The following is a 115,343-nucleotide window of genomic DNA, read 5'->3' on the forward strand; positions in this document are numbered from 1 at the left end:
TAGTCCGGATGGAAGTAAGGCTTTTTTTGCGAGGATTCTGGTTGTGGGCTGTGATTGCAGCGTTACTGGCGTATCTTTCATTCGGATACCATGTTTTTTTTGAAAAGGATATGCTGGGGGCGGGACAGCTTCTCCAGGCATCCTCGTTTATCGTGATGGGATGTGCGCTGGTGGGAATGATTTCGGGGATCATCATGGCCCAGCGCGAACAGGCAGCCCGGTTTGAAGAGGTGCTGGAGGCATTGCCGGGCAATACGGTGCGCGCCTTTGGCAAAATGACAGCGTGGGCAATCATTGTGAGTATGGTCATGTGCATGGCGATTGCCTATGTGCTTGCTTTATACATCATGTCAGGCAGCCAGCTGATTTTGTATTGGAAGATGACGGTCAGCTACATGCTGCTTTATTGGGGGGTTACGTTACTGTCAGGAGGAATCCTGGGCTATGCCTTGGAAAGATTGATCGGCTCGTATTGGACATATCCGGTCGTATTTGTCATTTGGATCCTGACCAGCCCCTATAACACCTTATTGCTGCCCAGGCGCATTGCTCCTGTGTTTAATCAGGGAGAGCTTGATCCGAACGCGACGTATAATGACTTCCAGGGTCTTGCTGTCACCAGTGAAGCGTTTTTTCGGCATCTCCTATTGCTGCTGCTGGCCGGTGCGCTGTTTTTCCTGGCGGCCCTGTATCGTCGCTTACGGGAACTGCCGCATCTGGAAAAGCGGATCTATCAGGGAATGGCGGTGGTGCTGCTCATTTCCGGCTTGAGTGTGATCCTGCTTGCCAATCAACAGTCCATGCTAGATGTAGACAAGCTGTTTGAATTAAACGAAAAGGATTGGGATTTCTATAAAAATCAAAAGCGGCATCTGGATAGTCCGGCAGCGTTTCAGGTACAGAAATACAAGATCGCGCTTACTCATGATCAGGACAGGATTACATATGTTGCTGACGTGCTGCTTGACCTCTCTGATTATCGTCAGGAATGGATGGACTTTACCCTGTATCACGGCTTGCAGGTGAAGCGGGTGACGGCAGGCGGGCAGGATGTGGAGTGGCGGCAGGCAGGAGACCAGGTCTTGGTACGTCAAAATCCCGCAGTACAATCGCTTGCGCTTACGTTTGAGATTAGCGGAAATACGGGATACAAAAATCCGATTGACCACCATACGTTTTATCTCAGTTCATCTTTCCCCTGGTATCCGATTCCCGGGAACTATACCATTGGGGAAATCAATCCTGAGCGGAACCTCCAGATGAAAAACCTGGAGCTTCCGTATGAAGTTCATTTTGAAGTGACCGTAACCGAAACCCAGCAAGTGTACAGCAACCTGCCGCAGAAGAAGCACAACCAGTTTGCAGGGACGGCACGGGGCGCAACCTTGGTGCTGGGAAGGATGCTGGAGACATATGCAGATGGGTATCGCATCGTGGGTCCTCCTGATTTGCTCATGCAGGCGCCGCGGGTGATTCCTGCCCTCAGAAAAGAGGTAGCGAAGATGAGTCACGCTCTGGGACAACAAGAGCCCGTCCTGCCCAAGCAGATTTTTCTGGTTCCCATTTCTTGGGAGGTAAATGTTCATGCTATGGAGGTCACATCGGATCAGCTGTTGTTGGATGCAAAAGCCTTTCGAGTATTTATTGACTCGCCAGAAGCGCACTTTGCCTCTGCACGAGAGGTCTTTCTAGCCTTTTTTTGGCACAATCAGTATCGGGAAGTGGATGGGATCGCCCCCATTTTTCTTGCTGCATTATATGACCACCTCCATTCAGTGGATAAAAAAAGGTCGCATCTGACCTGGATAGCCGAGCTCGATTACCCACCTGAATACAGCGAGATGGTGAAGGCGAAAGAACTGGCCAAACAATATATCCAGCTGGCTGAGAAGCAGCGGGATGAACTGATGGACAAGCTGCCTGACTGGTACGATGCGGTCACCAAAGGCAATGTCGGATTGGATCTGTTTCATGATTACCTAAAACATGCCAAAAAGTGAGGATGCTTTTTATGGGAACATTGGTGATTGACCAGGTAACGAAGTCTTTTCACAGACAAAAGGCGTTGCACAACGTTGAGCTGCAAATACCGCCCGGCTTGTTCGGCTTGTTGGGTCCCAACGGTGCAGGCAAGACAACGCTCATGCGGATTATCGCCACGATCTTGCAGCCGGATTCGGGAACGATCCAGTATAACGGGATCGACTGGCGGCATAATTCGCGGGAGGTTCGCCGCATTCTCGGATATCTGCCGCAGCACTTTGGGGCTTTTCGCAATATCAGTGCAATAGAGTTCCTGGACTACATCGGAATCCTGAAGGGGCTTGATGAGAAAACGGAGCGGAAACGGCAGATTGAAGCTGTGCTGGCTGATGTAAACCTGACCGAGCATGCCAAAAAGAAAGTAGGCACGTTTTCCGGCGGGATGCTTAGAAGGTTGGGGATTGCCCAAGCACTCCTCGGGAACCCACAAATTGTCATGGTCGATGAGCCGACAGCAGGATTGGACCCGGAGGAGCGGATTCGGTTTCGCATGTTATTACGCAGGTGTGCGCAAAACAGAACCGTTATCTTATCGACGCACATATTGGAAGATATTCAGACTACCTGTGATGGTCTGGCAGTTCTGAAACAGGGGAATGCTCATCAATTTTCCGATATGCAGGACTTGGCTGCAAAGGCAAGAGGACGCGTATGGAAGCTGACTGTGAAAGCGGAAGACTACGATAAGTTTGCCAGTACGTATAAAATCATCTCCACGCTGGGGACGGCATCGGGGATGGACATTCGCCTGCTGTCCGATCAGCGCCCAAGCCAGGATGCCGAGCCGGTAGAGCCTACGGTAGAAGAGGGGTATCTGACTTGGATAAACACCTGAGAATGCCGACGTTGCGGTCAGATATACAGGGAATGGGATGGATGTTTGCCTTGCCGATTGTGGTCTTGTTCGTGGCTGCGCTCTACATCTACATCACAGATGCGGGATATGAGAAACCGCTGATCCTTACAGAAGTGAAACAGGCATTGGGGATTTTACCTCTTCCCCTCGTTTCGCTTTGGGTTATCGGCCTGTTTCGTGACCTCGTGAAGCCAGATAGCAAGGAATTGCTTTTATCCTTGCCGGTGAATGAACTCACCTTTGGTTTGCTGCGCGTGTTCAGGGTGCTCGCTCTCTACCTGCTGGTATTTTGGGTGCCCACCTCGTATCTGATGGCGCACACGCGGGAAACAATCACGGCGGCAGACATTTACTTGCCAATGGTGGCAATCTTGTTTCTGGTTTCGTTATCCTTTGCGCTGATCTTGTTGGTCAAAAGCGTGGAGGTATGCCTGACGATCATCGGCGTCTATTGTACCATGTCATATATGATGAGAGGGGGAGGAATGGGCACTCTCTATGTGTTCCACTGGTCGCTTCCCAAACCATATGCCGCTTCTGCATCAGTGGCATGGACACTGGCGGTCGGCAGCATTTGTTTGCTGATCGTGGGACAATGGCTCCTGTACAGACGGGAATACTTGATAAAATGAGCATCTGATAATGTTCGGATTTTGGTTGTCTGACGACTGTGTTGGTACATGTTATTCGCCTGTTTTTCGTGAAACACGAATAAAATTAACCGAAGTGGTTGACATGATTAACATCGTGCGTTATTATGCAAAGTGTTGTCAAACCGCATACGCATACATTTCGCACGATTCGTATATCCTCAATAATAGGGTTTGGGGGTCTCTACAAGGAACCGTAAATTCCTGGCTACGAATGGGTGTCATTGACATACCCGTTCGTCGGTCAGGATTTTTTTGTGCAGCGGTTCTGCGAACGGGATTCTTCAAGGGATTGTCCGATACGGAGGAGGTTGCGATCATGAACAAATACGATGTCATCATCGTAGGGGCGGGCCCTGCGGGAATTTTCGCCAGCTATGAGTTCACACTGAAGGCGCCGGGCGCCAAAGTGCTGTTGATTGATAAAGGGCACGACATCTACTCCAGGCGTTGCCCGATCCTGGAGGAAAAGATCAAGCTGTGTCCGCCGCCGGCCGGTAAAAAGGAGTACGCCGGCTGTCTGCCCGCCTGCTCCATTACCAGCGGATTTGGCGGAGCGGGTGCATACAGCGACGGGAAATTCAACATTACCACCGAGTTTGGCGGCTGGATGACCGATTACCTCAGTCCGTCCCAGGTGCTGGAACTGATCAAGTACGTGGACCAGATCAACCTGAAGCACGGGGCGACGACGACGATCACCGACCCGACCACGGAGACGATCAAGAGCATCGAGCAGCGCGCGTACGCTGCCGGGTTGAAACTGCTGCGTGCGCAGGTGCGCCATCTGGGCACGGAACAAAACCTGCAGATTCTGCAGTCCATCTACGAGTACCTGAACGAGCGAATCGACATGATGTTCAAGACGGAAGTAGAGGATATCCTGACGGTGAAGGAAGAGGACGGGTATCGCGTCACCGGCGTGGTATTGAAGAACGGGGACGAGTATCACAGCGACCACGTGATCATCGGACCGGGGCGGGACGGTTCCGCCTGGCTGACCAGCATCCTGAAAAAACGCCGCCTGAAAATGTACAACAACCAGGTGGACGTCGGCGTGCGCGTGGAGACGTCCGATGTGGTGATGCGGGAGATCAACGAGCATCTGTACGAGGGAAAATTCATCTTCAACACGTCGGTGGGGACGCGGGTCCGCACGTTCTGCAGCAACCCGTCCGGCCACGTGGTGGTGGAAAACCACAGCGGGGTGATGGCGGCCAACGGCCACTCCTACAAGGATCCGGCGCTCGGCTCCAACAACACCAACTTTGCGCTGCTGGTGTCCCACAAGTTTACCGAGCCGTTTGACAAACCAAACGAGTACGCCCGCGAAATCTGCAAACGGGCCAACGATCTGTCCAACGGCGGCGTCATCGTGCAAAAGTACGGGGACATCCTGCGCGGCCGACGCTCCACGGAAACGCGCATCAAGGAAGGTTTTCTGGAGCCGACCTTGAAAGAGGCGGTGCCGGGCGACCTCGGTCTGGTCCTGCCGTACAACACGATGAAAAGCCTGATCGAAATGGTGGAAGCACTGGACAAGGTAACGCCGGGGATCGCGTCGGAACACACGCTGTTCTACGGGGTGGAGGCGAAGTTTTACTCGGCCCGTCCCAAGCTGACGGTCGAATTTGAGACGGAAATCAAGGGGCTGTTCTGCGGCGGCGACGGTGCGGGCATCACCCGCGGATTGGCCCAGGCCGGTGCGGCCGGCGTGTGGATGGCCCGCAATATCATAAAGCGGCTGTCGTAATCCGTCTGCTGCCTGAGCATCGCAGCGCATTGAGCCTGCCTCGACAAAAACGAGGCAGGCTCTGTTCATTGGGGCCCCGATCAACAGCGGCCGGGGTTTCTCAGAAAAAGGAGTACCTACCTTGCCGTTACCTGCTTTATAATGGCTGGTAGTACACACGTATCGGGAGAAGGGAGGGCTCTTTTACGGAACAGAATCCCTCAACCATGGGCGAACTGCTGGAAGCTGTTTTCGAGTATGCGTATGAAGCCATAGTTGTGACGGATCCAGACGGGAAGATCCTTCTCATGAACCGAAGTTATCGTGAGTTTTTGGGCGTGGACAACGTGGTCGGCCGCCACGTCACCGAGGTGATCGAGAACACGCGGATGCACATCGTGGCGCAGCAGGGCAAGCCTGAAATTGCGGAAATTCATCGAATAAAAGGACAAAACATGATTGCCACCCGCATTCCGATCATGAAGGACGGGAAGGTCATCGCCGCGCTGGGCACCGTGATGTTTCAGGACGTGCAGGAATTGTCGGGATTGGCTGCGGTGGTGGATCAGCTGCGGGACGAGCTGAGCTACTACAAACGGGAGCTGCAGCGGCGGCTGGGGGCGATTTACCACTTTGACGAGATCGTGGAGCGCAGCCCCCGGATGAAAGAGCTGAAAGCTTTTTGCCAGAAGGTGGCGAAGAGCGATTCCACCGTGTTGATCACCGGGGAGAGCGGAACGGGGAAAGAGCTGTTTGCCCACGCCATTCACGCGGGGAGCCGGCGGAAAATGGGGCCGTTTATCCGGGTCAACTGCGCCGCAATTCCCGATACGCTGCTGGAGTCCGAACTGTTTGGATACGAAGAGGGCGCGTTCACCGGGGCGGCGCGCAAAGGGAAAAAAGGAAAGTTTGAATTGGCCAACCACGGCACGATTTTGCTGGACGAGATTGGCGACATGCCGCTGCCGCTGCAGGCAAAATTGCTGCGTGTGCTCCAGGAAAAAGAAGTGGAGCGGGTAGGCGGGGTCCGGCCGATTCCCATCGATGTGCGGGTAATCGCCTGCACCAATCAGGATTTGCCCAGCCGCATTCGCGAGGGGGCATTCCGGGTGGACCTGTACTATCGACTAAACGTGGTGTCCCTGAACATTCCGCCGCTGCGGGAACGGCTGGAGGATCTGCCGGAGCTCGTTTCCACCCTGCTCAAGCAGATCGTCGAGACAACCGGCGTCCACGTGCGGGAGATTGACGATGCGGTGTGGGACGTGCTGCGCAGCCACTCCTGGCCGGGAAACGTGCGGGAACTGCGCAATGTCCTGGAGCGGGCGGTCCATCTGATGGATGGGGACGTGCTGAAAAAGGAGCACATCTGGCTGCCCGGATCGGGAAAGCCTCTCCCTGTTTCACCGGTTCGTCCCTTGAAGGAGACGTTAATCGCGGCGGAAAGGGAGGCGATCATGCGGGCGATGGAGGCGGCTTCCGGAAACAAGCTGGAAGCAGCGAGACTCCTCGGGATCAGCAAGTCCAGCTTCTATCAAAAATGGGAGAAATACAACCGGGACAAATTGGTGTAAGCGGTCCGGACAACGGATACGCACATCTGACGCCCGGCGGAACGATAAGGCAAATTAAAAAGCAGAGGTCGGGAACGCCTGTTTTCCGACACCTCTGCTTTTTTCTTATTTCTTGATGGCTTGTCCCTTTTTGATGTACTCCTCCCCCCATGCGCACAACTGATCCAGGACAGGCTTCAATGTCCACCCGAATTCATTCAGTTCATAGACCACTTTCGGCGGAACCTGGTTGTACACAATGCGGTTGATGACGCCATCTTCCTCCAGTTCGCGGAGCTGCTGAGTCAGCATTTTTTGCGTGATGGCAGGCATGGCTTTTTTCAGTTCGCTCGTGCGCATCGGCCCATGGGTCAAATGGCAGAGAATCACCGTTTTCCACTTGCCGCCGATGACTTCCAATGTCGCTTCTACCGGAATGTTGTACGTTTTTTCCGCCTTTTTCATGCGCTATCACCTCTCCTTGTATCAGCTCAGTTACAATTTGTTGCTTATATTACTGAAAGGTGCCTATAGCACTAAACAGTAACAATGGCACAAAAAAGTACGTACTTTCTATGCTGTCCTATATGTTACATAATACGATATGTCGTTGTCGATAAGAAATCCTGACAACAGACAGGAGGGATGACTCCGGGTTCACTGTTTGTCAGCGTAATACCTATTTTTCCTATCGACATACAATTATTTCAGTTCAAGGAGGTTGCCATTTATGGCTGTACTCAATCATTCTCACGCCAATGGCAACGGGACAAAGCACCATGGTTTCTTTGCCCTGCTTGCGCTGGCAATCAGCGCCTTTGCCATTGGGACAACAGAATTTATCAGCGTGGGCTTGCTTCCATCCATCTCGGAGGATATGCACGTTTCCGTCACCACCGCTGGGCTCACCGTTTCTCTCTATGCCCTGGGAGTGGCGTTTGGCGCCCCGATATTGACGTCCCTGACCTCAGCGATGTCCAGAAAGACGCTGCTGATGTGGATCATGATTGTATTTGTAATCGGGAACAGTATCGCCGCCACTGCCACGAGCTTTGAGATTCTGCTCCTCGCCCGAGTCATTTGCTCCTTTTCCCACGGGGTGTTTATGTCCATCGGTTCAACGATTGCGGCTGATCTGGTGCCGGAGGATCGGCGGGCGAGCGCCATCGCGTTCATGTTCACCGGCCTGACGGTGGCCATGGTGACAGGTGTGCCGTTTGGAACCTTTATCGGGCAAACGTTTGGCTGGCGCTATTCCTTTGCGGGGATTGCCGCGATTGGCCTGCTTGCACTGGTGGCCAACACCATTTTGGTTCCGGCGCGTCTTCGTCAGGGTGCACCCACCACATTCGCGGATCAATGGAAACTGATTACAAACGGCCGCTTGCTTCTTGTCTTCATTATCACGGCGTTGGGTTATGGCGGGACGTTTGTCGTCTTTACGTATCTCTCTGTGATTCTGCAGGAGATTACGGGATTTCAAGCCGGCACGGTAAGCATCATCCTGCTTGTCTACGGGGGCGCGATCGCAATCGGCAACATCATAGGCGGCAAAGCATCCAATCGCAATCCCATCCGATCGCTGTTCTACATGTTTATTATCCAGGCGATTGTGCTGCTGCTGCTGCTGTTTACCGCACCGTACATGGGGGTGGGACTTGTCACGATCATTTTGATGGGACTGTTTGCCTTCATGAACGTTCCGGGACTGCAGTTGTACGTGGTCCAGTTGGCTGAGAAGTACGTGCCGTCTGCAGTTGATGTGGCTTCTGCCATTAATATTGCCGCATTCAATGCTGGCATTGCGATCGGGTCTTACCTGGGTGGCATCGTCACCGATTCACTGGGGCTCCTCCATACTTCTTGGGTAGGTGCCTTGATGGTGGCGGGAGCCGTGGTTCTCTCCCGGTGGAGCATGGTTCTGGAGCGAAGCAGCCGCGTTGATTCCATCGCATGAGAAACGTATGAGAAAGGAGGTGGTGCACTTGGGTATGACGGCATTGAAGAAAATGATTCCGTCGCGGCGCATGACATTTGGCGTTGAGCTTCCCCTGGATACCGACTGGTCACCGGCGGGACTCAAACAAGCGGAACAAGAGGGACGTCCCTTCGGTGTTCCGAACATGGAGCGTCATGCGGAGTATGCCCGATTGGTGGATCGGCTTGGCTTTACATCGATGTGGCTGCGGGATGTGCCCATTTTTGATCCCCATCGTTTTGGCGATGCCGCTCAATTGTTTGACCCCTTTGCGTATTTGGGATATCTCGCTGCCATTACGAATGAGGTCATCCTGGCCACGGGGGCGATTGTGCTCCCGCTGCGCCATCCGTATCATGTCGCCAAAGCCGCTGCCACTGTTGACCAGCTGTCCGGAGGGCGTTTCGTGATGGGGATTGCTACCGGAGACCGCCCGGTGGAGTTTCCGCTGTTCGGGGTGGAAGCTGAGCGGAAAGGGGAAATCTTCCGCCAAAGCGTCCGCATGATCAGGCATGCGTGGAACCGGGATCAGATGTTGGTAGACAACGAGCTCGATCTGCTCCCCAAGCCGGTTCAAGCAACGATCCCGCTCGTCATGGCGGGGCGGGGGACGCAAACACTGGACTGGATCGTTCAGCATCTGGATGCGTGGTTCAACTATCCCCGAGGAATCGCAGCGACTGAACAGCAGATGGCCGAGTGGATCAAAGCGCATGAGGACCATGGCATAACAGAGCGGAAACCGTATATTTCCGCGTATCATCTGGATCTCCACGAGGATCCGGACCACCCGGCAGAGCCGTTTAAGTTCGGGGCCACGATTGGCAGAAACGAACTCATTCGCCATTTGCAAAAGCTTGAGGAGATTGGGGTTGCGCACATCGCGTTTCATTTTCGCCACTCGCAGCGCCCGATTCCGGAAGTCCTGCACGAGTTGGCCGAATACGTACTGCCAGCGTTTCAGCAGCAAACAGCAAAATGAGGAGGAAGAATCATGGAAAAAAGACGATTGGGAGACAGTGAACTGTTTACGTCGGTGATTGGATTTGGCGCCTGGGCCGCTGGAAAAACAGGGTGGGGCGATGTTGAGGAACGGTCGATCGTGGAAGCGATCCAGACCGCGTACGATCTGGGCGTGAACTTCTTTGACACGGCACCTTTCTATGGATACGGTGAATCGGAACGCATCCTGGGAAAAACGCTCAAACCGGTGCGCGACAAGGTCATCATCGCCACGAAGTTTGGTCTTGTCTGGGATGACAAGGGCGGTTTGGTGAAGGATGTCAGCCGCAAAAACATCCTGCGCGAGATTGATGAAAGCCTGAAAAACCTGGACACCGACTACATTGACCTGTATCAGGTGCACTGGCCGGATGACAGGACACCGATCCAGGAAACGATGGAAACGCTGAACGAACTGGTCCAAAGCGGCAAAGTACGTTACATCGGCGTATCCAACTTCTCCATGGAACAAATGGAGGAAGCCCGCAAATACGCTCATGTCGTTTCGCTACAGTCCCAATACAACCTGCTCCAGCGCAGCGTGGAGAAAGCCGAGTATCCGTACGTGGAGCGTGTCGGCATGGGATTCATTCCGTACAGCCCCCTGGCGCAAGGGCTGCTGACAGGGAAGTTCACCAAAGAAACGAAGATTTCCGAACAAGATGTACGGCGTCAGTTTAATCCGCTGTTCAAAGACGGTGAATTTGAAGCAAACGTGGAGAAAGTGGAGAAAATGCGCGCCGTCGCAGATCGTTATGGCAAGCCGCTGGCGCAAGTCGCCGTCAACTGGCTGCTGGCTAAGCCGGCTGTAGCCACGGTCATTACCGGTGCCAAAAACAAGGAGCAGGTGATTGAGAACGTGAAAGCGGCAGAATGGAAGCTGCTTCCTGAAGATGTCGAGGCATTGGCTGGCATGACCAAGTAACGATTCGCAAAAAAATAACGAGAACTGCTTGTGCGAAATGGCTTCTGTGTCCTGCAGAAGCCATTTCGTGTAGTCGCAGAAAACGCAGATGTTGATGCCATCACACTTCCGCCGGGATTGCGTTGTATTTTTTCGAAAGGGCGTTTTCCAAAAACATGGACGACACTTTCCGAAATTTCGGAATGATCCCGCCAATACGAGTGTGTCGGTCACGACCGCGGAACGCGTAGAATCCTGCTTGCGACAAGTTTTTGCAAAAAGTTCGACAGTTTGGCACAATCCCTGCATTAATGATGAAAGCGATTTCATCCATTTGTCTTGGGAGGAGTGCGAAACGTGAGCGTATGTGAATCGATTGAACAGGCCCTGGCTGGCATCACAGACGGGGCGACCATCATGGTGGGCGGTTTTGGCCTGGTCGGCATCCCGGAACATTTGATCATGGGCCTGTACGAAAAAGGGGTGAAGAATCTCACCGTCATCTCGAACAACTGCGGCGTGGATGACTGGGGTCTGGGGATTCTCCTGCGGAACAGGCAGATCAAAAAAATGATTTCGTCCTATGTGGGAGAAAACAAGGAGTTTGAGAGGCAGTTTTTGTCCGGAGAGCTGGAAGTGGAACTGGTTCCCCAAGGGACGCTGGCGGAGCGAATTCGCGCAGGGGGCGCCGGCATTCCGGCCTTTTACACCCCGGCTGGCGTCGGCACCCCCATCCAGGAGGGCAAGGAAGTCCGCACGTTCAACGGCAAGGAATACGTACTGGAAACGGGGCTTCGGGCCGATTTTGCCCTGGTGAAAGCCTGGAAGGGAGATACGCTGGGCAATCTCATCTACAACAAGACAGCCCGCAACTTCAATCCGATCATGGCCGCTGCCGGGGCGATCACCATCGCCGAGGTGGAAGAGTTGGTGGACGTGGGCCAACTGGACCCGGACGCCGTTCATACCCCCAGCATTTACGTGCAGCGGATCATTCGCTGTGAGAACTATCAGAAACGCATCGAAAAACGTACGGTGAGAAGCTAGGAGGGAGCTGTCCTGATGTTAACGCGAGAACAGATTGCCAAAAGGGCCGCGCAGGAAATTGAAAACGGTTTCTACGTCAACCTGGGAATCGGGATTCCCACACTGGTCGCCAACTACATTCCGGCGGACAAACAGGTCGTGCTGCAGTCAGAAAACGGGCTGCTCGGAATCGGACCGTATCCGACGGAAGATGAGGTGGACCCGGACTGCATCAACGCCGGCAAGGAGACGATCACGATGATTCCCGGCGCTTGTCTGTTTGACAGCGCGGAATCGTTCGCGATGATTCGCGGCGGCCACATCGACGTCGCCATCCTGGGCGCGATGGAAGTCTCCGAGCGGGGGGACCTGGCCAACTGGATGATCCCGGGCAAGATGGTCAAGGGAATGGGCGGCGCCATGGACCTGGTGCATGGAGCCAAGAAGATCGTCGTGATCATGGAGCATGTAAACAAGTACGGCGAGCCGAAAATCCTGAAAAACTGCCGCCTGCCGCTGACCGGCAAAGAGGTGGTTCACCGCATCATTACGGATCGTGCCGTCCTTGACGTCACGCCGCAGGGGTTGGAACTGGTAGAGGTAGTTGAAGGCTATTCCCCGGCTGATATTCAAGCGTGTACCGAGCCTGAGCTGATTGTCTCCCCCAATCTGCGCGTCCTGTCATCCGCTGCGTTGTAACGTAGCGGACGGGACTCGGCTTTTGGGTGAGGGGCAGGAAAGGAGAATGGTATGGTTATCGAAGTGTTGGCGATTCTCGTCTCGTTGGGACTCTTGATGTTTTTTGCCTACCGCGGCTATCCCGTCATCGTGTTTGCGCCGATATTTACCCTGTTGGCCGCTGTTCTGTCGGGACTTGCGCTGATGCCCAGCTACACGGAGACGTTCATGACCAACGCCGCCAACTATGTAAAGTCGTTCTTTCCCGTCTTCCTGTTGGGCGCGATCTTTGGCAAGGTGATGGAAATGAACGGAGCGGCCGCATCCATCGCCCAGTCGATCGTCAAGGCGCTCGGTTCCAATCGGGCGATTCTGGCTGTCGTGCTGGCCTGCAGCATTTTGACCTATGGCGGCGTCTCGCTGTTCGTCGTGGCGTTTGCGGTGTACCCGTTTGCCGCCGCCATTTTTCGCGAGGCCAACATCCCCAAACGGCTGATTCCGGGCGCGATTGCCCTCGGCGCGTTTACCTACACGATGGATGCGCTTCCCGGTACGCCGCAGATTCAGAACATCATCCCCACCAACTATTTTGGGACCGATGCGTACGCCGCTCCGCTGGTCGGGATCATCGGTGCCGTCATGGTCTTTAGCGGCGGCCTCTTCTGGCTGGAGCGCAGGCGCAAACAGGCAGCCGCAGCCGGCGAGGGATACGGAGAAGGCCACATCAACGAACCGGAGCTCAACCGGGAGCAAACCTACATGAACATTTGGCTGGCCGTGCTCCCGTTGGTGCTGGTCCTGGTGTCCAACTACCTGTTCAGCAGAGGGTTTCTGAGCGTGGAGACGTGGTACGACCCGCAGCTTTTGAAGGACAACTACAACATTGACAAGGTGAAGAACGTCGCCTCCTCCTGGGCGCTGATCATCGCCTTGAGCATCGGCATCCTGGCTGCGGTGCTGATCAATCTGAACCAGGTGAAAACCAAGCTCGCCTCCGGTTTGACCACCGCCGCGATGGGGGCTCTGCTGGCCATTTTCAACACGGCGTCCGAGGTGGGATTCGGCAACGTGGTTAAAACGCTGCCCGGTTTCAAGCTGATTCAAGAATGGATTCTCGGGGTCAGCAGCCATCCACTGGTTTCCGAAGCCGTGGCCGTCAACGTGCTCGCGGGGATTACCGGTTCGGCGTCTGGCGGCATGTCCATTGCGCTGGAAGTGATGGGAAAACAGTACCTGGAGCTGGCGCAGGCGGCCGGCATCAGTCCGGAGCTTCTGCACCGGATCGCCTCGATGGCTTCCGGCGGGATGGATACCTTGCCGCATAACGGAGCCGTCATTACCCTGCTGGCAATCACGGGGCTGACGCACCGCCAGTCCTACAAGGACATTTTTGCGATCACTGTGTTGAAGACGCTGACTGTCTTTATTCTGGCAATCGCCGCTTCGCTTTTCGTCTAGGTCCATCCTGCAACCGGGGCGAAGTCGTTTTGGGTACCAATTGGTAAGAAGGAGTGTGTCATCGTGAACAAGCTGCTGGAAGGAAAAGTCGCACTGGTCACCGGTGCAGCAAGCGGGATCGGATATGAAATCGCCCGGACGTTTGCCCGGGAAGGAGCCAAGGTGCTGCTGCTGGACCTCAACCGGGAGGCCGTGGAAAAAGCGGCCGAGCAGCTCAGGGGCGAAGGGGGGGAAGCCCTGGGAGCAGGCTGTGACGTGACGGATGAAGGCCAGCTCAAGGCGAGCATTGAGAAGAGCGTGGAGACGTTTGGCCGGCTGGACATCCTGGTCAACAATGCGGGGATGCAGTTTGTGTCGCCGATCGAGGATTTCCCGACCGACACATTTGAGAAGCTGCTCTCCATCATGCTCACGGCGCCGTTTATCGCCATCAAGCACGCCTTTCCCGTCATGAAGCGTCAGGGACATGGGCGGATCATCAACATGGCCTCGATCAACGGACTGATCGGGTTTGCCGGGAAAGCGGCCTACAACAGCGCCAAGCACGGGGTGATCGGCCTGACCAAAGTGGCCGCTCTTGAGGGAGCCGCCCACGGCATCACTGTGAACGCGCTGTGTCCGGGGTACGTGGACACGCCGCTTGTGCAAAATCAGTTGGCCGATCTGGCAAAGACCCGCAGCGTCCCGCTGGAACGCGTGATGGAAGAAGTCATATATCCGCTCGTCCCGCAGCGGCGGCTGCTGTCTGTGCAGGAAATTGCCGAATATGCCGTCTTTCTGGCAAGTGACAAGGCCAGGGGGGTGACGGGGCAGGCCGTGGTAATTGACGGCGGGTATACGGCACAGTAAGACCGCTCGCCTTCCCGTCTGCTGCCGTCTCCACACCCGGGCCCCGGGTCCCGGGTGCCAGGCAATCATTCAGGCTGTCGACATCGTCGGCAGCCTGGTTGTTTTCCCGGAGAAAAAGCCACGCACGCTACGAGTTGGTCGCCATGATGCTGAGCGGCCCCGTTTCGCTGATAATCGGCTCCAGGTCGAACACCGAGATGGGAAACATGGGGAAGCCCACGTAATACGGCGTGATCTCGTACAGTTGAAAATAGATGACGAGCGCCTTGTCGGCCACGTAGAAATCCTGGTCGGGTCTGATCGCCTTGAACGGCTCCAGGGTGGGAATATGCCGATTGGCGATCTGTGTTTTGATGTTGTCTGACAGCACCTTGACATAGTCGCTGCCCGGTTTGAACAGGTCCCGCAGGGAAAAGACTTGCCCGGTCTGCACATCTGCTGTGAGCGACATCATATAGGTCATGCCGTGGGCCATCGGAGGCGTGTAGGCGTAGTTGTTCAGGGTGACGCTGAAGATGCCTCGCTGATTGTTTTTGATTTCGTAGCTTCCCTGCATTTCCGTCGTTCCCGGCACCTGGCTTTCATGCTGCTGGTTGATCAAATCCTGCACGTACCGCGACAAGGTTTGGTTGATGTTCTGTTCGGCCTGTCGATTGGCCAAACCGGCCACCTGCGGGTAATAAATGGTTACGTTCGGGCGGCTGATCGTGCGGGTCAGCACGGTGGTCGGCAGTTGATTCATTTCCATGGCGTTCCCGTTCCCTTCTTGAGAAATGTGATCCTGCTTTAGCCTATTCGTCAGAGGGGCCAAATGGTCATGGCAAACCGCGTTTCTGATTCGGCGGAACTACGGGCGCGTTAGAACTTTTTTCACATGTTCTCCATGATCCCAATAGAACTTGGAAGATTTTTCAGGATATAATGACAAAAGAATGTTGTATTCACCATAGCAGTAAAGGAGGAAATTATGCTTCAGACCATGTTTCAGTTGGTCCGCAACACCTTGACCAACAAAGAGGGCTTCATGATTTTTATTCTCTGGAATCATCTGTGGCTGGCCGGAATCATCGCGTATCAGGAAGACGTGAACTTCTGGAAGCTGACATCACTGGGCCTGCTGATGACACTGATTGTTTCACCGTACTACTTCATCCGCAAAGGCAGTTACGTGATTCGCTACCTGGTCGCGATCGGCTTTATGTATTACTCCATCGCATTCGACCACTTTACGTCTTATCCGGAGACGGCGTTTATTTCCTTTATCGTGCTCGGCTTCCTCGCGGCCTATCTGGACTGGAAGCTGGTCGTCTTCGCCGGGATTGTCCAGATCGCGGCAACATTTGTCGGGTTTTACACCGGTTTCTACGACATGTTCGATGAAGGTCGGACAGAAGTGAATCTGATCCTGCACCTCGTGTCTGTCGCATTGATGATCGTCGGCTTGACCTACCTGTGTCTGGCCGGACAAGCCTCGCTGAACAAAGCGGAGACGGCGAGGCGGGAAGCAGAGGAAAAAGAACAGCGGCTGGCGGAGCTTTTGGGCCACATCCGCATGGTGACGGAACAGTTGGACCGCACGTCGGAGCACGTGCATGAGCACGCGGAGACGACCAAGCGGAATACGGACGAGATGATGGTTGCGTTCCGCGAAGTGGCCACGGGGATGGAGGCGCAGGCCAACTCCACGGTGAAGATCGAGGAGGAAGTCCAGTCGATCGACCACGAGATCGTGGCGGTCAACGAACAGGCCAACGCGATGAAGGCGGAGGCCGATCAGAACAACCGCCGCCTCACCGAGAGCATCGGCATGATGAACGAGCTGTCGCATCAGATGGAGCAGATCGTGCAGGCGGTCAATGTGGCCTCGTCCACCATCCGCGAGCTGAATCGGCAGGCCAACCGGGTGGAGGAGATCGTGCAGACGATCAACCAGATTGCGACCCAGACCAACCTGCTGGCGCTCAACGCGGCGATCGAATCGGCCCGGGCCGGGGAACACGGACGCGGCTTTGCCGTGGTGGCCGACGAGGTGCGAAAACTGGCCGAACAAAGCGCTACCGCTACCCAGGAGATTGCCGAAATCCTGCAGTCGCTGCACAAGGAGAGCGAAAACGCCGTGCGCCACATGAGCAACGGGGAATCGTCGGTGGCCAAGGGACAGGAGCTGGCCGTCCAGACTGTCACCTCGATCGAGACGGTTCGGGCCGGAATGGAATCGTTCCTGCAGGCCGTCGAGCACGTGCGCTCCAGCATGGACAGGGTAAAGCTGCGCTCCGGTGAAGTGGCCGCCGAGATGTCGACGATTACGGCTGTGACGGAACAATCGGTGGCCAATCTGGAAGAGCTGTTTGCCACGGCGGAAAATCAGCATCAAAAGGTGCGGGAAATCACGGAAGAACTGGGCGAACTGAACGCGCTGTCGCGCAGATTGCAGCAGTCGTTTCGAGACCAACAAACATAATGTTTTGAAATGACAAAAAAATCATTTGCAATGTGAGAACCTTTTGCTAGAATTAGAGACATTACAACTGGATAGCGGATTCACCTTACCTTATCAAGAGAGGCGGAGGGACTGGCCCGATGAAGCCCGGCAACCACTGTACCCCGGTACAGAAAGGTGCCAATTCCTGCAAAACCCTCGGGTTTTGACAGATGAGGAAGAGGTTGGCGCAACTTGGCAAACTCTTCCTCTAGGAAGAGTTTTTTTCATACCATCATCAGGTGCGCCTTCCTGGGAAAAGGGGGAATATATCGAACGTTTATGGTGTATGTTTAATAAAATATTCGTGTTTTGCCTTGAAACTTTCGAAAAAAACCCGTAAATTACCGGTATGGGAGTTAAAAAACTTTTTTACTAGATAGGAGAGAACAGCATGAAAAAGTACCTGTTGGCATTGACGACGTTTGCCGTACTGTTGGCCGGATGTGCGGCGGGAGGCGGTGCACCGGAGGGACAAGCCGGCGGCCATGAAGGCGGCGAGAAGAAGCGGGTCGCGCTGATCTTGCCGGAGAAGATCGGGGTCAACCCGTTTTTCCAGCAGATGGACGAGGGTGCCAAGAAAGCGGCGCAGGAATTTGGTGTCGACGTCAAAACCATCGAGTCGACCGACCATTTCGCCATCGAGGAGAACATCCGCGCGGCCGTGGCCGAGCAATACGATTTGATCATTACGTCGTCGTTTGAATCGGAGGATGCGCTGAAAAAAGTGGCGGCGGAAAACCCGGACCGCGTGTTTGCCATCATCGATACTGTCGTGGACTTGCCCAATGTCAGCAGCGTGGTATTTCGCGAACATGAAGCCTCCTATCTGATGGGAGCAGCTGCCGGCCTGGCGACCAAGACCAACAAGGTGGGGATCGTCGCGGCGATGGACATTCCGCTTTTGAAAAAGTGGACGGTCGGCTTCCAGGAGGGACTGAAGGCGACCAATCCGAACGCAGAGGTCTTCGTCAACTACGTCGGCAGCTTTAATGACCCGGCGAAAGCCAAGGAGCTGGCCCTGCTGCAGGCAAACAAGGGAGCAGACTTTGTCTACGGAGCTGCTGCTGTCGGCGACCTTGGCGTGTTTGAAGCAGCCAAGGAAAAGGGCTTCTACACCTCCGGCCAGGACGTCGACCGCACCGGCATCGATCCGGAACACATCGTCCTGTCCCAGTTGAAAGGGACCGACACGGCCGCCTATGAAACGGTAAAGGCGTTTGTAAACGGCAGCTTGAAACCGGGCGTGCAGACGTACGGCCTGAAGGAAGACGGCGTCGGCGTCACCTACGTCACGCGCGAAAGCGAGACGCCGCTGCATCCGTTCATCGGTGAGGAGGTCATCAACAAGGTGAAAGCGATCAGGGATGAGATCGTGGCGGGTACGCGCAAGGTGCCTGATCCGCTGCAGCAGTAAACGAGACGGCGACCGACTACTGCGGTAGTCGGTTTCCTGTTGAATGGGACCAACAGGAAAAAGGAGGGAAGAGCGGGATGACGTACCGTCTGGAAATGCGCAACATGACGAAAAGATACGGCGATTTTACGGCCAACGACAACGTATCGTTCACGCTGGGGGCTGGCGAGGTCCACGCCATCGTCGGGGAGAACGGCGCCGGCAAAACCACGTTGATGCGGATGCTGTACGGCATGGAACAGCCGACGTCCGGGGAGATCGTGCTAAACGGCCGTCCGGTGGTCTTTCGCGGCCCCGACGACGCGATCCGACACGGCATCGGGATGGTGCACCAGCACTTCATGCTGTTTCCCGATTTCAGCGTAATGGAGAACATCGTCATCGGCTATGAACCGCAGCGTGCCGGCCTGTTCCGGCGCAAGGATGCGGTGGAGGCGGTGCGGGCCCTCAGTGAGCGCTACCGCATCCCGATTGACGTGACCGCCCGTGTATCGCAATGCTCGGTCGGGGAGCAGCAGCGCGTGGAAATTCTCAAGGTGCTGTACCAGGGAGCGGACATCATCGTACTGGACGAGCCGACCGCTGTCCTGACACCGCTGGAGGTAAAGGAACTGCTGCAGACGATTCGCCACCTGGCGGAGAGCGGCAAGAGCGTCATCCTGATCACGCACAAGCTCAAGGAAGTGATGGAGGTGGCCGACCGAATCACCGTGCTGCGCGGCGGCCGGGTGACCGGGACCGTTTCCCGGCAGGAGACCAGCGTGGACGAACTGGCCCGGCTGATGGTGGGCCGTGACCTGCAGCCGTTGAGTGAGCGGGTGAGCCTGGACGGCAGGCCCCTCCTGCAGGTGGAAAACCTGACCGTTTCCGACCGGCAGACGATCGTGGACAGCGTTACATTTACCGTGCACCACGGGGAAATCGTCGGAATCGCCGGGGTCTCGGGCAACGGCCAGTCGGAACTGCTGCAAGCCATCACCGGACTGCGGCCGGTCACGGCGGGCAGGGTGCTGCTGGGCGGAAAGGACGTCACCAACCGTCCTGTGGCAGCCATACGTGAAGCGGGAGTGGCCCATGTCCCGGAAGACCGCTACCTGTGGGGAACGGCCAAGCAGGAGAGCGTGGAGGAAAACGCCTTGATGGGCTACCAGCGCAAACCGGCGTTCAGCCGTCGCGGCGTCATTTTGCGGGACGCGTTTCGCCGCGTGGTGGAGCAGTGGGTGGAGCGTTTTGCCATTAAGACCGGTTCCCGGCACCTGCAGGAGCAGGCGGGCAACCTGTCCGGCGGCAATCTGCAAAAACTGATCGTCGCCCGCGAGCTGGGGCAACAGACGACGCTGTTGGTCGCTGCCGAGCCGACGCGCGGCGTGGACATCGGGGCGATGGAACACATCCACCAGGCGCTGATCGAAAAGCGAAACAGCGGCGATGGAATCCTGCTCGTCTCGTCGGAGCTGTCGGAGATTCTGGCGCTGTCTGACAGAATTCTGGTCATGTACAAGGGACGAATCGTCGGCGAACTGAAGCGGTCGGAGGCGACGGAAGAGAAAATCAGCGTGTTGATGGCAGGAGGAAGCATCCATGGAAGCGGTCAAAAAGCTGTGTAAACCGCTGGTCCAGCCGCTGTTGGCGGTGGTGATCGGCTTGTTGACGGGAGCAGTCGTCATCAGCGCGGTAGGCGAATCGATCCTGGATACCTACCAGCAGATGTGGAAAGGAGCGTTTGGGAGCTACTACTCCTTTGCCTCCACATTGGCCCGGTCCACCCCGATCATGCTGATCGGGCTGGGGCTGTCGCTGGCGTTTCGCGCCGGGGTGTTTAATCTGGGCGCCGAGGGGCAGATGGTGCTGGGGGCGATCTGCGCGACGCTGGTCGGACTGTACCTGCCCGGTCCCGGACTGGTGAAAATGCTGGCCGCGCTGGCGGCCGGTGTGGCCGCAGGCGGTCTCTGGTCGCTTTTGGCCGGGTACATGGAGGCGAAGTTTCGCGTCCAACTGCTCATCACCACTCTGCTGCTCAACTACATCGCCGTCCTGTTTGCCGGGTATTTGGTGAGTGAACCGTTTCAGGACAAGACAGGCTCGGCAGCGCTGGCTCAGACGTCCATGCTGGAAAAGAGCGTCTGGCTGCCCAAGCTGTTTGCCGGCATGAGCGTACACGCCGGCTTTCTGATGGCGTTGGCTGCTGCTCTGGCGTTGTTCTGGATCGTTCGGTTCACCCCGTTTGGCTACGAGGTGAAGATGCTCGGACACAATCCGTTGTTTGCCCAATACGGCGGGATTGACAAGGATCGGGTGATGCTTGTGGCGATGTTTGCCAGCGGAGGATTGGCCGGGCTGGCCGGCACCGTGGAAGTGCTGGGGGCGCATTACCGGTACGTCGACGGCGCGTTGACCGTCCCCGGGTATGCCTGGACGGGCCTGATGGCCACGCTGCTGGCCAATTCCCACCCGATCGGCGTCGTGTTTACCTCGATACTGCTGGCCGCCCTGCAGACGGGTGCGATGGGCGTGGAGCGCAACACCGAGGTGCCGCTGGAGTTGGCCAGCGTCATCCAGGCCGTGCTGATTCTGTTTATCTCCGCCAAAATCAGTCATGACTGGTGGAAAAACCGCAAGAGCAAGAGGAGGGAGTCGCATGGAGTTGTTTGATGGAGCACTTGTCAGTTCCACCATCCGGATGGTGACTCCGATCCTCCTGGCGGCACTGGGCGGCGCGCTGTGCGCCCGGGTGGGCATCTTCAACGTCGGGCTGGAGGGGCTGGTGCTGGTCGGAGCGTTTTCCGCCATCGTCGGCAATCACTTTACCGGCAGCCTGCCGCTGGCTGTGCTGTTTGCCGCCGCCGTCACCGTGCTGTTTTCGCTGTTGTTTGCCTACATGACGATCGGACTGAAGGCAAATGAAATCATCGTCGGCGTGGCGATCAATTTCCTCGCGCTGGGGTTGACCACGTTTGCGCTGCGCGCCGTCTTCGGCGTGAAAGGGGCGTTTTACGACAAGGACATGGCCGGGCTGCCGCAGTGGCGGATTCCCTGGGTGGCAGACATCCCCGTGCTGGGGGACATCCTGTCGGGGCATTCGCCGCTGGTCTACGCGGCCTTTTTGGCGGCGGTGCTGCTGCACCTGTTCTTTGCCCACACCGTGACCGGCTTCCGTGTGCTGGCGGCCGGGATGAATCCGGTAGCGGCCCGCAGCCTTGGCCTGAAGGTGACGCGCCTGCAGGTGCTGGCCGTGGTGTTGTGCGGCGTTCTCTGCGGCATGGCCGGGGCCCAGTTATCGCTTGGGCAGGTGACCATGTTTACCGAAGGCATGACGGCGGGGCGCGGCTTTATCGCGCTGGTGGCAATGATGTTGGGGCAGTCTCACCCGTTGGGCATTCTCGCCTCCAGCCTGCTGTTCGGATTGATGGACGCGCTCAGTATCCGGCTGCAGGGCTTTTCGCTGCCGACGCAGTTTACCGCGATGCTGCCCTATGTACTGACGATTGCGGCGATGTTCTTCCTCAAGGACAAGGGCACAGCCGCAAGCACCGCCAGCCAGCAGAGTGCCCGCTAGACAAAAGACGGACTGACCTGGGAGGAAACGGGAAGATGAACAAGGCAGAGCGGATCAAACGGATGAGGGTGCCCGCGGTCGATCCGGCCCTGGCTCGGCGGCTGCCGCCGGGACAGGTGCTGACGGAGCGGTTTCCGATCCTGCATGAGGGGGAGGTGCCTGTCTACGACCTGGAGACGTGGACGCTGCGGGTCTTCGGGGAAGTCGATCGGGAGGTAACGCTCTCGTATGCCGACATCATGGCGATGCCGCAGACGACGATCACCTGTGACATTCACTGCGTCACCCGCTGGTCCCGGTTTGACAACCGGTTTACCGGCGTTCGTTTCCGCGACTTCCTGGCAGCGGCCGGTGTCACACCGCGGGGCAGGTATGTGATGCTGCACGGCGATTACGGCTATACGGCAAACGCGGCGCTGGCCGACCTGGAACGAGACGACGTGCTGCTGGCCCACTCCTTTGACGGAGCGCCGCTGACGGACAAGCACGGTTGGCCGCTAAGGCTGATCGTGCCGCACCTCTACTTTTGGAAGAGCGTGAAATGGCTGCGCGGAATCGAATTCATGAACGAAAACAACCCTGGCTTCTGGGAGCAAAACGGTTTTCATCTGAACGGAGACCCGTTTCGCGAAGAGCGTTTCTCCGGCGAAGCCCTGCCGATTCCGGAAGACGAATGGGAGAAAAAGGAGTTTGATTGATGATGCTGCCCAATCTGAAAATTGACCCGGAAAACCTGCCAAAGCGCGCGATCGTCTGCGGCGATCCGAAGCGGGCAGCCCGCATTGCCGCCCTGCTGGACGAGAGCAAGGCGATCGGGGAAAACCGGGAATACCACAGTTATGCGGGAACGTGGAACGGCACGGCGGTGGCCGTCGTCAGCCACGGCGTCGGCTCGCCGGGGGCGGCCGTCTGTTTTGAAGAGCTGGCCAAAGGCGGCGTGAAGACCATCATCCGTGTCGGAACGGCCGGTTCCTACCAAAAAACGATCGAACCCGGCAGCCTGGTGATCAGCACGGCGGCTGTCCGCCGGGACGGACTGACCAGCCAATTGGTGCCGCCGGGTTTCCCGGCCGTGGCCGACCGCCGCGTCGTCGATGCGCTGGCCGCCGTAGCCGCGAAGCGCGATACGGGACTCCATGTGGCCGAGGGCGTGACACTGACGATGGACATGTTTTACAGCGGCGTGGTGGAGTTTCCGCACAAGCTGTACCAACAGGCGGGCGTGCTGGCCGTGGAGATGGAGAATGCGGCCCTGTTCGTGATTGCTGCGCTCCGAGGCATGCGTGCCGGTTCCATCCTGGCGATCGATGGGTACGCCGACGCTGATCTGTTGGAAACGTACAACCCTCATACGGAGACCACGGCCAAAGCGATTGAGGCAGAAGCGCGCATCGCGCTGGATGCGATCGTGGCGGTGGAGAATTGAGTGAAATAAACAGCCCCGATATGAAACGCCCAAATGCGAGATTCGGGCCATGCTGAAAGCGGCCGGATTGAATCCCGACGGTCCAAAGACATGGGAGGAACTGCGCCAGTACGCCAAGGCCCTGACCAAAAAAGAGGGGGGCAAGACGAAGACCTACGGCTTCTCCACGCCGATCGACATCTGGTTCTACGAAGCGCTGGTCTTTGAGAGCGGCGGAAATATCCTGAGCGAAGACGGCAAGAGCGTGGCGCTCGACAACGAAGCGGGAAAGGCGCCGTTGGAGTTCTGGATCAGCCTGCTGAAGGAAGGGGTGATGAAGGCTCCGCCGGGCGAAAAATACAACGCCTGGGACGTGGCCAAGCAGGATTTCCTCAACCAGCAGGTGGCCATGATTTTTACATCGACCGGAGACCTGCACGCGCTCAAGGAGAGCGCCGCGTTTGAAGTAGGGGCGGCGTTCCTGCCGGCCAATAAGGATTATGGGGTGCCGACTGGCGGCGCCAACCTGGTGATGCTGGCCAAGTCTTCGGATCAGGAGAAAAAGGCGGCATGGGAATTTATCAAATGGATGACGGATACGCCGCAGACAATACGTTGGTCGCTGGAAACCGGGTACATGCCGGTGACGAAGGAAGCGGTCGAGTCGGACGAGATGAAAGCAGCATACCAGAAAGAGCCAAACTTTCAGGTGGCGGTCAAACAATTGGAGTACGCCCAACCGCGTCCGATGGTTCCCGGCTATAAGGAACTGCAGGAAGTCATCATGACGGAGATTCAGCGGGCGGTGCTGAACCAGGCGACCGTGGACGAGGCGATTGCCAAGGTTGTGGAAAAAGGCGAGAAATTGCTGAAAAAGTAATGAGGTGATGTTGCATGAACGTTTGCATGGCGCATCGCGGCTGGTCGGGCAAGGCGCCCGAAAACACCATGAAGGCGATTGAGCTTGCGCTGGCGGAACCGGCCATTGGCGCGATTGAGGTGGACGTGCAGCTTTCCAGGGATGGCGTGCCGGTTCTGTTCCACGATTTTTCACTGGAGCGGACGACGAATGGCAGCGGACGGGTGCAGGATCTGACGCTGGCGGAACTGCGGGAGCTTGATGCAGGGAGCTGGTTTGATGAGCGCTTTGCCGGCGAACCGATTCCCATGCTGGAAGAGGTGCTGGCTGCCGTGAAGGGACGATGCACACTGAACATTGAGCTGAAAACGGTGGCCGACATGCATCCCGGACTGGCGGAACGCGTGCTGACGCTGCTGGATCGGCACGGGATGAAGCAGGATGTGTACCTCACCTCGTTTGACCACGAGCTCATCCGGCAGGTGCGGCAGCTGGACACTGACGACAAGACCGGGCTGATCGTCTACGGACGACCGATCATGATCCTGGAACAACTGCGGCAGGCGGGAGCGGATGTGCTCTCCATGTCCTATCCGTTTCTCACCCGGGAATTGGCCTGCGAGGCAATCAATGAGGGGGTTGGCGTCATCGCCTGGACGGTGGACGACCCGGACGCAATCCGCACGATTATGGAGTGGCATCCGCAGGTGCAAATCTGCACCAACCATCCGGACCGCTTGCTGGCCCTTCGCTGAGCGCACTATAACTACAACAGCGGCTGTGAGGACACTCCCTCGTGGCCGCTGTTTCATTCGGTACAGCCGGCAGCAAAAAAGGCACCGCAAAACGGGTGCCTTTTTGTTGTGCTTATATCTTGAAGCGTTTGACGTGAGCCTGCAGCTCTTCGGCGATTCTCGCCAGCGAGCTGGCAGAAGACGTGACTTCCTCCATGGAGGCCAACTGCTCCTCGGTGGCGGCGGAGACGCTTTGCGTTCCTTCTGCGGAGCTTTCCGCCACTTCGGCAATTTGCGTGACCAACTGAACCACCTGTTCCGTACCTGCGGTCATCTGGCGGGAGTGGTCTTTTACCTTCTGAATCTGGTCGGCCGTGTGGGTCACCGAATACTGAATCTGTTCAAACGATTTGCCGGCATCGTTGACGACCTCGAGGCCGAGCGCCACTTCTTTTGTCCCTTTTTCCATGGACTGTACGGCCAGGTCCGATTCCTGCTGGATGGCCAGAATGAGCTGTTCGATCTGTTGAGCGGATTGGGCCGATTGTTCCGCCAGTTTGCGGACTTCGTTGGCCACGACGGCAAATCCCCGTCCCTGTTCCCCGGCACGCGCTGCTTCGATGGCGGCATTAAGCGACAACAGGTTGGTCTGCTCGGCAATGTCGGTGATGACCTGGACAATTTGACCGATCTCCTGGGAACTTTCCCCCAGCCGTTTGACGATAAGGGCGATCTGGTTGACCGTCTCGTTGATGGACTGCATTTGTTTCGCGACGGTTTGGATGGTCTGGTTGCCGTCGATCGCGATTTGCGAAGCCCTGAGGGCAGAATCTGCGGCGTTTTCCGCATTGGTGGCAATTTGCTGAACACCGGAGGACACGTCCTGGATCGCGCGGACGCTTTCCTCCACGCTTTGCACTTGCCGTTCTGCGCCGTACGCGACTTCCTGGATGGTCGTTGCAATCTGCTCGGTGGCCTTGCTTGTGTGCTCGGCGTTTACGGTCAGTTGCTCTGCGGACGCTGCCAAATTTTCAGCGCTGGCGTTCATCTGCTGGATGATGGTGCGCAGATTATCCACCATGGCGTTTACGGCCTGGGACAGTTGGCCAATTTCATCCTGCGTGCGGATGCGGAGCGGCTCCACCGTCAGTTCTCCATCGGAGATGCGTTTGGTCACGCTGGCCACTTCCATGATCGGTCGTGTGATCCGCAGCGACACGGCGAATGCAAGTGCGATTACGAGAACGCTGACGATGAGAACGATGACAGCGATGTTGGTGTTGAGAGCGGACACAGCCGACGTAATGGATTGGACCGGGATATGCAGGAACAATCCGTAGTTTGTCGTTGCAATGGGCGCATAGGCAACCATGTACTCGCTGCCGGCGTCCGTGTAGGTATAGGAGGCTGTCTCGCTGCCGCCATGTTTGAGGAACTCGGCCAACCCCTGCGGCAGGCCGGCTTCTTCCACTGCTTTGCCGATCAGCTCTTCGTTGGGATGGGCTTGAATCAGCCCTTTGTTGTCAACGAGAATGGCGTATCCGCCGTTGCCAAGGTTGAGATGTTGCAGAAAGGTTTCGGTAAACTGGTCAACGTTGACGAGACCGGTCAGTACGCCAAGAATTTGGCCGTTTTGGTTTTTGACGGGAGAGGCGACGACAATGGAGCGTTTGCCAGTCGTCTTGGCAATCACGATGTCGGAGTAACTGGCTTTTCCGGCCATTCCTTCCTTGAAAAACGGCCGTTCGGACAAGTCGATGCCGACGCTTGTCGGAAACGTGTCGGCCGATACTTTTCCGTCTGGAGAGATGAAGGTGTTGCCGTCAAATATCTTCATTTCCTCGGTAAACGAGCGGATGAACAGGTTTTTCGCGGCAGCGTCCGTCGATTGAATATCCGATGAACGGGCCAGCACCTGAATCTCCGTCATCCGTCTGTCCAGGTATTGATCCATCGCGACGGCGGTGCTTTTGGCGAGGTCGATGTAGGACTGCCGTTGTTTGTCCGTGATGATTTCCGAGCTGCTGGTGGTGATATACAGGGAGGTGCCGATGAGTGGTATGATCGCTACGACAAGAAACCAAACAATCAGTTTGTTTCGAAGTTTGCCGAAGACAAACACGAGGGAATTCCTCCTTTTGTGATCAGGCCTATATGAACGCCTGAAGCGTAACAGCATTCAGACTGCCGGGAATGCTCCCGGCAGTCTGGAGTGAATCAATATCCCATTGCTGCACCTTCGCCGCGCGGATCGGCGCCGCCAAACTTCACGTTGGTGACGGGATCGATCAGAATCGCTCCGGATTGGCCCATTTGATCGGTGTAGGCGTCTTCCAGTTTTTCAACCGGGTGACCGCGTTTGATCAGTTCGTCCAGAACGTCTTGCGGAATTCGGCTTTCGACCTTGAGGTTGTTGGAAGAAGCACCCCAGTTGCGTCCGTGCAGCCATCTTGGCGCTTCGATCGCGTCCTGTACGCTGAAGCCAAAATCGACAATGCGGGTCACCAGAGCGGCCTGGGTCTGAGGCTGTCCTTCTCCGCCTTGGGTTCCGTAGAGGAGGTAAGGCTTGTCGCCCTTAAACAGCATCGCCGGATTGATGGTGTTGAAGGAGCGTTTGCCCGGCTCCAGGTGGTTGATGTGGTTCGGATCCAGGGAGAAGTAGCTGCCGCGGTTTTGCAACATGATGCCGGTGCCTTTGGCCACGATGCCGGAGCCCCAGTCGAAGTAGTGGCTTTGAATCATCGAAACGGCGTTGCCATCCTTGTCGACGACGCCGAGCCATACAGTGTCCCCTTTTGGATCGAGCGGCTCCACCGTTTGGGCTGCCTGTTTCATGTCGATCCGCTTGGCCAGTTCTTGACCGTGCTCTTTGGACAGCAGGTAGTCTACCGGAATGTCGGCAAACTCGGGGTCGGTCAGCCATTTGTCACGGTCGGCAAAGGCTTGCTTGGTGGCTTCCACAATCACATGGTAGTAATCGGGAGTGCCTTCGCCCAAGCTCTTCACATCGAAGTTGTTCAGGATGTTGAGAATGGAGAGCGAGGCCATTCCTTGCGAGTTGGGCGGTACGTTGTACGCCTTGTACCCGCGATAGTCAACGGAAATCGGTTTTGCCCACGTAGCGGTGTGTTTTTCAAAGTCTTTCAGGGTGAGCAAGCCGCCGTTTTTCTGCATGTCTTCGACGATTTTCTTGGCGATTTCGCCTTTGTAGAATCCGTCGGCCCCTTTTTTGGCGATGATTTTCAAGGATTCCGCCAGGTCTTTCTGCTTCAGGATTTCGCCAGCCTGATACGGTTCGCCGTTGGGTTTCAGGTAGATTTTGCGGAACTCTTCAAAGCGCTGCAGATTTTTCAGATCGTTGTCGGTCGGATCGGTCGCGTACTTGGTCCAGTACACCTGGTTGGGGGAGACGGGATAGCCTTTTTCCGCGTACTCGATCGCCGGCTCCAGCAGTTTGCTCCACGGAATCTTGCTGCCGCTCATTTCCTTGCGAGCGTAGTTGTACGCTTCCCACCAGCCGGAAACGACTCCGGGGACGGTGTTGGCGGCCAGATAACCGCGGGACGGGATTTTCTCGTATCCTTTGCTCTTGTAGAACTCAATGGTCGCTTTCTCCCCGGCACGGCCGCTGCCGTTCAGGGCGCGCAGTTCTTTCGTTTTTGCGTTGTAGATCAGCCAGAAGTTGTCCCCGCCGATGCTGGTGTAATGAGGATAGACGACGGTCAGTGTGGAAGCCGCAGCGATCGCGGCATCGACCGCGTTACCGCCTTCCTGCAGCGTCTTCAGTGCAGCGGCGGTAGCCAGGTAGTGCGGAGTGGTAACCATGCCATTCGGCGACATGGAAGTTGGACGGTGTGCAGCATTGCCCGCAGGTGTGAAGGCGGACAGGCTTAAAACGCCGGCAAGTCCCAGGGCGCCTAGTTTTTTCCAGAACCTTTTCACAGTCGTTCCTCCTTTGGTCTAGTTGTAAAAGCAAGTTGTGCTGGATGGTACGTAGCTCTGGCGCCTCACCTCCCCCCTATGGACTGCAACCGCCTGCTTACACAAAAAAGACCGATGACATAGGATCATCGGTTTGTCCTACATCAATACTTCGGTAACTGGCTGGCGTGTCCGCTCATGGCGGAGGTAGCCCCTGTAGCTTTGCGTCGCCGGGTTTCCCCGGGTTTGCCGTTTCGATATCAATGCGTGGTCGTAAATTTTCAAAATGCGTAAAATGAGACCATCTTCATTCGTCTCGCGGTGCAGGCAGTCCAATGGACTTGGGAAAATCACATTTCTATTTCATTAGATCGGTAAATTCGTCCCGATGTTTAAGGGGAAATTAAAAAAATCTGCGGATTTTGTGACTATGGTCCGATGTCCCTGCACTTGGCGGAGGATGTTTTTCGTGCGCGCACCTTTCTGCGCACATCCAAGCTGCTGAATTCAATAATGAACATCGGCTGCGGCCGTCAACAGCGACGGCATGTGCCCCATTGTGGTAAGGCGGGACGAGGCACGGCCCGATTTGTTGAACTCTCGATGCGGAATCAGTATTATTGATTGTAAAGGTGAAGTGAAAGGTTGATTCAATTGGAAAACAAGTCGGCAACATCCAATTTTATCCGCAGCATCGTCATTGAGGATTTGCAGGCGGGACGAGTGAAAGAAGTCGTGACCCGTTTCCCTCCGGAACCGAACGGGTATCTCCATATCGGTCATGCCAAATCCATCTGCCTGAATTTTGAGCTGGCTGACGAATTCAATGGCAGAACCAACCTGCGCTTTGACGACACCAATCCGCTGAAAGAAGACACCGAGTACGTGGAAGCGATCAAGGAAGACGTCAAATGGCTGGGTTTTGAGTGGGATGGTCTTCATTTCGCATCCGACTACTTTGAGGAAATGTACAATCGCGCGGTGTTGCTGATCAAAAAAGGCAAGGCGTACGTCGACGACCTCTCCGCGGAGGAGATCCGCAAAACGCGGGGGACGCTGACAGAGCCGGGCACGGAGAGTCCGTACCGCAACCGTTCGGTGGAGGAAAACCTGGACCTGTTCCAGCGGATGCGCAACGGCGAGTTCAAGGACGGCGAAAAAGTATTGCGCGCCAAAATCGACATGAGTTCGCCGAACATCAACCTGCGCGACCCCGTGCTCTATCGGATCGCCCATGCCACCCATCACAACACCGGAGACAAGTGGTGCATCTACCCGATGTACGACTTTGCCCACCCGCTGGAAGACGCCATCGAGGGCGTGACCCACTCGCTGTGCTCGCTCGAGTTTGAAGATCACCGTCCGCTTTACGACTGGGTCGTACGCGAATGCGAGATGGAGCACGTGCCGCGGCAGTATGAATTTGCCCGTTTGAACATGACCAATACGGTGATGAGCAAACGCAAGCTGAAATTGCTGGTGGACGAAAAAATCGTGGACGGTTGGGACGACCCGCGGATGCCCACCATCGCCGGTCTGCGCCGCCGCGGCTACACGCCGGAAGCGATTCGGGCGTTTGCGCGGGAAATCGGCGTCTCCCGCAGCAACAGCGTGGTGGATGCGAAGATGCTGGAGCATTTCATCCGCGAAGACCTGAAGCTGAAGGCGCCGCGCACGATGGCCGTGCTGCGCCCGCTGAAAGTGGTCATTACCAACTATCCGGAAGGCCAAGTGGAGATGCTGGACGCGGAAAACAACCCGGAAAATCCCGAGATGGGCATCAGGCAAATCCCGTTTTCCCGCGAGATTTACATCGAGCAGGATGACTTCATGGAAAATCCGCCGAGCAAGTACTTCCGCCTGTTCCCGGGCAACGAAGTGCGGCTGAAGCACGCCTACTTCATCAAGTGCCACGACGTGATCAAGGACGAACAGGGGAACGTGGTGGAACTGCACTGTACGTACGACCCGGAAACGAAGAGCGGCACCGGGTTCACCGGCCGGAAAGTGAAGGGGACGATCCACTGGGTGGACGCCAAACACGCCGTTCCGGCGGAGTTCCGCCTGTATGAACCGCTCATTCTGGACGGGCAGGAAGACGGCGATTCGTTCTTGGACAACATCAATCCCAATTCGCTGGAAACGCTGCACGGTTTTGTCGAGCCCAACCTGAAGGACTGCAAGCCGCACGACAAGTTCCAGTTCTTCCGCCACGGCTACTTCAACGTCGATCCAAAGTATACGACTCCGGACAAACTGGTGTTCAACCGGATTGTCTCGCTGAAAAGTTCGTTTGAACTGCCGAAGAAGGGATAAATTCGCGCATACATGGAAAAGCTGTTAACACGGTTAACAGCTTTTTTCATATTCTTGGGGACCCCCGCCGGGTGCTGCATGAGCACACCTGAGCGGGGGATTTTTTTGAGAGGGGCGGCCGGATATGCTCGATTCCGGTCACAATTTTAAAGAAAAAATGTCATTTGGACGGCAGGATTTCCCATGGAATATATTGAAAAATTACACAGATGATATATTGGTTGTACAACCAATCAAAATGAATGGTGATCTGGAATGAAACCAAAAGCAGGTAATACGCGAGCCCAATTAATTGAAGCGGCTTACAAGGTTCTTGCCGAAAAGGGATACGAAAACAGTTCCGTTAAGGACATTGCTCGTGAGGCAGGCGTGTCGCCCGGCTTGGTGCACTACCATTTTGCAAACAAGGAAGACCTTTTGGTGTCTGTTGTCAAAGAAGCAGCCAATGAGTACTGCCAACAGATGAGAAAGTTACGGAAGACAGTTGCGGAAGACAAACTTGCCGACGCTGCGCTGGCGGAGTCTTTGGAGCGAATAAAGAGCAATGCCGATTGGTACAAGCTGCGATATGAATTGTATGTGCTTGGCTTGCGAAATCCCGCGATTCAGTCCGGGGTGAAAGAGCTTATCGCAAGGGGAAGGGAGGGAATCGAAGAAACAATCCAAGCGGTGGCAGGAAAAACGCTGCCAAATGGGGCTGAGATGTCCGCCATTTTGTTCGCCTGTTTCGAAGGGCTCGCCTTGCAGTCTTTCGTTGATTCGGAGTTTGACCTGGAAGGCGCTTACCAATTCCTTGGTCAAATGGTCGAACAATTCTTGCAATCGCAATCGGAACGTGAGCGGACGTGACAGTGCGCGTACCGCGCGAGGATTGAAAGGTATGTGTGTGGTGTCAATAGAGCCGTTGTTATCTGTATTGGTTGGTCATACAACCAAAAAATTATGGGGGTGTTTTCATGTTGAATCTGGTTCTGGCCGCAATGGAACGATTGGCACTGACAGTGATCGTGGGCGGAGGCGTTGTCATGGCCGCCGGTGTCCGTCCTCTCTTACTGTCCATTTTGGCAAAGCCGGGACAACCCGATTTGGCTGAAACCGTTGAGGGGCTCTCAATCAACGCGTGGAACCGATACAACCGATTTGCCTTGTGGGCGGCCATTGTCGTGGCGGTCGTTGATCTCGTGCGTATTGTTACGGGGCTGGCTTTTTCCTGGTGGCATGTTGGCCTGATCCTTACAATCTTTGTGGCTTTGCTTGGAAAGTTATTGATCGATCAGACACTGAAAACGCGGCTTAATGAGGCTGGCGCTGAAGCTGTCGGCAGTGCCGAGCAGCGTGCCGGACACCGGCGGGTTGAGTTTCTCTCGGTCGTCATTCTTGTTTTGGCTGTGTTGTTGGTCATCCTGCCGTTCTGACGGAGGTATCCAGATGAATGTGTTGATTGTCTACGCACACCCGAACCCGAAGAGTTTGAATGCCGCCATTTTGAAGGAAGTGGAGCGCGGCCTGCAAGAGGCCGGCTACCAGTATACGGTTATCGATCTATACCAGGACAACTTTCAGCCGGTTCTGGTGTACAATGACAGCATCCGGCGCAGCGAACTCAAGAACGATCCGGAAACGGCGCGTTATCGTGAGCTGGTGCGGCAGGCCGATCATCTCATCTTCATTTATCCCGTTTGGTGGTATGGTGTCCCGGCGATTCTTAAGGGCTTCTTTGATCGCTTGTTTGTTTCGGGATTCGCCTATCACTACGAGGGGATGGTGCCAAAGGGATTGCTCAGCGGAAAATCGGCATGGGTGTTCTATACGATTGACTCTCCCGGATGGTATGTCAGACTGGTTCGCCGCAGTGTCGAATGGAAGATTATGAGAGATGCGATCCTCGCGTTTTGCGGAATACGAAAGGTCAAGAGATTCATGTTTGCCGGCGTCAAGAGGAGCAGCCAAAAGCGGCGTCAAAAATGGCTGGAATCCGTCTATCATCAGGTGCGTTTTGGACTCAGGGAATCATGATGAAGATTCGGTTATCCCGTTGGGTCGATACCCGGGCGAATGGCAAGGAAAACAGGTGGCACAAGTCTCACTTCTTCGAAACACCCAGATGTTTACCCCTCCCCTTAGCGTTTTGAAGCGGACGCTATCGACTTATTGCTGGTCGTCAAGAGAGCGAGCGGGCACCATCACACATGACACCACGGGCTTTGATTGCAATGCGTCGCCAAAATGAAAATGCAGGTGAAATTGCCATAAATTAGTGTATAATGTGTGTATAAAATTTTGACAAAAGGGGGTGGGGAACCATGAGATTTCGCGACCTTCACATCAACATCAAGGTGCGCCTGCTGACAAGGTTTTTAAGCATTTTGGTCGGTGCGACGATTTTTCCGTTTATGTCGATATACTTTACGGAAAAACTGGGGCAGGCGATCGCCGGGGTTCTCATGCTGTCAACGGTCATAACCACGGTGATTATTAGCTTCTACGGCGGATTTTTGGCCGACAGGATCGGGCGGCGAAAAGTGATGATCATGTCGCAATCGGTACTGCTAGGGGCGTACTCCGTCATGACCATCGCCAACTCCGAGTGGCTCGATTCAGCCTGGCTCACCTATGCGATGCTGCTGGTGCAAAGCGTCGGCACCGGCATGCTGTTTCCCGCCGTGGACGCCATGATCATCGACGTGACGAATCAGGAGAATCGCCGGTATGTCTACAGCTTGAACTACTGGTCGATCAACCTGGCCATGTCGATCGGTGCGCTGGGGGGCGGCTTTCTGTTTCAAACGCACCGGTTTGAATTGTTTCTGCTGTTCACCTGTGTTCATGTGTTAACGCTGATCATGTTTGTCTTGTTTATGACCGAATCGCACCAAACGAAGCGGAATGAACAGGTAAGAAACAAGGCGGTGTGGAAGGATCTGCTGCAAAGCTATCGGCTCGTGGCCAAGGATCGCACTTTTCTCTTTTTTTGTCTCGCAGTGTTGTTGGGCAACGCCCTGCTCAATCAGAAAACCTATTACATAGCTGTTCGTCTTCAGCAGGAGTTTGGCAGCCAGCTTCTGAACGTGGCGAATTGGTTTTCGCTCAAGATCGACGGGATCAGAATGGTTGGCATCATGCAGACGGAGAACACTATTTTGGTTGCCATGGGCATGTTGTTCGTGACGAAGTGGATCAAACGGTTCTCGGACAGCCTTGTGCTGCGAACAGGCGTGTTCTTGTACATGATTGGCTTCGCCGCCTTGGGAAGCAGCAACGGGCTGTGGATTCTGCTCCTGGCGGTGTTTGTCGTGACATGCGGCGAATTGTTGTTGACGCCGGTAAGCCAGTCCGTAATCGCTGATCTGGTGAACGATGAAGCGAGGGGGTCCTATATGGCGGTGTACGGACTGGTTGGTCATGGGGGAAGACTTCTGGGCGCTGGCGGCATCCTGGTCGGGGTGCTTGTGCCATCCTGGATGATGAGCGGACTCTATGTTCTGATCGGAATCTTCATGCTCTGCTTGTTTCACTACGTGTTAAAACAGCGTCAGCAAAAAAACGAGACCGACGCTGCTTCTCACAATACACCGCTCCCTGTGTAGTGCCGTAGATATGTCGGGGGAGCGCAACAGGGTGCCCTTGATTGTCCAGGGGTGCCCTGTTGCGTTTGATTGTTCCGCTGGCTGGATGTCCGGTACCCCTGCGTCGTTCGCGTGTATTCGCGCACTGGGAGAAGGGAGCGGCCAGCTCGGGGAAAGTTATCGCCGGACCCGTCTCTTTTTGATACAGTAGACAAAGGAGAAGAAAAAGCAAGGTGTGAAGGATATGGCAATATTGCACAACGATTGGGCCGAACTGCTGGCGGACGAATTTGAAAAACAGTACTACCGGCAGTTGCGGCAGTTCCTGAAGGCGGAATACCAAAGCCGCACCGTGTATCCCGACATGTACGACATTTTCAACGCGCTTCATCTGACGCCGTACCGGGAAACCAAAGTGGTGATTCTCGGTCAGGACCCGTATCACGGACCGGGACAAGCCCACGGCCTCAGCTTTTCCGTCAAACCGGGGGTTGCGCCTCCGCCATCACTGCAAAACATCTTCAAGGAACTGCAGAGCGATCTGGGCTGTGCCATCCCCAATCACGGCTATCTGGTTAGCTGGGCAAAACAGGGGGTCCTGCTGCTCAACACAGTGCTGACCGTGCGCGCGGGCAGCCCCAACTCGCACAAGGGGATGGGCTGGGAGCAGTTTACCGACCGGGTCATTGCCGTCCTAAACGAGCGGGAAACGCCGATGGTCTTTATTCTCTGGGGGCGTCACGCGCAGGAAAAAGCAGCGTTTATTGACAAGCAAAAGCATTGTGTCATTCAATCCCCGCATCCAAGCCCGTTTTCGGCCAATCGGGGCTTTTTCGGCAGCCGGCCGTTTTCCAGGGCCAACCGCTTTTTGCGGGAGCAGGGCTTGGGCGAAATCGACTGGCAGCTTCCCCTGCAGGTGGAACTGACCGCCGCAGGAGAGCAGTAAGCGAGGCGCGTTTTCGTTAATCCTTGCTGCGGATGACAAGCAGGCACCCGCTTGCGACGGAGATTGTCCCGCTGTCGGCCGTCAGCACGTTGCTGATGCCCAGCGTGTCACCGAGGCGCAGCGTCGCATGTTCCAGCGGATATTGAAATCCGGACAGGGTAATGCCGGTCACTTCCGGGGTGAGCGGCAGCAGCGAGATGTGGGGAAAGCGGCTGGGGCCGAGGGTCAGCTCGCGGTCGACGAGCATGATGTCATTGGCAGCATCGACGATCCGGCAGCGTACGCCGCTGCGCAGCCCTTTCCACAACAGGTGAACGTTGGCCAGCGTGTGATCGAAACGGGACCCCAGTGCCCCCGTCAGGACAATCTCCTGCGCGCCCTGATCCAGTGCCCAGACGAAGCCCATCTCCGTGTCGGTCATATCTTTCAAGACCGGGTCGCAGGAGCGCACTTCTTCGCTGTGCGCGCTGATCTCCGTCCACTCCTCGGGCGTGACCGAGTCAAAATCGCCGATGGACAGGCGGGGGCGAAGACCGTGGCGGATGAGAAACAGCGCTCCCCGGTCGACACCGACCAGACAGTCACCCGCCTCTACTTCCTCAAGCGCCCAGTCACCCAGATTGCCTCCTGCAAACAGGATGATTCGTGTTGGATTGCTCATGATTTTTTCCTCATTCCGTGTCGATTGCGTTTGTCATCCCCAGATCGTTTTTCCTGGGAGCAGGCCCGTCCTACCCAATCAGGGGCTCCGGGCCCGAAAACGGTTCTCTTCCACAATATCATGGACCCGCCCTGATGTGCCAATGAAGATGAGCCCATCTGCTTCACCTGCCCATAGCCGATCCTCGCGAAAGATCTTGCCGGCGGTCATCGCCTATCATGCAATACCAGTGAAAATAATTGAATGTTTTGGATTTTGTCGATTAAAATCATTTTATCAACTGCGGGAAGGTGAAGAGATGATTGTCGTCAAGCGCATGAATCAATGCACGCTGGCTGAGGTCACACTGGCGTGGAACCGGGGGTTTGAGGGCTATTTTGTTCCGGTGACGATGACGGAAGAAAGTCTGCTGCAGCGGCTGGGACGGGAGGATTACGCACCATCCCTGTCTGTGATTGCGTTTGCGGACGGGGAACCGATCGGTCTGGTCGCCAGCGGCGTTCGCACCATCAACGGGAAAAAAGCGGCCTGGAACGGAGGCACCGGCGTTGCTGCGGCGTACCGTCGGCAGGGCGTTGGACGCCGATTGATGGGGGAGACGCTGGCCCTGTACCGCAAAGCGGGCGTCGAGCTGGCGACGCTGGAAGCGTTCCGGCAAAACGAGCAGGCGATCGCCCTCTACCGGCAGTTCGGTTATGAGGTGACGGACCGGCTGCTGTTCTTGCAGCGTACCGACGCGCTGACGGATCGGCCGTTTGGCGATGTCACTTCCGCCCCCTACCGGCTGCGGCATGGCATTCCCCAGGAGGCGGCGGCGCTTTCCTTTTACGAGGCGGACGTGCCGTGGCAAAACCAGTGGCCCAGCCTTTGCGATGGAGAGGCGGTCTTCGTGGAAGACGAGAACGGCGAGACAGTCGGTTACGCCTTTTACAAACGGACGCTGGACGAGGCGGGCAAACCGACCGCTATCGTATTGCGGCAGTGTGCGTACCTGCCCGGACGGGCTGATGCGGAGGCGATCGTTCGTTTTGCGCTTGCCCATGTGTGGGGATCGCCGGAACTGGCCTGCACGCGTTCTACCTTCAACCTGCCGGCCTCCTGCAAGCTGGTGGTGAGCGTGCTGGAACAGGCCGGGTTTCAGCCCTCCGGCATCGAACAGGTATACATGATCCGTCAGATGGAGCAGGGCGGCTAGGTGATTGAGCTTCTTGTCGACATGTGAAGCGTCCTCTGTCTCGATACAGGAGACGGCAGCATGTAGACAAAGTCCGAGGCGCATGGGAGATCGGGCCCGCTCGCTCGCTTGACGCCCAGCACAGGAGCGGATGATGTCCGCTCCAAAACGCGACGCGGGCAGGGGGCAAACATCTGGGTGTTTCGCTGAAGTGAGACTTGTGCCCCCTGTTTTCCCCGCGTCTTTCGTTTTTCCGCTGAGCCGGTCGTCAAAGGAGCTCGCTTGGCCCATCACTCCATGCGGTGTACGTTGTCTTCAGCTTTGGTTTATGAATGTTCAGGCCTTCCGGACTGGATATTATGGGCATCACTTCCTTGTGGACGCTTACTACATAAACAGTTTGTCTGCAATCTGGCGTCACCTGTCTCGATACAGGACTTTTGTTTGACAAACATGACCAACGCATCTGTCAAATCGGGTAATATAGTAGAGGGGTTTCACCCTGCCATATCCGAACGACAGGAGATTGTATCATGCAGAAAGTAGAATTAATTGCCACGGCGACATTTGGCCTGGAAGCCGTGGTCGCCCAGGAAGTAAGGGCGCTGGGCTACGAAGACGTCAAGGTGGACAACGGCAAGGTGACGTTTACGGCAGACATTTCCGCGATACCGCGGGCAAATTTGTGGTTACGAACGGCGGATCGCGTGCGTCTTAAAATGGGAGAGTTTCGGGTGACGACGTTTGACGAGCTGTTTGAGAAGACCAAGGCGCTGCCCTGGTCGGACTGGCTCCCGGAAAACGCAACGTTTCCGGTGGAAGGCAAATCCGTGAAATCGACGCTGTTCAGCGTGCCCGACTGTCAGGCGATCGTGAAAAAAGCGGTGGTGGAAAGCCTGAAAAAAACGTACAAGCGGGACTGGTTCGAGGAGCAGGGGCCGATGTACAAAATCGAGGTGGCCTTGTTGAAGGACGTCGCCACTTTGACCATCGACACGTCGGGACCGGGGCTGCACAAGCGGGGATACCGCGGATTGATCGGCGCGGCGCCGTTGAAAGAGACGATGGCGGCGGCGATGATTCTCTTGTCCCGTTGGAAGCCGGACCGCGTCCTGATGGACCCGTTCTGCGGTTCTGGAACCATTCCGATTGAGGCCGCCCTGATCGGGCAGAACATCGCCCCGGGAATGAACCGCGAATTCGTCTCCGAGAGCTGGCCGAATATCCCGAAGACCTTGTGGCGGCAAGCCCGCGCGGAGACACACGATCTGGCCCGCTACGACCAGAAGCTGGAGATCATCGGCACGGACATCGATGACGAGATTCTGCGGGTCGCGCGGCGCAATGCGGCCGAAGCGGGCGTGGAGGACCAGATTCACTTCCAGCGCATGGACGTGCGCGACGTCCGTACCAAACGCAAGTACGGTTATCTGATCTGCAATCCGCCGTACGGCGAACGGCTGGGCGACTGGAAGCAGGTAGCCCGGTTGTATCGCGACATGGGTGAGGTTTTTTCCGCGCTGGACACGTGGTCGTTTTACGTGCTGACGTCGGACGAGCAGTTTGAGAAGCATTTCGGCCGGACGGCCAGCAAGAAGCGAAAATTGTACAACGGCAACATCAAGGTGGACTACTACCAGTTTTTCGGCCCGAAACCGCCTCGTCCGGCAGTGGTTGTGCCGGATGCGTAATACAGAGAAGCAATATGTTGGAGGAGGAAACATGGTGTTGAAGCGTATGGCAGCCAGGGCAATGACCGTTTGTCTGGCGCTGTCGATGCTGTTTACTCAGGCCGCAGCGGCCGCTGGTTCCGCGACGGCAGCGGAGCAGCAGGGTGGGGAACTGCCCTACGAGCAGAACGTGAGCTTTTCCGATTTGCAAAACAGCTACGCCCGGGAGGCTGTCAACCGGCTGGCTGCGGTTCAGCTGATCAGCGGCCAGGGCGGGGACCGCTTTTATCCGCAAAAGCCGATGACCCGGCAGGATGTGGCGGTGCTGCTGGCCAAGGTGATGGGCGTGCAGCCGAAACTGCCGAAACAGGCGGTGTTTGCCGACGTGCCGGCGGACAGCCCGTACGCTCCGTACGTCTACGCACTGGCGGAGCTGGGGGTGATGCAGGGACGAAGCGATGGCAAGCTGGGAGCAGCCGATCCGTTAACCCGGCAGGAGATGGCCGTTCTGCTGACACGGCTGTGGAAAGCGGGCGGCGGCCAGATGCAGAGCGCAGACGCAGCACCGTATGCAGATGAGGAGGAAATTGCCGACTACGCCCGGCAAGCAGTGACTGCTGTTACCGCCCAGCGCTGGATGCAGGGAGCTGGCGGCAAATTCCGCCCGCAGGGGACGGTGACCCGGGGCGATGCCGCGATCATCGCCGAGCGCCTGCTGAACGCTCGCTCCCAGCAGGCGGAACAGGCCGATTTTACGCTCAATGCGGCCAAGCTGTCGGTCATGACGGGCACCAGCACACGGGTGGAAGTGGCGCCAACCGTCGGGACTTTGCCGTTTTCCCCCGTCTTTGCCTTTGACCGGCCGGAATTGGGCACCGTGCTGCCGGACGGCACGTTTGTCGCCGGACCCACACCCGGAAAGGGCACGCTGACCGTGACAGTGGGGTATCGCACGAAGGAGATTCCCGTGGAAATTACCGCTGCGCCAGCGCCACAGGCGCAGGATGCAGTGGAGCCAGATAAACAGCTGGAGGAAACCGGAGGGGAAGTGAAGGCGGACACGGCGGCTGCGGGTGCGGAGAAAAAGGCTGAGGCTGGCGCGAGCGAGACTGACAAACTGGCTGCGGGCGAAGCCAACAAACCGGCCGAAACCGCCCAATCCGACGATGGCGTAGATGGCGATCAGACCGGATCGGACACAACACCGGCCGCAGCTGATCAGGACGGGGATGGATCAGAGCCTGTCTCACAACCTGCAGAGGAAGATGGCCTGATCAACTTCGCGCCGGGCAGCTTTACCTCTGTCCAGACGATGGGCAAGCCCGATGCCTATTTCGCCCAGGTGGAAAAACAGTACCCCGGCCCGGTAGGCGGATTGGTGACCCCGTCGGAGACCTGGACCGGTTACTACCGTCTGTTTGGGCGAAAAGTGACCGTCGCCCTGGATGAGGTAAAGCGGCTGGAGCGGGTAACCCTGACGTTCCAGCAGCAAAAAGGCTCGGGCATCACCATGCCGGAATGGATGGACGTGGAAGTTTCCCGAGACGGCAGGGCCTGGTATTACGCCGGTAAAGCGAAGCATGACGTATCGCCGGCGGAGGAAGCGGTGGTGGTGCGCACGCTTGCTGTGACGCTGCCGAAAGTGGAGGCACGATACGTCCGAGTCTCGTTCCCGGTAAAAGTGTTTGCCTTTGCCCGCCAGTTGGAAGTGTGGGGGACCAATCTGAGCAGGGGTGAGAGCCCGTCCGTCCTGCTGCCGCCGGAAAATCAAAAGCAGACCGTTGTCGAGGATAAAACGGTCCGCCGCGTGGAAAACATGCTGCTGGCCTATTCCGGTGCATACGGTGAGCGGGGCATCTGGCGGAAGGAAGATTTCCTGCCGATGGTCGGCTATCTGACCAAGGACGGGTACATGGTCGACCAGATGTTTGACACGGTGCTCTTTTTGCCGTATCAAATCCTGCCTTCAACCAAAGAGGGTTGGAAGGAATACATGAATGACCTGTTCCGCACCGGCCAGCAGCTGGAAGCGCTGAACGACGCGATGCGCGAGTTCAACCGCCTGCGGGGGACGTTGTACGGCACACCGACGGTGGAAAACGTCGTGCTCGCCCTGCCTTATCCCAATCCATCCCAGACGGACTTCGGCAGTCTGGACGACAAGCAGCCGTCCCTCTCCTTTAACGCCCGCCAGGTGGGCGAAGAGCAGGCGTATGAAAACCGCAAGCAGGCGCTGGAGTGGTACTACCGGGAGCTGAAAAAGCGCTGGGACAAAGCCGGTTTTGCCTATCTGAGGCTGGAGGGCATCTACTGGTTCCACGAGCTGATTGATGACAGCGCGCCCAAGGAGCGGGAGCTGATTCGTCACATGGCCGGCATCGTGCACGACGACGCGCTCCGCTTCTACTGGATTCCGTACTTTGGTGCGCCGGGGCTGGCCGAGTGGAAATCGCTCTACTTCGACTACGCGTTCCTCCAGCCCAACTACTACAGCGACAAGCCGGTGCAGCTCGACCGCCTGGAAGGCACCCTGGACGTAGTGAACAAGTACGACATGGGCGTGGAAATCGAAGGGGACGAGCGGATGTACCGCGATCCGAAGTTTTACCAGCTCTACTACAACCAACTGGTGGCAACGCACAAGCTGGGCCTGGATAAAAACCGGATTCACGCCTACTACTTTGGCTCCAAAACGCTCTTGGAAGCGGCCAACAGCGACGATCCGGTGATCCGGGGCATCTACGACGATACCTACAAGTGGATGCGCGGCCGTTTTGACCGGAATGAGTATTTTCTGCCGGAAGTGATGCCGTAGGGCATTGCCGCGCTGGAAACGGGAAACAACAAACCTCCGTGGTGATGACAGCCGCGGAGGTTTGTTGTAGTGGACGTGCATGTAGGAGGTGGTCACGATTAAAGAAAATTTTGTACCTTTCCTGCTTTTGCTGATCCTTGTCACTTCCCTGTATGACATTTTTAAAAAGAAGTGGATTTTTCGGCCGATCAATGGAGGGGCGATGTGCGTTATACTCTATCAGATTAGCCCTGATCATTGGTGGACAAGTCTGATCGTGCTGGTTTTCTTCTATGTGTTTGAATGGTGGAGACACCATCGAGCCTGACAACGCCGGAGAGGGAGTATTCTGTTGGCCAGCAACAAGCGTTTCCGTGAATTCTCTCTTAATACATTAAATGCGCAAGCTATAGAGAAATGGGTTAATTTACCATTCAGGAAAATTATGTTAGACTCAGGAAACAGAAAGGAGTGATAACATTGAAGAAATTCGGAACCCTTCTGTTAATCATTGGCATTTCAACCTATTTGACAGGATGTGCGCCAACTGATTCAAATCCTTCTGCCTCTCGCCAAACTTCTGTCAGTCAAACAACTATAGAAGAAAACGTTCCATCATTTGTTTTAGAAGCCGTTGCTCAAATGTTACGTAAACCAGTGAATGCCATTGAAAAAGAGGACTTTACAAAAGTAAAAGAGTTGCATTTGAATGTTGGAGAATTGGGAGAAGATCAAAAAAACAATGTTTATGATCTTTCAGTCATCGCCGGTATGAAAAATCTAAAAGATCTGTACATCGATCACATCAAAGTTAAAGACTATAATTTTTTAGCAGAATTGCCGCAACTTGAAACGCTCAACTTATCCGGTGTTCAAATGAACCAATTGCCGTCATTTGATCAATTTAACAACTTACGAAGTCTCTCTTTAGAAGATGGAGACATTTCTGATTTGCACTTTCTCCAAGATGTGACTTCACTCCAATACCTCAATTTGAGGAATAACAAGATTACAGACATTGCTCCCATTCAGTCACTAAGCACATTAACCTTCTTGGATGTTTCAGATAATCCGATTACCAGCATTGATTCAATAAAGAGCTTTTCTAACTTAGAACGCTTTCAAATGCGAAATACATCGGTTGATAATCTTGAATCGCTAAGTCAATCACAAAACCTAAAATATCTTGATATACGTGGGTCAAAAGTGACTTCTATAAAACCATTGTTGAATTTAGCTAAACTCGAATTTTTATTAGCGGATCTTGAAAATATCGATGACATAAATCTTTTACCGAAAAAAGTGCAACGTTCTCAAGAGTCGATATTAGAGAAAGAATAGTGTTAGATTCTTTAAGAAACATCAAGTTTTTTAATTTTTTTCCGAATGGTTGTTTTTTTACCATTATTTTTCCTTAATAGGTGAGCGGCAAGGAGCCGCGGCATTTACAAAACCTATTGAGGAGGATTGAATCTTATGGCTACTAAAACTTTTTCCCGTGATTTGGGCACCACGAGTTTCAAGCAGTTCGACAGTAAGTGGGCAAGTAAAACTACATCATGCGGTGGAACAATGCGTTCCGAAGGTTGCTACATCACGTCAGTCGCTATGATTTTCAACAGCTTTGGCGACAATGTTGATCCTGGTACTCTGCTGGACAATTTGAAAAACACCGGTAAAGATTGTCCGATTGACTGGAATGCTGCTGCCTCTCGGTATTCCCATACCTATCATGGAAAAATGTCTGGTACATTCGACAAATTGAAGGCAGACATCTTTGACTTAATTGTAAATGAAAGAATCCCAGTAATGATCCACGTACCTAATCATCTTGTTGCTGCAAAAGGATTTAAAGGGACGCTCTCAGTTGACGTAGACGGCTCTCCATACTACAGCCAAATCACTCCAGAGATGATTTTGGTTAACGACCCAGGTAGCAGTTCTAACCAAACGTTGCAGGACGTTATTAACCAACGAGGGGCAGTCGATTATTACACTTACTACACGGACTAAGTCTAAATGTAAAAGAAGAGTCTCCCTAATAAGACGGGAGACTCTTCTTTGTTGACATACGCTGGCTGGAGTACCAGTGTCCTTAGGCAATATCATTAACCCCTTGTATGCCTTCGAGAGCTTGCTCCAAGTGGAAGCTTGTAAAAACGTACACCCCTTAGTCATGGGAATCCCCTCGGGGAACCGATGATGACGTGAAGGGGTGTGTTGTGTGCAGGAAACGTGACTTGTCCGGGCCGGCGGCTGACGAAGCGTCTGCCTATGGCTGTCGGACATGCGCGTCAGTTTTCTTGGCTTGTGGAATCAGCCTGAACATGTACACGTAGAGCAGCGCACTCACCAGCGTGAGCCCGAGAATGACCGCGAAAACGCCGACGGGGGAGAGTCGCTCTGACAAGCCGATGGTCAGCGGCGCGAGGAACCGGCCGATCGAAAACTGCAGCGAGGACGCCCCCATGTACTGGCCGCGTGCGTCCTCCGGCGCGTATTTGCTGATGAAGCTTTGGGCCACGGGGGTGCGAATCAGTTCGCCCAGCGTCATGATGACGATGCAGCCGAACAACAACCAGATGTTGACCGTAAAGCCCATCAGGAACAGGCCGAGACCGCACAGAACGGACGACAGCACGAGACTGTTGCGGTCACTCCAGTTTTCAAACCGGCGCGTGACCGGCAGCGTGAACAGCACGACCAACAAGCCGTTCAAGCCGATCAGCCAGCCGAACGCGGAGGTGCCCCCAATCGAAAACGACCAGTCACCCCACCAGACGAGCGGCTGGATGGGCACGTGTTCCTTGACGTACAGCGCCATGAACAAATCGAGCTGCATGAAGGCGATCGCGATCAGGACACCCGCTCCGATGTAGATGGCAAACGGCTTGTCGCGAAAAATCACGACATAGCTTTGGAACTGCTCCTTCAATGAGAACGCTTGGCGAGCACTTCCTGCCTGGTGCGACGGCAGTGTCTCCTTGATCCAGACGTATATAGCAAGGCCGAACAACAGTTCGACGATCATGCAGATAAGCAGCAGTTCAAACCGGTGGTGCACGAAAAAGAAGGAGCCAAGAACAGGCCCGGCAACGACGCCAATGTTCATCGCGGTGTAAAAGGTGGCAAATATCAGGCGCCGATCCTCTTCCGATGTCAGGTCGGCCACCATCGCCGAACTGGCCGGCCAGTACAGGGAGCCGGCAATCCCGATGCCGATAAAGGCGATGTAATCAACCCAGGGCGAGGGAGAAAAGGCAAACAGCCCGAACATCGTCGAAGACAACGCGATGGACATCAGCATCGTCGTACGTCGGCCGATCCGGTCGGCCAGGTATCCTCCGGCCAGGTTGGCGAACATCCCCAGCAGCGGAGGTACGGTCAGCAGCAGTCCAGCCTCCTTTTTGCCGAACGCGTCGCTGAAATGAATCGCCATAAAGGGAAAGTACATCCAGAAAAACGTATGCGTAATCAGCTCGCCGAAAAGCCTGATTTTCAAATTTAGGTCCCAAGAACGCCAATGCATGACAAGAATCCCTCCGATTTCTCGATGGTTTGCTGTCTGCAGGCGCCCTTCCCACGGCGTTTTCCATCCGCGCGCAAATGCAAAAGGAGGAACGAAAAAAAGCGCAATCGGGAGAAGCGAGACCTCTACCTCTTCCGCATGCGCTTGCTCGACAAGGTCGGGATACGGGCACGGGGAAACGGACGAGTGCGAAAACGGCGCGTTTTCACCTGCCCATGCCAGGAAGCCAATGGTGACAGCTGTCCGGCCCGGCCCCTTATCGAAAAGGACGGAAGTGGTTCAGGCGTCCTGCAGCTTTCTTGCAAGACAGGGATGTGAAAGGGGCGGAGACCCCTCGCACAAGGTCCCCGTCCTATGCCAGAAAAACTGCAGCAATCGCCATGAACCAACACTCCCATCCTTTGACTGTTCATTCAAAAGATTTGTACAGATAAACACTCTTTGATGACTAGAATACTCCATAGATGTGAAAACATGCAAGAAAAATTTTTTATCCACCAGCGGTTCCGCTGTTCGCCGATTGTGTGCGGGTGGGCGTTCCGAATACCGGTAATGAGCAGTCTCATAATTGAAAAGTATCTGTCCATTCGGTAAAATAATTTTTATCTATTGCACCCTGGGGAGGAGTTAGGATGTTGGATCCACGTATCGGCAAGCTGGCGGAAACTCTGCTGAATCACTCCGTTCGTTTGCAGGCACAGGAATGTTTGTTGATTGAAGTACGCGGAGAAGGACAGGCGCTTGCCAAGGAACTGATCAGGCAGGCGTACGCCAGGGGAGCGTATCCGTTTGTGCGGTTCATCAATCCGGCCATACAGCGTGAATTGATGATGGGCGCTGACGAAAGGCGGGCGTCCTACCAGCTCAAGTGGGAACAGGCGATGTTTCAAGACATCCAGGCGTTTATCGTGATCAACGGGCCCACCAACACCAGCGAGGCAGCCGACGTGCCCATCGAGCGCAGCCGTGCCCATCAGGCGGTGATGCAGCCCCTTTCCGACTACATCATCACCCAGATGCGCTGGGCGCTGCTCAACTACCCGACGCCGGCGATGGCCCAAAGCGCCAACATGTCCACCGAGGCGTTCGCAGACTTTTACTTCGACGTCTGCTCACTGGACTATCAGAAGATGCACGAGGCGTTTTTGCCGCTGAAAGCACTGATGGAGCGGACGGACAACGTGCGCCTGGTCGGGCCGGGTACCGACCTGACCTTTTCCATCAAAGGCATGCCCAGCGTGATTTGTTCCGGCGAGGCGAACATTCCGGATGGAGAGATATATACGGCGCCGGTGCGTGACTCTGTGAACGGCACGATTACGTTCAACACGGCCACCACGTATCAGGGTACCCGGTTTGAAAACGTGCGGCTCACGTTTGAAAACGGCAAGATTGTAGAGGCGACAGCCAACAACACCCAGAAGCTGAACGAGATTCTCGACAGCGATGAAGGAGCCCGCTACATCGGCGAGTTTGCCATCGGCGTCAACCCGTACATCCTGCACCCGATGAACGACATTTTGTTTGATGAAAAAATCGCCGGCAGCTTTCACTTCACTCCCGGGCGCGCCCTAGAAAATGCGGACAACGGCAACCGCAGCCAGGTGCACTGGGACATGGTGAATATCCAACGTCCGGAGTACGGCGGCGGCGAAATCTGGTTTGACGACGTGCTGATCCGCAAAGACGGCCTGTTCGTCCTGCCGGAGCTGGAGGCGCTCAATCCGGACAAGTTGAAAGGCTGAACAACTGAAATTGGACGTCTGGCCCGTTTATCCAAGCGGGTCTTTTTTTGTCGCAGCGGTCATTACCGGGAAAGATAGTAAAATATTTACAGTAAATTGAATCTTGTGATAATCTATATAAAAAAGTTAAAAAGGATAAACAACTTTCGTAGGGGGCTTCTGCTATGGTAGAGGACGTTCGAGAGATGCTTCTGAGGTATCGACTCCAGGAGAACATCACGCTCAGTGAGTTGGCGGAGCGGACAGGTGTCAGCAAAAGCGTCCTGTCACGGATTGAATCCGGGGAAACGAAACGGCCCGGATTTGCCACCTGCAAAAAAATATCGCAGGCGCTGCAGATTCCCTACGCATCGCTAATCAGCGCGTACCTGGACATGACCGAACAGGCTGAAATGCTGAAGTTTCTGCTGGAAGAGGCTGTTTCCCTGAATAACAGGTCGCTGGTTCGGAAAGCGGCGCAAAAGTTGCTGGAGACCCCTAAATTGGACCCCTTTCTTGCTCTGGATACGTTGCTGCATGTCGCAAAAGAAAAAGAAGAGGCGGAAATCAAACTGGCCCTGTATGACGTATTGATAGACTATACCAGAAGACGCGGCATTCCTTACTACCTAGCAAAAGGGTTACTGGAACGGTATGAAATCGAACGCGACCACTTTACCCAATTCGAGGAGATTTACCGAAGAGGAAAGGAACTGCTGCATTACATCGAATACCTGCACCCGATGGAGCGAATCACAGCCTATTATCGTTTGGGCGTACATGCGTACATTCTGGATTACTATCAGGAATGCATTGATCTGTGCAGCAAGGGGATTCGTGAAGACCAAACCGACAACAAACATAAAGCCTCCGCTCTGATTGCCATAGTCAACGCGTATCTGCGCCTGGACGATCTCATTTTGGCCGAGCTTTACCTGAAAAAGTATGAAAAAAGCAAATATGCGGACTACCGCAAACACCACCTCCGGGCACTGCTGTATGCAAAGAAAAGGGAATATGACGAAGCAATTCGTCTCTATAAAGAATGTCTTAATGAAGCTAAGCAGGATGCTCGAATTTCAATTGTCAGTGATCTTCTGGAAGTATATCTGGAAACCGGAAGAAATGACTTGATCAACGAGTTGATTGATTCTGAAGATCATTTTTTACCTGTTGACTGTCATCCACACAGGATCAAAAATGCCGCTATATATTACCAACGAAAGAGCATGTGCCAGTTCTCAATGGGACAGATTGACGAGGCGAACGACAGTCTTCTGAAAAGTATTGAATACTATCGGCAGCTTGGCGATTCTGAAAAGGTGATCGAATGTTTCGGCCTGCTCGTAAAGCACCATCGACTAAGCAGCAGAAAATTGTCAAACAAGCATATGGAAATAATTGAAAAAATATGCTATATTAATGAAATAATGGCATAAGGAGGTGTGTTCCTGTGAAAACTTTGCTGTCGCTGCTTGCGTTTGCATTCCTCTTCACCGCAACCGCTGTCCCCGCAGCACTGCCACATCAAAATGGACAAGGTTCTATTGTCGTAACGGGTGCTGACCCGGACTGGGACTAAATCAATTGAGGATCTGAAATCAGCTTCCCCCACATTGAGATGCACACTCTCAATATGGGGGTAATTTTTTTTGGCAAAGATCATGTGCGTGCGCGGAACAATTCCTGATAAGCACAGTTTCACTACTTTCTAAACAAATATGTTTACAAACACCCTCGTCGCATATTATACTTATCATACAGAAAAGTATGGTAAGTGAGGTGGATGTAGCCATGATCCGTTTGGGATGGAAACGTCGGCTGCATGTGATGTTTGCCGGGAAACTGCTGGGACGGGAATTATACGCGGATGAGGGGTATGTGACACAACTGCTGGAGATGGGCCAGCAGGAAGCGATCGCAGAGTTTGACCGCGACTTGCAGGCGGTGATTGTTCGCCCCTGACACGGTTCGAGGTCGTTCCCTCTTTTCACGGCAGAGGGAGCGCTGGCACAGCAGCCTGCTTTTTCAGTACAATGGGGAGAAAAGCGTGAAACAGAGGGATTAACGTGAGTCGCAAGGGATGGTTGGAATACGTCGTGACACAGGAGGATGCGGGGCTGACCGTCGAGCAGATTGCCCGGCAAAAACTGAGCGTATCGGGGCGAATGCTGCAGCGGTTGACGCGGAGCAAAGGGATATTGCTGAACCGCAAGTCTCCATTTTTGCAGCGGCAGGTAAAGGCCGGCGACAAGATAGCGGTACGGGTGCAAGACAACAGACTGGGGCAGGATAAGGGGCCGACGATGAAGGCATCTTCCCTTCCGATGCCACCTGTTGTGCAGGTAGATGTGCTGTTTGAAGACGATCACCTCTTGGTCGTATGCAAATCGGCGGGGATGATGGTTCACCCGACCCGCCGAGAGCAGGGAAACACGCTGGTGCACATTCTGGCCGATCAGTACCGGTACAAGGGAGAGAACATCCAAATCCATGCGGTACATCGTCTGGACAAGGAAACGTCCGGTGTCATTTTGCTCGCCAAAAGCAGCTACGGTCATCAACTGGCTGACCGGCTGCTGCGGGAAGGAAGCATCAAGCGGGAGTACCTGGCTGTCGCCTCCGGTGTGGTGGAGAACGATGCAGACACGATTCATGCCCCGATCGGCCGCGACCCGCGCCACCCGACCAGACGGCGTGTCATGGACAGCGGTGATCCGGCTGTCACCCACTATGAAGTGATTGCCCGGTCAGAGGAGGCCACATTGGTGCGTGTATGGCTGGAGACGGGACGCACGCACCAGATACGCGTCCATTTTCAGCACATCGGACATCCCCTGGTGGGCGATGCCATGTACGGAGGAAACAGTGGGCTCATACGGCGGCAGGCCCTGCACGCCTGGAGGCTTTCGTTTGTGCATCCGGTGAGCGGCGAAGAGATTGTGTGCACTGCCCCCATGCCGGAAGACATGACAAGCCTGATCACCCGGCTCCGGTTGTAGGCTGGGGACCCGCACCCGTCGGGAAAGCTGGGACACGTAAGTCCGGCAGCTTTCCCGGTTGTATGACAAGGCTTCATTGTACAAGAAAGTCCTGGACCTTCACATCTTCGTTGGGCAAATGGATGACCTGTTCGATCTTAAACGTTTTGCCATCAATAATTGCCATGTTTAGCAGCAAGACCCTGGTGCTTGCCATCACTGCTCCGCTTGTTTTCTTCCTTCATGCACTGGCAAGAGGGGCGGGTACCGAACTGGAGCATTTTGTCCGTGAACTGCGTGCAGGTGAACTGTGGGCCATCTTTGTATTGTGTGCGTTTGCAGAAATCGTATGGTGGTACGGAAAAACCTTGTGGGAATTCCGAGGTAAAAGGTAACCGGAGGCAGATGTCCAATGGCGACGATTGTACGGCTCGCCGTCTTTTCAACTGTTTCGAAATGCCGCCCGATCATTTTGCTGAGGGGTATATCCAGTCTGTGAAATTTGCTCAATTGCTTCATCGTATGATACAGATGGATTAATCTTCTCATTAATGAAAGGAACTGAAGCGGAGGGTGGCATGAACAGCAAACAGTTGATGATTGCACTCATAGTTGGACTCTTGTTCACGACCGCCTGCAGCGGACAGGAGCAGGCAAATGATCCGGCCGAGGTCAAGAAAGTAGAAATCACCGCGGTCAAAAAGGAACAGGCGACCCAGGTGTCAGAATTGTCTGGCACACTGCAGCCGTTGGAAGAGGCGCTTGTTTCGTTTGAAGTGGGCGGCCGGGTGGTCGAACTGGCCAAGGAAGAAGGGGACAACGTCACGGCAGGCGAACTGCTCGCCCGGTTGGACAGCAGCGACTACTCGCTGCAGGTGGCGTCTGCCGCCGCAGCCGTCCAGCAGACTGCCGCCAATTTGGAAAAGGTGAACAACGGGGCGCGCGATCAGGAGGTTACGCAGGCGCGGCTGCAGGTGGAAAAAGCGACGATCGCCTACCGGAAGGCGCAAGACGACTTCAAACGAATCGAGCGGCTGTATCAGGAAAAAGCGATTTCCCAAAATGAGTACGAAAATGCCAAAAACTATCTGGCCGTTGCGGAAAAAGACCTGCAAAACGCGCAGCAGGCGTACTCGTTGGTCACGCAGGGGGCGCGCGCGGAGGATCGGGAGCTCACCCGGGCCAGTTACAACCAGGCGGTGGTTTCCAAGGAGCTCGCCGCCAGCACGTTGGCCAAGACGCAGCTGCGCGCGCCCATCAGCGGGACGGTGATCGCCAAGCTGTCCTCCACCGGTTCGCTGGTCAGCGTGGGCACGCCTGTCTACCGTGTGGGCAACATTGACACGCTGAAAGTGGTGCTGCCTGTCCCCGACCGGGAGATTTTTGCCTGGAAGGAGGGAGAGATCGTCGCCATGGAGCTGTATGGCCAAACGCGCAACGGCAAGGTGGTGAAAATCTATCCGGCGACCAACCAGGGAACGGGGACGATCGGGGTGGAGGTTCATATCGGCAATCCCAGACATGACTGGTTTGCCGGCCAAGTGGTGAAAGCAAGAAAAACGATCCAGGGCAAGGAAGGCATCTATGTGCCGGTCGAGGCCGTCATCAGCCGCGGCCAGGGAGATGCGCACGTCTTTCTCAATGTCGGCGGAAAGGCAGTAAAAACGGCCGTGTCCATCGGCGAGATCAACGGCAACCGACTGGAGATCGTGAGCGGTCTGAAAGAGGGCGACAAGCTGATCGTCAAAGGCGTGGACCGGTTGTTTGACGGCGATCCAATCGAAGCGGCAGGGGGTCAGCCACAGTGATCGAATACATCGTCCGCAAACGGAAAATCACGCTGATGTTTTTCGTGATGGTCGTGGTGGTTGGCTTTCTCAGTTTTCTTCAGCTCCCCAAGCAGGAGTCGCCGGACATCATCGTCAATATTGCGACCGTGACGACCATCTACCCGGGTGCTTCACCGGAAAAAGTGGAGCAGACCGTCACGAAAAAGCTGGAAGAAAAAATCAACGAACTGCAGGGACTCAGCTACATTTCGTCCCATTCCAGACTGGGTGTGTCGACGATCATCGTGGAGACGAAGAGCGACGTCGACCCCAAGCAGAAATGGGATGAACTGCGCAAGAAAGTGAAAGACGCGGAAGCAGATCTGCCCGCCGACGCCCAACAGCCCATCATCAACGACGATCTGAACCGCACGTTTGTGCAGACGATGGCGATTACCGCCGACACGCGGGAACAGCTCTACAGTCTGAGCTCGCTGTTGAAGTCGTGGAAGGATCAGCTGCGTACCATTCCCAATGTGGCCGATGTTACCATCGAAGGACTGCCCGAAGAGGAAGTACGCATTGAGGTGGATACGCAGAAGCTGAGCCAGTACGGCCTTACCTGGGGTCAGGTCATGATGGCGGTGAAAAAGGAGAACGAACGCGTCCCGCTGGGGGATTTGACCACCGACAGCCGGACGTACCAGCTCAAGTTGGCAGAGAATTACGATGTGAATGCGCTGAACAAGGTGATCATCTCGCGCACGCCGGAAGGCTACCCCGTATATCTGAAAGATATCGGTACGGTGAAGCTGACCACAGAAACGGTCAAATCGTATTCGTACTACAATGGGAAACCGTCCGTCTCCCTGAGCATCAACGCCGAGACGGGCAGCGACGTCCCCTCGTTGCAGCGGCGAGTGGACGAGATGATGGCGACGCTGGAAAAATCGCTGCCGGCGTGGGCAAAAAAACACTCCATCTACTCGCAGAACGAACGCGTGGATGAGCTGTTTGGAGACCTGTCGCGGGAGATGTGGATTGCCATCGCCGCCGTTTTGCTCGTGTGTACGCTGGGGCTGAACCTGATCACCTCGGTAGTCGTCGCCCTGGCCATTCCCATCTCGCTGGCTGTGGGCTTGCTGTTTTTGCCCTCGCTGGGCATCACGTTAAACATGATCTCCATCGTCTCGCTGATCATCGTGTTGGGCATTTTGGTGGATGACGCCGTGGTCGTCAACGACAACATCGAACGGCGCCTCTCGGTTCTGGGCGAAAGGCCGTTGCAGGCAGCCATCAACGGCGCCAACGAAGTGTCCATCTCCATCGTCACGGCCACGTTGGCGACAATTGCCTCATTTGGTCCGCTCATGTTTTTGAACGGCAATGCAGGCCAATTCATCCGTCCCGTGCCGGTGATCATATCGCTGACCATGCTGGCGTCGATGATCATGTCGCTGACGATCATTCCGATTTTCCGCCAATGGTATGAGCAGCGCCGCCGCTCGGGAGTGGAAGACTACCGCAAGCCGGCGGGCTTGTTGGGCAAACAGTTGCAGCAGTTGACCAAATGGTACGCCAAGCGGCTGATGCCGAGGATTTTGAAGCGCCCGCTGCTGGCCGGAATGGTCGGCGTGCTGATCGGCACACTCGCCTACGGATTGATTCCATTCACCCCGGTTCAACTGTTCCCCAACGATGATCGCCCGCAGTTTTTGGTGGATATCCGTCTGCCGGTTGGCAGCAGCATCGACGAGACGGATCGCGTCGTCAGAGGGGTGTCCGACTGGATCATGAAGCAGCCGGGCATCGAATCTGTCGCTTCATACGCCGGCGGCAGCGCACCGAAAATGTTCGGCGGCGACACCAGTGCCGGCGAAGGCATCACGGTCGGGCAGTTGGTCGTCCGTTTTGACAAAGCGAAAGTAAAAATCGACGATATGATGGAACCGTGGCAGGAGGAGTTCAAGAAGCTGTACCCGGAAGCAACCATCCTGCCCAAGCAGTTGGAAGCAGGTCCGCCTGTCGGCAAACCGGTGGTGATCCGGCTGTACGGGGAGGATGTGGCGACGCTGCGCACCCTGTCCGAGCAGGTCAAGAGCAAGGTGGCGAAAATTCCGGGAACGTACGATGTGCAGGACGACTTCGGCATCGACAGCTACACGCTGGAGTTTGTCGTCAACAAGGAACTGATGGAACAAAAGCTGGTCAACTACAACGATCTTTCCCAGACGCTGCGCCTCGTCAGCGAAGGGATTACGGTCAGTCAGTTTGACAACGGGACTGATCTGCTCGACATCAAACTGTTCCTGCAAAAAGGAGAGGAGGACCCGTCCCTGCTTTTCCAACGGCTGACCGTGGCCAACGCCCGGGGCGAACAGATACCGCTGACCCAGTTGGCGGAAGTAAAGCCCACTTTCAGCACGCAGGCGATTCCGCACCGCGACCTGTCCCGCTGCGTCACCGTCTCCAGTGACGTCAGAGGACGCACGGCAACGGAGGTCATGCAGGAGATAAAGCCGATGCTGCAGACATTGCCCCTGCCTGACGGCTATCGCTGGGAGATCGGCGGAGAGACGTCGGAGCAGACGGAAATATTCATCGACATGGGCAAACTGTCTGTCGTGGTGGTGTTCCTCATCCTGATCATGATCGCGATGCAGTTCTATTCGCTCAGCATTCCGGTGCTGGTGTTAAGCACGGTTTACCTCGCGTTTGCGGGCAGCCTGATCGGGCTGTTTGTCACCCAGACCCCGCTCGGCTTCATGACGATGATGGGCGTGATTTCGCTCTCTGGGATCGTCGTCCGCAACGGGATCGTCCTGATCGAATTTATCGAGGAGGCGCGGCGTGACGGCGTGGAACTGAAGCAGGCGGTGATCCAGGCGGGAGAAGCGCGCTTGAGGCCGATTTTGCTGACCTCGTTTACGGCCGTGGCCGGCTTGATGCCGCTTGCCCTCTCCGGAGACGTGCTGTTCCAGCCGCTGGCGGTCACGATTATATTCGGGCTGCTCTTTTCCACCATGCTGACGCTGATCGTCGTACCGTCCTTCTACACGGTGCTGGCGGAGGGCAAACGGAAGCGGTAGGCGAAAAAGGCAGCCAAGCGCCCCGACCTGTTTGGTCCGGAGGCGGAGATGAAGGCGTAACGCACTGACATAACGCGAACACTGCAACAATAGGCAGGTCCCCTCCGTGCCGAGCCGGAAAGCCGGGTGTTTTTAAGCGTGCGCGGAGGGGGTTTTTGCTTCATGCCGTCGTTTTCCAGCTGGTTGCCGTTATGGTATGATGGACCCAAAAGCCCGATCGGGACATGACGACGGGACGCAATCCAGGAAAGGAGTGTCCAGGATGCAACAGCCCCAGCTTCTTCATGAAGAAAAGGTGTTTAAGGACCCCGTGCACCGTTATGTACACGTCCGGGAGAAACTGATCTGGGACTTGATCAACTCGCCGGAATTTCAGCGGTTGCGACGGATCAGGCAACTGGGCACCAGCTTTTTTACCTTCCACGGCGGGGAACACAGCCGGTTTAACCACTCGCTTGGCGTATACGAGATCATGCGGCGCATTCTGGAGACGTTTGAAGGGCGGATTCAACTGTCGTACGAGGAAAAACTGCTCTGCCTGTGCGCTGCGCTGCTGCACGACGTGGGCCACGGACCGTTTTCCCATTCGTTTGAAAAGGTGTTTCGTTACCATCATGAAGATTGGACGCGCGCGATTTTGCTCGGCGACACGCAGATTAACCGGATTCTGCGCCGGATGGGCGACGATTTCCCCAAACGGGTGGCAGAGGTAATCGCCAAAACGTACGACAACAAACTGATCGTCAGCCTCATCTCCAGCCAGATCGACGCAGACCGGATGGATTATTTGCTGCGCGACGCCTACTATACCGGCGTCAATTACGGTAACTTTGAAATTGAACGGATTCTGCGGGTGATGCGCCCCCATGATGAGGGCATCGTGTTTAAATTCAGCGGGATGCACGCCGTCGAGGACTACATCATGTCCCGCTACCAGATGTACTGGCAGGTGTATTTCCACCCGGTAACGCGCAGTGCGGAAGTGGTGCTCCGCAAGATTTTCCAGCGGGCCAAGGAGCTGTTTGCCAAAGGCTACTCGTTCGCGCAGGAGCCGGTGCTGCTGCTGCCGTTCTTGACGGACAAGGTGAACCTGTCCGATTACCTGTCCCTGGACGAATCGGTAATTCTCTTTTACATGCAGATGTGGCGCAAGGAGAGCGATCCCATTTTGAAAGATTTGTGCTCCCGTTTTCTGGACAGGAATCTCTTTAAATACGTCGAATACAATCCGAGAGATTACCGCTTGCTGCAAGAGTTGAAACAGGAGTTTCAAGCGGCGGGAATCGACCCGATGTATTATTTGGAAGTAGACACCACCTCCGATCTTCCGTATGATTTTTATCGTGCCGGCGAGGAAGAGGAACGAATTCCCATCATGCTTCTGATGCCATCCGGAGAACTGGTGGAGCTGTCGCAGAAATCGGAAATTGTGGAGGCGATCAGCGGCAAGCGCCGGTTTGACTACAAGCTGTACTTTCCAATGGATAAGGTGCTGGCTTTGCCGGAGGACGTCTCCGGAAAGTTACGAGAACGTCTGGGAGTGATGGAAGATGCTTAATCGTCACGCCAAAATCATACGCTTGATCGAAATTGCCGGCGAAGTGAGCGGACGAAAAAAGTTGCAAAAGATGGTATACATAGCGAAACAACTGAACATGGACTTCGACGAGCGGTTCGAATTTCACATGTACGGCCCCTATTCCGAGGAACTGACGTTGCGAGTGGACGAGCTGTGCAACATGGGCTTGTTGGACGAGCAGATGGAGAGCAAAGGGGCCATTCAGCTGTATCGGTACACCCTGAACGAAGCGGGCCGCGATTTTCTGCGTTTCCACGAGGTGGATTTTGGCCTTGGCGAGCGGCTGATCCAACGGATGAACGAGGAAAACTCCCGCTTTCTCGAATTGGTCTCCACCATCCTGTATTTCAACAATCTTCCCTATGATGAAATGAAGGCCAAAATTTTTACCTTTAAAAGCAAACAGCGTTATACCGAAGCGGAGATTCAAAAGGGCATGACGTTTATCGAGGAGCTGCGTGCGCTGATGAATGCCGACAGCGACGCACTCGCGCACTGATTTGTAATGGTATTGTCATCATAAAAAATGATAGAGCGGGCATGCAAGTAAAGACCGGCAATGGTGCCGGTCCTTTTTTTGTCTCAAGAGGGAGCGGCATAATGAAGCCACCGTTCCTTGACAACTCCATAAAGGATACACCTGATCTGCCTACATACGCGTCGGGGAAGGACATAAGGAGGTACGGAAATGCAGGATGGCTTCAAACGCCGTTGGAAGTGGATTGTGTCGCTGATTAGCTGCGCGGTCGCGGCGATCGTATTCTGGGCCGGTGCCAGTGCCAATCAGACGAAAGTGGTGTACGTGTTTAGCGAAAGCTGCGGGTACTGCACCACGTTTACGCCTACGTTTGAGCAGGTGATTAGGGAGTTTCCGCAATGGCAGGTGGAGCGGTTGGACGTACACGACAAACGGGACCTGGCCGAAGCGGAACGGCTGGGAGCAGAAGTGACACCTACTGTCTTTGTTGTGCAAGGTGGGGAGGTAGCAGGCAAGCTGGAAGGAGCTGTGTCGGCATCGGCTTTTCGCAGATTTTTGCAGAAACATCTAACAAAACCTCTTTCTGGAAAAAGTAACGGTGAGTAAAATGGTCGTAGGAGAAAAGAAGGGGCAAAAGGGCGAAAGTGTCAATGGACGACCAGACACACGTGATTGCGCCGATGCGGCGGTATCAGTTCCATGCAAATGGCAATAGAAAAAATGATGATGTTGGAGGAGGCAGCCACTTGAAACGAATGCATGTTTTTCTCGCCAGTCTATTGGGAACCGTGCTTTCATTAAGCGGTCTTTTCACTGCACCCCATCCCTCTGTTGCGCAAGCACAAACGGTTCAGAAAGACTATGAAAACCACCCGAACCGTGCAGCGATCGAATATGTGGTGAAACATAAACTTATGTGGCTTTTCCCGGATGGGAATTTCCGTCCCGAGCAGCCGATTACGCAAGCTGATCTGGTGGCTGGATTGGTGAACGTAAAGGGGTTGACCCAAGGTGTTTCCGTTCCCGGTTTTCCGCAGAATCACTGGGCGAAGGTGTACTATGAGCGGGCGATGAAGGATGGGATTCTCAATAATGTCCCTATTACCCCCAACAAGGTATTAAACAGGGAAGAGGCTGCATATTTGTTGATTAATGCCTTTGAGAGTGTGCGTAGTACACGGAGTCAAAAGGACTCGGAGTATTTTAAGTCGATCCCGCAAGTTCAATTCGCTGTCAACTACGGATTGCTCCCCGAAAAGGCGGGGAAGTTCCCCAACGGAGTATCGACGTCGATGTACGACGGAATATCTAATGTCACTCGTGCGGAACAGGCATACTCATTGGCGTTTTGGCACAGGGATTTTGTTGGTATTCAGGAAGCTGAAGTAATCGCCAATAAGATCCACAGTTCGTTGAAACTCTCTAACGGGATTCTTAGTGGGACTGTATATACATCTCCGAAATATGATGTTCGTCTCTTTATTGGTTATAAAACAGGGGGAGGCAAGGAATACAAAACTGCTGGGAGTTTCTCAGTGGATGTTTCACAAGCAAAAGGAATGCAACTCACCGTAAAGTACAAAGGCGAAGCAGCTTCTTTGGTTCTCAATACGTATACGAAACTTCCCAGAAGTTTAGAGTACGTGAATAGTCGGCGGTGATGGTAGTGAAGAGAAGTAAAAAGACATCTCTGATTTTCATTACCATCCTGTCACTCTTTTTTAATTCTTTTGGTATCTTACCAGAAAACGCCCAGGCAAGCCCCGGAAATCCTGAAAAATACGGGAGATCGCCTGGGTATTTGAACCAAAATAAAGAGGTTCGAGAAAGTTGGGATCATTATGTGAAAGGCTTAGGAGGCCTCACGGGAAACGAAAATATGTACTTAACCGTTGCCGACGTACAAGTCACGGGGGCTGTCAGCGGCAGTGGAAAGGTTTTAAATTACTCCAAAGCCTCTGAATCAGTAAACAACGGCTATCCAATTGTGGATATAGAGGAGGCCAGAGCTTGGGCTGCTATCTTTAATGGCAACCCCGCGTTTATGACAAACGAGAACGGTCTTTATGGGGGATTATTGACCAGTGGTGAGCCTGGTGCCGAACCATACACCGGCTATCTCCTTGCAAAAGTCGCCGAAATGTCCGGGGGAAAGGGCTTGCCATTCACTTTCAGACCCGCCAAAAGTGGAGAACAAGGCTCTTGGGTGGGTGTCGTAAAATTCTTGACCACCCAGCGACCGGATGGTTCGATTCGCACCGATAAAAGCCAGTATCAAGTCGGAGACACCGTCAAGATTGATGCTTACGGGAAGGACTACAGTATTTACAATCGCGGATTAAAAGTCCTCAACTATTATATCTACAATGTCGATACCGGAAAGACGGAATATACGTTTACTTCGTTAATCAAAGAATACCCGATCAGCGGCGAGGGGGACGGAAGCGGTGCAACGATAAACTTCCCGCAACAAACGTGGGTGCCCGCGAAAGCCGGAAACTACGAAGCAAGAATCCTGTTCACCGATACACATGCCCGAAATACCAAAAATGCCCCTGCAGTGGGAGGTCAAGGTGTTGCGTATGCAGCACCTTTTGTTGTTGGCAACCCTCCTTCGCCGGAGCCTCCGGATGATGATGACGATGATGAACCGCCAGCACCCGAGAAGTGCAGCATTTCTTCCACGCAAACCAAGATGGAGATTCGCATTGAGGAAGAAAAAAGCGACCGGGAATTAAAGAACGTTCCCAGCGGCGGGGAAACCATCTATGTCGAACCAGGCAGCCGGATTATCATTACGGCAGCCAAGTCGGGAAGATTCACGGCCAACGGCATTCCCATGCAGAAAGGGGCCGGCAACAACGCCAAGGTTGGTGTGCTGGATGCCCCATTCGATGAAGGACCAATCCAGATCAAGTACGAAAGCGACGATGGGGCTGACTGTTGGGTAAAAACGATGTATGTGCGAAAGAAAGGTGACCGCCTCGATAATTGTCCCATTGTAAAACTGTCGGGAAGTACGGTTAGAAACGGCGAAACCATCGAAGTGATGCCGGGAGAGGAGCTGCACTTCCGTGTCCAGTACACGGATCGGTATGGGGATGTACAACCCTTGGACGTGTATTGGGAAGTAACGCTGCCGGATGGCAAAATTGAGAAAGTGCCGAAGATGACGGATGACAATGGAAAGCTAAAACCGACCAGATCAGACGATCTTACATTGCCCTACACATACGGCAAGAAAGAGATCGTCCCTCTGGAACCAGGAAAGACATACCAACTGAGGCTCGACCTGGAGAGTACAAACTTTGATCCTGCCAGCCGACCGGAATGCGCCTGGTCCATTACGATCAAAGTCCGGGATGTGAGCTGCACAATCTACGAGCAGCACCGGATCAAGTTTTACGCGTACGGGGAACCGCCTGTCGGTTATTCGCCTGGCGGCCAACTGCTGGACGACACACTGCTTGATGACGGGCTGTACTTCCGCCACTTAACGAATACCGGCAGTGAATACGATACCCACTTGGGATTGGCTGCAGACGTGCCGGGCACGTGGTACTTGAAATTCAACGGCCAGCAAACCCCATTGACGGGCAAATTGGCAGCAAAAGAAAAGTTTCACCTGTACTTGCCGCTCGATGTAGAAGCAGGGGATACTGTTACGCTGGTCTTTATTTCCGAGACGGGCTGCATTCGGGAGTTGGAACTGCCCATCTGGTCGGATCGTGTGTGCTACTCACTAACCGCCTCCATCGAACGCACGACGGGACAAGTGGTGTGGAGAAGGGATGTCGAACGCGGTGAAATCCTTGAGTTTAAGCCGGAAGATTGGATCGACGAGTATCACGGCTTCCGCCTCTTTACCAGCGACGAGACACATTTTTCGCTGAGATGGCTTGACCCTGCAACGAACACCTGGGAAAAGGAACGTGACGGCGAATGGCTGTCCTCATCCAAACAAGCGCAGAATCATCATAGAATTGGGTTCCCTCGTGATGACGCAACGGGGTTACCGTTACCCGGATTCTACAGGGTTCAGTTTTATAACCCAAAAAGTGGTACCCCCCAATGTGACGGCGAATTCTTTGTTCGCATTGGAGACGCTGGCATTCCCAACGATGGGGAGAACCTGCTGATCATCAAGAGCAGCTTCACGATCACGCCAAACGATCCGCAGGCTCCGGGGACGACCGCAACCATTACGTTTGACGTGAAGAACGCCGGGAAACTGGAACACGATACCAAACTGGCGGTGCGCTGGGAAAGCTCCCCGACGGCCACCATGCTGGACGTGAACAACTTCAAGCCGGGGGAAGTCCGCAAAATTACCGTGCCGACGCAGTATCCGCAGCAGTCGGAGGATTTTATTGCCAACATCAACCCGCATAAAGACAGGCCGGCTGACGAAACCATTTGGCCGGACAACCGCGCTGAGTGGCCGGTCAAGGTGATCGGCGACGGGGGAGGAACCATTCCCAATCCGCCAGGTGGCGGAGGAAACTTTGACGGCGGCGAGATCGGCCTCAAGATATTCGACAGCGACGGCCGCGAGCTGCAGAAGCTGCAGGCGAATGCGGACGGTGTATGGGAACGGGAGCCGGCCAAGATCCGCGTTGAGATCGACCAAACGAAAATCAACGATGGCTTTGCTCGCGTAAAGCAGGAGATCAACCAAAACATCACCTCGTACAAGTCACAGCTGGAGCAGGCTATCAAGGGTGACGGGATCAAAGGCGTGTCTGTGACGGCGACTCCGGGATGGATCGCGGACGCGAAAAGCATGGCCGTGTACAGCCCGGCCATGCTGGACTTGAAGGTAACCGGTCCCGGCACGCCCCAACAGTGGCAGGTGAGCAGCGCGGGAACCGGCGGCGATTATGTTTACACCGGAACGGTTGTCCCGACGCAAACAACGTGGCGGCAGGTGCTAAACGCGCAGGAATACAAGGTCGAGATCAACGGGTTTGTGATCACGATGGATTACAACATCCGGTTTGACGTGTCGTATGAAAGCTGCACAGAGGACGACGACGGCAACGAAACGTGCGTTCCGCACAGCCTGACCCGAAACATGACGGGGCGTTACACGATCACGGTAAAAGGCGGGGAGCGCGAGTTTGAAGTATTTGAACCAAACGCCAAAGGGCTGCTGCGCCACACCGCAGAATGGACGGAATACCACGGGCGCGACCGATATCCGGACAGTCGTCCCAATGATTTTTACGCTGGTGAGCGCATACTGACCAGTCTTGTCCTGGAAACGCGTCACCGCCATCCGGTCAGCGGCAAATATCCGGAGATTACGGCGGCACAGGCATGGATTTCCGAAACCGGGAGGCGAAACACGCCGCTTCAGTCCACTCTGGAGTTACAGCGGTCGTCACAGACGGCATGGCAGGGGGCGTCCTATATGGTGCCCAAACTGGGCTTGAGGGAAATGGGCGTCGATACGCCCCTGATGGGAGACAAACAGCGCGGCTTTCAAAAGGATGCCAGCTACGCCGTATACTTTCACGTGCATTTTCGGTTTGGAGCGGTGAAGGGCTTTGCCTTTCCGAACAAACAGCAGTTCACCGGGCATGATCAGGCGGATTATCGGGCGCCGTTCCGCATTATCGCCAACGCCTGGGAACGCCAGGGCATTCGCAACCATACCACTCGGTAAATTTACTTGCTCCCCCTTGCTGTCTTTTTCTACCGTATAGGAAGAAACAGGCAAGGGGGTATTTTTATGGGTGGCATGTTGCGCCGGATGGCACATTTGCTGCTGCTGGCTGTTCTGATGTTGAGCAGCGTGGTTCCGTCCGGTTGGGCCAAACAGAGCACTGCGCTTTCCCATGAGGCGGGGGACAAGCCTCGCGGGAGCGAATGGATCACGCTTGCACACCAGGAGGGCGAAGGTGGAGAAGAGACTACAGCGGAGGAAGCAAAGGAAGCGGACCACTCCGATTCAGTGACGGGAGAGGAGGAGTTGGGCGCGGGTGACGTGGGAGAAGAGGGCGAAGAGGCAGAAGAAGTCGAAGACGGGATTCATGAGTCGGACGAGCAGGCGGACCGCAACCTGCAGGAACAGGAAGAGGAGTTTACCCGGCGCTTTTCCGGCAGGAAGAAGCCGTCGGAAGTGGAACTGCGGGCGCTGCCCGCGACGTACGAACTGGAGCCCAATGACACCTTTTCCAAAGCGGATTGGATGTTTGCCGGAAAGGACGCGTATGGCCGGATTGGAAAAAGCGGTGACGTGGATGTGTGGAAAATGAAAGCTCCCACAAACGGGACGATCACGTTTACGCTTTTTGATATTCCCAGCAAGACAGATTATTTTCTGTACGTGTTCGACAGCGAAGGGCGTGAGCTGGGGCGTTCTGACCAACCGCGAAGTGACAGGCAGCGGGTGGAAGACGTCGCTGTCGAAAAAAACAATTGGTACTACGTGAAAGTGGAGGGCAGCCAGGGGGCCTTTAACAAGAAAGTGTACTATCGCCTGAGGGCGGATGCCGTGGCGCAAAATGAAGGCAAGCAGGATGAGTACGAACCAAATGACACGATCAAAAACGCTCGCGAACCGGAGGACCGCGAAAACATCGTGGCCAATTTGCATCACCTTGACGATGTCGATTTCTACCGCGTGACGGTCAACCTGTCTTCCACGATCCGGGCAACGCTCAGCAATATTCCCGAGGGGATGGACCTTGACTTGTACCTGTACAACAAGGAAAACAAGCTGGTTGCCAGATCGGAAAAGGCCAAGAATGCCGACGAGCTGATTGTGTACAACGGCGACCCCGGCACCTATTTCGTAAAAGTATCGGCCAGCCGCAGCTCTGCGCTCAAGCCGCATGCCTACAAGCTGTCGATTACGACTGCGACGATTCCGGTCATTCTGATTCCGGGTATCGGCGGTTCCCGGCTGGAGGTTGAAGAGAACGGGAAAACATCGGAAATATGGCTGGGCCTGTGGGAGATGAGCGTGGGTATCAAAGATCCGCGGCACCGCAAAATCTTGTCGCTGGAACCCGTCAAGAATGGAAGCATAAACGTACAGCCCCGCCAACCAGGGATCAAAGTGTTTCCGGAGCGGGCGGATGGCGGGTTTCGCGCCATCGAATATCTGTCGTATGCTTCACTGGATGTCATCAAGAAAAAAGCGGAGCAGTATGCAAGCATGGTCAAGCATCTGGAGAAAATGGGGTACGAGAAAAACCGGACGCTTTTTGCCATGCCTTACGATTGGCGGTACAGCAACGCCGATAACGCCACTTTTTTAAAACAGAAAATAGACGAGGCTCTAAAGCGATCTGGAGCCAGTCAGGTACAGTTGGTGGCCCACAGCATGGGCGGATTGCTGGTGCGGGAGACGCTTCTGTCCAACGTGTCCTACCAGCAGAAAACAAAGCGTATCATTTACATGGGCACCCCGTTTTTGGGATCGCCCCGTGCATACCAGGCGATCAAATACGGCTACAACTTCGACATCCCTGCACTGCACGAGGAAACGGGGAAAGTCATCTCTGCATACGCTCCGGCTGTATACGAACTGCTTCCTTCCCGAAAGTACTTCGACACGGAAGCGTTTCTCAAAAAAGATGCCGTGCATTCGTACTCCTATAAAGAGTTCTTGCAAGATCGGCAGATCCGCCTGGACTATGACCCGTTGGTCAAACAAGCGGGGGAATTGCATGAAAAGTGGGACAACAATATCATCTATGTGCTGCAGTATTCGATCATCGGAATAGGGCAAACGACGCTGTTGGGATATGTCATGAACCCGGTATCCCGTCAGTTAGAACCGTTTTTTGACAAAGGTTTTGGAGATGGGACAGTACCCTATGTGAGTGCCACCTATGCCCAAAAAGACATCAAGAAACAGTATTTCATCCTCGAGGAGCATGCCAAGCTGCCGGTTAATCCGTACGTCATCCAGCAGGTGGGCCATCTGCTGATTGGTATCGAGGATGTGCAGAAAGGAATGCGGCGGACTCCCAAGCAAACATCCTCTTACCTGTATTACATCCTGTCCCGCGAAGACGGTGAATTTCCCGAAGTGATCGTCTCCAAGTCCGGCAGGTCCATGCGGATTGATCCTGAGAAAAAAGAGGTGTGGGACGATGTGCGCGTCGAATACCACGGCAATATCGTGGTGATTCACGTGCTGGACGGCCAGCCGCTTCACTTTCAGGAAATGCCGCGTTCCAAGCACAGTTCCTCGGCCAAGTTGCTGATCCGGCGGTTTTCATCAGATGATCAGCAGGAATCGGGACGACTGTTCCGGCTTGTAGAAAACCGAATGGAACACGTGAAAGGAATAGAAATTGATGAGCGCTGACGTCATCCTCTACATCATCATGTGGATCGTTCCCGCCTGGGAATTCGGCGGACCTTTGATCGGTCTGGTAATTTCCGGATACTTGAGCCTTATTTTCGGCATCCGCATCTGGCTGATCATGGCGGTTACCTTTCTTGTGACCTTTTGTTATTTCGAATTGCGTCTCGCCGAGTATACCATGTTCAATTCCTGGGAATTTAACGCACTCATGGCGTTTCACAGTGCCTGGAACGTGGCTCTGCTGATCTGGCTGATTGGTAAAGCGGTGCGAGCAATAAGAGGAAAGCGACCGAGGAACTGATGAGTGGCTGGGCGTCAGGCACACTGTCCTCAGGATGATTCTGCTGAGCGTAGCTGCAAATGGCCAGACACGCCGAAAAATTGCGCCTCACACTGTTTCCAGGTAGAATATGCTGTAAGAAACAACGGGTCAAAAGAGGGTGGATCACGTGGACATTTTTGACAGCAAATCTGGCGGTTTTACGATCTTGAGCGGAAAAACGAACGTGCACGGCGGTTATGGGCAGGGGGTGCTTGACCTGAGCGCTGTCTCCTCCGTTATCATTGACGGGGACAAGGCTTACATCGACATGGGTGCTATGCATGCAAAAAGCGCCGTGGAAAAAGGCGTCAAGTGGACGACCAACAAGGAAGAGGTGCCCAACGGCAAGCCGTATTGGGTGGTTTGGGTAACGGTTGACCGCAACGATTCGGGGCCGTATTACGCCGGGGTAACCGCCTGCTACATGGAGATTGACCGGGAGGCTCGGCGCGGATTCAAAATTTTGGCCGACCATGTCAACCGAATGGACTACTCGATGAAACGGCGCATCATGGTGTCAGAGCTAAACGACACGGAAAAAGCGGCGCTGAAAAAGCTGTTGATGGAACACAACCCGGCGATGTGGGAGAATTCCAGCGAGGAACTGAAGCAGGCGTTGGCGTAAATTTGGCGTTATAAAGCAGGACGTGCACGTGCACGGTTGAGCCTTTCGTTCGGTCCATCCTGTTGTCTGGTTGGGCGAAGCTCAGCGTGTAGACAAAGTCCGCGGCGCATGGGAGATCGGGCCCGCTCGCTCGCTTGACGCCCAGCACAGAAGCGAATGATGTCCGCTCCAAAACGAGACGCGGGCAGGGGACAAACATCTGGGTATTTCAAGGAAGTGAGACTTGTGTCCCCTGTTGATTCCCGCGTCTTCGTTTTTCCGCTGAGTCGGTCGTCAAAGGAGCTCGCTTGGCCCAACCCTTCATGCGATGCACATTGTCTTCCGCTTCGGTTGATGAACAGGCAGGCCTTTCGGCCTGGAAATCATTTTTTGTGGACGCTAACTCAATGAACCGTTTGTCTTCAGTATGGAAGCTGTAAATCTTGAACGGAATGTGAACAAATTGTGAAATCAATTGTTAGTCGTATTGAAGTCAGGTAAACTTATTTCCATAGCTGTATACATGTACACTAGGTCAGCAAACAGGAAAAGAGCCCGTCTCTCTTTTCCTGTTTGTCTTTTTTTACGAAAACGTTTGCTTCGCTGTGTTTGCTGCTGATCCGTGATGTTGTTGGAGCATTTTTCAGCGCATGTCCTGTCCGCAGATGCGTGAAACTAGGAAAGCACGGCCACACTGTTGACGGAAGGGGCGTTGAAGATGACCGACCGTATACAGGGGGGAGAACTGCCGGGGAACGACGCTCAGGCAGGTCACGACCATTTCGTGCGGCACGGCGGCGTCCATTTTCGCACGCACGTGTCTCCCCAGGAAATCAACAACTTTGTCCGCAAGTTTCCGGCTGGAAAACGGGAGAGCCTGTTTGAAGTGCTGGATGAGCTTGACCGCGCGGGGCTGATCACCATTTGCAATGACCACGTGTTTGCCGATGGCAACGGCGTCGTGGGGGGCGGCGAAGAAGCGGCCCGCTGACGACAAAGAAGAATCAGCCCCCTGACGGAAAAGAGGGCTGTCCCCGGCAGTTTCGTTCTGCCGTGCAGGACAGCCTTTTTTTGTGCCTACTCGGTCGGTTTCCACCAACTGCCCATGCGCTGCCAGAACGACGGGGTGTCCGGAGGCGGGAGCGGCGTGGGCGTTTCATGGTTGGGGAGGTGATCGGTGCAGTACTCCTGCGGCTCGGTACCTTTGGCAAAGTAGAACAACTGCGGGTTGGGGCAGTGCTCCGTCGCCAGCTTGCCCGATGCCGGATCGATGTACACCGACACCACCCCTGCCGGCATGTCAAACAAGGCGGGAGGCTGGTCTTTCAGCGCACTTTCCATGAACTGCGCCCAGATTTTTTTGGAGAGGTAGCCTTCGGTGACATCGTCCACTTTTTGGTTTTTGTCGTATCCCACCCAGACGGTGGTGACCAACTGCGGCGTAAATCCGCTGAGCCAGGCGTCGTAATCGGTGGAGCCGGTTTTGCCTGCGACGGGCCTGTTCAATTCGCCCGCCACCCGGTGGCCTGTGCCGCCCGGTTCAAACACGCTCTGCATCAGATTGATCAGCAGTGCCGAGGCCACCGGATCGGCCACTCTGGTTTTCTCCGGTTTTTCCTCGACGAGCACGTTTCCCTGGCTGTCCTCAATCCGGGTGATGGCAATGGGCTTCACCCGTTCCCCTTTGTTGGCGATGGTGACGTAGGCGGTGTTCAATTCAAGCGGGGAGACGAGCGACGTGCCCAGGGCCAGCGAGGGTACAGCCTGCAGCTTGCTGGTGATCCCCAGCTCGCGGGCCTGATCCACCACTTTTTGCGGGGTGAGATGGTCGATTGTCTTGACCGCGTAGATGTTGTCCGAAGTCTTGATCGCCTCCCGCATGTTGATATAGGCATGGGCGTAGCGCTCCCCAAAGTTTTTCGGGATGTAGGTCTTGCCGTTGTCGTAGGTGAACACGGTCGGTTCGCTTTTCATCTGCGTCAGCGGCGTAAAGCCGTTTTGCAGGGCGGCCAGGTACAAGATCGGCTTGAACGCAGAGCCCGGCTGCCGCATGCTCAATGCCCGGTTGTACTGGCTTTTGGTGTAGTCACGTCCGCCCACCATCGCCTTGATGTGGCCGGTGGCCGGGTCCATGGCAACCAGCGCCACCTGCAGATCGGGTTTGTCTTTCGGCAGCACTTTGGCGATGATGTCTTCCGCTTTTTTCTGCATCACCGGGTCCAGGGTCGTGTGGATTTTCAGTCCTCCGTGGATAAAGGTCTCTTCGTCGATGCCGTATTTGTTCTTCACCAGGTTGGCAATGTAATCGCGAAAATAAGGGGCTTGTTCAGCCGCGGCTTCGGTGTTGCGCTCCTTTAGCTTGATCGGTTCGGCATACGCCTGCTCCGCCTGTTCCGGCGTAATGTAGCCGGAGCGGACCATGGCCTGGAGAATCACCTGCTGCCGCGATTTGGCCTTGTCAAAGTCCACGTAGGGAGAGTAGTACGACGGCCCTTTGGGGATGCCGGCCAACAAGGCGCTTTCTGCCAGCGTCAGATCCTTGGCGTCTTTGCCGAAGTACGTTTGCGCGGCGGCCTGGGCGCCGTAAGCGGAATGGCCGTAGTAGATCTGGTTCATGTACATCTCCAGGATTTCGTCCTTGCTGTAATTTAGTTCCAACTGGATGGCCAACAGCGCTTCCTTTATCTTGCGCTCCCAGGTCTTGTCCATCGAGAGATACAGGTTTCGCGCCAATTGCTGCGTGATCGTGCTGGCTCCCTGCCGCTTTTCCATGTGGATCACGTCCACGTAGGCGGCCCGAGCCAGACGCAGCCAGTCGATGCCGTAGTGCTTGTGGAAGGAACGGTCTTCGATGGCGATCGTCGCCTGCACCAGGAAGGGGGAGATGTCCTTCAGCGGGACGACAAACCGGTTCTGGCCGCGGTGCAGCGTATCCAGCACCTCACCGTTGCTGGCGTAAATGGTCGTCGTCTGATTGATCGAGACTGCCGGCAGCGGCTGTGAACGGAGGTAGAGAATCAGCAGCAGGGCGGCAAACGAACAGCACAATAGGCTGAGTATGAATAATTTTATGAATTTCTTCGCCCAACGCAGATAGCGGAGGAGCGGGGCTTCCCGGATTACTTCCATGTCCTCTCTAGTCCTTTCCCCTCATATTTTTTCGAATCGGGACATACTAACCAAACGATAGGGTTACTGTCTAGTATGGGACAAACTCCGGTTGGATAAACTTAACGGCCGCGCCGGGCAGCGCGTCTCGCAAAAATTGCTTGCATTTTGGGAGGCAGCCACTATAATTTTCTTGGCAGATACGAATGGCAGCGGTCTGGACTAATTTGGCAGGGACTGGCCGCTATCTCCTGCCAAACCGGCGTCGGCCGGGGTCTTTTAATACCAATGCGGTTAGTTAAGGAGGGTACATAATCATGAACATGGAACTGTGGTACACCGAAAAACAAACGGAAAATCACGGTATTACGACAAAGATTACCGAGACGTTGTACAGCGAGAAAACCGAATTTCAACAATTGGATATCATCAACACCAAGCAGTTCGGCCGCATGCTCGTTCTCGACGGCATGGTCATGACCACTGATGTGGACGAGTTTGTCTACCACGAAATGATCGCCCACGTTGCCCTCAACACCCACCCGAACCCGAAAAAGGTGCTCGTCGTGGGCGGTGGCGACGGCGGTGCCATTCGCGAAATCGTCAAACACCCCTCCGTGGAAAAAGCCGTATTGGCGGAAATTGACGGTGGCGTGATCGAGGCCAGCAAAAAGTTTTTCCCGGCCATCGCCAGTGAGCTGTCCGGTAATCCGAAAGTGGACGTGCAGGTGATCGACGGCATCAAGCACATTCACGACCACAAAGGCGAGTACGACGTGATCATGGTCGACTCCACCGAGCCGGTCGGACCGGCTGTAGGCCTGTTTGAGAAAGGATTTTACCAAGGCATTTACGACGCGTTGAAACCGGATGGCATCATGGTGGCGCAGACCGAGTCCCCGTGGTTCAACCGCGACTTGATCAAACGCGTGTTCAAGGATATTAAATCGATTTTCCCGATCACCCGTCTGTATACGTGCAGCATCCCGACCTATCCGTCCGGCCTGTGGAGCTTTACGATCGGCTCCAAACAGTACGATCCGCTGGAAGTGGATGCGAGCAAGATCAAGGATTTGAACACCAAGTACTACAATGCGGAGGTTCACTACGCCGCGTTCAAGCTGCCCAACTTCGTGGCCGAGCTGACCCGCGACTAAGGATTGGGAGGAAGAAACAAGATGCGTTTTGACGAAGCGTATTCCGGCAACGTCTTTATCCGCAGCCATGGCAGCTACGAGGAGAGCCAGGCGGTCATCTACGGTATGCCGATGGACTGGACGGTCAGTTTCCGTCCCGGTTCCCGTTTCGGCCCGGCCCGCATCCGCGAGGTCTCGATCGGTCTGGAAGAGTACAGCCCGTATCTGGACAGACTGCTGGAAGACGTAAAGTATTTCGATGCGGGGGATATTCCCCTGCCGTTTGGCAACGTGGAGGGCAGCCTGGATGCGATCCGTACGTTTGTCAGCAAAATTTTGGCGGACGGCAAGTTTCCGATCGGTCTGGGCGGCGAACACCTGGTGACCTGGCCGGTAATTCAGGCTGTGTACGAAAAGTACAAGAGCGACCTGGTCATCTTCCACTTTGACGCCCACACCGACCTGCGCGACCATTACGAGGGGTATGAGTACTCCCACTCCACGCCGATCAAAAAGGCGTGCGATCTGATCGGCGGCAAAAACGTCTATTCGTTTGGCATCCGCAGCGGGATGAAGGAAGAGTTTGAGTGGGCGAAAGAAAACATGCACCTGTACAAGTACGACGTACTGGAGCCGGTCAAACAGGTGCTGCCGACGATTGGCAACCGCCCGATCTACCTGACGATCGACATCGACGTGCTTGACCCTGCATACGCGCCGGGTACCGGCACGACCGAGGCGGGCGGCATCACCTCCCGCGAACTGCTGGAGACCATCCACTACATGGCGAAAAACGGCGCCAACGTGATCGGCTGTGACCTGGTGGAAGTGGCACCGGTCTACGATCACAGCGAGATGACCCAGATTGTGGCGTCCAAGATCGTGCGCGAGCTGATTCTGGGCTTTGTAAAATAACAGACGGTACCACAAGCGTCCCCGGTTTCACACTGGGGGCGTTTTTTTGTCGGGTGGGGCGGAAGCACACGTGATGACGGGCGTTTGGGGGTCTATTATAAAACTTTTTTATTTACAAAATTAAAAATATTGCGTATGATGGTGGCAAATCCTTCCACATGCAGTTCAGGGGGCGCATTCCATGAGAGAAGTGTTTGCCAACCGTCAGTTTCGCAAGCTGTTTTTTTCCAACCTGTTTTCCGGCTTTGGCCAGGGAATGACCATGATCGGCATTGCCTGGTACTTGGTGGAAACGACCGGATCAGCCGAGCTGCTCGGCTCCACGATGTTTGTCTCGGCTGTGCTGATGTTTGTGGTCGGCCCGTATATCGGCACGTTGATCGACCGTTTTTCCCGCAAACGGATGCTGCTGACGGAGCATGTGATCGGCTTTGCCGTGCTGGCCGCCCTCGCGATGTGGGGCTTTTTCGGTCCGTATACCAAGTGGATGCTGGTCGCTGTCTACCTGGTGACGACCCTGATGTTTCAGATTCATTACCCGTCGCAGTCGGCGCTTGTCCAGGAAATGTTTGAGCCGCGGCACTACAACGACATCAACAGCCTGCTGGAGATTGAGGGACAGACGTCGTCCGTGCTGGCCGGGGGGATCGCAGGGTTTCTCCTGGAGGCATACGGGCTGCATGTCGTTTTGCTGATTAACGCCTGTACGTATCTGGCAGCCTTCGGTCTCATGGCCACCATGGCCTACACCTTTACCCTGGAGCGGGAAGTCCGGAACAACAGCGGGGTCAACTGGGTGGGCCAACTGCTCCAAAGCTGGCATTACATACGGGAAAAACGGGGCTTTCTCCTGTTTGGCATCGCGGCGTTGATGCCGTTTATTGCGGTGATGGCCGGCAACTTGTTGAAGCCTGTTTACGTGAATCAGACCTTGAAAGCGGACGTGACGGTGTTTTCGCTCGGAGAAACGGCATACGCCATCGGCGCGGTGGCGGCCGGATTCCTGGTTGCTGCCGTGACAAGGAAGTACGGCCAGGTTCCGGCGATGGTTGGCAACACGCTGCTGTTTGCTGTCGTCATGGCAGTCATGGTGGCGCTGCCCTACGGATGGGCCCTGATTGGCGCCTACATGGTGTTCGGCTGGTGCAATGCTTCTGTCCGGCTTATCCGGCAGTCGCTGTACATGACGGTCGTGCCGAAGCCGTTCATGGGACGGGTCATGAGCTTTTTCAATTCACTCGGGATGATGATGCGCTTGCTCCTGATCGGCGTGTTTACGTGGATGATTGACCGGACCGGGGCCGGGATGGGGTACCTCGTGCTAGCCGGACTGCTGCTGCTCGCCGCCGTCGGGATTGTGGGAACGATGCGCCATCTGCTGGATGAGCAGTCCGGTCAGTCGGCGGTTGCAACAAAAGAGCGATGAGGCGTACAATGGACGGGTACAAGCAGAACGGGAAGTGAGGACGATCCATGCAAGACGTGCTGATCACCCTGACCGCCAGACAGCGCACGGGAGGAGATTGGGAGGAAACAATCTATCGCTATGCCGGCCGATGCGTGGAAAAGACAGGCGGCTGGTATCTGACGTACAAGGAGCAGCTGGAAGGGGCCGGCGAGGTGAGCACGACGCTGAAGCTGGCAGACGGGACGGTCACCCTGCTGAGACAGGGCGACGTGCAGACGAAACAGCAGTTTCAGCAGGGCATGAGCCACCAGACGACCTACCGCAGTCCCTACGGGCTGTTTTCGATGGAGACCCATACACGCAAGCTGCGCATCCGGCATGAGCAGGGAAGGCCGGTCCAGGTAAGAGTAGCTTACCAGCTGTGGCTGAACAGCCAGTATATCGGCGAGCACGAACTGACGCTGAATGTGGAGTGGCCCTCCGCGACACACTGAACAAATCAAGCGGTCATAACCAACCATTGGCGATAATCTTGTGCAAACTGGTGTACTTGGAGTAAAATGATGCTAGAAAACACAAGCAGCAGAAAGGTTGCAAGCAATCGCCTGCGACCAGGCTGGTACCGTTGGTGGAAAAGAATCACAAAGGTCGGCAAACCGATGCGATTCTTTTTGGGCCAAGCGTGGTATGATAGGAACAGCAGATGCATATGGTAAAAAAGGCTACAGATGCGGGAACATCTGCAGCCTTGTACAATAGCTGCTCCCTTTACGGGATCGGCTCAGAATTTGACCGAAGTGACCTCCGGTTCTCAACTCAAGGGGAGGTCACTTCTTTTTTTGCGTCAAAGCAACAATCGCCACGACGAGACTCAGCAGGCCGACAATAAAGCCGCCGAACTGAATCATCAGGCTCATGGTTTTGTGCGTTATTGCCATGCTCTCACCTCCCCCGTTTCCGACGTGGGAGATGAGCCGACCACCCTTGAGGAGCCGATGTCTATGAGTATAGCATAATTTTCCGCTGCGGAGCATGGATCAACAGAAGGGGGAAATAACGTGCACGGCATGGAGTGATGGGCCAGGCTCGTTCGCTATAGCCGGTCGGGGCGGTTTTTTCGTACAATAAGGGTAATTCACACAAGGAAAGGGGAGGGGCATCGTGGGGTTTGCACTCGCAACCGGTGGCATGGCCGGCCTCGTTCTGGCCGCGTTTCTGGCTTTGGGAGACGGACTGTTTCAAACGTCGACGCTCTCCGTCCTGATTGACGTCAGCTATGTCCCCGGCCTGGAGGGACTGCCGTCCGTGGTCGAGCTGTTGGTCCACCTGTTGGTCAGTGCAATCGTTGCGTTTTTCATGATGTACTTTTATCCCCGAACCCGCGGCGAGCGGAGAATCAAATATCTGTCGTACTGGGTGCTCGCCTTTGCTGCGGCCTATCTGCCATTTAGTCTGCTCAGCGGCGCGGCCGTGTCGTGGGCAGATTTTTTCCTCTGGCTGCTGGGCCATCTGCTTTACACGCTGATCATCGCGGTGCAGGCGGAACGGCAGCGGTGACTGCCGAAAATTCGGCACAGTGATGATTTTTTGGCAGTTTGTTCGAAAGGAGGCTGTTACACTCCATGCCGATGTCGGAAACGGTGGAAATGCTGCAGGCCATCCTGGGAACGATCGATGAGGGAATCCACGTCGTTGATGCGAACGGCATTACCATTTATTACAATCACGTGGCGGCCAGACTGGACGGGCTGACGCCTGACGAAGTGCTGGGAAAGCCGCTGCTGGAGGTGTTTCCCTCGCTGGACCGTCACTCCAGCACACTGCTGAGGGTCATTGCGAGCGGCGAACCGATCTACGACCAGCCGCAGACCTACACCAACTGGAGAGGGATGCGGGTGGAGACGATCAATACGACGCTGCCCGTGCGGGTGGGCAATCGGCTGGTCGGGGCGGTCGAGGTGGCCAAGGATATCCGCAAGCTGAAAGAGCTGTCAGAGCGGCTGCTCGACCTGCAGGCGCAGATCAGCAAGCCGAAGCGGGCCAAGCGGAGCAAGCTGGACGGGGACGGGCTTTCCTTTCAGTTTGCCGATATCCTGACACAAAACGAACAGATGATGCGGTTAAAAGACCGCGCGAGAAAGGCGGCCCGCACTTCATCTCCGGTATTGATCTACGGAGAGACGGGGACGGGGAAGGAACTGTTCGTCCAGTCGATCCACCAGGCGTCGTCCCGCTGCGGCAAGCCGTTTATTGCGCAAAACTGCGCGGCCCTGCCGGCTTCGCTGCTGGAAAGCCTGCTGTTTGGCACGACCAAGGGCAGCTTTACCGGAGCAGACGACAGACCGGGACTGTTTGAACTGGCGGATGGCGGGACGCTGTTTCTCGACGAGTTGAACAGCATGCCGCTGGACCTGCAGGCAAAACTGCTGCGCGTGCTGCAGGACGGGCAAATCCGGCGGATCGGCAGCAGCAGCGCCGTACGTGTCGACGTGCGGGTGATCGCTGCCGTCAATGAACCGCCGCTGGAGTTGGTTCGGCGCGGCGCGCTGCGATTGGACCTGTACTACCGCATCAACGTGGTCTCCTTTGAGCTGCCGCCGCTGCGGGAGCGCAGGGAGGACGTGGACCTGCTCGTCCGCCATTTCCTCGACAAATACAATCGCCGTTTTCACATGCAGGTGCAAAACATCAGTCCGGAGGTGGCCGACCTGTTCAGGCAGTACGACTGGCCCGGCAACGTTCGCGAACTGGAGCACGTGATCGAGGCGGCGATGAACATGGTGGAGGGAGCAGTGATTGAACGGGAACACCTGCCGCCGTACTTGGCGGAGCGTTCGCTGGTGAACGGTCCGGGCGAGACCGGACCAGGGGAGATCGGATCGGCCATCCCTCCTATCGAGGCGTGGGCGGCAAAACAGCGCACGCTGCCGGAGGTGCTGCGGGAGGTGGAGGAACGGTGCATTGCCGATGCGCTGAAATCCACTGGCGGCAACGTGCTCAGGGCGGCACGGCTGTTGGGCATCCCCCGGCAGACGCTGCAGTACAAACTCTCGCAGCGGGGAGCAGGCGAACGGTAAGTGCCGAATTTTCGGCAGTCCAAAAACTCCTACAGATGGAAAATCTGCTTGCCAATGCTTTATTTTCTATATTCAAAATCTTTTGATTTGATTGGCACGACTGTTGCATTCCCTTTGTTGTTGAGGAATACACGCGTATCTTCACACAACGCAAAGGGGGATGACAAGGATGACGGTTACAGCCAAACGTGACTGGCGCCAGATCGAAATGTGGAAAGACGTCACCGAAGAACAATGGAACGACTGGATGTGGCAGCTCACCCACACCATTCGGACTGTAGATGAATTGAAACAGGTGATCAACCTGACACCGGAGGAGGAAGAGGGTGTACGCATTTCCAACCAGACCATCCCGCTCAACATCACGCCCTATTACGCCATGCTGATGGACCCGGACGATCCGAAAGATCCGGTCCGCATGCAGTCCGTTCCGCTTTCCTCCGAGATGGTTCGGACCAAATACGACATGGAAGACCCGCTGCACGAGGACACTGATTCACCGGTGCCGGGCCTGACGCACCGGTATCCGGACAGGGTGCTGTTTTTGGTCACCAACCAGTGTTCGATGTACTGTCGTTACTGTACGCGCCGCCGCTTCTCCGGCCAGATCGGCATGGGCGTGCCGAAAAAGCAGCTGGACGCCTGTATCGACTACATCCGCCGTACGCCGGAAGTGCGCGACGTGCTCCTCTCCGGGGGCGACGGTCTGCTGATCAACGACCGCATCCTGGAGTACATTTTGAGCAATTTGCGGGCCATCCCGCACGTGGAGATCATCCGCATCGGCACGCGCGCTCCGGTGGTGTTCCCGCAGCGGATCACGGAAAACCTGTGCAACATCCTGAAAAAATACCATCCCATATGGCTCAACACGCACTTTAACCACCCGAAGGAGATTACCCCGGAAGCGAAGCGGGCCTGCGAAATGCTGGCCAACGCCGGCGTGCCGCTCGGCAACCAGTCGGTTATCCTGGCGGGCATCAACGATTGTCCGAATACGATGAAAAAGCTGGTGCACGAGCTGGTCAAGATTCGCGTACGGCCGTACTACATCTACCAGTGCGACCTGTCCGAGGGGATCGGCCACTTCCGCGCGCCGGTCAGCAAAGGGATCGAGATCATCGAACACCTGCGAGGCCATACCTCCGGCTATGCGGTGCCGACGTTCGTGGTGGACGCGCCGCATGGCGGCGGCAAAATTCCCGTCATGCCCAACTACATCATTTCGCAGTCGGCCGACAAAGTGGTGCTGCGCAACTTTGAGGGCGTGATTACCTCGTATCCCGAGCCGAAAAACTACCACGCCCACGACGAGGAGAATTGCGAGTACTGTCAGGCTGCCAAGGGCAAAGCCGTCGGCATCGCCGCGCTGATGAGAGACGAAGCCGACAACCTGGAGCCGGCTGACCTGCCGCGCAACAAGCGGATTCAGGCGACCAAGATCAAATCGCTGGCAGACATCCGGCAGGAACAAAAAGAAAAGAAATTGCAGAAAGAACAAGAACACAAAGAGGTGTCCGGCAAATAGGCCGGATGGACCGCATAGGCTGACAAGGCCGCCAGGGAAGCCAGGGTTGCTGGCATTCTCTGGCGGCTGTTTGCGTGGAGGAGATTTGCAGGTGACGAATGGGAGCAATCTGTGTTAATATCAGGGCAGACGATTCTGAACGAACGCTCAGTCTGGACAGGCTGCCGCGGTTTGACAAGCGTTTGTGTAGGAATCAACATAATGAGTGAATAGTCATTCATTTTTTCTTGCGATTCTGATAAGATAGAAAAAAACGGACGAACATGAAAAGGGGGAGAAGACCTTGCTGGCCTTGCTCAATCTGATCGCGTTTTTCCTGGTGCTCGCTTACGGTCTGTACCTGGTCTGCCACGTCCTGTACAGCCGGTATCTGTTTATCAAACTGGGCAAAAAGCCGGACGTCAAGGACGACTTCGGCACGCGCCTGAATTTGCTGCTGGAAAACGTCGTCTTTCACAAAAAGCTGTTGAAGGACAAAAAGAGCGGCATCATGCACGTCGTCATGTTTTACGGCTTCATTATCCTGCAGTTTGGCGCCATTGAACTGATCGTGAAAGGTCTGGTGAAGGGCTTTGAACTGCCATTTGGCAGCGCTCACAAGTACTTCAGCCTGATGCAGGAGATCACTGTCTTTCTGATTCTCGCGGCAGTCAGCTACGCGTTCTACCGCCGGTATATCGAAAAGCTGAAGCGGCTGAAGCGCGGATTCAAATCGGGACTGGTGCTGCTGTTCATTTCCACGCTGATGGCAACAGTTTTGTTCTCACTCGCGTTTGAGCAGCTCTGGTTGGGGCACGAACCGTCCGGCTACGCGCCGTTTTCCTCGCTGATCGCGATGGCGTTCGCCGGCATCCCCAATACCGCGGCGGCCGCGCTGTTCTACGTGTTCTGGTGGCTGCACCTGCTGATCCTTTTGGCCTTCGCCGTGTACGTGCCGCAGTCCAAGCACGCTCACCTGATTTTTGCGCCGATCAACGTCTGGTTCAAAAAACTGGACCCGCCCGGCAAACTGTCCAAAATCGACTTTGAAGACGAGACGCAGGAAGTGTTTGGGGTCGGCCGGATTGAGGACTTCACCCAGACGCAGCTGATCGACCTGTACGCCTGTGTGGAGTGCGGTCGCTGCACCAGCATGTGTCCCGCCTCCGGCACCGGCAAGATGCTCTCCCCGATGGAATTGATCACCAAGATGCGGGATCATTTGACGGAAAAAGGAGCGGCAATCACGTCCCGGACGCCGTGGATGCCGAGCTTCGCCTTTACCGGCTCGACCGCCAACCAACTGGCGCTGCAGGCGTCGGAAGTGGCGGCGGCGTCCGAGGGAGCGACCGCAGTCGCCTACGAGAAAAACCTGATCGGCGACGTGATTACCGAGCAGGAGCTGTGGGCCTGCACCACCTGCCGCAACTGTGAGGATCAGTGCCCGGTGATGAACGAGCACGTGGAAAAAATCATCGACATGCGCCGCTACCTGGTGATGACTGAGGGCAGCATGCCGCAAGAGGCGCAGCGGGCGCTGAACAACATCGAGCGGCAGGGCAACCCGTGGGGCATCAACCGCAAGGACCGACTGAAGTGGATCGAAGGGCTGAACGGCCAGTACGACGTGCCGACCGTGCAGCAGGTGGAGGAATTCGAGTATCTGTTCTGGGTCGGCTCGATGGGCTCGTTTGACAACCGCAGCCAGAAGATTACGCAGGCGTTTGTCAAGCTGATGCACGAAGCCGGGGTAAGCTTTGCCATTCTCGGCAACGAGGAGAAAAACTCCGGTGACACCGCTCGCCGCATCGGCAACGAGTTTCTGTTCCAGCAGCTCGCCCAGGAGAACATCGCGCTGTTCCAGGCTTACGGCGTGAAGAAGATCGTCACCTGCGACCCGCACGCCTACAACACCTTTAAAAACGAGTACCCCGAGTTCGGCCTGGAGGCGGAGGTGTATCACCACTCCGAGCTGCTCGCCCAGTGGGTCAAGGAAGGGCGTCTGAAGCCGACCAAGGAAGTAAAGGAGCGCATCACCTACCACGACTCCTGTTACCTGGGCCGCTACAACGAGATTTACGACAAGCCGCGTGAGATCCTCTCGGCGATTCCAGGCGTGGAGATTGTGGAAATGAAGCGGAGCGGCTGCGACAGCATGTGCTGCGGTGCCGGCGGCGGCCTGATGTGGATGGAGGAGCACGAAGGCACCCGCATCAACGTGGCGCGCACCGAGCAGGCGCTGGAAGTAAATCCGACGGCCATCGCCAGCGCGTGTCCGTACTGTTTGACAATGATGAACGACGGCATCAAGATGAAAGAAATGGAGGATCAGGTCAAAACCCGAGACATTGCCGAGATTCTCGCCGATGCCTTGTGATTTTGAAGAGTGTTTTTGGTGTGCTAATCCCTGCCCTGCCAAAGGGTGGGGATTTTTTTGCATAAAACGCATAATAGGGGGTATCAATCGTTTCTCTTTTTTACCTAGTAAGTGAAAACGACAATGACCGGTCTAAAGTCGTTTATCTACTAGCTAAAGGAGAGAATATGATGGCGTTGATACCAATTCCAACAGAACCTGTTAAAGTTGATGGTGTTCGAGATACTTATGTAGACTTGAATCCAAATACCGATCCCAATGATAAAGTACAAGCTTTCGTTGATGCGTTCAAACGAGTTGCCGAAGATGCTAGCGATGAATGTTATGGCTTGCCTGTTGAGGTAATCCTCGCTATGTGGGGAGGAGAATCAGGATGGGGTGCAAGTAAAACACAACGAAACAATCAAAATTGGTCAAACATGAAATATGTAAGTAGTTCCAATCCACCAGGAAACTATGGCAAAGGAGAAGGCGGATGGGCTGCTTATATCGGTCGCAGTACCCATGCTAACTCCTTTGCGCGGTTCTTTAAAGAAAATAGCCGATACTCTGCGTTAATCAATTATTTGAAAAGCACAAACAACCCCAGTTCAGAAAAATGCATACGATACATCGCGGATGCCGGGTATGGCGGCTCCGACCATGATCAATACTATGATGAAGTAATGGGGTATCTGGAAACACTCCGCAGACGAAGCAATCTGTAGTTTGGAAAGAAGCACCATGTATATGGTGCTTCTTTGTTATAGTCCCGTGTGCAGAGCTAAATGTAGATCGATTTCTTTTTTCACCCAGCCGCCATAATCTTTAACCTGATAGATCTTCCATTCATCCAGATTATGCGGGTTCTGCACACCGACAAAGGCGTCATTTGGATTCTGCGGATCAAGATAAATCACGATATCCTTTCGAGGGAATTCATTTACCCCGCTTTCCGGAATGAAGGGCTTTTGGACAATTCTTATGTACACTTTGTCATATTGACTTGTTCCTTCTTCCAGTTTTTCTTGCAGGAATGGCAGTTTTTGCTCGTCCCCCAATTCCTCGCCGTCTCTTCGATAAGCAAACCTGTACAAATCTTTGGCATTCACAAGAATCCCCATGCAGCGCGAAGGATTCTCGAAAACAAAACGATCATGCCCTCTTTGCACCACAAGCTTTTCCACTTCTTCAGCCTGTGAATCCACTGAATGTGGCGCCGATACCTGCTCATGATTATGTTCTCCCTGGGAAGAAACGGCACTGCACCCGCTTGCGATTCCGAGCAATATGAGGAAAAGAATACATTTTTTCATGTATGCCGCACACCTTTCCATCGCCCTTTGTTTAGATACTATATTGGACGAGTGAAATTCCAATAAGTTTCATATTTTGGAAAACCGTGCATCTATCAAGCGAAAACATTCGAAAAAACCGGATGTTTTACTAACAGGAAATTTACCTAGAGAACAGGGGGGATTCGATGGAAAATCAGTCAATGTTTGATTACTATCGCCAAATGTTAAAACGGATCGCATGGAGATTACAGTATCAAGCAAATAAAGTATATCGCCATGAAAGCGTGCTTGAGGATGTATGGACAAAAGAACACAAGGGATTGGTAGTATCAGATCTATTTGTTAAGGAGTTGCTCAGTAGCCTTCCTGATAGAGGACGTTTTATCCTTCAAAAGGTGGTGATTGAAGGCATACCTGAAAGAGAAGTGGCGAAGCAACTTAATATTTCACAGAAACGAGTAAATGTTTGCAAAACAAAGTATTTACAGCAGCTACGTCAAAAACTCATTTCTGATTGACAGCGGGACTATACGGAACCAACAGCCCCTTGGATTTTGCGCTCCCATACAGCGTCAGAAAGGCAAGCGGGATGCCCGTCCGGCAACGAATGGCTGCCGGACTGACAAGAAAAGTCAGGCGTCCTTTTTTTCGTATTACATTGACTATTCAGACGGGAGACGGCAAAATGAAAGTAAGCAAAAATGAGCGATCGCTCGATCATTTTGTAATGAATGCCATGCAGCGAGGAGGAGCCGAGATGAAAACAGTAATTGCGGGGGCGGCACGCACCCCGTTTGGCAAGTTCGGCGGCGCGCTGAAAGACGTTTCCGCAGTTGATCTGGGGGCCATTGCGATCAAGGAAGCACTCAAGCGGGCCGGCGTGTCCGGCGAGCAGGTGGACGAAGTGATCATGGGCATGGTCGTACAGGCGGGAGCGGGGCAGGTGCCCTCCCGTCAGGCGGCCCGCAAGGCGGGACTGCCGTGGAACGTGGCCAGCCAGACCATCAACAAGGTGTGCGCTTCCGGGATGAGGGCGGTCACCATGGCCGACCAGATCATCCGCGCCGGAGACGGGCAGATCATCGTGGCTGGCGGCATGGAGAGCATGAGCAGTGCGCCGTATGCACTGCCCAACGCGCGGTACGGCCTGCGCATGGGCGATGCGGTTGTGCGCGACCTGATGATGTACGACGGGCTGACCTGCCCGTTTGATCAAGTGCCGATGGCCGTCCACGGTAGCAACGTGGCGGAGGAGTACGGCATCACCCGCGAGGAGCAGGACCGTTGGGCGCTGCGCAGCCAGCAGCGAGCGGCCAGGGCGATGGCGGCCGGTCTGTTCGACGAGGAAATCGTGCCCGTGCCGGTACCGCAGAAAAAGGGCGATCCAATCCTCGTCACCAAAGACGAGGCGCCGCGTCCCGACACCACGCTGGAGGTGCTGGCCAAACTGCCGCCGGTGTACAAAAAGGACGGCACGATTACCGCCGGCAACGCGCCTGGCATCAACGACGGCGCGGCAGCGATGGTGCTGATGGCGGAGGACAAGGCGGCCGAATTGGGGATTCGCCCGCTGGCAGTCATTCTGGGTCACGCGCAGGTGGGCGCGGAGGCGCCGTACATCGCCACCACGCCGGGACTGGCGATCCAAAAGCTGCTGGAAAAGACCGGCACGCGGCTGGACGAGATCGATCTGTTTGAAGTGAACGAGGCATTTGCCGCCGTTATCCTGACCAGCGGCAAGATCGTCGGTTGGGACGAAGAAAAGGTAAACGTCAACGGCGGGGCGATCGCGCTCGGCCATCCGATCGGGGCGAGCGGGGCGCGAATTATCATGCACCTCGTGTACGAACTGCGGCGCCGCGGGGGCGGGTTGGGCGTTGCCGCCATTTGCAGCGGAGCGGCCCAGGGAGACGCGGTTCTGATCAAGGTGTTCTAGTCTCTGCGGGGACCGGTTGCGTTTGGACGGGTGAATAAAAGGCATTGTTGCGAGGAAGGGGACGTGTTTATGAACATTCAAACGATCATGGTCGTAGGTGCGGGACAGATGGGCAGCGGCATCGCCCAGGTGGCGGCGCAGGCCGGTTTTCGGGTGATTCTCCACGACATCCGGCAGGAATTTGTGGACCGCGGCCGGCAGACGATTGAGAAAAATCTGGCCCGCAGCGTGGAAAAAGGCAAAATGAGTGCGGAAGACAAAGAGGCGGTGCTGGCCCGCCTGACCCTCTCCGTCGATCTGACGGATGGCCGTGACGCAGACTTTGTGGTGGAAGCGGTTACGGAAAACATGGGCGTGAAAGCGGAGATTTTCCGCCAGCTGGACGAGATCTGCCCGGCGCACACGGTGCTGGCCAGCAACACCTCCTCGCTGCCGATTACGGAAATCGCTGCCGTGACCAAACGGCCGGAAAAAGTAATCGGCATGCATTTCATGAACCCGGTGCCGGTGATGAAGCTGGTCGAGATCATCCGCGGCCTGCAGACGGCGGACGAGGTGTATCAGTTGACGGAGGACCTGGCCAAACAGATGGGCAAAGTACCGGTCAGCGTCAACGACTTTCCCGGATTCGTCTCCAACCGCGTGCTGATGCCGATGATCAACGAGGCGATCTACTGCGTGTACGAAGGCGTGGCCGAGCCGGAAGCAATTGATGAGGTGATGAAGCTGGGCATGAACCATCCGATGGGGCCGTTGACGCTGGCCGACTTCATCGGGCTGGATACCTGCCTGTACATCATGGAAGTGCTGTACGAAGGTTTCGGCGACTCCAAATACAGGCCGTGCCCGCTGCTGCGCAAGTACGTCAAGGCTGGCTGGCTCGGCCGTAAATCGGGACGAGGCTTCTACGTCTACAACTAGAATCTGTACGCGGCAAAGAGGGAGGACGCGATGGATTTCCGATTTAGCGAAGAGCATGAGATGATGCGCCGGATGGTGCAAGATTTTGCCCAAAAGGAGATCGCTCCGTTCGTTCCCGTCATGGAAGAGACGGAACAGTTTCCCCGCCACATCGTGAAAAAAATGGGGGAAACCGGCTTGATGGGCATTCCGGTACCGGAAGAATGGGGCGGAGCTGGCGCTGACTTCATCTCGTACATTCTGGCCATTCACGAGATTTCCAAAGTAAGCGCCACCGTGGGCGTGATTCTCTCCGTGCACACCTCTGTCGGCACCAATCCGATCCTGTATTTCGGAAGCGACGAGCAAAAGCGAAAGTACCTGCCCAAGCTGGCCAGCGGCGAATACCTCGGTGCGTTTGCGCTGACCGAGCCGCAGGCGGGATCGGATGCGGGCAATATCCGCACGACGGCCGTCCGCAAAGGGGATGAATACATCCTCAACGGCAACAAGGTGTTCATCACCAACGGCGGCGAGGCGGACGTATACATCACATTTGCCGTGACCGACCCGTCCCAGGGGCGAAGGGGCATCTCCGCGTTTATCGTGGAAAAGGATACGCCAGGCTTTATCGTCGGCAAAAAGGAAAAGAAGATGGGGCTGTTTGGTTCCAATACGACGGAACTGATTTTCGACAACGCGCGGGTGCCGGCCGAAAACCTGCTCGGGCAGGAAGGCATTGGATTCAAGATTGCCATGGCCAACCTCGACTATGGCCGGATCGGCATCGCCGCGCAGGCGCTGGGCATCGCGGAAGCAGCCGTTCAGTACGCGACCGATTACGCCAAGGAACGGAAGCAATTCGGCCAGCCGATTATCAAGCAGCAGGCGGTCGCCTTCAATCTGGCCGACATGGCGACGCGGGCGGAAGCGGCGCGGCTGCTGGTCTACCGGGCCGCCTTCCTGCGCAGCCGCGGGCTTGCGTGCGGCATGGAAGCGTCCATGGCCAAAAAGTTTGCCTCCGACGCGGCGATGATAAACGCCACTGAGGCGGTGCAGATCTTCGGCGGATACGGGTACACCCGGGAGTACCCGGTGGAGCGGCTGTTCCGCGACGCCAAGGTGACGCAAATCTACGAGGGCACCACCCAGATTCAGCACATTGTGATCGCCAAACATCTGCTGTCCACTTGAGAAACGGGACGCACGAATAACCATGACGCAGGGGAGTGGGGAACATGAATTTTCATCTGACGGAAGAGCAGGAAATGCTCCGCAAAATGATTCGCGACTTCGCGGAGAACCAGGTGGCGCCGACAGCGGCGGAGCGCGATGAGGAAGAGCGCTTTGACCGGTCCATTTTTGAACAGATGGCGGAGCTGGGGCTGACCGGCATTCCCTGGCCGGAGAAGTACGGCGGCGCGGGAGCCGACTACCTCAGCTACGTGCTCGCCGTGGAGGAGCTGTCCCGCGTGGACGCGTCCATCGGTGTCACGCTGTCCGCCCACGTTTCGCTGGCGAGCTGGCCGATTTACAAGTTCGGCACGGAAGAACAGAAGCAGAAGTACCTGCGGCCGCTGGCGGAAGGCAAAAAGCTGGGCGCTTACTGCCTGACCGAGCCCGGCTCCGGGTCCGACGCTGCCGGGATGCGCACCACTGCCGTGCGCGACGGCGATCACTACGTGCTAAACGGCTCCAAGATTTTTATCACCAACGCGGGCGAGGCGGAGATTTACATCGTCTTTGCCTTGACCAATCCGGAGCTGAAGCACAAGGGAATCACCGCCTTTATCGTGGAAAAAGGCATGCCCGGCTTTACGATGGGCAAAAAGGAAAAGAAACTGGGGATTCGCTCGTCGCCGACGCTCGCCGTCAACTTTGAGGACGTCCGCGTTCCCGTGGAAAACGTGCTCGGTGAAGAAGGACAGGGCTTCAAGATCGCGATGATGACGCTGGATGGCGGGCGCAACGGCATCGCCGCCCAGGCGCTGGGCATCGCGCAGGGGGCGTTTGATCACGCGCTGGCGTACGCCAAGGAACGGCACCAGTTCGGCAAACCGATCGCGTCGCTGCAGGCGATTCAATTCAAGCTGGCCGACATGGCGACGAAAATCGAGGCGGCTCGACTGCTCACCTACCAGGCGGCATGGCTGGAAGACCAGGGGCTGCCCTACGGCAAGGCATCGGCGATGTCCAAGGTATTTGCCGGCGATATCGCCATGGAAGTGACGACGGAGGCGGTGCAGATCTTCGGCGGCTACGGCTACACCCGCGAGTATCCGGTGGAACGCTTCATGCGCGACGCCAAGATCACCCAGATTTACGAAGGAACCAACGAGATTCAGCGAGTTGTCATCAGCAACTACCTGCTGAAAGAGTAAGATGCAGCACAGTACAGGGCGAGAAGAGGGCTTTTCATGCACGAGATCACACGGCGCATCCTGGCGGGCGACGCGCGCGGGGCAGCCCGCGCCATCACCTGCATCGAAAACGATTATCCGGAGCGGTCGCAGATCCTGCGGGAACTGTTTCCTCACACCGGCCGGGCGAAGCTGATCGGCATTACCGGGACGCCGGGCGCGGGCAAAAGCTCGCTGGTGGACTGTCTGATCAGCTACCTGCGCACATTGGGGTTGAAAATCGGCGTGGTGGCGGTTGATCCGACCAGCCCGTTTACCGGCGGCGCGCTTCTGGGCGACCGCGTGCGGATGCAGAACCACGCGCTGGACAGCGGTGTGTTTATCCGCAGCATGGGGACGCGGGGCAGTCTCGGCGGCCTTTCCCGCAACACGCGGGACGCCGTGCGGGTGCTGGACGCGTACGGCTGTGACGTCATCCTGATCGAGACGGTCGGGGTAGGGCAGTCGGAGCTGGACGTGATGACCATCGCTGATACGACGGTGGTGGTGCTCACCCCCGGCGGAGGCGATTCGGTCCAAGCGTTCAAGGCGGGCATCATGGAGATTGCCGATCTGTTCGTGATCAACAAAGCCGATCTGCCGGGCGTGGAAAAGCTGCGGATCGAAGTGGAACAGATGCTGGATCTGGCCAAGCATGACGCGCCTTGGCGTCCGCCGATCGTCCAGACGGTCTCCACGCGCGGCCAGGGAATGGCTGAGCTGTGGGAGCAGGTGGGACTGCATCAGCGCTTTTTGCAGGAGAGCGGAGAGGGGCAGATACGCCGCTCCCGCCACCTGCAGGAGGAAGTGCTGGACATCGTTCGCGATTCTCTCTACCAGCGGCTGCTGGGCAGCATCGAAGCGGGCCGGTACCGGGACGAACTGGAGCGAGTGGCAGCGCGGGAAGCCGACCCGTACTCCACTGCCGACCGAATTGTCCGCGAGTGGTGGGGACAGACTCCCTGAGCGGAGGAATAAAGAAAGATTGGCGTTAGGCGCTCTCTCGACGTATAATATACGGGATATAATAGAAAGAGAGCGTTGCGGTCTTTCTTTTTCCAAATGTTGCCTGACCAAACGCTCAGTCGGTTGGAGAGGTGTAAGAAATCATGTCTGAAAGACGAAAAACCATACCGTCCCTGGTAAAGGACCCCAAGCTGATCGAAAAGCGGCGGGAGCAGATTATTGAAGCGGCTGTCGATCTGTTCATCAACAAAGGGTTTCACAAGACGACCACGCGGGAGATCGCCCGTGCGTCCGGATTCAGCATCGGCACCCTGTACGAATACATCGAATCCAAGGAAGACGTCCTCTATCTGGTGTGCGACGCCATCCACGCGGAAGTGGAAAGCCGCCTGCGCGAGGCGATCACGTTCAACGGCACCGGCTTGAAAATCCTGAAGCTGGCGCTGAAGAGCTTTTTCCGCGTGATGGACCAAATGAGCGACCGCGTCCTGTTGATCTATCAGGAGTCCAAGTCGCTGCCGAAAGAGACGCTGCGCTACGTGCTGCAGCGCGAGGAAGAAATTACGCAGATTTTCGAGGAGATTCTGCGCAAAGGCATTGCCGACGGGTCCATCGGTATTGACGAGAAGCACGTCAAGCTGATGGCTGACAACATCATGGTGCTGGGTGAAATGTGGGTATTCCGCCGCTGGGCGTTAAAGCGGCACTACACACTGGAGGAGTTCACCGAGAAGCAGACGGCTTTGCTTTTGCGGGAGGTCAGCGTCTCCGAGTAAACGAGTAACTTGATATTCGGGGAGAGTGGAACGATGGAAACGGAAGTGTATCGTCCGCAACACAAGGTTCGCTTTGTCACGGCTGCCAGTCTCTTCGACGGGCACGACGCGTCGATCAACATCATGCGCCGCATCCTGCAGGCATCAGGGGCGGAAGTGATTCACCTGGGGCACAACCGCTCCGTCGATGAGATCGTTACCGCTGCCATCCAGGAAGATGTGCAGGGGATTGCCGTCAGTTCCTACCAAGGCGGTCACGTCGAGTTTTTTAAATACATGGTGGACCTGCTGCGTGAGAGAGGAGCGGGACACATCCGCGTCTTTGGCGGCGGAGGCGGGGTCATCGTTCCACGGGAAATCCGCGAGCTGGAAGCGTACGGCGTCTGCAAGATCTTTTCCCCTGACGACGGCCGCCGCCTCGGGCTGCAGGGGATGATCAACTACATGCTGCGAGAGACCGACTTCCCCACAGTCACGGAATTGACGAGTGAGGTGGAGGAACTGCGTCGGCAGCAGCATCAGGCGATCGGCCGGCTGATTTCCGTAGCGGAGTACGGCGTGGAAAAGCCGGAGTGGAAGGAGCGGCTCACGGACGGACTGCCGGAGCCGGAGCGCACGGTGCCGGTGCTGGGGATCACCGGCACAGGCGGCGCGGGAAAAAGTTCACTGACTGATGAGCTGGTTCGCCGCTTTTTGCGCACCTATGCCGACAAGACCGTCGCGATCCTGTCCGTCGACCCGTCCAAGCAAAAGACGGGCGGAGCACTGCTTGGTGACCGCATCCGCATGAATGCCAACAACACGCCGCGCGTCTACATGCGCAGCTTGGCCACGCGCCGGTCCGGCTCGGAACTGTCGGCCGCCGTCAAGGATGCGATCCGGGTGGCCCGGGCCGCCAACTTTGACCTGATCATCGTGGAAACCAGCGGCATCGGACAGGGAGATGCCCAGGTGAAGGATGTTTGCGACGTTGCGCTGTACGTGATGACCAGCGAATTTGGCGCCCCATCCCAGCTGGAAAAGATCGACATGCTCGACTTTGCCGATCTGGTGGCAATCAACAAGTTCGAACGAAAAGGGTCGGAGGACGCGCTGAGAGAGGTGCGCAAGCAGTACCGGCGCAACCACAACCTGTTTGATGTGCCGGATGAGCAGATTCCCGTGTACGGCACGATCGCCAGCCAGTTCAACGATCCGGGCACCAATGTGCTGTTTGCCGCCCTGATGCGCAAGATCGTGGAAAAAACAGGTGTCGACTGGCCGGTGGATCATCTTGACGCGACGCCGGTCAAGACGCACAAGACGGCACTGATCCCGGCGGAGCGCGTCAACTATCTGCAGGAGATCGCCAACACGGTGCGGGCGTATCGGGGATTCGTCACCGAGCAGTCGGCGATTGCCCGCAAGCTGTATCAACTGCACGGCGCCAAGGAGACGCTGCTGGCGTCGGGCGAACCTGATGCGGCCCAGGTGGTCCGTGTGCTGGATCAGCAGATTGCCCATTTTGAAGGCAAGCTGCATCCCGAGTGCCGCCGCATCCTGGACAACTGGCCGAAGCTCAAGGAACAGTACCGGCAGGATCAATTTGTCACCAAGGTGCGCGACAAGGAGATCGTCACCCGGCTGTACACGGAGTCGCTCTCTGGCACCCGCATCCCGAAAGTGTGCCTGCCTGAATTTGAAGACTGGGGCGAAATTTTGAAATGGTCGCTCAAAGAAAACGTGCCGGGACAATTCCCGTTCACAGCGGGCGTCTTCCCGTTCAAGCGGGAAGGGGAGGACCCGAAGCGGCAGTTTGCCGGGGAAGGCACACCGGAGCGGACCAACCGGCGCTTTCACTTCCTGTCGCAAAACGACGAGGCGAAGCGGCTCAGCACGGCGTTTGACTCGGTAACGCTCTACGGCGAAGACCCTGATTACCGCCCCGACATTTACGGAAAGATCGGCAACAGCGGTGTCAGCGTCTGTACGCTCGACGACATGAAGAAGCTGTACGCCGGGTTTGACCTGTGCGCGCCTACCACCTCCGTATCCATGACCATCAACGGTCCGGCGCCGATCATACTGGCCATGTTCATGAACACGGCGATCGATCAGCAGGTGGAAAAATTCGTGGAGCGGGAAGGGCGACAGCCGACGCCGGACGAGTACGAGCAGATCAAGGCGTACACGCTGTCTACAGTGCGCGGCACGGTGCAGGCGGACATCCTGAAGGAAGACCAGGGACAAAATACCTGCATCTTCTCCACCGAGTTCGCCTTGCGGATGATGGGCGACATCCAGCAGTACTTCATCGACCACAAGGTGCGCAACTACTACTCCGTCTCCATCTCCGGCTACCACATCGCCGAGGCGGGGGCCAACCCGATCACGCAATTGGCGTTTACGCTGGCCAACGGCTTTACCTACGTGGAATACTACCTGAGCCGGGGCATGCATATCGACGACTTTGCGCCCAATCTGTCGTTCTTCTTTTCCAACGGACTGGACCCCGAGTACACGGTGATCGGCCGGGTGGCGCGCCGCATCTGGGCGACGGTGATGAAAAACCGCTACGGCGCCAACGAGCGCAGCCAAAAGTTGAAGTATCACATTCAGACGTCCGGGCGCTCCCTCCACGCGCAGGAGATGGACTTCAACGACATCCGGACCACGCTGCAGGCGCTGATCGCCATCTACGACAACTGCAATTCGCTGCACACCAACGCCTACGACGAAGCGATCACCACGCCGACGGAAAACTCCGTCCGCCGCGCCATGGCGATCCAGATGATCATCAACAAGGAGTTGGGCCTGGCGAAAAACGAGAATCCGTTGCAAGGCTCGTTTATCATCGAGGAACTGACCGATCTGGTGGAGGAAGCGGTGCTGCAGGAATTTGAGCGGTTGAACGCGCGCGGCGGCGTGCTCGGCGCGATGGAGACGCAGTATCAGCGGGGCAAGATCCAGGACGAATCGATGTACTACGAGATGAAAAAGCACAGCGGCGAGCTGCCGATCATCGGGGTGAACACCTTTATCAACCCGAACGCCTCGGAAGAGGACTACGAGATCGAGCTGGCGCGTGCGACGGAAGAGGAGAAAGAACAACAGATCCGCAACCTGCGCGCCTTCCACGAGCGGCATCGCGAGCAGGCGCCGGCTGCACTCAAGCGGCTGCAGGAAGTGGCGATGTCCGGCGGCAATATCTTCGCCGAGCTGATGGAGACGGTGAAGGTGGCTTCGCTGGGACAGATCAGCGCCGCGCTGTACGAAGTGGGCGGACAGTATCGACGGAATATGTAGACGCAATATGTAAAAACGAATGCCCGCTGTGCGAAAGCAGGCTGCTTCCGCAAGGCGGGCCTTTTTTCGTTCCGCTGCCGGGGAGTGTGTCGAAACGGATGCAAGACGGCCGATGTAAATGGGGACATAGCTGTCACCACGTTCGCATCGGCAGTGCGCCGGGAGCCGGGTGGATGAACAGCTGCACGAAGGGCATCGTGTAGGCAAACAGGATCAAGCCAACGGCCACACCGATCCAGATGGACCAGCGTTCCAGAAACAACGGCGGTTTGGGCTGATCAGGGGTGACCTCGCCGATGGGGTATTCGTTGGGCGTTTCCGTTTTCGGCGCAAAGAACCACAGGTATGCGGCGATAATCAGAAACAGCACAATTCCCGTGAACAGGATGCCCCCGCCCCACGCCATCGCTTGACGGTAGGGGAACCACATCTGGGCAACAGGATGGTCGTTGTACGTCGTGTAGCTGATTCGCCGCGGCTCCCCCAGGAGCCCGACAGCGTGCATCCCGCCCGACATGAGCGCCATCCCGATCACCCAGGTAAACGCCTGGACGATCCCCAGACGATTCATCGCCGGGGTCAGTGTCCGGCCGCGCAGCACCGGAATCAGCATGTAAGATATTCCGAAAAATGTAAGGATGACGCTGGTGGCCAGGGTAAGGTGAAAGTGGCCGGTTACCCATAACGTGTTGTGAACCACCTGGTTTAACTGATAGCTGGCATTGATAATCCCGCCGATGCCGGCCGGTACAAACAGGACCATGCCAAGAAACGGCGCGAGAAAGCGAACGTCCTTGTACGGCAGCTTGGTGATCCACCCCAGCAGCCCTTTTCCCCCTTGGGAACGGCCGGCCAATTCAAACGTGGCCAAAATGGAAAACGCCGTTAAAAACGAGGGAATGACCACGAAAAAGGTGAGAACGGTCTGCACAAACTTCCAGACCGAGTCAATGCCCGGCTCGTTAAACTGGTGGTGCAGCCCGACCGGTATGGAGTAGAGGATAAACAGAATAAACGTCAACCGAGGCAGCGAATTGCTAAAGATGCGCCCTTTTATTAGCCGAGGGATGTTGACGTACCAGTAAATGTAGGCCGGCAGCAGCCAGAAGTAGACCAGGGCGTGACCGAAATACCAGAACAACGTCCGGCTCAGGCTGACATCCACCCGTTCTGTCCACCCCATTGACCAGGGAATCAGCAGGAACAGCATTTCGATCGCGACACCGAGGGTGCAGATGACCCATAATATCATCGTCGCGACAGCCATGTAGGCAAACAGCGGGGACGATTCGCCGGGATGAGCGCGCCTCCATCTGCGGAAGGCGGAAAAGATGGTGACGCTGCTGCACCAGCTTCCGACCACGACGGCAGTCAGGCCGACGTAGAACAGCGGAGAGGCTTTGAGCGGTGCGTAAAAGGTGTAGAGCACGGACGCGTCATTTGTGAGGATGGGAATGAGTGCAAGCGCGGTACCCGCCGCCATCAGGACGAAACCCGTCCATCCCCATGCCCGTTCCCGTGGTGTCAGCTCGCCTCCCGTTGTTTTGGCCACACCCGAAAAGAGAAACCCGATGATGAAAAAGGTGGTGAACACCAGGGCCAGACTTACTCCGTGCAGGGTGAGCAGCTGATAGTAACCGAGTGCCGATGGCAAGCTAATGACGCCCGTCCGCTGCAGGGTCTGCAGTACTCCCGCCAACGCTCCAAGCAGCAGGGCCAGATAGGCAAATCCGATGTGGGCCTGAATAAGCAGTTGGTCATCGCGCTGAAAGCGAAAGTCGCTTTTGCCGACTGTGGCACCGCCGAAGCCGGTGTTTTGCAAGTCACTCATCTTCAACAACTCCACCCGTTTTATTGAACCACCATTTTGGCCATCATGACCTGATGGCCGATGCCGCAGTATTCGTTGCACAAGAGCAAATACTCTCCCGGCTTCTTGAAGGTATAGGTAAATTCCGTGACATGTCCCGGCAGAACCATCATGTTTACGTTGGTTCCCGGTATGGCAACGCCGTGTATGACATCAGGGCTGGTCACGCGAAAATGAACGGTCGATCCCGCGGGAACGGTCGGGGCGGCCGGCAGGAAGTTGAAGGCCTGGGCCACCATGACGACCTGATACTCCTTGTCGCCGACAGGATAGACACCCGGTTTGTCAAACGGCGCCGTGCTCAATACCTGCTCCGGGGCGACCGTCCGCTCGTGACCGGCGGCCGGGTGCAGGTTCATCGCGAATGCCATGATCCCGGTGACGAGAAGAAAGATAATGAGGGTGATGACGCCGAACCACAGCCAGATCTTTTCGTAACGAGGCAAATCAATTCCCAGCACCGCCATTCCTCCTAACCTACTGCCGACTGAGATACAGGTCGAAAATGCTGACCCAGCCGAGAATCATCAGGACGCCCAGGACCATCACCAAAAAAAAGCTGCCGGCCAGTTGTCTGTCGTTTTTCATTGTCACCCTCCGCTGCGTGTGAGTTACAATATTAGACATTTCCCACATACTGGGTGGTTATGCACTCCTCTGCGTCCTGTTCTACCACATCACAGTTTGACGCCTCGGGATGCTAGAAAAACCGTTTGAATTCCTTGCATTTTTGTCTAAAATAATGAATACTGTAAGGTAGCCTATTTACCGTTGATCAGAGACCAAGGTCTCGGCCGAACGGCGAGAGCCTTGACGGAACGCCAAGTTTTCCAATGAAAGGACGTGCCCTGGGTGAGTCAATTGCTTGCACATATGGACCGTGAAAAAATGAACGAAATGGCATTGGTTGACATCGCGTACGAGATTTTGCGCGAAACCAATCGGCCGTACAATTTCCGCGAGCTGATGGACGAATTGGCTGCCCTGCGCGGAATGACAGAAGAGCAAAAGATGGCCATTATTGCCCAAGTATATACGGAAATCAACATCGACGGCCGTTTTGTCTGCCTGGGAGACAACACCTGGGGATTGAAGCGGTGGTACCCGACAGACGCCGTGGAAGAAACCCAGGAGGGCGGCAAGAAGAAGAAGGTGCTCCTCGACGACGACTTCGACGATTACGAGATCGAGGAAGACATCGTCGAAGAGTACGAAGAGGACGAAATCGCTATCTTCGAAGACGACGAAGAGTTCCTGGACGATGCGGCGTTGGATGACGAACTGGACCCTGAAATTGACGATGAGGAAGAAATTGTGGAAGACGATGAGCTGTTTGACGACGAAGACGCAGACAGCGAGGATGCGGAAGTTGACGAGGATAACGAGGATTTTTAGATTCTTGACTTCCGCCTAAGAGACAGATAAAATACTCCTTGGGCTTCACATGAAGAAGGATTTAATATGGGAAACTACAAAACAAAAGTGCCCCCTGCCCGAGCTGGATCGGGGTGGGAACCGCTTTTGTTTTTTCTTTTTTTGGAGCCGTCTTCATCGTTGTTTATCTGTACAATCATCACGCAACAGGGGAAAGAGGGGACGTAAATCATGACCAAGTACATTTTTGTGACAGGCGGGGTTGTATCCTCGTTGGGAAAAGGAATTACTGCCGCTTCTTTGGGCCGACTGCTGAAAAACAGGGGCCTAAAGGTAACCATCCAAAAATTTGACCCGTACATCAACGTCGACCCGGGTACGATGAGCCCGTATCAGCACGGCGAAGTGTTCGTCACCGATGACGGGGCGGAAACGGACCTGGACCTGGGGCACTACGAGCGCTTCATCGACATCAACCTGAGCGCCAACTCCAACGTGACCACCGGGAAAATCTACTCCGCCGTCATCGCCAAGGAGCGCCGCGGCGACTATCTGGGCGGCACCGTTCAGGTCATTCCGCACATTACCAACGAGATCAAGGAGCGCGTCTTCCGTGCGGGACGTGAAACCGGCGCCGACGTGGTCATCACCGAAATCGGCGGCACCGTGGGCGACATCGAGAGCCTGCCGTTCCTGGAGGCGATCCGCCAGATCAAGAGCGACATCGGTCGCGAAAATGTCATGTACATTCACGTCACCCTGATCCCGTATATAAAGGCTGCCGGCGAGATGAAAACCAAGCCGACACAGCACAGCGTCAAGGAACTGCGCAGTCTGGGTATCCAGCCCAATGTCATCGTCACCCGTACCGAACACCCGCTGTCCCAGGAGATGAAGGACAAGCTGGCGCTGTTCTGTGACATCGACAAAAACGCGGTGATCGAATGCGTGGACGCCGAGACCTTGTACGACGTGCCGCTGCAGCTTCAGGCACAGGGTCTGGACGATTACGTCTGCCGCCACCTGGGACTCACCTGTCAGGAAGCAGACATGACCGAATGGAAAGCACTGGTCAACAAGATCAAAAATCTGTCTCGCACCACCCGCATCGCCATTGTCGGCAAGTACGTGGAGCTGCACGACGCCTACCTCTCCGTCGCGGAGGCGCTCTATCACGGCGGCTACGCAAACGACAGCAACGTGGAGATCAAGTGGGTGAGCGCCGAAGAAGTGACGCCGGAAAACGTGCATGAACTGCTGGGCGACGTAAACGGCATTCTCGTGCCGGGCGGATTCGGCGACCGCGGCATTGAAGGAAAGATTACCGCCACCCGTTACGCCCGCGAAAACAAGGTGCCGTTTTTGGGCATCTGTCTGGGCATGCAGATCGCCGTCATCGAATTTGCCCGCCATGTGGCCGGTCTGGAGGGCGCTAACAGCTCGGAAATCAATCCGAATACGAAATACCCGGTCATCGACCTTCTGCCGGAACAAAAAGAGATCGAAGACATGGGCGGCACCATGCGGCTTGGTCTGGGACCGACCAAAGTGGAGCCGGGCAGCCTGGCCGAAAAGGCGTACCAGAGCACACTGGTGTACGAACGCCACCGTCACCGCTACGAAGTGAACAACGAGTACCGCGAGCAGTTGGCTAAGTTGGGCATGCGCTTTGTAGGTACTTCCCCGGACGGCCGTCTGGTGGAGATTGTGGAGATTCCGGACCATCCGTGGTTCCTGGCTACGCAGTTCCATCCGGAATTTACCTCCCGTCCAAACCGTCCGCAGCCGCTGTTCCGCGAATTTGTAAAGGCTTCGCTGGCGTACAAGGGCTAAGCGGCGCGGGTCGTACCCAAACAAAAAAGACGCACCTTCGGATCTCCGGTGGTGCGTCTTTTTGTCCAGGATTTTTGGCCCGGGATGGAAACAGGGCGTCAGCGCCGTCCCGTCTGTGATCCGTTCGCCGGACGATTTTCGTCTGATGCCAGTCTTGTCTCACCAATCAGGCGATCGCTAATGGAACAGCGGGGCCAGCCAGGCCACCCAGTGGGCCGCCGGCACGAGCAGGAACTGAGCCAGGATCGTGCCGAAGAAGCGGGACACCATCAGCGACAGGTACGTGTCCCGGATCGTCTCGGTCGGGGCTTGTCCCTGCAGGGCCTTGTCCGTCAGCAGCGCCACCTGCGGATCGATCAGCACGGTCATGATGATGGTGGCAAAGCCGTTGACCAGACCCGAGGACATCAGCACCGTCGCCTTGAAAGCAGGGGCGAGCAGCGACGCGTACAGGACGGACAGGATGCTTGTCGTGTAGATGCCGGTGACGACGCAGTTGAGCAGCAGCAGCCGTTTGGGGATGCCCCGGAAACGAAACCGCGACAGCGCCCGCCAGCGGGGCAAGCGGATGTGATGCCGGACGTGGCGAATGCTGTGGACCGTGACGGATGTCCGCAGCATCTGCGGGATGGAGCCGGCCAGTTCCAGGTGGGCGATCAGCCGCTTTGAGAGCTGGACGCAGGTGGGAAACAGGAGGATGGCCGCCAGCGTGCCCAGCGATGCGGCACCGATGATCATGTGCAGATCGGGGGCCACATCCGCATGAGTGACGGTCGCCCGGTCAATCAGTCCGCCGGTAAACGGACTTTGCATCAGGTTGGCGGTGCGGGAGACGAGCAGAACCATGCCAGTCAGAGACAGCGCGACGGCCAGCCGCGCTGTCTGCACGCCGGCCAGGCGAATGGCGAACGAAAGCGTCTCCGTGGCGTGGATCACAAATGTAAACAGGCAAATCAACCAGACTGTATTCATACGGGTTCAGTCACCTTGCATGTGTCGAAAATGGTTATCCTTCATTATACTTCAAAGGTGCTGCCGGGGAAATTTTCCACTAGCCGTTGCAGGATTTTCCTGATTTTAGGCGAATCAAGGTAATTTAAGTAAAACGGTCTATTGAGCAGGGGGATAGGAAAACCATGCAGGATAAACGGGAGAAAAAAGTGTTGGTTGTGGACGATCAGTACGGCATTCGCATCCTGCTGTACGAGGTGCTTGGCAAGGAAGGCTACAAAACGTTCCAGGCGGCCAACGGCAAAATGGCCCTGGAGATCGTGGAAAAGGAGTCGCCTGATCTGGTGATCCTCGATATGAAAATCCCCGGCATGGACGGCATTGAGATTTTAAAACACATCAAAAAGATCAACCAGGACATCAAGGTCATCATGATGACCGCGTACGGCGAGCTGGACATGATCAAGGAAGCGACACAACTGGGAGCGTTGACTCACTTCACGAAGCCGTTTGACATTGATGAGCTGCGCATGGCTGTGCATCAGCAGTTGGCTTGTTAACGACACCAGGGTCCCGGGACCCGGGCCCCGGACAAGCGTACCTGTTAACACGCAAATTCATGTGGTATAATAGGCCACGTTACAGAGTCTGCTAAGGAGGATATATCAATGCCACTGGTACCTATGACCGCTTTTACTGAAGACGTCAAGAAGCATAAATACGCTGTCGGACAGTTCAACCTCAACAACCTGGAGTTTACGCAAGCGATTACGGAGGCAGCGATCGAAGAGAAATCCCCGGTAATTTTTGGCGTATCCGAAGGCGCGCTGAAGTACATGGGGCTTGAGTTTACCGTTGCGATGGCCAAAGCGGCGGCAGAGCGCGCAGGTGTTCCGGTTGCCCTGCACCTGGACCACGGCAGCAACTTTGACATCGTAATGAAATGTATCCGTGCCGGTTTTTCTTCCGTGATGTTCGACGGGTCTCACCATCCGTATGAAGAGAACATTCGCCTGACCAAAAAGGTTGTCGAGGCTGCCCATGCGGTCGGCGTTTCCGTGGAAGGCGAGCTGGGTACCATCGGCGGGGTAGAGGACGACCTGTCCGTGGATGAAGAAGACGCTACCCTGGCAAATCCGGAAGAAGCAATCCGCTTCTGGGAAGAAACCAAAGTAGACTATCTGGCCATTGCTGTCGGAACGGCACACGGCATGTACAAAGGGGAGCCGAAAATCCGCTTTGACATCATCGAAAAAGTGGCAAACAACATCGGCGCTCCGATCGTGCTGCACGGCGGCTCCGGCGTACCGGATGAAGCGATCAAGAAATCGATCAGCCTGGGCGTCGGCAAAATCAACGTGAATACCGAAAGCCAAGTCGCATGCACCGAAACGGTGCGCAAAATCCTCGCTGCCAAGCCGAACGAAATTGACCCGCGCAAATACCTGGGACCGGCCCGCGAGGCGATCAAGGAAGTCGTTAAAGGGAAAATGCGCCTGTTCGGAAGCAGCAACCGTGCGTAACCAAGGAGGTACACATCGTGCGTTTTTTGATAGATACCGCTAACGTCGAAGAAATCCGCGAGATTCACGAGTGGGGCGTGGTGTCCGGCGTGACGACCAACCCGTCCCTCGTTGCCAAGGAAGGGCGCGATTTCATCGAGACGTTGAAAGAGATCATCGACATCGTGGACGGCCCGATCAGTGCGGAAGTGATCAGCACGGACGCCAAGGGCATGATTGAAGAAGGGGAGAAGCTGGCTTCCCTGTCCAAGAACATCGTGATCAAGGTGCCGATGACGGCAGAAGGCCTGAAGGCTGTCAAGCACTTCGCCAAGCGGAAAATTCGCACCAACGTTACGTTGGTATTTACTGCCAACCAGGCACTGCTGGCCGCACGGGCTGGCGCCACCTACGTTTCCCCGTTCCTGGGCCGTCTGGACGACATCGGCCACGACGGCATGCAATTGATCGAAGACATCGCCGAAATCTTTTCCGTTCACGGTCTGGAGACGGAAATCATCGCCGCCTCTGTCCGCCACCCTGTTCACGTGACGGAAGCGGCACGCCGCGGCGCTCATTTCGCTACAATCCCCTATAAAGTGTTCAAACAACTGATTGCTCATCCGCTGACCGACAGCGGTCTGGAGAAGTTTCTCGCGGACTGGGCAAGCATGAAACAGACGAGTGTGTAAAAGGCCTAAGCACCTTTTCCGTTGGGGAAGGTGCTTCTTTCCCGATTACGCCTGAGGAGAGCTACGCATGGAAAAGCTGATCATCAATGGTGGGAAGCGACTCGAGGGTTCGGTTTCCATCAGTGGAGCCAAAAACAGCGCCGTTGCCCTGATTCCTGCCGCGCTCCTGGCAGACGGGCCGGTCGTAATAGAAAATCTGCCGCATATTCAGGACGTGGAGATTTACTGTGAGCTGCTGAAGGAAATGGGAGCGGATGTCCTGTTCGAGGACGACTGGATGGAAGTGGACGGCCGTCCGATGCAGCTGAAGCTGATGCCCAACGGACGCATCAAGAAGCTGCGGGCTTCCTACTACCTGTGGGGAGCGCTTCTGGCCAAATTCGGCGAGGCCCATGTCGGTTTGCCGGGCGGCTGCGACCTCGGTCCGCGCCCGGTCGATTTGCACATCAAGGGCTTTGAAGCGCTGGGAGCCCGGGTGGAAAACCAAAACGGCGTCATGACCCTTCGCGCCAAAAACGGCCGCCTAAAAGGCGCGCGCATCTACCTGGACCTGGTCAGCGTCGGAGCGACGATCAACATCATGCTGGCTGCGTCCAAGGCGGAGGGTGTGACGATTATTGAAAACGCTGCCCGCGAGCCGGAAATCGTCGACGTCGCCACATTGCTGAACAACATGGGCGCCAAAATCAAGGGGGCCGGCACAGACATCATCCGGATCGAGGGAGTGGAACGCCTGCGGGGCTGCCGTCACACGATCATCCCGGACCGGATCGAGGCGGGCACCTACATGATCGCGGCAGCCGCGACGCGGGGTAGCGTTACCTTGGAAAACGTCATCCCCAAACACCTGGAGTCCGTCACGGCCAAGCTGCGGGAGATCGGGGCGGAAGTGCTGGAAATGGACGACTGCATTCAGGTGAACGGGCGGGAGGTTTACCGCGCCATCGACGTGAAAACCAGCCCGTATCCTGGCTTTCCGACCGATTTGCAGCAGCCGATCACGACCTTGCTGACGCTGGCCACAGGCACCAGCGTCGTGACGGACAACATTTACAGCGCCCGTTTCCGCCACGTGGACGAGCTGCGCCGCATGGGGGCCAACCTGAAAGTGGAAGGGCGTTCGGCGGTCATCGAAGGCACAAGACAGTTGAACGGGGCCAAAGTGGTCGCCTCCGACCTGCGCGCAGGCGCAGCGCTGGTCATTGCCGGGCTGGCCACGCCGGGCACGACGGAGTTGGAAGGATTGGAACACATTGATCGCGGTTACGAAAATCTGGTGAGCAAGCTGCAAAGCCTGGGAGCCGATGTGAAACGGATCGGTCTGCCCCGCATGGAGCGCCATCCGCGGTAACCGCAGCAAATGCCAGGAGAGGAGTCTTCCGATATGGAACGCAGTCTTACACTAGAACTGGTACGTGTTACAGAAGCGGCAGCGCTGGCATCCGCCCGCTGGATGGGCCTCGGCAAAAAAGACGAGGCCGATGACGCGGCAACGACGGCGATGCGCAAGGAGTTTGAAAACGTGCCGATGGACGGGATTGTTGTCATCGGTGAGGGAGAAATGGACGAAGCACCGATGCTGTACATCGGGGAGCAGCTGGGCCAGGGGGTGGCGCCGGCCGTGGACGTAGCCGTCGACCCGCTGGAGGGCACCAACATCGTTGCCAAAGGGACCTGGGGAGCCATCTCGGTCATCGCCATCGCCGACCGCGGCAACCTGCTGCACGCTCCTGACATGTACATGGAGAAAATCGCCGTCGGTCCGAAAGCGGTGGGCAAAGTGGACATCAACGCGCCGATCAAGGATAACCTGAAGGCAGTCGCCCAGGCCCAGGGCAAGGACATCAGCGACCTGGTGGCAATCGTGCTGGATCGCGACCGCCATCAACGGATCATCCACGAGATCAGGGAAGCCGGCGCGCGGATTCGGCTGATTTCCGACGGGGACGTGGCTGCGGCGATCAACACGGCGTTTCCCGACACGGGCGTGGACATCCTGTTCGGGTCCGGAGGGGCTCCTGAAGGCGTGTTGGCAGCGGTCGCCCTCAAATGCCTTGGCGGCGAGATTCAGGGCAAGCTGCTGCCGCAAAACGAAGAAGAGCTCGAACGCTGCAAGCGAATGGGATTGGCCAATCCGCATCAGGTCCTGTACATGGACGACCTGGTGAAAGGGGATGACGCCATCTTTGCCGCCACCGGCGTTACCGACGGTGAACTGCTCAGGGGCGTGCGTTTCCAAGGCATGCGCGCCACGACCCATTCCGTCGTCATGCGCGCCAAAACGGGAACCGTGCGCTTTATCGAAGGAAACCACCGCTTGGAGCGCAAACCCCGCCTGGTATTGTAAGCCGGCGATCGGACGAGAATAGAGAAAGAGAATACAAAGAGTGGTGGAATCATGTTACTTTCCGAACTAGAAGAAAAGAAGCTGACCGAACTGTACAAGCTGGCAAAGGAATACCAGATTCCGTACTATTCCCAGTTGAAGAAAAAGGAACTGATCTTTGCCATCCTGAAAGCCAGGGCAGAACGGGACGGTCTGATGTTTATGGAAGGGGTGCTGGAAATCCTCCCCGAGGGCTACGGATTCCTGCGCCCCATCAACTACCTCCCCAGCTCGGAGGACATTTACATCTCCCAGTCGCAGATTCGCCGGTTTGATCTGCGGATGGGGGACCTGGTATCCGGCAAGGTGCGGCCGCCCAAGGAAAACGAACGGTATTTTGGGTTGCTGCAGGTGGAAGCCGTAAACGGAGAAGACCCCGAATTAGCCGCCGAACGCCTTCACTTCCCCGCCTTGACACCGTTATACCCTCAAAACAAACTCGTATTGGAAACCGTTCCGGAGCGCATTTCCGCACGCCTGATGGACCTTATCGCCCCTGTCGGGCTTGGCCAGCGCGGCCTGATCGTCGCGCCGCCCAAAGCGGGAAAAACCATGCTCCTCAAAGAGATTGCCAACAGCATTACGGAAAACCGGCCGGACATTCACCTGTTTGTCCTGTTGATCGATGAACGGCCGGAAGAGGTAACCGACATGCAGCGCTCCGTCAAGGGGGAGGTCGTCGCTTCCACGTTTGACGAGCTGCCGGAAAACCACATCAAAGTGGCGGAACTGGTGTTGGAGCGGGCAAAACGATTGGTGGAACACAAAAAGGACGTCGTCATTCTGCTCGACTCCATTACCCGTCTGGCGCGCGCCTACAACCTGGTGATTCCGCCCAGCGGACGGACGCTGTCCGGCGGGATTGACCCGGCCGCGTTTCACCGGCCCAAGCGCTTTTTCGGATCGGCCCGCAATATCGAGGAAGGCGGCAGCCTGACCATCCTGGCGACCGCTCTGGTGGAGACGGGCTCCCGCATGGACGATGTGATTTACGAAGAATTCAAAGGGACAGGCAACATGGAGCTGCACCTGGACCGCAAACTGGCGGAACGCCGCATCTTTCCGGCGATCGACATTCGCCGCTCGGGCACCCGCCGCGAAGAACTGCTGCTTTCCAGAGAAGAGTTGGAGAAGCTGTGGGCGATTCGCAAAAGCATGAACGAAACGCCGGAATTCGTCGATTCGTTCATCAAGCGACTGGCGGAGACCAAGACCAACGAAGAATTTTTGCAGACGTTTGAATCGCATAAAACGCGCGGAAAACAAGCAAACGTGACGGCAGGGTAATTTACTTGCCGTCATTTTTTTTTGGGCCCCCGCATACGGTAAAAGCAGAGTTTCTGGAACGTGCGGCGGCTGCTGGGCCCGTGGCGAAGCGGCACCGCAGAAAGGAGGAGCGGCTGTGGAGTTCGCGCAAATGTCCGCTGATTGGGGCGGGAAGCAACAGATCATGCAGGATGTGGCCGGACAGGTGCTGTTTCAAGCGTTTAATCCTTACGCCTCGCTGACCAAACCGGCCCCGGCCAAGCGGAGCGATGTGATGACCTATACGGTTCAGCGGGGCGACACGCTGTCTGGCATTGCTCATCGGTACGGGTTGTCCCTGAAGCAACTGGTGGAACTGAACAGGCTGGCCAACCCCAACCTCGTGGGAATCGGCATGAAGCTGAAACTGAGTCAGGGCGACGTGACCCATACCGTCCGCCGCGGCGAAACCTTGGACGATATTGCCCGCCGGTACGGCGTAAGCAAGGAACTGCTGCAGGAGCGCAATCCGCTGCTTCGACTCATGTCGGACAACCTCTACATTGGACAAACCATCCAGATCCCTGTCACCAACCCGCAATCGGTGACTACCAAGGAGTGGCAGAAGCGGCGCGGCGCCGTACAGGTGGCCAGCCGCCAGTCAAGCCGTTCCCGCGTGCTGGATTGGCCGGTCAAACAGGCGACCGTAACCAGCGGCTTCGGCACACGCTGGGGAAAGATGCACAAGGGCATTGACATGTGGAATCAGGACGAGGGGCGGACCCCCATTCATGCCGCCAAGGAAGGCGTCGTCGTGGAAGCCGGGAGCGGCCGTTCCGGTTATGGTTATTTGGTTGTTCTCGATCACGGAGAAGGACTGCAAACCTACTACGCCCACATGCGCAAGATTCTCGTTTCCCCGGGCCAGTACGTGGAGCGGGGGGAAGTTCTCGGCTACATGGGGCGGACCGGCGATTCCACCGGGTACCATCTGCACTTCGAGGTGCGGCAGGACGACGTGCCGATCAATCCGCTGCGTTACTTGAGCAGGTAACCCTTCACATTTACATTGACATGCCGTTGCGTTACAATGGGCTGAGCGAATAAAGCGAGGCGATTTTTCAATGTATGTGGTATACGCAGACGAAAACGGCAACGTCTACGACCACCCGGGACTGCTCGCGGTGGCGCGTAACGGCGATATCCTGACGGAGATTTTGGAGGACGAACTGATTCCCCTGCCGGAGGGAGCGACGCTGGTCAGTTTGCCCAATACGGTGGCGATCGGCATGGACCCGGACACGGGTGAGATGGTGAAGCTGGACGGGTGCATGGCGGTCGGCGCCCTGATCCCCCAGGGTTATACCCGGCTGCTTCTGCCGGGCTACATCAAGACCGACAAAAACAGCAAGCTCCCTCTGTTCGGCTACACGGCCGTGGTGTGGAAAGACGGCGGCTTCTGGGTGGCCGGTCGGCAGAGCGATGATCCGTACCAATGGAATCCGCTCAACTTTCCGATGGACGAGCTTCGCCAGCGGGTTGAGCAGACACTGGAGCTGTTTCCCAACAACCGGATTTTGCGCCACCTCTCCCACTGTGCGCTGGAATACGAATGCCTGACTGCCTCCAATAACTTTTTCAACCGCTGGGAGGGCAGTCTGCCGGTATCCTACACCTGTAACGCCGGTTGTTACGGCTGTATTTCCGAACAGCCGGAGGACAGCGGTTTCCCGTCTCCGCAGACGCGGATGAACTTCAAGCCGACGGAAGACGAGCTGGTCGAGGTGATGCTCCATCACCTGCGGACGCCGGAGAGCATCATCAGCTTTGGCCAAGGCTGCGAAGGGGAACCGTCCACGATGGCTTCCATTATCATTCCGGCGATGCGCCGCGTCCGTGAACAGACCGACATGGGGTACATCAACATCAACACCAACGCCGGGCTGACCGATCACATCAAAGGCATCGTGGACGCCGGATTGGACCTGATGCGGATCAGCATCATCAGCGCGATTGACGAACACTACAACGCCTACTACCGGCCGCGCCACTACACGCTGGAAAACGTGGCCCGCTCGGCGGAGTACGCCGCATCCAAGGGCGTGTACACGTCGATCAATTACCTCTGTTTCCCGGGCGTTTTTGACCGCGAAGAGGAGATGGAGGCAATGATTAACTTCATCCGCCGGACCGGGATCAAGCTGATCCAGCTGCGCAATCTCAACATCGATCCGGAGAGTTACCTGGCGATGATCCCGCCGGCCAAGGGGGAAGTGTTCGGGATGAAGCAGGCGATCGAGATCTATCAGCAGGAGCTGCCTGATGTCGTGATCGGCTCGTTTACGCACGTGCCCCCGGCTGAGCTGCGCCGCCGGAAAAACATGGCGTAGCGGACAGTCTGTTGCATTTCGCTTCGAACCGTGCTACTATCTTGTATGTGCATTTGTATATAACTCTGTTTCGGCAAACGATTCAGGGCGGAAAAGAGGTGTATGAGGATGAAACAAGGTATTCACCCGGACTATCACATTGTGAAAGTAACATGTGCATGCGGCAATGAATTCGAATCCGGCTCCGTGAAGCAAGCGCTGCGCGTGGAGATTTGCTCCAACTGCCACCCGTTCTTCACCGGCAAACAAAAGTTTGTCGATGCCGGCGGCCGCGTAGACCGTTTCAAACGCAAATACAATCTTTCCTAATCGGGAAGAAGAACCAGGCAGGGATCACTGCCTGGTTTTTGCTTTTTTTGCGCAAAAAACGTTCCGTTTCGCGGCATGTACCCCTACAATAGAGCCAGAAGCCCTGACGAATGACCTTGACGGGGGAGCCCGGAGCGGCATCGTTCGGAAGGGAAAATGATCGTAAAGGGAGACAGACAGGTGGCACAACTGTATTTTCGCTTTGGGGCGATGAATGCTTCCAAATCCATCCAGTTATTGACGGTGGCTCACAACTACGAACAGTCAGGCAAAAAAGTGCTGGTGTTTACCCCGGCCATCGACGACCGGTACGGTGTCGGCAAGGTAGCCTCACGTGTGGGGATCAGCCGGGAAGCGATTCCGATCAGCGACGATACGGACATCTTTGCGATCGTCGCCGGTGAGGAGGGCCGCCCGCACTGCGTCCTGGTGGATGAAGGACAGTTTCTCGGCAAGCAGCATGTGGAACAGTTGGTCAAAATTGTCGATGAACTGGACATCCCGGTGATCGTGTACGGGCTGTTGAAAGACTTCAAAAACCAGTTGTTCCCGGGCAGTGCCCATTTGCTGTGCGAAGCGGACAAGATCGAGGAGATCAAGACCGTGTGTGTGTACTGCAACAAAAAAGCGACCCACATCCTCAAGTTCAAGGACGGTCGACCCGTTTACACCGGAGAGACGATCGAGATCGGCGGAAATGACACGTACAGCAGCGTATGCCGCCGCCACTACTACCACCCGCCGGTTGCATACTGAAGGCGGCCCTCGCTTGAGGGATTCTGCTCGTGAAGGCCTCCCCTGTTTGCCTGTGAATGGCCGTCGCCTGCGATGCGCACAATAAGGCAAACAGGAGGTGGCTTTTTTATGCGATGCCAGTCCTTTTGGAAAAGTACTCTGGGCGTGCTGGCCGCCGTTGTGCTGGCATCTCCCCTGACGGCCGGGTGCGGCCGGACGATGCCCCAGGAGCAAAGCTACGGCGCGCAAAGTTACGATCCACAGCAGCACGCGACCATCAAAAGCGATCGGAATGATGACGCCATTGACCGGGGGGCGTCTCCGCTGGAAGATCGGGACAGCTTGATGGGGCGCAACCAAAACCCCAACATGATTATCGGTCACAGCAACGTGCGTTCCACACAGATCGATATGGACAACATGGAAGCCATGGCCAAATCGGTGCCGGGCGTGGAAAACGCACGAATCACACTGAGCGGCGGAAATGCATATGTTACGTTGGATTTGATCCCCAACGTCACGGCAGCGCAGGCCCGGTCCATCGAACAGCAGGTGATCGCCGCCCTGCGTAAAAAAGTGCCGCGCTACGATTTTCACATCACCTCAAACGACGGGTACCATCGCTGATTCCCCGCCCGATGCTTTTGTCAGGCTGGACTGATGCCAGCCCTGCCTGCCAGCACCGGCTGCGGGGTACAGCCGCATGGCGATCCTCCTCCCCGTCACTCGCTGTTCGGCTCGGTCGGGCTTGTTTGCCGCACTGTTTGAAAACCAAGCTTCTTCGATGCAATCGCTTGTCTTAAGTCCAAAGGCTCGGCCATGCCGGGCCTGTTTGCCTGCTTGTGCCGTTTTGACTTTTTCCACATCTCCCTCTATAATTTATCTGTTATAGTCGACAGTATTTTAACGGTGGGGTGAAATGCAGTGTTCGAGCGCTTATCTGCGGTTGAAGAGCGTTATGAAGAAGTGACCAATCTCCTATGTGACCCCGACGTCATCAACGATACGAAACGACTGCGCGAACTGTCCAAGGAGCAGGCTTCTTTGGAAGAGACAGTGGTCGTCTACCGTGAATATAAATCGGTCGTAAGCCAGCTTGAGGATGCCAAGGCGATGCTGGAGGAAAAGCTGGACGACGAGATGCGCGAAATGGTAAAGATGGAAATTTCCGACCTGAGCAAGCGCAAGGAACAGCTTGAGGGCCGTTTGAAAATTCTGCTGCTGCCGAAAGATCCCAACGACGAGAAGAACGTCATCATGGAAATCCGCGGCGCGGCAGGTGGCGACGAAGCTGCGCTGTTTGCAGCCGATTTGTTCCGCATGTACACCCGCTACGCCGAGCGGCACGGCTTCAAGGTGGAAGTGCTGGAAGCCAACCCGACGGACATCGGCGGCTACAAGGAAATTGTCTTTTCCGTCAGCGGGCGCGGTGCGTACAGCAAGCTGAAATTTGAAAGCGGCGCACACCGTGTGCAGCGCATTCCGGCCACGGAGTCGGGCGGACGGATTCACACCTCCACGTCGACGGTCCTCGTGCTGCCGGAAGCGGAAGAAGTGGAAGTAGAGCTGAACGAAAAAGACATCCGCATCGATACGTTCTGTTCCAGCGGCGCCGGCGGGCAGAGCGTCAACACCACGAAGTCGGCCGTGCGGGTGACCCACATTCCGACCGGCATCGTGGTTTCCTGTCAGGATGAAAAGTCGCAGAACTCCAACAAGGAAAAGGCGCTGCGCGTACTGCGCGCCCGCCTGCTGGACTATTATCAGCAGCAGCAGATGGCGGAGCAGGACGCCACCCGCAAAAGCCTGGTGGGGACAGGCGACCGCAGCGAGCGGATTCGCACCTACAACTTTCCGCAGAGCCGCGTCACCGATCACCGCATCGGTCTGACGCTGCACCGTCTGGAAGCGATTCTGGAAGGCGAATTGGACGAAGTCATCGACAACCTGATCATGCACGAGCAGACGGAGCTGTTGAAGAGTCATGCAAGCACAGCGTGAATGGCCGGATGTGACGACAGTACGGGAAGCCCTGGCACGGGCTTCTTCCTTTTTACGCGAGGCGGGCGTGGCCGATCCGCCGTTTGAAGCGGAACTGCTGCTCCGTCACTGCCTTGGGTGGGACCGGACCCGCTATTTGATTTCCTTGGGCGAACCGATGCCCGCTGACGCCCTGGCGTGCCTGATCGACCTGTGTCAGCGCCGGGCACGTCGCGAACCGATCCAGTACATGATCGGCACTCAGGAGTTTTACGGCCGTCCCTTTCGCGTCCGTCCCGGCGTGCTGATTCCCCGGCCGGAGACGGAGATTCTGGTGGAACAGGTGCTGCGGCACGCAGCTGTCATCTGGCCGTCGGAGCAGCCGCTCGTCGTCGCAGACATCGGCACGGGCAGCGGAGCCATCTGTGTCACGCTGGCCTGCGAACGGCCGCATTGGCAGGTGAGCACGGTAGATCTCTCGCCGGACGCCACCGTGATCGCGCGCGAAAACGCGGAACAGTTGGGCGCACGCGTCCGCTTTTTGCAGGGAGACCTCACCCAACCGCTGGTGGAGGAAGGTCTGCAGGTGGACATTCTGGTCTCCAACCCGCCGTATATTCCGAGTGCCGTGGTCGACACGCTGGACGCAGAAGTGCGGGCGTACGAACCCCGGCTGGCGTTGGATGGAGGGGCGGACGGACTGGACTGCTACCGCCGCCTGTGCGAGGCGCTGCCTGCGGTGCTGAAACGGCCGGGGCTGGTCGCGTTTGAAGTGGGCATTCATCAGTCCCGTGACGTTGCCCGTCTGATGAAGGAAAGCGGCGTGATCGACGAGGTGGAGATCATCCCCGATCTGGCGGGGATCGAGCGGGTCGTCGTCGGGCGTGCGGGGACACCCTCCTCTCAGCGCTGAAGAAGCGTGGTCGTGTGCGCAGCACGATCGTTTGCCGTACGTCACGCAGACGTCTTGAACCGCTGTGTTTATCGCGGAAGCTCCGCATACGTTACGCTAGAGTCGGATCGTTTTGCCAGAGTCGCATACGTTTCGCTAGAATCGCGTAATGTTTTTGCGAGAGTGCGTATGTTTTCGCTGGATTCCGTCCATACTGGTTGCTAGAAAAAGAGATTCGCAGCAACTGTATGAGAAAGGGAGTAGGATAAACATGAAGCGGTTCTGGTTGGCGGCATTCTGTGTGTTGATGTTAATGATGAGCTGGGAGGGACAGCTTACGGCGGCCAATGTGCTTGACAACGGGCCGATCCCTCAAGAGTCGATCCGGCTGCGGATTATCGCCAACAGTGATTCCTTGCAGGATCAATGGCTGAAACGGGAAGTGCGTGACGCGATCGTCGCACGGATGAACGAGTGGGTCACGGAGATCCGCTCTTACGAGGAAGCCCGCCAGGTGGTGGCTGCCCGGCTGCCGGAATTGCAGCAGCTTGTGGACCAGACGATCCGGGAGCGGGGGTTTTCCTACCCGGCCGAGGTTGATTTCGGTCGTGTTCCGTTCCCGACCAAATTGTACGGGACGTATGTGTACCCCGCCGGGGACTATGAGGCGCTGCGCGTCCGCATTGGCGAAGCCAAGGGGCAAAATTGGTGGTGTGTCCTGTTTCCGCCGCTTTGCTTTATCGACATGTCCAACGGCGACGCGGTCCAGGCGGCGTCCGTCGAGCCCGATACCGAGTCTGAGCCGTCAGGCCAAGACGACGGACAAATGGAGGCGGCAGCGCAGCAGACGCTGCCGGCCGTGATGGCTGACGTTGATTCCGAATGGGAAGCATTCGCGGAACGGCGCCTGGCTCACCTGGAAGCCCGCTGGTTGGGCGACGTGGAAATGGCAGCAGATCAACCGCCTGCCGAGCGAGAGGGCAATCCGTATAAAGCTGCCGATCGCGACGCGAAGCAGGAGCAGCAGCCAGCCGGCAAAAACCCGCAGGGAACAGACGTCAAGGAGACGACGGCTGTTCAGCCGAATATGGAAGTACGCTTCTTCTTCTGGGAAAAACTGACCGCCTTCTTCTCCTGATTTTCAAGATAACGACACCCGGTTACGCCGTGGTGTCGTTTTGCATATCGCTTGGGAACGTTCTGAAAAAAGTGAAACTTATTCACAAGTTACCCACAGCCTGTTGAAAACTTGTATCATCACCTCTATACTAAAGGCACGAATTGTTGTGAAACGAGCATACGGAAAGGATATTCGCCAAGATGGAAGAGCATCGGGAAACAAAGCTATGGACTGTGAATAACACTGTGGATAACGCTGTGGAAAATTGGCAGGGTTGTCCACAGATTGTGGATGCCGCCCAACTGCTCCGCGACGGGGAGGTCGTCGCCTTTCCCACGGAAACCGTGTACGGGTTGGGGGCAAATGCATTGTCGGACGACGCTGTGGAAAAAATATTTTTGGCAAAAGGCAGACCTGCCGACAATCCACTGATTGTCCATGTAGCCGACGAAGCACAACTGCAAACGGTTGCCGAAGCGGTGTCGGATAAGGCCCGCCGGCTGATGGAGGCGTTTTGGCCCGGACCGTTGACGCTGATCCTTCCCAAGACGGACCGGGTGGCCTCGTTGGTGACGGCCGGGCTGAACACGGTCGGCGTGCGGATGCCGGACCATCCCGCTGCGCTGGCGCTCATCCGCCAGGCTGGTGTGCCGGTGGCCGCGCCCAGCGCCAATCGCTCGGGCCGCCCCAGCCCCACGACGGCTGCCCACGTCCTGACTGACCTGGACGGCCGCATCGCCGGCGTGCTGGACGGCGGTCCCACTGGTGTCGGGGTGGAATCGACGGTCATCGACGTGACGGTGGAGCCGCCGATCATCCTGCGGCCGGGAGGCGTCACCCGCGAGCAGTTGGAAGCGGTGATCGGCCCCGTGGAGCTGGACCCCGCCTTCTCCGCCGGTTCGGCGGAAACTCCGCGCTCGCCCGGCATGAAGTATGCCCACTACGCTCCAGAGGGCGAGATGTGGCTCGTCGAAGGTGAGGAGCCGCGCGTCCGGGAAAAAATGAACGGCATGCTTGCCGAGGCCAAACGCCGCGGACTGCGCACCGGGGTGCTGGCCAGTGCGGAGACGGCATCGTATTGGCAGGCACATCCCGAAGCCGATGTCGTGCTCTCCGTCGGGTCGCGGGCGGAACCGGGTGAAGTGGCGCAGCGCCTGTACGCGGTGCTGCGGCAGTTCGACGAGCGACAGGTGCAGTTTATCGTCGGGGAAACATTTCCCCGCTCCGGTCTGGGAATGGCGGTCATGAACCGTCTGGAAAAGGCAGCAGGCGGACGCATTCTGTCCGTGTGAATGTCTAAACGCCCTCTTGTCCGCATATGGTGAAGAGACAGGAGGGGGAGCGGTGTGGACCTGACCATATTTCATTGGGGACAATTTTTAACCCTGCTGGTGATTGCCTTTGCCCTGAGCATGGACGCGTTTTCACTGGGAGTGGGCGTGGGGATGGTGGGCATGCGCCTCAGAGAAATCATCAAAGTCAGCATCACCATCGGGTTGTTTCACGTAGCCATGCCCTTCGTGGGGATTGCCATCGGGGTGTACTTGTCCGGGCTGGTCGGGGATATTGCAGTGTTTATCGGCGGTGCGGTACTGATGGTCATCGGTGCGAATATGCTGTGGAACGGGTTCGTGCAGAGCGAGGAAAAGAGCATCCTGTGCACGAAAGGACTGGGACTGTTGCTGTTTGCCGTCAGCGTCAGCCTGGACGCGATGACGGTCGGCTTTTCCTTTGGCTTGATAGAGGTAAACAAACTGCTGGCGGTCACCCTGTTTGGCATCATGGGCGGTGTGATGGCCTACTGCGGCCTGATGATCGGACAAAGGGTGGGAGGATGGCTGGGCGAGTACAGCGAAGTATTAGGTGGACTGATTTTGCTGGGATTTGGTCTGAAATTCATGCTGTGACACTGCTGGCTGACGGCAGCGGCAAAACGGGCCCGAAATATTTGAAAGATCGCTTGCTTGGAAGATGGTTCTGACAGCAGCTTCGCCGGAAAGGGGGAGAGACACGTGAAGCGAATCTTGTTCGTCTGTACGGGAAACACCTGCCGCAGCCCGATGGCAGAGGCGCTGTTTAAAGCGAAGGCAACGGACGGCCAGTGGGAAGTCCGTTCGGCGGGAGTGGCCGCGTTCGACGGTCAGCCTGCTTCCCTGCACGCCATGCAGGTGCTGGCGGAACGGGGTATCGATCACGATCATCAGGCACGTCGGCTGAACGACGACTTGGTCGCCTGGGCCGATCTGATCCTGACCATGACGCAGGGCCACAAGACGATGATCCAGAGCATGTTTCCCGGTGCAGCAGAAAAAGTGTTCACACTGCGGGAATATGTCGGCGTGGAAGGGATGAGCGACATCGCCGACCCGTTTGGCGGTACGGTGGAGGACTACCGGCGCTGCGCAGAGGAAATCGAAGAGTCGCTGGACTACCTGATTAACAAATTCACAGGCTGACGTTGCGGCGCATATCGTGAAGAGATGAGGTGTTGGCAGTCGGCCAGGGCCTGCTTTTGTATAATATGGCGAACATTTTTTGCAACTCACTTAAAAATGTTCACTTTTTACATTGCCGATTCTGATGTATAATGGCAGAAGATCACGACACAAGCGAGGGATGGCAGGATGAAAGTGGCGATTGGCGCCGATCACGGCGGGTACAACCTGAAGGAGGAGATCAAGAGGCTGTTGACCTCGATGAACATTTCCTTTGAAGACTTCGGCTGCACCTGCAATGATTCGGTCGATTATCCCGACTACGCATTGCCGGTGGCGGAAAAAGTGGCGGCAGGGGAGTTTGACCGCGGCATCCTGGTATGCGGGACAGGCATTGGCATGTCAATCGCAGCCAACAAGGTGCCCGGCATCCGCTGCGCACTGGTGCACGACACGTTTTCCGCGCGGGCGACCCGCGAACACAATGACTCCAACGTACTGGCCTTGGGCGAACGGGTGATTGGTCCGGGGCTGGCGCTGGACATCGTGAAAATCTGGCTGGAGACGGAGTTCCAGGGAGGGCGTCACGCGCGCCGCGTGGAAAAAATTGCAGCGATTGAAGCCAAACATGCGGGAGTGAAGTAAGGTGGACATGCTCGCAATCGAACGGCAGGTGAGCGCGCTCGTCTCTGAAGTGGCAGAGTTGGCCGAGCTGCGGCCGGGGCAGATTCTCGTCATCGGCTGCAGCACCAGTGAGGTGCTGGGCAAGCAGATCGGCAAAGCGGGCAGCCGGGAGGTGGCGGCCGCCATTTACCGGGGGATTGCCGCCGTTCAGGAACAACGCGGTTTTGCGCTGGCTTTTCAATGTTGTGAACATTTGAACAGGGCGCTGGTCGTGGAGCGAGAGACACAGGAACGTTACGGTCTGGATGAAGTGACGGTCGTCCCCGTGCCGCAGGCGGGCGGTTCAATGGCCGCACACGCATACGCCCACATGGCCGATCCCGTCGTGGTGGAGCACGTTCGCGCACATGCCGGCATCGACATTGGCGACACGCTCATCGGGATGCACCTAAGGCACGTCGCCGTCCCCATTCGCCCCTCCTGCCGGACAGTGGGGGACGCACATGTCACCGCAGCGCGGACGCGTCCCAAGCTGATCGGCGGAGCCCGGGCGGTCTACGACCGAACACCGTCGTCGGAGAGTTGTACCTAGGTCGGACAAGCGGTATTCCTACCAAGATCCCTGAGTGTAAAGAGGAGGAGACAAGCATGCTAGAGTTTTTGCGCAAGCAGGATCCGCAGGTGGCGGAAGCAATTCGACTGGAACTGGGCAGGCAGCGCGACAAGATTGAACTGATCGCGTCTGAAAACTTTGTCAGCCGCGCCGTTATGGAAGCGATGGGCACGGTTCTGACCAACAAGTACGCGGAAGGCTACCCGGGCCGCCGCTACTACGGCGGCTGCGAGTATGTGGACGTCGCCGAAAACATCGCCCGTGACCGCGTCAAGGAGCTGTTCGGGGCGGAGCACGCCAACGTGCAGCCTCACTCCGGGGCTCAGGCCAACATGGCGGTCTACTTTGCCGTACTGAAGCCTGGTGATACCGTGCTCGGCATGAACCTCTCCCACGGCGGACACCTGACGCACGGCAGCCCGGTCAACTTCTCCGGCACGCTGTACAACTTTGTGGAGTATGGTGTGGACAAGGATACCCACCGGATCAACTACGACGATGTGCGTGCAAAAGCTCTGGAGCACAAGCCGAAGCTGATCGTCGCTGGCGCCAGCGCGTACCCGCGCACGATCGACTTTGCCAAGTTCCGCGAAATTGCCGACGAAGTCGGTGCGTATTTCATGGTGGACATGGCCCATATCGCCGGTCTCGTGGCGGCGGGACTCCACCCCAATCCGGTGCCGCATGCGCACTTTGT

Annotated in this window: 98 protein-coding genes, 1 pseudogene and 3 riboswitches (2 of these 102 running past the window's edge); of the genes and pseudogenes, 87 read left to right on the forward strand and 12 right to left on the reverse strand. The window is 56.0% G+C overall.

Annotated elements, in window-relative coordinates:
• From ETC00_RS00545 to ETC00_RS00565, 5 genes are all read left to right on the forward strand, one after another.
• A protein-coding gene (locus ETC00_RS00545; protein WP_171563980.1) for a hypothetical protein crosses the window boundary here: on the forward strand, positions 1-2,000 show its 3' portion. Its footprint begins 25 nt before the window's first position; only the last 2,000 of its 2,025 coding nucleotides appear in the window; its start codon lies beyond the left edge, outside the window; its stop codon occupies positions 1,998-2,000.
• An 11-nt stretch (positions 2,001-2,011) separates the two neighbouring features.
• Positions 2,012-2,878, forward strand: a complete 867-nt coding sequence (locus tag ETC00_RS00550) for an ABC transporter ATP-binding protein (RefSeq protein ID WP_171563981.1) — start codon at positions 2,012-2,014, stop codon at positions 2,876-2,878.
• Positions 2,863-3,531 carry a hypothetical protein gene (locus ETC00_RS00555; protein WP_171563982.1) on the forward strand — a complete coding sequence of 223 codons (669 nt, stop codon included), beginning with the start codon at positions 2,863-2,865 and terminating at the stop codon, positions 3,529-3,531. Before ETC00_RS00550 ends, ETC00_RS00555 begins: the two co-directional genes overlap by 16 nt.
• A gap of 149 nt (positions 3,532-3,680) precedes the next feature.
• Positions 3,681-3,780: riboswitch (purine riboswitch) on the forward strand.
• An 88-nt stretch (positions 3,781-3,868) separates the two neighbouring features.
• The gene (locus ETC00_RS00560) at positions 3,869-5,302 is read left to right on the forward strand and encodes an NAD(P)/FAD-dependent oxidoreductase (RefSeq protein WP_171563983.1); all 1,434 of its coding nucleotides are present in this window, start codon (positions 3,869-3,871) and stop codon (positions 5,300-5,302) included.
• Positions 5,303-5,508: 206 nt separating this feature from the next.
• Entirely contained in the window at positions 5,509-6,855 is a 1,347-nt protein-coding gene (locus ETC00_RS00565) for a sigma-54 interaction domain-containing protein (RefSeq protein WP_171563984.1), read from the forward strand.
• Between the two features lie 105 nt (positions 6,856-6,960).
• Here ETC00_RS00565 and ETC00_RS00570 read toward each other — a convergent pair whose 3' ends face one another.
• Positions 6,961-7,299 carry a winged helix-turn-helix transcriptional regulator gene (locus tag ETC00_RS00570; protein ID WP_171563985.1) on the reverse strand — a complete coding sequence of 113 codons (339 nt, stop codon included), beginning with the start codon at positions 7,297-7,299 and terminating at the stop codon, positions 6,961-6,963.
• Positions 7,300-7,564: 265 nt separating this feature from the next.
• Between ETC00_RS00570 and ETC00_RS00575 the strand changes: the two genes are divergently transcribed.
• From ETC00_RS00575 to ETC00_RS00605, 7 genes are all read left to right on the forward strand, one after another.
• The gene (locus ETC00_RS00575; protein ID WP_171563986.1) at positions 7,565-8,791 is read left to right on the forward strand and encodes an MFS transporter; all 1,227 of its coding nucleotides are present in this window, start codon (positions 7,565-7,567) and stop codon (positions 8,789-8,791) included.
• Between the two features lie 34 nt (positions 8,792-8,825).
• Positions 8,826-9,794 carry a TIGR03571 family LLM class oxidoreductase gene (locus ETC00_RS00580; RefSeq protein WP_230077857.1) on the forward strand — a complete coding sequence of 323 codons (969 nt, stop codon included), beginning with the start codon at positions 8,826-8,828 and terminating at the stop codon, positions 9,792-9,794.
• 12 nt (positions 9,795-9,806) lie between these two features.
• Positions 9,807-10,739 (forward strand): aldo/keto reductase, encoded by a 933-nt coding sequence (locus tag ETC00_RS00585; protein WP_171563987.1) that lies wholly within the window; start codon positions 9,807-9,809, stop codon positions 10,737-10,739.
• Positions 10,740-11,075: 336 nt separating this feature from the next.
• The gene (locus tag ETC00_RS00590; RefSeq protein WP_171563988.1) at positions 11,076-11,765 is read left to right on the forward strand and encodes a CoA transferase subunit A; all 690 of its coding nucleotides are present in this window, start codon (positions 11,076-11,078) and stop codon (positions 11,763-11,765) included.
• 12 nt (positions 11,766-11,777) lie between these two features.
• Positions 11,778-12,443 carry a CoA transferase subunit B gene (locus ETC00_RS00595; RefSeq protein ID WP_283092152.1) on the forward strand — a complete coding sequence of 222 codons (666 nt, stop codon included), beginning with the start codon at positions 11,778-11,780 and terminating at the stop codon, positions 12,441-12,443.
• A gap of 51 nt (positions 12,444-12,494) precedes the next feature.
• Positions 12,495-13,880, forward strand: a complete 1,386-nt coding sequence (locus tag ETC00_RS00600; protein ID WP_171563990.1) for a GntP family permease — start codon at positions 12,495-12,497, stop codon at positions 13,878-13,880.
• A gap of 63 nt (positions 13,881-13,943) precedes the next feature.
• Positions 13,944-14,729, forward strand: coding sequence for a 3-hydroxybutyrate dehydrogenase (locus ETC00_RS00605; RefSeq protein ID WP_171563991.1), 786 nt, complete (start codon positions 13,944-13,946; stop codon positions 14,727-14,729).
• A 127-nt stretch (positions 14,730-14,856) separates the two neighbouring features.
• On the opposite strand, the gene ETC00_RS00610 is transcribed toward ETC00_RS00605, so the two are convergent.
• The gene (locus ETC00_RS00610) at positions 14,857-15,477 is read right to left on the reverse strand and encodes a DUF3298 and DUF4163 domain-containing protein (protein ID WP_171563992.1); all 621 of its coding nucleotides are present in this window, start codon (positions 15,475-15,477) and stop codon (positions 14,857-14,859) included.
• 231 nt (positions 15,478-15,708) lie between these two features.
• Here ETC00_RS00610 and ETC00_RS00615 point away from each other — a divergent pair, with 231 nt between their 5' ends.
• From ETC00_RS00615 to ETC00_RS00655, 9 genes and pseudogenes are all read left to right on the forward strand, one after another.
• Complete coding sequence (locus tag ETC00_RS00615; RefSeq protein WP_171564195.1) at positions 15,709-17,190, forward strand: methyl-accepting chemotaxis protein; 1,482 nt, start codon at positions 15,709-15,711, stop codon at positions 17,188-17,190.
• 87 nt (positions 17,191-17,277) lie between these two features.
• Positions 17,278-17,388, forward strand: a riboswitch (SAM riboswitch).
• Between the two features lie 214 nt (positions 17,389-17,602).
• A complete protein-coding gene (locus ETC00_RS00620) occupies positions 17,603-18,625 on the forward strand; it encodes a BMP family lipoprotein (protein WP_171563993.1) in 1,023 nt (340 codons plus the stop codon).
• 77 nt (positions 18,626-18,702) lie between these two features.
• Positions 18,703-20,232 carry an ABC transporter ATP-binding protein gene (locus tag ETC00_RS00625; RefSeq protein ID WP_171563994.1) on the forward strand — a complete coding sequence of 510 codons (1,530 nt, stop codon included), beginning with the start codon at positions 18,703-18,705 and terminating at the stop codon, positions 20,230-20,232.
• Positions 20,207-21,277 carry an ABC transporter permease gene (locus tag ETC00_RS00630; protein ID WP_171563995.1) on the forward strand — a complete coding sequence of 357 codons (1,071 nt, stop codon included), beginning with the start codon at positions 20,207-20,209 and terminating at the stop codon, positions 21,275-21,277. Before ETC00_RS00625 ends, ETC00_RS00630 begins: the two co-directional genes overlap by 26 nt.
• Positions 21,264-22,181, forward strand: a complete 918-nt coding sequence (locus tag ETC00_RS00635; RefSeq protein ID WP_171563996.1) for an ABC transporter permease — start codon at positions 21,264-21,266, stop codon at positions 22,179-22,181. Before ETC00_RS00630 ends, ETC00_RS00635 begins: the two co-directional genes overlap by 14 nt.
• Before the next feature lie 35 nt (positions 22,182-22,216).
• Entirely contained in the window at positions 22,217-22,879 is a 663-nt protein-coding gene (locus ETC00_RS00640) for a sulfite oxidase-like oxidoreductase (RefSeq protein ID WP_171563997.1), read from the forward strand.
• 2 nt (positions 22,880-22,881) lie between these two features.
• The gene (locus ETC00_RS00645; protein ID WP_171564196.1) at positions 22,882-23,607 is read left to right on the forward strand and encodes a nucleoside phosphorylase; all 726 of its coding nucleotides are present in this window, start codon (positions 22,882-22,884) and stop codon (positions 23,605-23,607) included.
• 43 nt (positions 23,608-23,650) lie between these two features.
• A pseudogene (locus ETC00_RS00650) lies at positions 23,651-24,466 on the forward strand (ABC transporter substrate-binding protein); the annotation flags it as partial.
• Between the two features lie 14 nt (positions 24,467-24,480).
• A complete protein-coding gene (locus ETC00_RS00655) occupies positions 24,481-25,200 on the forward strand; it encodes a glycerophosphodiester phosphodiesterase (protein WP_171563998.1) in 720 nt (239 codons plus the stop codon).
• A 112-nt stretch (positions 25,201-25,312) separates the two neighbouring features.
• Here the strand turns inward: ETC00_RS00655 and ETC00_RS00660 are convergent, their stop codons facing one another.
• Positions 25,313-27,301 (reverse strand): methyl-accepting chemotaxis protein, encoded by a 1,989-nt coding sequence (locus tag ETC00_RS00660; RefSeq protein WP_171563999.1) that lies wholly within the window; start codon positions 27,299-27,301, stop codon positions 25,313-25,315.
• A gap of 95 nt (positions 27,302-27,396) precedes the next feature.
• The gene (gene ggt, locus ETC00_RS00665) at positions 27,397-29,019 is read right to left on the reverse strand and encodes a gamma-glutamyltransferase (RefSeq protein ID WP_253264212.1); all 1,623 of its coding nucleotides are present in this window, start codon (positions 29,017-29,019) and stop codon (positions 27,397-27,399) included.
• Positions 29,020-29,271: 252 nt separating this feature from the next.
• A riboswitch (cyclic di-GMP riboswitch) is annotated at positions 29,272-29,361 on the reverse strand.
• A 393-nt stretch (positions 29,362-29,754) separates the two neighbouring features.
• Here ggt and ETC00_RS00670 point away from each other — a divergent pair.
• The 6 genes from ETC00_RS00670 (at position 29,755) to ETC00_RS00695 (ending at position 35,928) form a co-directional block, all read left to right on the forward strand.
• A complete protein-coding gene (locus ETC00_RS00670) occupies positions 29,755-31,416 on the forward strand; it encodes a glutamine--tRNA ligase/YqeY domain fusion protein (RefSeq protein WP_171564197.1) in 1,662 nt (553 codons plus the stop codon).
• Positions 31,417-31,671: 255 nt separating this feature from the next.
• Complete coding sequence (locus ETC00_RS00675) at positions 31,672-32,265, forward strand: TetR/AcrR family transcriptional regulator (protein ID WP_171564001.1); 594 nt, start codon at positions 31,672-31,674, stop codon at positions 32,263-32,265.
• 107 nt (positions 32,266-32,372) lie between these two features.
• A complete protein-coding gene (locus ETC00_RS00680) occupies positions 32,373-32,831 on the forward strand; it encodes a hypothetical protein (RefSeq protein ID WP_171564002.1) in 459 nt (152 codons plus the stop codon).
• A gap of 13 nt (positions 32,832-32,844) precedes the next feature.
• Positions 32,845-33,432 (forward strand): NAD(P)H-dependent oxidoreductase, encoded by a 588-nt coding sequence (locus tag ETC00_RS00685; protein ID WP_171564003.1) that lies wholly within the window; start codon positions 32,845-32,847, stop codon positions 33,430-33,432.
• 287 nt (positions 33,433-33,719) lie between these two features.
• Complete coding sequence (locus ETC00_RS00690; RefSeq protein WP_171564004.1) at positions 33,720-35,003, forward strand: MDR family MFS transporter; 1,284 nt, start codon at positions 33,720-33,722, stop codon at positions 35,001-35,003.
• A 223-nt stretch (positions 35,004-35,226) separates the two neighbouring features.
• Positions 35,227-35,928, forward strand: a complete 702-nt coding sequence (locus ETC00_RS00695) for a uracil-DNA glycosylase (protein ID WP_171564005.1) — start codon at positions 35,227-35,229, stop codon at positions 35,926-35,928.
• Between the two features lie 16 nt (positions 35,929-35,944).
• Here ETC00_RS00695 and ETC00_RS00700 read toward each other — a convergent pair whose 3' ends face one another.
• Entirely contained in the window at positions 35,945-36,589 is a 645-nt protein-coding gene (locus tag ETC00_RS00700) for a thiamine diphosphokinase (protein WP_171564006.1), read from the reverse strand.
• A 298-nt stretch (positions 36,590-36,887) separates the two neighbouring features.
• Between ETC00_RS00700 and ETC00_RS00705 the strand changes: the two genes are divergently transcribed.
• The 5 genes from ETC00_RS00705 to ETC00_RS00725 all read left to right on the forward strand — a co-directional run bounded on the left by ETC00_RS00705 (position 36,888) and on the right by ETC00_RS00725 (position 44,240).
• Positions 36,888-37,784 carry a GNAT family N-acetyltransferase gene (locus ETC00_RS00705; protein ID WP_171564007.1) on the forward strand — a complete coding sequence of 299 codons (897 nt, stop codon included), beginning with the start codon at positions 36,888-36,890 and terminating at the stop codon, positions 37,782-37,784.
• A 512-nt stretch (positions 37,785-38,296) separates the two neighbouring features.
• Positions 38,297-39,454, forward strand: coding sequence for a THUMP domain-containing class I SAM-dependent RNA methyltransferase (locus tag ETC00_RS00710; RefSeq protein WP_171564008.1), 1,158 nt, complete (start codon positions 38,297-38,299; stop codon positions 39,452-39,454).
• A gap of 31 nt (positions 39,455-39,485) precedes the next feature.
• Positions 39,486-42,248, forward strand: coding sequence for a DUF4855 domain-containing protein (locus ETC00_RS00715; protein ID WP_253264210.1), 2,763 nt, complete (start codon positions 39,486-39,488; stop codon positions 42,246-42,248).
• 459 nt (positions 42,249-42,707) lie between these two features.
• Complete coding sequence (locus ETC00_RS00720) at positions 42,708-43,568, forward strand: leucine-rich repeat domain-containing protein (RefSeq protein ID WP_171564009.1); 861 nt, start codon at positions 42,708-42,710, stop codon at positions 43,566-43,568.
• Positions 43,569-43,703: 135 nt separating this feature from the next.
• On the forward strand, positions 43,704-44,240 hold the full coding sequence (locus tag ETC00_RS00725; RefSeq protein WP_171564010.1) for a C39 family peptidase: 537 nt from the start codon (positions 43,704-43,706) through the stop codon (positions 44,238-44,240).
• Positions 44,241-44,499: 259 nt separating this feature from the next.
• Here ETC00_RS00725 and ETC00_RS00730 read toward each other — a convergent pair whose 3' ends face one another.
• Positions 44,500-45,756 carry an MDR family MFS transporter gene (locus ETC00_RS00730; protein ID WP_171564011.1) on the reverse strand — a complete coding sequence of 419 codons (1,257 nt, stop codon included), beginning with the start codon at positions 45,754-45,756 and terminating at the stop codon, positions 44,500-44,502.
• A gap of 632 nt (positions 45,757-46,388) precedes the next feature.
• Between ETC00_RS00730 and ETC00_RS00735 the strand changes: the two genes are divergently transcribed.
• The 16 genes from ETC00_RS00735 (at position 46,389) to ETC00_RS00805 (ending at position 67,619) form a co-directional block, all read left to right on the forward strand.
• On the forward strand, positions 46,389-47,501 hold the full coding sequence (locus tag ETC00_RS00735; protein WP_171564012.1) for an aminopeptidase: 1,113 nt from the start codon (positions 46,389-46,391) through the stop codon (positions 47,499-47,501).
• A gap of 164 nt (positions 47,502-47,665) precedes the next feature.
• Entirely contained in the window at positions 47,666-48,919 is a 1,254-nt protein-coding gene (locus tag ETC00_RS00740; protein WP_171564013.1) for a helix-turn-helix domain-containing protein, read from the forward strand.
• Positions 48,920-48,933: 14 nt separating this feature from the next.
• Positions 48,934-49,062: a hypothetical protein gene (locus tag ETC00_RS20805; RefSeq protein WP_256379840.1), complete on the forward strand. Its 129-nt coding sequence runs from the start codon at positions 48,934-48,936 to the stop codon at positions 49,060-49,062.
• 212 nt (positions 49,063-49,274) lie between these two features.
• A complete protein-coding gene (locus tag ETC00_RS00745) occupies positions 49,275-49,445 on the forward strand; it encodes a hypothetical protein (RefSeq protein ID WP_171564014.1) in 171 nt (56 codons plus the stop codon).
• 104 nt (positions 49,446-49,549) lie between these two features.
• Entirely contained in the window at positions 49,550-50,482 is a 933-nt protein-coding gene (locus ETC00_RS00750) for an RluA family pseudouridine synthase (RefSeq protein ID WP_171564015.1), read from the forward strand.
• A 557-nt stretch (positions 50,483-51,039) separates the two neighbouring features.
• A complete protein-coding gene (locus ETC00_RS00755; RefSeq protein WP_171564016.1) occupies positions 51,040-52,269 on the forward strand; it encodes an efflux RND transporter periplasmic adaptor subunit in 1,230 nt (409 codons plus the stop codon).
• Complete coding sequence (locus tag ETC00_RS00760) at positions 52,266-55,319, forward strand: efflux RND transporter permease subunit (protein ID WP_171564017.1); 3,054 nt, start codon at positions 52,266-52,268, stop codon at positions 55,317-55,319. The genes ETC00_RS00755 and ETC00_RS00760 overlap by 4 nt, the downstream gene beginning before the upstream one ends.
• 262 nt (positions 55,320-55,581) lie before the next feature.
• Entirely contained in the window at positions 55,582-56,877 is a 1,296-nt protein-coding gene (locus tag ETC00_RS00765) for an HD domain-containing protein (RefSeq protein ID WP_171564018.1), read from the forward strand.
• Positions 56,870-57,397: a YwgA family protein gene (locus tag ETC00_RS00770; protein ID WP_171564019.1), complete on the forward strand. Its 528-nt coding sequence runs from the start codon at positions 56,870-56,872 to the stop codon at positions 57,395-57,397. Before ETC00_RS00765 ends, ETC00_RS00770 begins: the two co-directional genes overlap by 8 nt.
• Positions 57,398-57,586: 189 nt before the next feature.
• Positions 57,587-57,982, forward strand: a complete 396-nt coding sequence (locus ETC00_RS00775) for a thioredoxin family protein (protein WP_171564020.1) — start codon at positions 57,587-57,589, stop codon at positions 57,980-57,982.
• A 44-nt stretch (positions 57,983-58,026) separates the two neighbouring features.
• Positions 58,027-59,037 (forward strand): S-layer homology domain-containing protein, encoded by a 1,011-nt coding sequence (locus ETC00_RS00780; RefSeq protein ID WP_171564021.1) that lies wholly within the window; start codon positions 58,027-58,029, stop codon positions 59,035-59,037.
• A complete protein-coding gene (locus tag ETC00_RS00785) occupies positions 59,034-63,044 on the forward strand; it encodes an ABC transporter permease (protein WP_171564022.1) in 4,011 nt (1,336 codons plus the stop codon). Before ETC00_RS00780 ends, ETC00_RS00785 begins: the two co-directional genes overlap by 4 nt.
• Before the next feature lie 66 nt (positions 63,045-63,110).
• The gene (locus ETC00_RS00790; RefSeq protein WP_171564024.1) at positions 63,111-65,702 is read left to right on the forward strand and encodes a lipase/acyltransferase domain-containing protein; all 2,592 of its coding nucleotides are present in this window, start codon (positions 63,111-63,113) and stop codon (positions 65,700-65,702) included.
• The gene (locus ETC00_RS00795) at positions 65,692-66,003 is read left to right on the forward strand and encodes a hypothetical protein (protein ID WP_171564026.1); all 312 of its coding nucleotides are present in this window, start codon (positions 65,692-65,694) and stop codon (positions 66,001-66,003) included. Before ETC00_RS00790 ends, ETC00_RS00795 begins: the two co-directional genes overlap by 11 nt.
• A 148-nt stretch (positions 66,004-66,151) precedes the next feature.
• Entirely contained in the window at positions 66,152-66,649 is a 498-nt protein-coding gene (locus ETC00_RS00800) for a YwhD family protein (RefSeq protein WP_171564028.1), read from the forward strand.
• 697 nt (positions 66,650-67,346) lie between these two features.
• The gene (locus ETC00_RS00805; RefSeq protein WP_171564030.1) at positions 67,347-67,619 is read left to right on the forward strand and encodes a hypothetical protein; all 273 of its coding nucleotides are present in this window, start codon (positions 67,347-67,349) and stop codon (positions 67,617-67,619) included.
• An 86-nt stretch (positions 67,620-67,705) separates the two neighbouring features.
• Here the strand turns inward: ETC00_RS00805 and ETC00_RS00810 are convergent, their stop codons facing one another.
• A complete protein-coding gene (locus tag ETC00_RS00810; RefSeq protein ID WP_171564031.1) occupies positions 67,706-69,757 on the reverse strand; it encodes a transglycosylase domain-containing protein in 2,052 nt (683 codons plus the stop codon).
• Between the two features lie 302 nt (positions 69,758-70,059).
• Between ETC00_RS00810 and speE the strand changes: the two genes are divergently transcribed.
• From speE to ETC00_RS00830, 4 genes are all read left to right on the forward strand, one after another.
• Entirely contained in the window at positions 70,060-70,893 is an 834-nt protein-coding gene (gene speE / locus ETC00_RS00815) for a polyamine aminopropyltransferase (protein WP_171564199.1), read from the forward strand.
• A gap of 21 nt (positions 70,894-70,914) precedes the next feature.
• Positions 70,915-71,787 carry an agmatinase gene (speB, locus tag ETC00_RS00820; protein ID WP_171564032.1) on the forward strand — a complete coding sequence of 291 codons (873 nt, stop codon included), beginning with the start codon at positions 70,915-70,917 and terminating at the stop codon, positions 71,785-71,787.
• Positions 71,788-71,968: 181 nt separating this feature from the next.
• Positions 71,969-73,213 (forward strand): MFS transporter, encoded by a 1,245-nt coding sequence (locus ETC00_RS00825; protein ID WP_171564033.1) that lies wholly within the window; start codon positions 71,969-71,971, stop codon positions 73,211-73,213.
• 47 nt (positions 73,214-73,260) lie between these two features.
• Complete coding sequence (locus tag ETC00_RS00830) at positions 73,261-73,689, forward strand: YwiB family protein (protein ID WP_171564034.1); 429 nt, start codon at positions 73,261-73,263, stop codon at positions 73,687-73,689.
• Between the two features lie 333 nt (positions 73,690-74,022).
• Here ETC00_RS00830 and ETC00_RS20580 read toward each other — a convergent pair whose 3' ends face one another.
• Positions 74,023-74,133 (reverse strand): putative holin-like toxin, encoded by a 111-nt coding sequence (locus tag ETC00_RS20580; protein ID WP_171564035.1) that lies wholly within the window; start codon positions 74,131-74,133, stop codon positions 74,023-74,025.
• A gap of 223 nt (positions 74,134-74,356) precedes the next feature.
• On the opposite strand from ETC00_RS20580, the gene ETC00_RS00840 reads away from it, so the two are divergent.
• The 5 genes from ETC00_RS00840 to ETC00_RS00860 all read left to right on the forward strand — a co-directional run bounded on the left by ETC00_RS00840 (position 74,357) and on the right by ETC00_RS00860 (position 80,863).
• Positions 74,357-74,752: a hypothetical protein gene (locus tag ETC00_RS00840; protein ID WP_230077522.1), complete on the forward strand. Its 396-nt coding sequence runs from the start codon at positions 74,357-74,359 to the stop codon at positions 74,750-74,752.
• Positions 74,753-74,817: 65 nt separating this feature from the next.
• On the forward strand, positions 74,818-76,272 hold the full coding sequence (locus tag ETC00_RS00845) for a sigma-54 interaction domain-containing protein (RefSeq protein ID WP_171564036.1): 1,455 nt from the start codon (positions 74,818-74,820) through the stop codon (positions 76,270-76,272).
• Between the two features lie 169 nt (positions 76,273-76,441).
• On the forward strand, positions 76,442-77,800 hold the full coding sequence (gene kamA / locus ETC00_RS00850; RefSeq protein ID WP_171564037.1) for a lysine 2,3-aminomutase: 1,359 nt from the start codon (positions 76,442-76,444) through the stop codon (positions 77,798-77,800).
• 283 nt (positions 77,801-78,083) lie between these two features.
• Complete coding sequence (locus ETC00_RS00855; protein WP_171564039.1) at positions 78,084-80,156, forward strand: (Fe-S)-binding protein; 2,073 nt, start codon at positions 78,084-78,086, stop codon at positions 80,154-80,156.
• 170 nt (positions 80,157-80,326) lie between these two features.
• Complete coding sequence (locus tag ETC00_RS00860) at positions 80,327-80,863, forward strand: glucosaminidase domain-containing protein (RefSeq protein ID WP_171564040.1); 537 nt, start codon at positions 80,327-80,329, stop codon at positions 80,861-80,863.
• Positions 80,864-80,899: 36 nt separating this feature from the next.
• Here ETC00_RS00860 and ETC00_RS00865 read toward each other — a convergent pair whose 3' ends face one another.
• The gene (locus tag ETC00_RS00865; protein ID WP_171564041.1) at positions 80,900-81,451 is read right to left on the reverse strand and encodes a hypothetical protein; all 552 of its coding nucleotides are present in this window, start codon (positions 81,449-81,451) and stop codon (positions 80,900-80,902) included.
• Between the two features lie 167 nt (positions 81,452-81,618).
• On the opposite strand from ETC00_RS00865, the gene ETC00_RS00870 reads away from it, so the two are divergent.
• From ETC00_RS00870 to icmF, 8 genes are all read left to right on the forward strand, one after another.
• Positions 81,619-81,951 carry a sigma factor-like helix-turn-helix DNA-binding protein gene (locus ETC00_RS00870; RefSeq protein ID WP_171564042.1) on the forward strand — a complete coding sequence of 111 codons (333 nt, stop codon included), beginning with the start codon at positions 81,619-81,621 and terminating at the stop codon, positions 81,949-81,951.
• Between the two features lie 239 nt (positions 81,952-82,190).
• Entirely contained in the window at positions 82,191-83,369 is a 1,179-nt protein-coding gene (locus ETC00_RS00875; protein ID WP_171564043.1) for an acetyl-CoA C-acetyltransferase, read from the forward strand.
• 69 nt (positions 83,370-83,438) lie between these two features.
• Positions 83,439-84,290 (forward strand): 3-hydroxybutyryl-CoA dehydrogenase, encoded by an 852-nt coding sequence (locus ETC00_RS00880; protein ID WP_171564044.1) that lies wholly within the window; start codon positions 83,439-83,441, stop codon positions 84,288-84,290.
• Positions 84,291-84,320: 30 nt separating this feature from the next.
• Positions 84,321-85,463 carry an acyl-CoA dehydrogenase gene (locus ETC00_RS00885; RefSeq protein WP_171564045.1) on the forward strand — a complete coding sequence of 381 codons (1,143 nt, stop codon included), beginning with the start codon at positions 84,321-84,323 and terminating at the stop codon, positions 85,461-85,463.
• 44 nt (positions 85,464-85,507) lie between these two features.
• The gene (locus tag ETC00_RS00890) at positions 85,508-86,650 is read left to right on the forward strand and encodes an acyl-CoA dehydrogenase (RefSeq protein WP_171564046.1); all 1,143 of its coding nucleotides are present in this window, start codon (positions 85,508-85,510) and stop codon (positions 86,648-86,650) included.
• Between the two features lie 36 nt (positions 86,651-86,686).
• The gene (meaB, locus tag ETC00_RS00895; RefSeq protein ID WP_171564048.1) at positions 86,687-87,634 is read left to right on the forward strand and encodes a methylmalonyl Co-A mutase-associated GTPase MeaB; all 948 of its coding nucleotides are present in this window, start codon (positions 86,687-86,689) and stop codon (positions 87,632-87,634) included.
• Positions 87,635-87,777: 143 nt separating this feature from the next.
• Positions 87,778-88,410, forward strand: a complete 633-nt coding sequence (locus tag ETC00_RS00900; protein WP_171564049.1) for a TetR/AcrR family transcriptional regulator — start codon at positions 87,778-87,780, stop codon at positions 88,408-88,410.
• A gap of 33 nt (positions 88,411-88,443) precedes the next feature.
• Positions 88,444-91,695 carry a fused isobutyryl-CoA mutase/GTPase IcmF gene (gene icmF, locus ETC00_RS00905; RefSeq protein ID WP_171564050.1) on the forward strand — a complete coding sequence of 1,084 codons (3,252 nt, stop codon included), beginning with the start codon at positions 88,444-88,446 and terminating at the stop codon, positions 91,693-91,695.
• Positions 91,696-91,828: 133 nt separating this feature from the next.
• Here icmF and ETC00_RS00910 read toward each other — a convergent pair whose 3' ends face one another.
• Both ETC00_RS00910 and ETC00_RS00915 read right to left on the reverse strand, forming a co-directional pair.
• Positions 91,829-93,526 carry a b(o/a)3-type cytochrome-c oxidase subunit 1 gene (locus ETC00_RS00910; RefSeq protein ID WP_171564051.1) on the reverse strand — a complete coding sequence of 566 codons (1,698 nt, stop codon included), beginning with the start codon at positions 93,524-93,526 and terminating at the stop codon, positions 91,829-91,831.
• 20 nt (positions 93,527-93,546) lie between these two features.
• On the reverse strand, positions 93,547-94,017 hold the full coding sequence (locus ETC00_RS00915; protein ID WP_171564201.1) for a cytochrome c oxidase subunit II: 471 nt from the start codon (positions 94,015-94,017) through the stop codon (positions 93,547-93,549).
• Positions 94,018-94,417: 400 nt separating this feature from the next.
• Here ETC00_RS00915 and rpoE point away from each other — a divergent pair, with 400 nt between their 5' ends.
• Positions 94,418-94,960, forward strand: a complete 543-nt coding sequence (rpoE, locus tag ETC00_RS00920; protein ID WP_171564052.1) for a DNA-directed RNA polymerase subunit delta — start codon at positions 94,418-94,420, stop codon at positions 94,958-94,960.
• Positions 94,961-95,170: 210 nt separating this feature from the next.
• A complete protein-coding gene (locus tag ETC00_RS00925; RefSeq protein ID WP_171564053.1) occupies positions 95,171-96,772 on the forward strand; it encodes a CTP synthase in 1,602 nt (533 codons plus the stop codon).
• A 177-nt stretch (positions 96,773-96,949) separates the two neighbouring features.
• Here the strand turns inward: ETC00_RS00925 and ETC00_RS00930 are convergent, their stop codons facing one another.
• Entirely contained in the window at positions 96,950-97,744 is a 795-nt protein-coding gene (locus ETC00_RS00930; RefSeq protein ID WP_171564055.1) for a lipid II flippase Amj family protein, read from the reverse strand.
• Between the two features lie 164 nt (positions 97,745-97,908).
• Here ETC00_RS00930 and ETC00_RS00935 point away from each other — a divergent pair, with 164 nt between their 5' ends.
• From ETC00_RS00935 to ETC00_RS01030, 20 genes are all read left to right on the forward strand, one after another.
• Positions 97,909-98,283, forward strand: a complete 375-nt coding sequence (locus ETC00_RS00935; protein ID WP_029100404.1) for a response regulator — start codon at positions 97,909-97,911, stop codon at positions 98,281-98,283.
• Positions 98,284-98,391: 108 nt separating this feature from the next.
• Positions 98,392-99,246, forward strand: a complete 855-nt coding sequence (gene fba / locus ETC00_RS00940) for a class II fructose-1,6-bisphosphate aldolase (protein WP_171564056.1) — start codon at positions 98,392-98,394, stop codon at positions 99,244-99,246.
• A 17-nt stretch (positions 99,247-99,263) separates the two neighbouring features.
• Positions 99,264-99,917, forward strand: coding sequence for a fructose-6-phosphate aldolase (fsa, locus tag ETC00_RS00945; protein WP_171564057.1), 654 nt, complete (start codon positions 99,264-99,266; stop codon positions 99,915-99,917).
• A gap of 67 nt (positions 99,918-99,984) precedes the next feature.
• Entirely contained in the window at positions 99,985-101,268 is a 1,284-nt protein-coding gene (locus ETC00_RS00950; RefSeq protein ID WP_171564058.1) for a UDP-N-acetylglucosamine 1-carboxyvinyltransferase, read from the forward strand.
• 33 nt (positions 101,269-101,301) lie between these two features.
• Positions 101,302-102,264, forward strand: coding sequence for a class II fructose-bisphosphatase (glpX, locus tag ETC00_RS00955; protein WP_171564059.1), 963 nt, complete (start codon positions 101,302-101,304; stop codon positions 102,262-102,264).
• 51 nt (positions 102,265-102,315) lie between these two features.
• A complete protein-coding gene (rho, locus tag ETC00_RS00960; protein WP_171564060.1) occupies positions 102,316-103,590 on the forward strand; it encodes a transcription termination factor Rho in 1,275 nt (424 codons plus the stop codon).
• A 115-nt stretch (positions 103,591-103,705) separates the two neighbouring features.
• Positions 103,706-104,602 carry a peptidoglycan DD-metalloendopeptidase family protein gene (locus ETC00_RS00965; protein ID WP_171564061.1) on the forward strand — a complete coding sequence of 299 codons (897 nt, stop codon included), beginning with the start codon at positions 103,706-103,708 and terminating at the stop codon, positions 104,600-104,602.
• 70 nt (positions 104,603-104,672) lie between these two features.
• On the forward strand, positions 104,673-105,938 hold the full coding sequence (locus tag ETC00_RS00970) for a radical SAM family protein (protein WP_171564062.1): 1,266 nt from the start codon (positions 104,673-104,675) through the stop codon (positions 105,936-105,938).
• 108 nt (positions 105,939-106,046) lie between these two features.
• Positions 106,047-106,247: a 50S ribosomal protein L31 gene (rpmE, locus tag ETC00_RS00975; RefSeq protein WP_171564063.1), complete on the forward strand. Its 201-nt coding sequence runs from the start codon at positions 106,047-106,049 to the stop codon at positions 106,245-106,247.
• Positions 106,248-106,427: 180 nt separating this feature from the next.
• Positions 106,428-107,003, forward strand: a complete 576-nt coding sequence (locus tag ETC00_RS00980; protein ID WP_171564064.1) for a thymidine kinase — start codon at positions 106,428-106,430, stop codon at positions 107,001-107,003.
• A 108-nt stretch (positions 107,004-107,111) separates the two neighbouring features.
• Complete coding sequence (locus ETC00_RS00985; RefSeq protein WP_171564065.1) at positions 107,112-107,609, forward strand: sporulation protein; 498 nt, start codon at positions 107,112-107,114, stop codon at positions 107,607-107,609.
• A gap of 297 nt (positions 107,610-107,906) precedes the next feature.
• On the forward strand, positions 107,907-108,983 hold the full coding sequence (gene prfA / locus ETC00_RS00990; RefSeq protein WP_171564066.1) for a peptide chain release factor 1: 1,077 nt from the start codon (positions 107,907-107,909) through the stop codon (positions 108,981-108,983).
• The gene (prmC, locus tag ETC00_RS00995) at positions 108,967-109,875 is read left to right on the forward strand and encodes a peptide chain release factor N(5)-glutamine methyltransferase (RefSeq protein ID WP_171564068.1); all 909 of its coding nucleotides are present in this window, start codon (positions 108,967-108,969) and stop codon (positions 109,873-109,875) included. Before prfA ends, prmC begins: the two co-directional genes overlap by 17 nt.
• Before the next feature lie 250 nt (positions 109,876-110,125).
• A complete protein-coding gene (gene spoIIR / locus ETC00_RS01000; RefSeq protein WP_171564070.1) occupies positions 110,126-110,992 on the forward strand; it encodes a stage II sporulation protein R in 867 nt (288 codons plus the stop codon).
• 182 nt (positions 110,993-111,174) lie between these two features.
• Positions 111,175-112,266: an L-threonylcarbamoyladenylate synthase gene (locus ETC00_RS01005; protein ID WP_171564072.1), complete on the forward strand. Its 1,092-nt coding sequence runs from the start codon at positions 111,175-111,177 to the stop codon at positions 112,264-112,266.
• Between the two features lie 54 nt (positions 112,267-112,320).
• A complete protein-coding gene (locus ETC00_RS01010; protein ID WP_171564073.1) occupies positions 112,321-112,881 on the forward strand; it encodes a manganese efflux pump MntP in 561 nt (186 codons plus the stop codon).
• Between the two features lie 105 nt (positions 112,882-112,986).
• A complete protein-coding gene (locus tag ETC00_RS01015; protein ID WP_171564075.1) occupies positions 112,987-113,430 on the forward strand; it encodes a low molecular weight protein arginine phosphatase in 444 nt (147 codons plus the stop codon).
• Positions 113,431-113,598: 168 nt separating this feature from the next.
• Positions 113,599-114,054: a ribose 5-phosphate isomerase B gene (gene rpiB / locus ETC00_RS01020; RefSeq protein ID WP_171564077.1), complete on the forward strand. Its 456-nt coding sequence runs from the start codon at positions 113,599-113,601 to the stop codon at positions 114,052-114,054.
• Between the two features lies 1 nt (position 114,055).
• Positions 114,056-114,625, forward strand: a complete 570-nt coding sequence (locus ETC00_RS01025) for a TIGR01440 family protein (protein WP_171564079.1) — start codon at positions 114,056-114,058, stop codon at positions 114,623-114,625.
• 56 nt (positions 114,626-114,681) lie between these two features.
• Positions 114,682-115,343: the 5' portion of a serine hydroxymethyltransferase gene (locus ETC00_RS01030; RefSeq protein WP_171564080.1), read on the forward strand. It continues 589 nt past the right edge of the window; 662 of the gene's 1,251 nt are visible here — the first part of the coding sequence; it begins with the start codon at positions 114,682-114,684; the stop codon falls past the right edge of the window.

The organism is Brevibacillus sp. MCWH (assembly GCF_013096935.1).
Classification (GTDB): Bacteria; Bacillota; Bacilli; order Brevibacillales; family Brevibacillaceae; genus Brevibacillus; species Brevibacillus aydinogluensis.

Coding starts and splice junctions, on each gene's coding strand:
- ETC00_RS00740 (WP_171564013.1), top strand. CDS start 47,666: ATGGTAGAGGACGTTCGAGAGATGCTTCTGAGGTATCGACTCCAGGAG.
- rpmE (WP_171564063.1), top strand. CDS start 106,047: ATGAAACAAGGTATTCACCCGGACTATCACATTGTGAAAGTAACATGT.
- ETC00_RS00870 (WP_171564042.1), top strand. CDS start 81,619: ATGGAAAATCAGTCAATGTTTGATTACTATCGCCAAATGTTAAAACGG.
- ETC00_RS00685 (WP_171564003.1), top strand. CDS start 32,845: ATGAATGTGTTGATTGTCTACGCACACCCGAACCCGAAGAGTTTGAAT.
- ETC00_RS00830 (WP_171564034.1), top strand. CDS start 73,261: ATGCAAGACGTGCTGATCACCCTGACCGCCAGACAGCGCACGGGAGGA.
- ETC00_RS00890 (WP_171564046.1), top strand. CDS start 85,508: ATGAATTTTCATCTGACGGAAGAGCAGGAAATGCTCCGCAAAATGATT.
- ETC00_RS00985 (WP_171564065.1), top strand. CDS start 107,112: ATGCGATGCCAGTCCTTTTGGAAAAGTACTCTGGGCGTGCTGGCCGCC.
- ETC00_RS00585 (WP_171563987.1), top strand. CDS start 9,807: ATGGAAAAAAGACGATTGGGAGACAGTGAACTGTTTACGTCGGTGATT.
- ggt (WP_253264212.1), bottom strand. CDS start 29,019: ATGTCGCCGAATGGCATGGTTACCACTCCGCACTACCTGGCTACCGCC.
- ETC00_RS00675 (WP_171564001.1), top strand. CDS start 31,672: ATGAAACCAAAAGCAGGTAATACGCGAGCCCAATTAATTGAAGCGGCT.
- ETC00_RS00950 (WP_171564058.1), top strand. CDS start 99,985: ATGGAAAAGCTGATCATCAATGGTGGGAAGCGACTCGAGGGTTCGGTT.
- kamA (WP_171564037.1), top strand. CDS start 76,442: ATGACGGTTACAGCCAAACGTGACTGGCGCCAGATCGAAATGTGGAAA.
- ETC00_RS00645 (WP_171564196.1), top strand. CDS start 22,882: ATGCTGCCCAATCTGAAAATTGACCCGGAAAACCTGCCAAAGCGCGCG.
- ETC00_RS00805 (WP_171564030.1), top strand. CDS start 67,347: ATGACCGACCGTATACAGGGGGGAGAACTGCCGGGGAACGACGCTCAG.
- ETC00_RS00910 (WP_171564051.1), bottom strand. CDS start 93,526: ATGAGTGACTTGCAAAACACCGGCTTCGGCGGTGCCACAGTCGGCAAA.
- rpiB (WP_171564077.1), top strand. CDS start 113,599: ATGAAAGTGGCGATTGGCGCCGATCACGGCGGGTACAACCTGAAGGAG.
- ETC00_RS00825 (WP_171564033.1), top strand. CDS start 71,969: ATGAGAGAAGTGTTTGCCAACCGTCAGTTTCGCAAGCTGTTTTTTTCC.
- ETC00_RS00770 (WP_171564019.1), top strand. CDS start 56,870: ATGCTTAATCGTCACGCCAAAATCATACGCTTGATCGAAATTGCCGGC.
- ETC00_RS00640 (WP_171563997.1), top strand. CDS start 22,217: ATGAACAAGGCAGAGCGGATCAAACGGATGAGGGTGCCCGCGGTCGAT.
- ETC00_RS00780 (WP_171564021.1), top strand. CDS start 58,027: ATGGACGACCAGACACACGTGATTGCGCCGATGCGGCGGTATCAGTTC.
- ETC00_RS00565 (WP_171563984.1), top strand. CDS start 5,509: ATGGGCGAACTGCTGGAAGCTGTTTTCGAGTATGCGTATGAAGCCATA.
- ETC00_RS00935 (WP_029100404.1), top strand. CDS start 97,909: ATGCAGGATAAACGGGAGAAAAAAGTGTTGGTTGTGGACGATCAGTAC.
- icmF (WP_171564050.1), top strand. CDS start 88,444: ATGGAAACGGAAGTGTATCGTCCGCAACACAAGGTTCGCTTTGTCACG.
- meaB (WP_171564048.1), top strand. CDS start 86,687: ATGCACGAGATCACACGGCGCATCCTGGCGGGCGACGCGCGCGGGGCA.
- ETC00_RS00615 (WP_171564195.1), top strand. CDS start 15,709: ATGTTTCAGTTGGTCCGCAACACCTTGACCAACAAAGAGGGCTTCATG.
- ETC00_RS00695 (WP_171564005.1), top strand. CDS start 35,227: ATGGCAATATTGCACAACGATTGGGCCGAACTGCTGGCGGACGAATTT.
- ETC00_RS00885 (WP_171564045.1), top strand. CDS start 84,321: ATGGATTTCCGATTTAGCGAAGAGCATGAGATGATGCGCCGGATGGTG.
- ETC00_RS00625 (WP_171563994.1), top strand. CDS start 18,703: ATGACGTACCGTCTGGAAATGCGCAACATGACGAAAAGATACGGCGAT.
- ETC00_RS00745 (WP_171564014.1), top strand. CDS start 49,275: ATGATCCGTTTGGGATGGAAACGTCGGCTGCATGTGATGTTTGCCGGG.
- ETC00_RS00575 (WP_171563986.1), top strand. CDS start 7,565: ATGGCTGTACTCAATCATTCTCACGCCAATGGCAACGGGACAAAGCAC.
- ETC00_RS00610 (WP_171563992.1), bottom strand. CDS start 15,477: ATGGAAATGAATCAACTGCCGACCACCGTGCTGACCCGCACGATCAGC.
- glpX (WP_171564059.1), top strand. CDS start 101,302: ATGGAACGCAGTCTTACACTAGAACTGGTACGTGTTACAGAAGCGGCA.
- ETC00_RS00925 (WP_171564053.1), top strand. CDS start 95,171: ATGACCAAGTACATTTTTGTGACAGGCGGGGTTGTATCCTCGTTGGGA.
- ETC00_RS00765 (WP_171564018.1), top strand. CDS start 55,582: ATGCAACAGCCCCAGCTTCTTCATGAAGAAAAGGTGTTTAAGGACCCC.
- ETC00_RS00845 (WP_171564036.1), top strand. CDS start 74,818: ATGCCGATGTCGGAAACGGTGGAAATGCTGCAGGCCATCCTGGGAACG.
- ETC00_RS00635 (WP_171563996.1), top strand. CDS start 21,264: ATGGAGTTGTTTGATGGAGCACTTGTCAGTTCCACCATCCGGATGGTG.
- ETC00_RS20580 (WP_171564035.1), bottom strand. CDS start 74,133: ATGGCAATAACGCACAAAACCATGAGCCTGATGATTCAGTTCGGCGGC.
- spoIIR (WP_171564070.1), top strand. CDS start 110,126: ATGAAGCGGTTCTGGTTGGCGGCATTCTGTGTGTTGATGTTAATGATG.
- ETC00_RS00690 (WP_171564004.1), top strand. CDS start 33,720: ATGAGATTTCGCGACCTTCACATCAACATCAAGGTGCGCCTGCTGACA.
- ETC00_RS00930 (WP_171564055.1), bottom strand. CDS start 97,744: ATGAATACAGTCTGGTTGATTTGCCTGTTTACATTTGTGATCCACGCC.
- speE (WP_171564199.1), top strand. CDS start 70,060: ATGGAACTGTGGTACACCGAAAAACAAACGGAAAATCACGGTATTACG.
- fba (WP_171564056.1), top strand. CDS start 98,392: ATGCCACTGGTACCTATGACCGCTTTTACTGAAGACGTCAAGAAGCAT.
- prmC (WP_171564068.1), top strand. CDS start 108,967: ATGCAAGCACAGCGTGAATGGCCGGATGTGACGACAGTACGGGAAGCC.
- ETC00_RS00790 (WP_171564024.1), top strand. CDS start 63,111: ATGGGTGGCATGTTGCGCCGGATGGCACATTTGCTGCTGCTGGCTGTT.
- ETC00_RS00600 (WP_171563990.1), top strand. CDS start 12,495: ATGGTTATCGAAGTGTTGGCGATTCTCGTCTCGTTGGGACTCTTGATG.
- speB (WP_171564032.1), top strand. CDS start 70,915: ATGCGTTTTGACGAAGCGTATTCCGGCAACGTCTTTATCCGCAGCCAT.
- ETC00_RS00580 (WP_230077857.1), top strand. CDS start 8,826: ATGACGGCATTGAAGAAAATGATTCCGTCGCGGCGCATGACATTTGGC.
- ETC00_RS01005 (WP_171564072.1), top strand. CDS start 111,175: ATGGAAGAGCATCGGGAAACAAAGCTATGGACTGTGAATAACACTGTG.
- ETC00_RS00715 (WP_253264210.1), top strand. CDS start 39,486: ATGGTGTTGAAGCGTATGGCAGCCAGGGCAATGACCGTTTGTCTGGCG.
- ETC00_RS00680 (WP_171564002.1), top strand. CDS start 32,373: ATGTTGAATCTGGTTCTGGCCGCAATGGAACGATTGGCACTGACAGTG.
- ETC00_RS00865 (WP_171564041.1), bottom strand. CDS start 81,451: ATGAAAAAATGTATTCTTTTCCTCATATTGCTCGGAATCGCAAGCGGG.
- ETC00_RS00810 (WP_171564031.1), bottom strand. CDS start 69,757: ATGGAAGTAATCCGGGAAGCCCCGCTCCTCCGCTATCTGCGTTGGGCG.
- ETC00_RS00570 (WP_171563985.1), bottom strand. CDS start 7,299: ATGAAAAAGGCGGAAAAAACGTACAACATTCCGGTAGAAGCGACATTG.
- ETC00_RS00630 (WP_171563995.1), top strand. CDS start 20,207: ATGGAAGCGGTCAAAAAGCTGTGTAAACCGCTGGTCCAGCCGCTGTTG.
- ETC00_RS00775 (WP_171564020.1), top strand. CDS start 57,587: ATGCAGGATGGCTTCAAACGCCGTTGGAAGTGGATTGTGTCGCTGATT.
- ETC00_RS00655 (WP_171563998.1), top strand. CDS start 24,481: ATGAACGTTTGCATGGCGCATCGCGGCTGGTCGGGCAAGGCGCCCGAA.
- ETC00_RS00860 (WP_171564040.1), top strand. CDS start 80,327: ATGGCGTTGATACCAATTCCAACAGAACCTGTTAAAGTTGATGGTGTT.
- ETC00_RS00550 (WP_171563981.1), top strand. CDS start 2,012: ATGGGAACATTGGTGATTGACCAGGTAACGAAGTCTTTTCACAGACAA.
- ETC00_RS00730 (WP_171564011.1), bottom strand. CDS start 45,756: ATGCATTGGCGTTCTTGGGACCTAAATTTGAAAATCAGGCTTTTCGGC.
- ETC00_RS00970 (WP_171564062.1), top strand. CDS start 104,673: ATGTATGTGGTATACGCAGACGAAAACGGCAACGTCTACGACCACCCG.
- ETC00_RS00705 (WP_171564007.1), top strand. CDS start 36,888: ATGATTGTCGTCAAGCGCATGAATCAATGCACGCTGGCTGAGGTCACA.
- ETC00_RS00795 (WP_171564026.1), top strand. CDS start 65,692: ATGAGCGCTGACGTCATCCTCTACATCATCATGTGGATCGTTCCCGCC.
- ETC00_RS00755 (WP_171564016.1), top strand. CDS start 51,040: ATGAACAGCAAACAGTTGATGATTGCACTCATAGTTGGACTCTTGTTC.
- ETC00_RS00725 (WP_171564010.1), top strand. CDS start 43,704: ATGGCTACTAAAACTTTTTCCCGTGATTTGGGCACCACGAGTTTCAAG.
- ETC00_RS00880 (WP_171564044.1), top strand. CDS start 83,439: ATGAACATTCAAACGATCATGGTCGTAGGTGCGGGACAGATGGGCAGC.
- ETC00_RS00735 (WP_171564012.1), top strand. CDS start 46,389: ATGTTGGATCCACGTATCGGCAAGCTGGCGGAAACTCTGCTGAATCAC.
- ETC00_RS00875 (WP_171564043.1), top strand. CDS start 82,191: ATGAAAACAGTAATTGCGGGGGCGGCACGCACCCCGTTTGGCAAGTTC.
- ETC00_RS00700 (WP_171564006.1), bottom strand. CDS start 36,589: ATGAGCAATCCAACACGAATCATCCTGTTTGCAGGAGGCAATCTGGGT.
- rho (WP_171564060.1), top strand. CDS start 102,316: ATGTTACTTTCCGAACTAGAAGAAAAGAAGCTGACCGAACTGTACAAG.
- ETC00_RS00560 (WP_171563983.1), top strand. CDS start 3,869: ATGAACAAATACGATGTCATCATCGTAGGGGCGGGCCCTGCGGGAATT.
- ETC00_RS00620 (WP_171563993.1), top strand. CDS start 17,603: ATGAAAAAGTACCTGTTGGCATTGACGACGTTTGCCGTACTGTTGGCC.
- ETC00_RS00900 (WP_171564049.1), top strand. CDS start 87,778: ATGTCTGAAAGACGAAAAACCATACCGTCCCTGGTAAAGGACCCCAAG.
- ETC00_RS00710 (WP_171564008.1), top strand. CDS start 38,297: ATGCAGAAAGTAGAATTAATTGCCACGGCGACATTTGGCCTGGAAGCC.